This is a genomic window from Paraburkholderia sp. J12 (genome assembly GCF_905220215.1).
Taxonomy (GTDB): Bacteria; Pseudomonadota; Gammaproteobacteria; order Burkholderiales; family Burkholderiaceae; genus Paraburkholderia.
The window spans coordinates 1-115343 of record NZ_CAJMZC010000010.1; the positions used below are offsets into that span (position 1 = coordinate 1).

85 protein-coding genes, 2 pseudogenes and 18 riboswitches (1 of these 105 running past the window's edge) are annotated in these 115343 nt (G+C 62.2%); of the genes and pseudogenes, 51 read left to right on the plus strand and 36 right to left on the minus strand.

The window, feature by feature from the left end; genetic code table 11:
- The 9 genes from U5760_RS20555 to U5760_RS20595 form a co-directional block, all read left to right on the plus strand.
- Nucleotides 1–5098: non-ribosomal peptide synthetase (locus U5760_RS20555; protein ID WP_322014132.1), on the plus strand; the 5098-nt coding region annotated here is incomplete at its 5' end.
- Nucleotides 5099–5162: 64 nt separating this feature from the next.
- On the plus strand, nucleotides 5163–8450 hold the full coding sequence (locus tag U5760_RS20560) for an amino acid adenylation domain-containing protein (protein WP_322014133.1): 3288 nt from the start codon (nucleotides 5163–5165) through the stop codon (nucleotides 8448–8450).
- Between the two features lie 252 nt (nucleotides 8451–8702).
- Nucleotides 8703–10892: a TonB-dependent siderophore receptor gene (locus U5760_RS20565; RefSeq protein WP_322014134.1), complete on the plus strand. Its 2190-nt coding sequence runs from the start codon at nucleotides 8703–8705 to the stop codon at nucleotides 10890–10892.
- A 116-nt stretch (nucleotides 10893–11008) separates the two neighbouring features.
- Nucleotides 11009–21994 (plus strand): non-ribosomal peptide synthetase, encoded by a 10986-nt coding sequence (locus U5760_RS20570; RefSeq protein WP_322014135.1) that lies wholly within the window; start codon nucleotides 11009–11011, stop codon nucleotides 21992–21994.
- Nucleotides 21995–22137: 143 nt separating this feature from the next.
- Nucleotides 22138–24588: a penicillin acylase family protein gene (locus tag U5760_RS20575; RefSeq protein ID WP_322014136.1), complete on the plus strand. Its 2451-nt coding sequence runs from the start codon at nucleotides 22138–22140 to the stop codon at nucleotides 24586–24588.
- Nucleotides 24578–25558: an ABC transporter substrate-binding protein gene (locus U5760_RS20580; protein WP_322014137.1), complete on the plus strand. Its 981-nt coding sequence runs from the start codon at nucleotides 24578–24580 to the stop codon at nucleotides 25556–25558. Before U5760_RS20575 ends, U5760_RS20580 begins: the two co-directional genes overlap by 11 nt.
- Nucleotides 25559–25563: 5 nt before the next feature.
- Entirely contained in the window at nucleotides 25564–27570 is a 2007-nt protein-coding gene (gene fhuB / locus U5760_RS20585; RefSeq protein ID WP_322014138.1) for a Fe(3+)-hydroxamate ABC transporter permease FhuB, read from the plus strand.
- A 133-nt stretch (nucleotides 27571–27703) separates the two neighbouring features.
- Entirely contained in the window at nucleotides 27704–28501 is a 798-nt protein-coding gene (locus U5760_RS20590) for an ATP-binding cassette domain-containing protein (RefSeq protein ID WP_322014139.1), read from the plus strand.
- A 58-nt stretch (nucleotides 28502–28559) separates the two neighbouring features.
- Nucleotides 28560–30296 carry a cyclic peptide export ABC transporter gene (locus tag U5760_RS20595; protein ID WP_322014140.1) on the plus strand — a complete coding sequence of 579 codons (1737 nt, stop codon included), beginning with the start codon at nucleotides 28560–28562 and terminating at the stop codon, nucleotides 30294–30296.
- Nucleotides 30297–30544: 248 nt separating this feature from the next.
- On the opposite strand, the gene U5760_RS20600 is transcribed toward U5760_RS20595, so the two are convergent.
- Nucleotides 30545–32398 (minus strand): M3 family metallopeptidase, encoded by a 1854-nt coding sequence (locus tag U5760_RS20600; protein WP_322014141.1) that lies wholly within the window; start codon nucleotides 32396–32398, stop codon nucleotides 30545–30547.
- Nucleotides 32399–32485: 87 nt separating this feature from the next.
- Complete coding sequence (locus U5760_RS20605; protein WP_322014142.1) at nucleotides 32486–33343, minus strand: oxidoreductase; 858 nt, start codon at nucleotides 33341–33343, stop codon at nucleotides 32486–32488.
- 123 nt (nucleotides 33344–33466) lie between these two features.
- On the opposite strand from U5760_RS20605, the gene U5760_RS20610 reads away from it, so the two are divergent.
- Entirely contained in the window at nucleotides 33467–34438 is a 972-nt protein-coding gene (locus U5760_RS20610) for a LysR family transcriptional regulator (protein ID WP_322014143.1), read from the plus strand.
- 127 nt (nucleotides 34439–34565) lie between these two features.
- Here U5760_RS20610 and U5760_RS20615 read toward each other — a convergent pair whose 3' ends face one another.
- The gene (locus tag U5760_RS20615) at nucleotides 34566–35153 is read right to left on the minus strand and encodes a GNAT family N-acetyltransferase (protein ID WP_322014144.1); all 588 of its coding nucleotides are present in this window, start codon (nucleotides 35151–35153) and stop codon (nucleotides 34566–34568) included.
- 449 nt (nucleotides 35154–35602) lie between these two features.
- A riboswitch (Fluoride riboswitch) is annotated at nucleotides 35603–35667 on the plus strand.
- A gap of 129 nt (nucleotides 35668–35796) precedes the next feature.
- On the opposite strand from U5760_RS20615, the gene U5760_RS20620 reads away from it, so the two are divergent.
- From U5760_RS20620 to U5760_RS20635, 4 genes are all read left to right on the plus strand, one after another.
- Nucleotides 35797–37371 (plus strand): MutS-related protein, encoded by a 1575-nt coding sequence (locus tag U5760_RS20620; protein WP_322014365.1) that lies wholly within the window; start codon nucleotides 35797–35799, stop codon nucleotides 37369–37371.
- A complete protein-coding gene (locus tag U5760_RS20625; protein WP_322014145.1) occupies nucleotides 37368–38924 on the plus strand; it encodes a MutS-related protein in 1557 nt (518 codons plus the stop codon). Before U5760_RS20620 ends, U5760_RS20625 begins: the two co-directional genes overlap by 4 nt.
- A 111-nt stretch (nucleotides 38925–39035) precedes the next feature.
- Nucleotides 39036–40625, plus strand: coding sequence for a MutS-related protein (locus U5760_RS20630; protein ID WP_322014146.1), 1590 nt, complete (start codon nucleotides 39036–39038; stop codon nucleotides 40623–40625).
- Nucleotides 40622–42130: a MutS-related protein gene (locus tag U5760_RS20635; protein ID WP_322014147.1), complete on the plus strand. Its 1509-nt coding sequence runs from the start codon at nucleotides 40622–40624 to the stop codon at nucleotides 42128–42130. Before U5760_RS20630 ends, U5760_RS20635 begins: the two co-directional genes overlap by 4 nt.
- Before the next feature lie 52 nt (nucleotides 42131–42182).
- On the opposite strand, the gene U5760_RS20640 is transcribed toward U5760_RS20635, so the two are convergent.
- Both U5760_RS20640 and U5760_RS20645 read right to left on the minus strand, forming a co-directional pair.
- Nucleotides 42183–44282 carry a dynamin family protein gene (locus tag U5760_RS20640; protein WP_322014148.1) on the minus strand — a complete coding sequence of 700 codons (2100 nt, stop codon included), beginning with the start codon at nucleotides 44280–44282 and terminating at the stop codon, nucleotides 42183–42185.
- Nucleotides 44283–44296: 14 nt separating this feature from the next.
- Nucleotides 44297–45049, minus strand: a complete 753-nt coding sequence (locus tag U5760_RS20645) for a hypothetical protein (RefSeq protein ID WP_322014149.1) — start codon at nucleotides 45047–45049, stop codon at nucleotides 44297–44299.
- Between the two features lie 45 nt (nucleotides 45050–45094).
- Nucleotides 45095–45164: riboswitch (Fluoride riboswitch) on the minus strand.
- Nucleotides 45165–45265: 101 nt separating this feature from the next.
- Between U5760_RS20645 and U5760_RS20650 the strand changes: the two genes are divergently transcribed.
- Entirely contained in the window at nucleotides 45266–45718 is a 453-nt protein-coding gene (locus tag U5760_RS20650; RefSeq protein ID WP_322014150.1) for a hypothetical protein, read from the plus strand.
- On the opposite strand, the gene ppa (U5760_RS20655) is transcribed toward U5760_RS20650, so the two are convergent.
- Both ppa (U5760_RS20655) and U5760_RS20660 read right to left on the minus strand, forming a co-directional pair.
- Nucleotides 45707–46255: an inorganic diphosphatase gene (ppa, locus tag U5760_RS20655; RefSeq protein ID WP_322014151.1), complete on the minus strand. Its 549-nt coding sequence runs from the start codon at nucleotides 46253–46255 to the stop codon at nucleotides 45707–45709. The two genes, U5760_RS20650 and ppa (U5760_RS20655), sit on opposite strands and share 12 nt — an antisense overlap.
- 14 nt (nucleotides 46256–46269) lie before the next feature.
- Nucleotides 46270–46740 carry a hypothetical protein gene (locus U5760_RS20660; protein WP_322014152.1) on the minus strand — a complete coding sequence of 157 codons (471 nt, stop codon included), beginning with the start codon at nucleotides 46738–46740 and terminating at the stop codon, nucleotides 46270–46272.
- A 115-nt stretch (nucleotides 46741–46855) separates the two neighbouring features.
- A riboswitch (Fluoride riboswitch) is annotated at nucleotides 46856–46922 on the minus strand.
- A gap of 141 nt (nucleotides 46923–47063) precedes the next feature.
- Nucleotides 47064–47135: riboswitch (Fluoride riboswitch) on the plus strand.
- 173 nt (nucleotides 47136–47308) lie between these two features.
- Between U5760_RS20660 and U5760_RS20665 the strand changes: the two genes are divergently transcribed.
- The 17 genes from U5760_RS20665 to U5760_RS20745 all read left to right on the plus strand — a co-directional run bounded on the left by U5760_RS20665 (nucleotide 47309) and on the right by U5760_RS20745 (nucleotide 65884).
- Nucleotides 47309–47638, plus strand: a complete 330-nt coding sequence (locus tag U5760_RS20665; protein ID WP_322014153.1) for a DUF190 domain-containing protein — start codon at nucleotides 47309–47311, stop codon at nucleotides 47636–47638.
- A complete protein-coding gene (ppa, locus tag U5760_RS20670) occupies nucleotides 47638–48174 on the plus strand; it encodes an inorganic diphosphatase (RefSeq protein WP_322014154.1) in 537 nt (178 codons plus the stop codon). The genes U5760_RS20665 and ppa (U5760_RS20670) overlap by 1 nt, the downstream gene beginning before the upstream one ends.
- A gap of 81 nt (nucleotides 48175–48255) precedes the next feature.
- A complete protein-coding gene (gene eno / locus U5760_RS20675) occupies nucleotides 48256–49554 on the plus strand; it encodes a phosphopyruvate hydratase (RefSeq protein ID WP_322014155.1) in 1299 nt (432 codons plus the stop codon).
- Between the two features lie 37 nt (nucleotides 49555–49591).
- Nucleotides 49592–50884 (plus strand): phosphopyruvate hydratase, encoded by a 1293-nt coding sequence (gene eno, locus U5760_RS20680; RefSeq protein ID WP_322014156.1) that lies wholly within the window; start codon nucleotides 49592–49594, stop codon nucleotides 50882–50884.
- Nucleotides 50885–50920: 36 nt separating this feature from the next.
- Nucleotides 50921–51286 carry a hypothetical protein gene (locus U5760_RS20685; RefSeq protein WP_322014157.1) on the plus strand — a complete coding sequence of 122 codons (366 nt, stop codon included), beginning with the start codon at nucleotides 50921–50923 and terminating at the stop codon, nucleotides 51284–51286.
- A 150-nt stretch (nucleotides 51287–51436) separates the two neighbouring features.
- The gene (locus U5760_RS20690; protein ID WP_322014158.1) at nucleotides 51437–51805 is read left to right on the plus strand and encodes a DUF190 domain-containing protein; all 369 of its coding nucleotides are present in this window, start codon (nucleotides 51437–51439) and stop codon (nucleotides 51803–51805) included.
- 50 nt (nucleotides 51806–51855) lie between these two features.
- Nucleotides 51856–51926, plus strand: a riboswitch (Fluoride riboswitch).
- A 231-nt stretch (nucleotides 51927–52157) separates the two neighbouring features.
- Nucleotides 52158–53105 (plus strand): respiratory chain complex I subunit 1 family protein, encoded by a 948-nt coding sequence (locus U5760_RS20695; protein WP_322014159.1) that lies wholly within the window; start codon nucleotides 52158–52160, stop codon nucleotides 53103–53105.
- 4 nt (nucleotides 53106–53109) lie between these two features.
- On the plus strand, nucleotides 53110–53790 hold the full coding sequence (locus tag U5760_RS20700) for a hydrogenase (RefSeq protein ID WP_322014160.1): 681 nt from the start codon (nucleotides 53110–53112) through the stop codon (nucleotides 53788–53790).
- Between the two features lie 2 nt (nucleotides 53791–53792).
- Nucleotides 53793–55271, plus strand: coding sequence for a proton-conducting transporter membrane subunit (locus tag U5760_RS20705; RefSeq protein ID WP_322014161.1), 1479 nt, complete (start codon nucleotides 53793–53795; stop codon nucleotides 55269–55271).
- A complete protein-coding gene (locus U5760_RS20710; RefSeq protein ID WP_322014162.1) occupies nucleotides 55268–56755 on the plus strand; it encodes an NADH-quinone oxidoreductase subunit C in 1488 nt (495 codons plus the stop codon). Before U5760_RS20705 ends, U5760_RS20710 begins: the two co-directional genes overlap by 4 nt.
- Before the next feature lie 30 nt (nucleotides 56756–56785).
- Nucleotides 56786–57595 (plus strand): NADH-quinone oxidoreductase subunit NuoB, encoded by an 810-nt coding sequence (nuoB, locus tag U5760_RS20715; protein WP_322014163.1) that lies wholly within the window; start codon nucleotides 56786–56788, stop codon nucleotides 57593–57595.
- Nucleotides 57585–59579: a proton-conducting transporter membrane subunit gene (locus tag U5760_RS20720; RefSeq protein ID WP_322014164.1), complete on the plus strand. Its 1995-nt coding sequence runs from the start codon at nucleotides 57585–57587 to the stop codon at nucleotides 59577–59579. Before nuoB ends, U5760_RS20720 begins: the two co-directional genes overlap by 11 nt.
- Nucleotides 59580–59944: 365 nt before the next feature.
- On the plus strand, nucleotides 59945–60295 hold the full coding sequence (locus U5760_RS20725) for a hypothetical protein (RefSeq protein WP_322014165.1): 351 nt from the start codon (nucleotides 59945–59947) through the stop codon (nucleotides 60293–60295).
- Nucleotides 60296–60329: 34 nt separating this feature from the next.
- Nucleotides 60330–61544 (plus strand): MFS transporter, encoded by a 1215-nt coding sequence (locus U5760_RS20730; protein WP_322014166.1) that lies wholly within the window; start codon nucleotides 60330–60332, stop codon nucleotides 61542–61544.
- 1388 nt (nucleotides 61545–62932) lie between these two features.
- Nucleotides 62933–63005: riboswitch (Fluoride riboswitch) on the minus strand.
- A gap of 112 nt (nucleotides 63006–63117) precedes the next feature.
- Nucleotides 63118–63179, plus strand: a riboswitch (Fluoride riboswitch).
- A 190-nt stretch (nucleotides 63180–63369) separates the two neighbouring features.
- A complete protein-coding gene (locus tag U5760_RS20735) occupies nucleotides 63370–63792 on the plus strand; it encodes an amino acid-binding protein (RefSeq protein ID WP_322014167.1) in 423 nt (140 codons plus the stop codon).
- Nucleotides 63793–63835: 43 nt separating this feature from the next.
- Nucleotides 63836–65509 (plus strand): dynamin family protein, encoded by a 1674-nt coding sequence (locus U5760_RS20740; protein ID WP_322014168.1) that lies wholly within the window; start codon nucleotides 63836–63838, stop codon nucleotides 65507–65509.
- 105 nt (nucleotides 65510–65614) lie between these two features.
- Nucleotides 65615–65884, plus strand: coding sequence for a hypothetical protein (locus U5760_RS20745; RefSeq protein WP_322014169.1), 270 nt, complete (start codon nucleotides 65615–65617; stop codon nucleotides 65882–65884).
- Between the two features lie 201 nt (nucleotides 65885–66085).
- On the opposite strand, the gene ilvD is transcribed toward U5760_RS20745, so the two are convergent.
- Nucleotides 66086–67945, minus strand: coding sequence for a dihydroxy-acid dehydratase (gene ilvD, locus U5760_RS20750; protein WP_322014170.1), 1860 nt, complete (start codon nucleotides 67943–67945; stop codon nucleotides 66086–66088).
- Here ilvD and U5760_RS20755 point away from each other — a divergent pair.
- Nucleotides 67927–68160, plus strand: a complete 234-nt coding sequence (locus tag U5760_RS20755) for a hypothetical protein (protein WP_322014372.1) — start codon at nucleotides 67927–67929, stop codon at nucleotides 68158–68160. The genes ilvD and U5760_RS20755 overlap by 19 nt on opposite strands.
- Here the strand turns inward: U5760_RS20755 and cfa are convergent, their stop codons facing one another.
- The 3 genes from cfa to crcB form a co-directional block, all read right to left on the minus strand.
- Nucleotides 68161–69339 carry a cyclopropane fatty acyl phospholipid synthase gene (cfa, locus tag U5760_RS20760; protein WP_322014171.1) on the minus strand — a complete coding sequence of 393 codons (1179 nt, stop codon included), beginning with the start codon at nucleotides 69337–69339 and terminating at the stop codon, nucleotides 68161–68163.
- Nucleotides 69340–69642: 303 nt separating this feature from the next.
- Nucleotides 69643–69709: riboswitch (Fluoride riboswitch) on the minus strand.
- Between the two features lie 74 nt (nucleotides 69710–69783).
- Nucleotides 69784–71397 carry a cytochrome c oxidase subunit I gene (gene ctaD / locus U5760_RS20765; protein ID WP_322014172.1) on the minus strand — a complete coding sequence of 538 codons (1614 nt, stop codon included), beginning with the start codon at nucleotides 71395–71397 and terminating at the stop codon, nucleotides 69784–69786.
- Between the two features lie 211 nt (nucleotides 71398–71608).
- Nucleotides 71609–71674, minus strand: a riboswitch (Fluoride riboswitch).
- A 68-nt stretch (nucleotides 71675–71742) separates the two neighbouring features.
- Nucleotides 71743–72135 carry a fluoride efflux transporter CrcB gene (gene crcB, locus U5760_RS20770; RefSeq protein ID WP_322014173.1) on the minus strand — a complete coding sequence of 131 codons (393 nt, stop codon included), beginning with the start codon at nucleotides 72133–72135 and terminating at the stop codon, nucleotides 71743–71745.
- 60 nt (nucleotides 72136–72195) lie between these two features.
- Nucleotides 72196–72261, minus strand: a riboswitch (Fluoride riboswitch).
- 116 nt (nucleotides 72262–72377) lie between these two features.
- Nucleotides 72378–72443, plus strand: a riboswitch (Fluoride riboswitch).
- A gap of 618 nt (nucleotides 72444–73061) precedes the next feature.
- On the opposite strand from crcB, the pseudogene U5760_RS31690 reads away from it, so the two are divergent.
- The 3 genes and pseudogenes from U5760_RS31690 to U5760_RS20780 all read left to right on the plus strand — a co-directional run.
- Nucleotides 73062–73439, plus strand: a pseudogene (locus U5760_RS31690) (inorganic diphosphatase); the annotation flags it as partial.
- A gap of 132 nt (nucleotides 73440–73571) precedes the next feature.
- Nucleotides 73572–73636: riboswitch (Fluoride riboswitch) on the plus strand.
- A 187-nt stretch (nucleotides 73637–73823) separates the two neighbouring features.
- Nucleotides 73824–74297, plus strand: coding sequence for a hypothetical protein (locus tag U5760_RS20775; protein WP_322014174.1), 474 nt, complete (start codon nucleotides 73824–73826; stop codon nucleotides 74295–74297).
- A gap of 74 nt (nucleotides 74298–74371) precedes the next feature.
- Nucleotides 74372–74821: a universal stress protein gene (locus U5760_RS20780; protein WP_322014175.1), complete on the plus strand. Its 450-nt coding sequence runs from the start codon at nucleotides 74372–74374 to the stop codon at nucleotides 74819–74821.
- A 65-nt stretch (nucleotides 74822–74886) separates the two neighbouring features.
- On the opposite strand, the gene U5760_RS20785 is transcribed toward U5760_RS20780, so the two are convergent.
- Entirely contained in the window at nucleotides 74887–75315 is a 429-nt protein-coding gene (locus U5760_RS20785; RefSeq protein WP_322014176.1) for an amino acid-binding protein, read from the minus strand.
- Between U5760_RS20785 and U5760_RS20790 the strand changes: the two genes are divergently transcribed.
- The 8 genes from U5760_RS20790 (at nucleotide 75314) to U5760_RS20820 (ending at nucleotide 84461) form a co-directional block, all read left to right on the plus strand.
- Complete coding sequence (locus U5760_RS20790) at nucleotides 75314–75469, plus strand: hypothetical protein (RefSeq protein ID WP_322014177.1); 156 nt, start codon at nucleotides 75314–75316, stop codon at nucleotides 75467–75469. The two genes, U5760_RS20785 and U5760_RS20790, sit on opposite strands and share 2 nt — an antisense overlap.
- A gap of 18 nt (nucleotides 75470–75487) precedes the next feature.
- Nucleotides 75488–75549: riboswitch (Fluoride riboswitch) on the minus strand.
- A 236-nt stretch (nucleotides 75550–75785) separates the two neighbouring features.
- Nucleotides 75786–75846: riboswitch (Fluoride riboswitch) on the plus strand.
- Between the two features lie 292 nt (nucleotides 75847–76138).
- Nucleotides 76139–77278, plus strand: a complete 1140-nt coding sequence (gene zapE / locus U5760_RS20795) for a cell division protein ZapE (RefSeq protein WP_322014178.1) — start codon at nucleotides 76139–76141, stop codon at nucleotides 77276–77278.
- A gap of 91 nt (nucleotides 77279–77369) precedes the next feature.
- Nucleotides 77370–78242 (plus strand): prenyltransferase/squalene oxidase repeat-containing protein, encoded by an 873-nt coding sequence (locus tag U5760_RS20800; protein WP_322014179.1) that lies wholly within the window; start codon nucleotides 77370–77372, stop codon nucleotides 78240–78242.
- 109 nt (nucleotides 78243–78351) lie between these two features.
- Nucleotides 78352–78831, plus strand: coding sequence for a hypothetical protein (locus tag U5760_RS20805; RefSeq protein WP_322014180.1), 480 nt, complete (start codon nucleotides 78352–78354; stop codon nucleotides 78829–78831).
- A 465-nt stretch (nucleotides 78832–79296) separates the two neighbouring features.
- A riboswitch (Fluoride riboswitch) is annotated at nucleotides 79297–79364 on the plus strand.
- Nucleotides 79365–79659: 295 nt separating this feature from the next.
- On the plus strand, nucleotides 79660–80406 hold the full coding sequence (locus U5760_RS20810; protein WP_322014181.1) for a 2,3-bisphosphoglycerate-dependent phosphoglycerate mutase: 747 nt from the start codon (nucleotides 79660–79662) through the stop codon (nucleotides 80404–80406).
- 177 nt (nucleotides 80407–80583) lie between these two features.
- Nucleotides 80584–81201 (plus strand): histidine phosphatase family protein, encoded by a 618-nt coding sequence (locus U5760_RS20815; protein WP_322014182.1) that lies wholly within the window; start codon nucleotides 80584–80586, stop codon nucleotides 81199–81201.
- A 661-nt stretch (nucleotides 81202–81862) separates the two neighbouring features.
- A riboswitch (Fluoride riboswitch) is annotated at nucleotides 81863–81928 on the plus strand.
- A 1351-nt stretch (nucleotides 81929–83279) separates the two neighbouring features.
- Nucleotides 83280–83543, plus strand: coding sequence for a DUF3331 domain-containing protein (locus U5760_RS31695; protein WP_415914149.1), 264 nt, complete (start codon nucleotides 83280–83282; stop codon nucleotides 83541–83543).
- 570 nt (nucleotides 83544–84113) lie between these two features.
- Entirely contained in the window at nucleotides 84114–84461 is a 348-nt protein-coding gene (locus U5760_RS20820) for a helix-turn-helix transcriptional regulator (RefSeq protein ID WP_322014183.1), read from the plus strand.
- A gap of 235 nt (nucleotides 84462–84696) precedes the next feature.
- Here the strand turns inward: U5760_RS20820 and U5760_RS20825 are convergent, their stop codons facing one another.
- The gene (locus U5760_RS20825) at nucleotides 84697–85014 is read right to left on the minus strand and encodes a hypothetical protein (protein WP_322014184.1); all 318 of its coding nucleotides are present in this window, start codon (nucleotides 85012–85014) and stop codon (nucleotides 84697–84699) included.
- A 186-nt stretch (nucleotides 85015–85200) separates the two neighbouring features.
- Nucleotides 85201–85689: pseudogene (locus U5760_RS20830) on the minus strand (RNA pyrophosphohydrolase); the annotation flags it as partial.
- 214 nt (nucleotides 85690–85903) lie between these two features.
- A riboswitch (Fluoride riboswitch) is annotated at nucleotides 85904–85970 on the minus strand.
- A gap of 338 nt (nucleotides 85971–86308) precedes the next feature.
- Here U5760_RS20830 and U5760_RS20835 point away from each other — a divergent pair.
- Nucleotides 86309–87088 carry a universal stress protein gene (locus U5760_RS20835; RefSeq protein WP_322014185.1) on the plus strand — a complete coding sequence of 260 codons (780 nt, stop codon included), beginning with the start codon at nucleotides 86309–86311 and terminating at the stop codon, nucleotides 87086–87088.
- A 134-nt stretch (nucleotides 87089–87222) separates the two neighbouring features.
- On the opposite strand, the gene U5760_RS20840 is transcribed toward U5760_RS20835, so the two are convergent.
- The 7 genes from U5760_RS20840 to U5760_RS20865 form a co-directional block, all read right to left on the minus strand.
- On the minus strand, nucleotides 87223–89127 hold the full coding sequence (locus U5760_RS20840; protein ID WP_322014186.1) for a proton-conducting transporter membrane subunit: 1905 nt from the start codon (nucleotides 89125–89127) through the stop codon (nucleotides 87223–87225).
- A 206-nt stretch (nucleotides 89128–89333) separates the two neighbouring features.
- On the minus strand, nucleotides 89334–90038 hold the full coding sequence (locus tag U5760_RS31700; protein WP_415914142.1) for a hypothetical protein: 705 nt from the start codon (nucleotides 90036–90038) through the stop codon (nucleotides 89334–89336).
- A gap of 2 nt (nucleotides 90039–90040) precedes the next feature.
- A complete protein-coding gene (locus U5760_RS20845; RefSeq protein WP_322014187.1) occupies nucleotides 90041–91615 on the minus strand; it encodes an NADH-quinone oxidoreductase subunit C in 1575 nt (524 codons plus the stop codon).
- The gene (locus U5760_RS20850) at nucleotides 91612–93054 is read right to left on the minus strand and encodes a proton-conducting transporter membrane subunit (protein ID WP_322014188.1); all 1443 of its coding nucleotides are present in this window, start codon (nucleotides 93052–93054) and stop codon (nucleotides 91612–91614) included. The genes U5760_RS20845 and U5760_RS20850 overlap by 4 nt, the downstream gene beginning before the upstream one ends.
- Complete coding sequence (locus U5760_RS20855) at nucleotides 93051–93698, minus strand: hypothetical protein (protein WP_322014189.1); 648 nt, start codon at nucleotides 93696–93698, stop codon at nucleotides 93051–93053. Before U5760_RS20855 ends, U5760_RS20850 begins: the two co-directional genes overlap by 4 nt.
- A gap of 31 nt (nucleotides 93699–93729) precedes the next feature.
- On the minus strand, nucleotides 93730–94680 hold the full coding sequence (locus tag U5760_RS20860) for a respiratory chain complex I subunit 1 family protein (protein WP_322014190.1): 951 nt from the start codon (nucleotides 94678–94680) through the stop codon (nucleotides 93730–93732).
- A gap of 369 nt (nucleotides 94681–95049) precedes the next feature.
- Nucleotides 95050–95114, minus strand: a riboswitch (Fluoride riboswitch).
- A gap of 374 nt (nucleotides 95115–95488) precedes the next feature.
- The gene (locus U5760_RS20865; RefSeq protein WP_322014191.1) at nucleotides 95489–95644 is read right to left on the minus strand and encodes a hypothetical protein; all 156 of its coding nucleotides are present in this window, start codon (nucleotides 95642–95644) and stop codon (nucleotides 95489–95491) included.
- A 122-nt stretch (nucleotides 95645–95766) separates the two neighbouring features.
- Here U5760_RS20865 and U5760_RS20870 point away from each other — a divergent pair, with 122 nt between their 5' ends.
- The gene (locus U5760_RS20870) at nucleotides 95767–96342 is read left to right on the plus strand and encodes a TetR/AcrR family transcriptional regulator (RefSeq protein ID WP_322014192.1); all 576 of its coding nucleotides are present in this window, start codon (nucleotides 95767–95769) and stop codon (nucleotides 96340–96342) included.
- Here U5760_RS20870 and U5760_RS20875 read toward each other — a convergent pair.
- From U5760_RS20875 to U5760_RS20900, 6 genes are all read right to left on the minus strand, one after another.
- Nucleotides 96339–96635, minus strand: a complete 297-nt coding sequence (locus U5760_RS20875) for a cupin domain-containing protein (RefSeq protein ID WP_322014193.1) — start codon at nucleotides 96633–96635, stop codon at nucleotides 96339–96341. The genes U5760_RS20870 and U5760_RS20875 overlap by 4 nt on opposite strands.
- A 132-nt stretch (nucleotides 96636–96767) precedes the next feature.
- On the minus strand, nucleotides 96768–97535 hold the full coding sequence (locus U5760_RS20880; RefSeq protein WP_322014366.1) for an ROK family protein: 768 nt from the start codon (nucleotides 97533–97535) through the stop codon (nucleotides 96768–96770).
- A 124-nt stretch (nucleotides 97536–97659) separates the two neighbouring features.
- Nucleotides 97660–99261 (minus strand): glucose-6-phosphate dehydrogenase, encoded by a 1602-nt coding sequence (gene zwf, locus U5760_RS20885; RefSeq protein ID WP_322014194.1) that lies wholly within the window; start codon nucleotides 99259–99261, stop codon nucleotides 97660–97662.
- A 338-nt stretch (nucleotides 99262–99599) separates the two neighbouring features.
- Entirely contained in the window at nucleotides 99600–100709 is a 1110-nt protein-coding gene (locus tag U5760_RS20890) for a saccharopine dehydrogenase family protein (RefSeq protein ID WP_322014195.1), read from the minus strand.
- A 153-nt stretch (nucleotides 100710–100862) separates the two neighbouring features.
- A complete protein-coding gene (locus U5760_RS20895; protein ID WP_322014196.1) occupies nucleotides 100863–101621 on the minus strand; it encodes an SDR family NAD(P)-dependent oxidoreductase in 759 nt (252 codons plus the stop codon).
- Nucleotides 101622–101700: 79 nt separating this feature from the next.
- Nucleotides 101701–102450, minus strand: a complete 750-nt coding sequence (locus U5760_RS20900) for an SDR family oxidoreductase (protein WP_322014197.1) — start codon at nucleotides 102448–102450, stop codon at nucleotides 101701–101703.
- A 103-nt stretch (nucleotides 102451–102553) separates the two neighbouring features.
- Between U5760_RS20900 and U5760_RS20905 the strand changes: the two genes are divergently transcribed.
- Both U5760_RS20905 and U5760_RS20910 read left to right on the plus strand, forming a co-directional pair.
- Nucleotides 102554–103456, plus strand: coding sequence for an AraC family transcriptional regulator (locus U5760_RS20905; RefSeq protein WP_322014198.1), 903 nt, complete (start codon nucleotides 102554–102556; stop codon nucleotides 103454–103456).
- Between the two features lie 228 nt (nucleotides 103457–103684).
- The gene (locus U5760_RS20910) at nucleotides 103685–104410 is read left to right on the plus strand and encodes a prohibitin family protein (protein ID WP_322014199.1); all 726 of its coding nucleotides are present in this window, start codon (nucleotides 103685–103687) and stop codon (nucleotides 104408–104410) included.
- A gap of 252 nt (nucleotides 104411–104662) precedes the next feature.
- On the opposite strand, the gene U5760_RS20915 is transcribed toward U5760_RS20910, so the two are convergent.
- The 5 genes from U5760_RS20915 to U5760_RS20935 all read right to left on the minus strand — a co-directional run bounded on the left by U5760_RS20915 (nucleotide 104663) and on the right by U5760_RS20935 (nucleotide 108525).
- A complete protein-coding gene (locus U5760_RS20915; protein ID WP_322014367.1) occupies nucleotides 104663–105223 on the minus strand; it encodes an ATP phosphoribosyltransferase regulatory subunit in 561 nt (186 codons plus the stop codon).
- 305 nt (nucleotides 105224–105528) lie between these two features.
- Nucleotides 105529–105843: an antibiotic biosynthesis monooxygenase gene (locus U5760_RS20920; protein ID WP_322014368.1), complete on the minus strand. Its 315-nt coding sequence runs from the start codon at nucleotides 105841–105843 to the stop codon at nucleotides 105529–105531.
- Between the two features lie 135 nt (nucleotides 105844–105978).
- Nucleotides 105979–107106, minus strand: coding sequence for an alanine racemase (gene alr, locus U5760_RS20925; RefSeq protein ID WP_322014200.1), 1128 nt, complete (start codon nucleotides 107104–107106; stop codon nucleotides 105979–105981).
- A gap of 171 nt (nucleotides 107107–107277) precedes the next feature.
- A complete protein-coding gene (locus tag U5760_RS20930) occupies nucleotides 107278–108243 on the minus strand; it encodes a zinc-binding alcohol dehydrogenase family protein (RefSeq protein ID WP_322014201.1) in 966 nt (321 codons plus the stop codon).
- A 30-nt stretch (nucleotides 108244–108273) separates the two neighbouring features.
- Nucleotides 108274–108525, minus strand: coding sequence for a hypothetical protein (locus U5760_RS20935; RefSeq protein WP_322014202.1), 252 nt, complete (start codon nucleotides 108523–108525; stop codon nucleotides 108274–108276).
- A 94-nt stretch (nucleotides 108526–108619) separates the two neighbouring features.
- On the opposite strand from U5760_RS20935, the gene U5760_RS20940 reads away from it, so the two are divergent.
- On the plus strand, nucleotides 108620–109411 hold the full coding sequence (locus tag U5760_RS20940) for an AraC family transcriptional regulator (protein WP_415914143.1): 792 nt from the start codon (nucleotides 108620–108622) through the stop codon (nucleotides 109409–109411).
- A 36-nt stretch (nucleotides 109412–109447) separates the two neighbouring features.
- Here U5760_RS20940 and U5760_RS20945 read toward each other — a convergent pair whose 3' ends face one another.
- The 3 genes from U5760_RS20945 to U5760_RS20955 form a co-directional block, all read right to left on the minus strand.
- Nucleotides 109448–109888 carry an SET domain-containing protein gene (locus U5760_RS20945; RefSeq protein ID WP_322014203.1) on the minus strand — a complete coding sequence of 147 codons (441 nt, stop codon included), beginning with the start codon at nucleotides 109886–109888 and terminating at the stop codon, nucleotides 109448–109450.
- Between the two features lie 338 nt (nucleotides 109889–110226).
- Nucleotides 110227–110664 (minus strand): PRC-barrel domain-containing protein, encoded by a 438-nt coding sequence (locus U5760_RS20950; protein ID WP_322014204.1) that lies wholly within the window; start codon nucleotides 110662–110664, stop codon nucleotides 110227–110229.
- A gap of 109 nt (nucleotides 110665–110773) precedes the next feature.
- Nucleotides 110774–112297 (minus strand): PLP-dependent aminotransferase family protein, encoded by a 1524-nt coding sequence (locus U5760_RS20955; protein WP_322014205.1) that lies wholly within the window; start codon nucleotides 112295–112297, stop codon nucleotides 110774–110776.
- 148 nt (nucleotides 112298–112445) lie between these two features.
- Here U5760_RS20955 and U5760_RS20960 point away from each other — a divergent pair, with 148 nt between their 5' ends.
- On the plus strand, nucleotides 112446–113171 hold the full coding sequence (locus tag U5760_RS20960) for a GNAT family protein (protein WP_322014206.1): 726 nt from the start codon (nucleotides 112446–112448) through the stop codon (nucleotides 113169–113171).
- A 37-nt stretch (nucleotides 113172–113208) separates the two neighbouring features.
- Entirely contained in the window at nucleotides 113209–113655 is a 447-nt protein-coding gene (locus U5760_RS20965; RefSeq protein ID WP_322014207.1) for a GNAT family N-acetyltransferase, read from the plus strand.
- A 41-nt stretch (nucleotides 113656–113696) separates the two neighbouring features.
- Here U5760_RS20965 and U5760_RS20970 read toward each other — a convergent pair whose 3' ends face one another.
- Nucleotides 113697–115343 carry the 3' portion of an Hsp70 family protein gene (locus U5760_RS20970; protein ID WP_322014208.1) on the minus strand. It continues 1164 nt past the right edge of the window, so the window shows 1647 of its 2811 coding nt (coding positions 1165–2811); the start codon falls outside the window, past its right edge; the stop codon is at nucleotides 113697–113699.

Sequence of the window (115343 nt, forward strand, 5' to 3'; positions counted from 1 at the left end):
TCGTTATCGCGACTACATTGCCTGGCTGCAGCAGCGAGATAAGAAAGCCGACGAGGCCTACTGGCGCGAGCAGCTTGCGAAGCTCGACGGATCGACCTGGCTCGCGAATGCTTTGCCAGTTGAGGAAAGTCGGCAGAAGGCGTCTGGCTACAGCGAGTATCGCGTAACGCTCGATGCCATGCTGACGCAGCGTCTCGAACACCTCGCACGTGAAGAGCGCGTGACCGTAAATACGGTGATCCAGGCTGCGTGGGCCGTAATACTGCAACGGTATACGGGCCAGCGCGCGGTGGTATTCGGCGCGACGGTCTCGGGTCGTCCGACCGATCTTGCGGGCTCGCAGCAACTGCTGGGGCTTTTCATCAACACGCTGCCTGTGGTGCTTGCGCCGCGCGCAGAACAGACGGTTGGCGACTGGTTGCGCGAGGTCCAGGCGCAGGGTCTGTCGATGCGCGAGCACGAGCACACGCCGCTGAACGAGATCCAGCGCTGGGCGGGTGCGGGCGGTCGTGGATTGTTCGACACGCTGGTGGTGTACGAGAACTATCCGGTCGACGCGGCGTTCAAGGAAGCGGCGCCGGCAGGATTGAAGTTCGGCGAAATCGCAAGCCGAGAGGAAACGAACTATCCGCTGACGATCACTGTTATGCCGGCGGAAAAACTGCGGATTGACTGGACGTTCGCGCGCGAACATTTCGGCGATGAGCACGTTGCTGCGTTGATCGAACGTTTCGAGCGTGTACTCAGGCAGATCGGTGACGATTGTGGTCGCGCAGTGGGTTCGTTGGTTATCGAGTCGCCTGACGAGGCAGCTGTGCTTCTCGCGAAGGGCACGTGCAATGAAGCATATGTCGACGTAATGCCGGTGCATGAGCGGGTCGCGCGTGAGGTGCAGGCGCATCCTGAGCGGGTGGCGGTGGTATACGGCGAAACGCAGCTGCGCTACGGCGAGCTCGATGCGCAGGCAAACCGCCTTGCGCAACGTCTTGCGAAACTCGGTGTGGGGCCGGAAGTACGGGTGGGGATTGCCGTCGAGCGTTCGGTGGAGATGGTGGTCGGGCTGCTGGCGATCCTGAAGGCAGGCGGCGCCTATGTACCGCTGGATCCCGAGTATCCGCGCGACCGCCTCGCCTACATGCTGGAAGACAGCGGCGTGGCGCTGCTGCTGACGCAGTCGTGGGTGCGAGAGCGGCTGCCGGTGGCGGAGGGCGTGACGGTGCTGGAACTGGATACGCTGGACGTGTCCGCCGAGCCTGCCGTGGCACCGCAGATAAGCGTGCACGGCGATAACCTGGCGTACGTGATCTACACCTCCGGCTCGACCGGACGGCCGAAGGGGGCCGCGAACCGCCACAGCGCGCTTTCGAACCGCCTCGCCTGGATGCAGTCTGCCTACGCGCTGGAAGAAACCGACGTGGTGCTGCAGAAGACGCCGTTCAGCTTCGACGTTTCGGTGTGGGAGTTCTTCTGGCCGCTGATGACGGGCGCACGGCTGGTCGTGGCCGAACCGGGCGCACATCGCGATCCGCAGCGACTGGTGGAGCTGATTCGCGACCACGGCGTAACGACCCTGCATTTCGTGCCCTCGATGCTGCAGGCGTTTGTCGCCCACGAGGGGGTAAACACCTGCAGGAAGCTGAAGCGGATCGTCTGCAGCGGCGAGGCATTGCCCGCGGATCTGGCAAACCGCACGCTTGAGCAGTTGCCGGGCGTAGGCCTGTACAACCTGTACGGCCCGACCGAAGCGGCAATCGACGTGACGCACTGGACGTGCCGCACAGGTGATGAAGTGGTACCGATCGGCCGTCCGATAGGCAACGTGAGCACGCACGTGCTGGATGCACAGATGAATCTGGTGCCGCAGGGCGTAGCGGGCGAACTCTACCTGGGCGGCATGGGTCTCGCGCGCGGCTATCTGAACCGTGCCACGCTAACTGCGGAGCGTTTCGTGCCGGATCCGTTCGATGCGAACGGCGGGCGGCTGTATCGCACGGGCGACCTCGCGCGATGGACGAACGAAGGCGCGCTGGAGTATCTGGGCCGTATCGACCATCAGGTGAAGGTACGGGGCCTACGTATCGAGCTGGGCGAGATCGAAGCGCAACTGGTTGCACAGGCAGAAGTAAGAGAGGCGGTGGTCACGGCGCAGGAAGGACCGGGCGGCACGCGTCTGATCGCGTACGTGACTGCACACGCGGACCACACCGTAGAGCAGCAGGCGTTGCGCGAAGCACTGCTAAGGCAGTTGCCAGACTACATGGTGCCCTCGGCGATCATGGTGCTGGAGGCATTGCCGCTGAATCCGAACGGCAAGGTAGACCGCAAGGCACTGCCCGTACCGGAATACCAGACGCGCAGCTACGAACCCCCACAGGGCGAAACGGAAACATCACTCGCACAGATCTGGTCCGAAGTAATGGGCATCGAACAAGTAAGCCGTACCGACAACTTCTTCGAACTCGGCGGCGATTCGATCCTCATCATGAAGGTCGCGACGCGTATCCGTTCCATGACGGACTTCGACGTGCCATTGCCGATGCTGTTCTCCCACCCGACGATCGCCGAACTCGCAGCCTGCATCTCTGCGGCCACAAAACCCACGGCACACATCGAGCCCGTGCCCCCGCTCGTCCCCGTCGCACGCGAAACCGGCGCCTTGCCGCTTTCCCCCGCGCAGCGCCGCGTCTGGATCGCGTCGCAACTCGCGGGACCGGGCTCTTCCGCGTACAACGTTTCGGCCTCGGTGCGGCTCGAAGGCGACATATCCGAAGCACGCGTGGCGCAGGCACTTGCGCTGCTCGTCGGTCGTCAAGAGGTATTGCGCACGTCGTATCCGGATCGCGGCGGTCTGCCCCACGCGGCCATCTCCGATGCGGCGAACGCCGACCTCGTGATCCGCGATCTCACCGCCGTTCCCGTCGATCGGCATCCCGCGATATTGCGGCAGATCGCACTCGAACGGATCGACCGCCCGTTCGACCTCGCGTGCGATGCGCTGTTGCGCGCAACGCTCGTCAGGATCAACGGGCGGCAAGCGTTGCTGATGTTGTCGGTACATCACATCGTCTGCGACGGCTGGTCGATGGGCGTGCTCGTGCGCGACTTCTGCGCATTCTATGCGGCAGGCGAGCGTGCCGCACTGCCGGCACTCCCGGTGCAGTACGTCGATTACGCCGCGTGGCACGCACGTGTGCTCGACAGCGCACGCGGCGAGGCACTCAAGGCGTTCTGGCGCGGCGAGCTTGCGGGCGCGCGCAGCGTGCTCGATCTGCCGGCCGATTTCCCGCGCCCGCCTGCGATCTCCGATGCCGGCGATTCGCTGCACGGCACGCTCGACGCGCGGCTCGCGCAACAAGTCGCACGTTTTGCCCGCGAGCAGCGCGTGACGCCGTTCGTCGTCCTGCTCTCGGCGTTCCAGGTATTGCTGCACCGGCTCACCGGCAGCCGCGACGTTCTGGTCGGTACGGACGTCGCCGGCCGCACGCGCGTCGAACTGGAGCCGTTGATCGGGTTCTTCGTGAACGTGGTGCCGTTGCGTCTCGCCATGGATGACGCTCGCACCCGCGTGCCGGTCGGCGAGCTCGTCGCGCGCGCGCATGCGAGCGCCGTGGCGGCGCTCGAACATCAGGATCTGCCGTTCGATCAGATCGCCGCATGCGCGCAGGTCAAACGCGACGCGGCTCGCAATCCGCTGGTCCAGGCGCTGTTCGTCTTGCAGAACACGCCGGCGGCGCCGATCGAACTCCCCGGCGTGGTTGCCGAGCTGATCGATCTGCCGGCCAGCCACTCGAAATTCGACATGGGACTGTTCATCAACGAGGGCGCCGGCGACTGGCAGGTCGAATGGGTATTTGCGACTGCCTTGTTCCGGCACGCGACGATCCAGCGCTGGCTCGATGAATGGCTTCGTTTAGTGGAGGACATCGTGACTCAAACCGAAATTTCCGTAATGGGCGACGCACCCGCTGCCGTCGAGACGACGAAGCCGACCACCCAGGCCGGCGCCGCCGACAAGTTCGCCAAGCTAAAGAAGATTGCATCGCGCGGGCCACGACCGGCCGCCGATGCGCGGCAGGCGGAGGGTCCGGCGAGGCTATCGCTGCTGCAGCCCGGCCGGGTCATGCCTGTGGTGCTCGAACCGCACAGCGCCGATGTCGATCCGCTCGCGTGGGCGGCGCAACACCGCGCGTTCATCGAGGCGACGCTTGCGCGCCACGCCGTGATCCTGTTCCGGAACTTCCGTCTGCCTACGCCGCAGGCGTTCGAGGCGTTCGCCGAAGCCATGTGCCCGGGTCTCTACGGCAGCTACGGCGACTTGCCGAAGAAGGAGGGCGGCAAGAAAACGTATCGCTCGACGCCGTACCCCGAGCGCGAAATGATTCTCTATCACAACGAAAGCGCGCATCTCGAACAGTGGCCGCGCAAGCAGTGGTTCTTCTGCGAACTGCCCTCGCGCGTGGGCGGGGCCACGCCGATCGTCGATTGCCGGGAGATGCTGCGCGAACTGCCGTCCGAAATCGTCGAGCGATTCGCCTCTGCGGGCCTGATGTACATCCGCACGTTCACCGACCGGCTCGATGTTTCGTGGCGCGACTTCTTCGGCACCGACGAGCGGACCGAAGTCGAGCGTCGGCTTCAAGTGGCCGGCACGGCGTTCAACTGGCTGGACAACGACGGCCTGCAGACGCGCACGCTTTGCCCCGGTGTGATTACGCACCCCGTTACCGGCGAGCGCTGCTTCTTCAATCAGGTGCAACTGCATCACCCGTATTTTCTGAAGCCGGAGATTCACCGCGATCTGCTCGACATGGTCGGAGCCGACTACCTGCCGCGCAACGTCTGCTACGGCGACGGCACGGCGATCGACGATACGACGATGGCCCGCATCGGCGAAGCCTACGAGCGATGCGCGGTGCGCTTCGAATGGCGCAAGGGCGATGTCGTGATGCTCGACAACATGCTGGCCGCACACGCGCGCGACCCGTACGAGGAACCGCGAAAGATCGTCGTCGCAATGGGCGAGATGGTGTCGCGCGCGAGCGTGGCGGATGCGGATGCACAGCGGCTCGAAGGTGCGGACGCCACGAGGCAGGAATAAAGCTTAGAGCCAGGCGTGCTGCAAGCACGCATCAGGCATGCAGGAAACGGACATTCGAATGAACATGAGCGAAGCAATCCATCAGGCCGGCAACGACGGCTACGCACTTTCACCCGAGCAGCAGGTCGTGCTGAGCGATCCTTTGCTGCGCAGCGAACGGGCGGTTTTCTCGGCGACGCTGAAGGGACCGTGGCACGGCGAGGACCTGCGGCGTGCCTGCGAGCAGGTCTTTTTGCGGCACGACATCCTGCGCACGGTGTTCCGGCAGACACCCGGATATACGTTGCCGAGGCAATACCCGCTCGAGGGCGAACTGCCTCAGTTGGAGGTGTTCGACGCGCGGCACGCCAAAGACGACGACTTCACGCGGTTGCAGCTCGCGGCCGCACAACTCGAAGAAAGCCGTCTCGCGCGCTGCGTATTGTTGCTGCGTGACGACGACGGCGCGCGGCTCGTGCTGAGCGCCTCGCGGCTCGTTGCCGATGAAGTGGGACTGGCTTCGCTCTATCGCAACGTGCTTGATGTATACGCCGGTTTGCACGGCGATGAATCGGAAACTGAATTTGAAGAGGATAACGAACCGGTTCAGTACACGCAGTTCGTCGAATGGCGCGAGGAACTGGCGATCGGGGAGGAGGCGAGAGACGGCGCGGCGTACTGGACGCGCTATCTGGAACGCCTGACCGCCGAACAGGCGGAGGTCCCCGCACTGCCATACCGGAAGCTGACTGCTGAAGGTCGGGCATCGTTGACGCAGCAGCCAGAGGAAGGACACGAACAGGCGCGCTCTATCCGCAGCGGTATCGATTGCGCACTCGACAGCGCTGCCCGCGTATGCGGCGTGACACCCGCCGTACTCGCGCAGGCTGCATGGTGGCTCTTGCTCGCGCGCATCGCCGGCGCTGAGCAGGTGGTCGGTGCGTGGCAGCACGATAGCCGCGACGGCGTATCGATGCTCGAAGGCAGCATCGGCGCATTCGCGCGCGCCTATCCGGTCGCACTGGCCTGCCCAGACGAGCGCCCGTTCGCCGATCTCGCGAATGAATTCGGCACGCTGCTCGATGCCCATACACGCTGGCAGGAGCACTGGCCGGCGAATCCGGCAACGCTCGATCGCCCGCTGCCTGCGTTCGACCAGGTAGGATTTTCCCTTGCCAGCGTCGTGCCGGACTGGACACTCGTTCGCGGTGCCGAACAGCTCGGGGCGCGTGCCGATCGCATTCACGCGCTGCTGCCCGGCTATGAGCTCGCGTTGCAGATTGACGTCGATGCAACGGGTAGCCTGCGTGCCGCGACGCTCGGCTTCCGGGCCGATCGTTACTCCGATGCGGATGTTCAAGCGCTGTTGGGCCAATACGTAACGTTGCTCGCAGCCGTTGCCGCGAATCCGGCGGCGGCAGTCGGCGCGCTCGCCATCGACAACGGCGAGCGGCAGTCGCGTCTGCTGGCGTGGAAGGGCGAAGCGCGGGACTGGACGTCGTGTACGTTGCCCGCAACCATCGCCGCCTGGGCCGCGACGACACCCGATGCGCCTGCACTCGCTGCGGCGGATCTGTCCATCAGCTACGCGGAGCTGGAAGCGCGTGTCGCACACGCGGCGGCGATGCTGAACGCAAGGGGCGTCGGTCGCGGTAGCGTGGTCGGGCTGCTGTTGCCGCGCTCGGCGGCGCTTGTCGTCGCGCTGCTCGCAACGATGCGCGCGGGTGCCGCCTATCTGCCGCTCGATCCCGCGTGGCCCGCGGCGCGGCGCGAGGAGATCGTCGCGCAGGCGGGCGTGCGCGTCGTGCTGTGCGAGCGCGGCGCGTCAGCAGCGCCAGGCTACCTCGAATTCGACGCCTTGATTGAAGGCCCAGGCGGTAATGTCGATGCCGGCACGAACCCCGATCCCGGCGACAACGCCTATGTGCTCTACACCTCGGGATCGACCGGCAAACCGAAGGGCGTCGCGATCGGCCATCGGCAATTGTTCAACTATGTGGCCGGCAGCAGCGAGGCGCTTGGCCTCGACCGGTGCCGACGCTTCGCACTGACCTCGACGGTCGCTGCCGACCTCGGCAACACGACGCTCTTCGGTGCGCTCTACAACGGCGGTTGCCTCGTCGTCGCGCAGGCCGACGACATCAAGGACGCGCAGTCGTTTGCCGCCTTCGTGCAGCACAACCGCATCGATTGTCTGAAGATCACGCCTTCGCATCTGGGTGCGCTGCTCGATGCCGGCACGCCCTGCGTGCCCGATGTCGTCGTGCTGGGCGGCGAACCCGTGCCCACCGGCCTCGCGGCGAGGCTGAGAACCCTCAATCCCGCCGCGCGGCTCTTCAATCACTACGGGCCGACCGAAACGACGATCGGCGTCCTGGTCCACGAATATCGCGGGCCCGACGATAGCGCGGCAAGCGCGTCGAACCTGCCGCTCACCGCTGTGCTGCCGAACTGCCACGTATACGTGCTCGATCGCGCGATGCGGCTCGCGCCGGTCGGGGCGACCGGCGAGCTGTACATCGGCGGCGCGCAGGTCAGCAGCGGCTACGTTGGGCAGGACGAGCAAGACGTGTTCGTTGACGACCCCTTCAATCCCGGTGAGCGGCTGTACCGCAGCGGCGACAGGGCGCGCTATCTGGCAGGCGGCGGCATCCAGCTTGTCGGGCGCGCCGACGCGCAGGTCAAGATTCGCGGCTTTCGCATCGAGCCTGCCGAAATCGAAGCCGAGCTGTTGCGCATTCCCGGCGTGCGCGAAGCGGCGGTGCGCGCATGGGGCGATGAAGCAGGGCGCCAGCTCGCCGCCTATGTCGTGTACGCCAATTCGCCCACCCAGAGCGCAGGGGATGCCGGGCGTGGGTTACGCGAGCAGCTTGCGCAGCGCCTGCCCGACGCGATGGTGCCCGCGCATTTCGTCGCTCTGCCCGATCTGCCGCGCCTCGCAAACGGCAAGATCGACCGGCGTTCGCTGCCGGACCCGCGTGAGCGCGGCGCAGCCGCGCAAGCTCAAGCGCCACGCACGGCTGTCGAGACCTTGTTATTGAGAACTATTTCGGATTTTATCGGCCAACCTCTCGCCGATATCGATGCGAACTTCTTCGATGCGGGGGCCGATTCGCTCGTGGCCATCCGGCTCGCTTCCCGTATTCGCGAGCAGTTGCGCATCGAAGTGCTGCCTGGCGTCGTGTTCTCGCATCCCACGGCAAGGCAGCTTGCGCAAGCGTTGAGCGCCGCCTCCTCCAGTGGCGGCGAAATCGAGCGTGTCGCCCGATTGCGACTGCGGTTCGATGCCATGACGCCCGAAGAACGCGAGCGTCTGTTGCACGCCGCCCGGGACGCGAAACAGGCCCAGGCCGAAACCGGCACATCCGCCTGACCGGTGAGGTTCGTCGACTGTTTGCGACATCGTCGTCCGCGATAGTTGCCAACCTGAGCCAGAACACATACCATTCCATTTTTTAAATAAGAATCATTATCATGTTGTGAAATTTCTCAGGCGGGTAACTGGTCGAGAGGCCGGATCCATTTCAAACAGGGTGAAGTCAACGCGGGTCGGGGTATGAAAAGCACGAATATCGGGAAGGGGAGAGGGGTGGCGGCAAATCGGGTTCAGACGCGGGATAGCGCAGTGCGGTGCCTGCTGACGGCAGGCGCGCTGGCCGCAGGCATGGCGTTTTCGATGGCGGCGCAGGCGCAGCAATCGGGCGGGACATCGGGGGCAGCAGCGGCCGCGGCGCCGGGGGCGGCTTCCGCCCCGGCTGCCGACTCCTCGTCGACGCTGCTCAAGCCGGTGACGGTCACGGGAGATCGCGACCAGGCGGCGGATGCGGTGAATCCGCCGACAACGGTGGGCTCGAAGACGCCCCTGACGCAGCGGGAAATTCCGCAGTCGGTGACGGTCATCCCGCAGGAGCAGATCCAGCAGCAGAACATGCAGACGCTGAACGACGCGATGCGTGCCGCGCCGGGCATTACGGTGGCGCAGGACGACTCGGAACGCACGACCTACTATTCGCGTGGTTTTCCGATCAGCTCGTGGCTGCTCGACGGCATCCCCACCACGCAAAGCCTGACTTCGATCGCACCGAATCTGGGGATGTTCGACCGCGTCGAGGTGCTGCGCGGTCCAGACGGTTTCCTGAACGGCTTCGGCAGCGAAGGCGGCGCGGTCAATCTGGTCCGCAAGCAGGCGCCCGACGCCTTCAGCGCGAACGCCGAACTGTTTGGCGGAACCTATAGCAACGCCGGCGGGATGCTCGACGTGGGCGGTCCGATCAACAGCGCCGGCACGCTCAAGGGCCGCGTGGTGGGCTCGTGGCAGAACCAGGAGCTGACGCAGGATTCGACTTTCCGCCATGACAAGCTGCTGTACGGCACGCTGGAGGCCGATTTCACGCGCGACACGAAGCTGCGCATCGGCGCGAGCTTCAGCGAGATGGATCAGAAGGCGCTGTGGACGGGTGTGCCCTCGCTGTCGAACTACACGTTCCTGAACCTGCCGCGCTCGACCTATATCGGCGCGCCCTGGAACGACAACACGTATTTCAACACCACGGCTTTTGCCGAACTGGACCAGAAGCTGGCCCACGGCTGGAACGCACGGCTTGCGTTCAACTATCTCGGCAGCCGCAGCTCGATCCTGAACGGCAGTGTCAACGGACCGATCGACGTCAATACGGGCGACGCTTTTCTGGCCGACAACAAGTGGCACCAGACCGACGATCAGGAGTCGATCGACGCAGTGCTTAGCGGTCCTGTGAATCTGTTCGGCCGGACCCATCAGGTGACGCTCGGGGCCAACTGGCAGCACGAGAACCTGCGCACGATCAACTACTACTGCAGCGCGGACAATCCGTTCTGCTCGTCGACCGGGCAGGTTTTCTCGAGTTTCCCGCAGCCGGCCTTCAACGGCCCGGTGTCCGACGAAACGACCATGACGAACCAGTACGGCATCTATGGCAATGCGCGCATCAGTCTGGCCGATCCGCTGACGCTGGTCGTGGGCGCGCGCGTGAGCTGGTGGGATTCGAGCCTGACGCCCAACCCCAATGCCAACTACTGGGGCGATCCGGACCGGCACAACGAGGTCTCGGGCCGCGTCACGCCCTATGCGGGCCTTATCTACGACATCAACAACAACTACTCGGTGTACGCGAGCTACACGAGCATTTTCCGGCCGCAGACGGCCTTCGACGTCAACGGCAATCTGCTCAAGCCGCTCGAAGGCGAGCAGTACGAAATCGGCGTGAAAGGCGAGTACTTCGGCGGCAAGCTAAACACGTCGCTGGCGCTTTATCAGCTGACGGAAACGAATCGCGCGATGAACGATCCGCGCTTCCCGGGCGAGGGTTTCTCGATCGCAGAGGGCAAGGCGCGAGCCAAGGGCGTCGAGACGACGGTGACCGGCCAGTTGACCGAGAACTGGGTCGTGTTCGGCGGCTACACGTACACGCAGACCGAGTATCTCGACAACAGCACCAATCTGAACGGCATCGGCTTCTCCAGCATCGCGCCGAAGCATCTGTTCAAGCTTTGGACCAACTATCAGCTGCCGGGCAAGCTGCATCAGTTCAGCGTTGGTGGCGGCACGTACGTTTCGACCGGCATCTCGGCCACCGACGGCACCGGCACGCTCAGGCAAGGCGGTTTTGCCACGGTCGATCTGCGGCTGGGCTATCAGATCACGAAACAGCTGTCGGCCGCGATCAACGTGACGAACCTGTTCGACCGTCACTACTTCGACTCGATCGAATCGACGGGCAGCGCGTTCTACGGTACCCCGCGTCAGTTGATGGTCACGCTGCGCGCGAGCATGTGAAGTCAGGTCGCCCTGCGCGGTACGCTTTCCGGTTGTTCCACCCAGCCTGTCGCTGGGTGGACGGGCCTGCGGAAAGCGCGCTCGCAGGGCTTCCGGTTTTTGGATAGGGAGTGGGCATGAACGAGGAAGAGCGCGAACTGCTGGAACTGTTGCTGGGCGATCAGGCGGACGAGGCGCCGACGGGCCCGGCGGTGTCGCCCGGCGAACCGGCCCCACTCACGTTGTCCCAGCGCCGGTTGTGGTTTCTGCAGCGTCTCGACGCGTCGAGCACGGCTTACAACATCGTGCATGCGTTTGGCTTGCGCGGAACGCTTGACGTCGAGCGCCTGCGCAGAACGTTCGGACACCTGATCGAACGGCATGCCATCCTGCGTAGCCGCATCGTCGAACTCGACGGCGTGCCGTGGCAGCGGATCGAGGAGAGTGCGGAGTTCGATTTGCGCATCGAACGTGCACAGCCCGAGCGTGCCGCGAACCGCGACCAGTGGGTGCGCGACTTGCTCGCTGCGCAGGCGGCGATGCCGTTCGATGCCGCGGGGCCGTTCTTTCGCGTGTCGATCCATGCCTGGGCCGACGACGACCATCTGCTCGTGCTGTCGCTGCATCACCTGGTGTCGGACGCCTGGTCGAACGCCATCTGGCTGCGCGAGCTTTCGGCGGCATGGCGCGCCGAAGGCGGGCGCCAGGACGCGTCGCTGGCCGCGCTGCCGATCCAGTACGCCGACCATGCGCGCCGCGAGGCGCACTATCTGCAGAGTCCTGCCGCGCAGGCCGATCTCGACTACTGGCGAACTTATCTCGGCACGTCGCTCGCGCCGCTGAACCTGCCTGCGGACCGCCCGTACACGGACAAGCCGTCGCGCCGGGCGGGCACGCACGCCTTCCTCGCCGAAGCCGATATCGCCGCGCGCGTGAGCGCGCTTTGCGCGGCGCATGCGCTCACGCCGTTCACCGTTTGCTTTGCCGCGTTCCAGCTGGTTCTCGCACGTTTTTGCCAGCAAAAGGAATTCTTCATCGGTGTTCCCGAGGCCGGCAGGCATTCCACCGATCTCGAGCATTTGATCGGCTGCTTCGTCAACACGCATGTGTATCGCGCGCGTCCTGAACCGGCGGAAGCGGTGCTCGACTGGCTCAAGCGGATCCAGCGCGAATCGCTCGATGCGATGGCCCATCCGGCATTGCCGCTCGAACGGTTGCTCGACGCGCTTCCGGTCGATCGCAGTAGCGCGAGGCATCCGCTCTTTCAGGTGACGTTCGGATTCCACGGCAAGCAGGATCTGCCGTCGCTGGAGCTCGAAGGCCTGGCGGTCGAGCCGGTCGCACAGTCTGCGCCGCACGAAGCGAAATTCGAATTGACGCTGCACGTCGGCTTCGACGGCAGCGAATTGAGCGGTGTGTTCGAATACGATGCCGATCTCTTCGACGCGCAAACCATCGAGCGGCTCGCCGGCTACTACCGGACGGCGCTCGACGCGCTCGTCGCGGATCCGTCGCATCGGCTTCGTGCGGTCGGGACGCTCGACGTGCTTGGCGCAAGCGAAGTGTCCGCATTGCGCGCGCGCGGGCAAGGTCCGGGCTCAGACGCCGCCGGCGAACCGCTGCCGGTGCATCGACTGATCGAGCATCGGGCTGCGGCCGAGCCCGATGCGGTCGCGCTCGTGCTCGGCGCAAAGGAGATGAGCTACGGCGAACTGAACCGGCGGGCCAATCGTCTCGCGCACGCGTTGATCGCGCGCGGCGTGGGGCCGGAGGTAACGGTCGGCCTCGCCGCCGGCCGTTCGATGGAGATGATCGTCGGCCTGCTGGCCGTGCTGAAAGCGGGCGGCGCTTATGTTCCGCTCGATCCCGAGTATCCGCCCGAACGCCTCGCCTACATGATCGGGGATAGCGGCCTTCGCTTGTTGCTCGCCCCCGAATCGCTGCGCCCGAAGCTGCCCGGTTTCGACGGTCTCGCATTCGTTGCGCTTGCCGGTCCCGATGAACGCGACGATGCGGGCGAGGATGAGCGCGAAAGCCGCAACCCGGATCGGCGCGTGGCAGCGGGCAACCTCGCGTACGTCGTCTACACGTCCGGTTCGACCGGCCAGCCGAAGGGCGTGGCCGTCGCGCACGGGCCGCTCGCCATGCATTGCCGCGCGATCAGCGTGTGCTACGACGTGCAGCCGGGCGACCGCGAGCTGCAGTTCTTTTCGATGAGCTTCGATGCGGCGGCCGAACAGTGGATGACACCGCTCATCAACGGTGCGGCGATCGTGATCCGCGACGCGGGCGACTGGCCGCCCGACCGTTTCCTCGACGAAGTGCGCGAGCGCCGCGTGTCGATCCTGCATCTGCCGCCGGCCTACGTGGATCTGCTGCCGGCCGAGGCCGGCGTGGGCAGCGTGGCGGTCAAGACCTGCATCGTCGGCGGCGAGGGCTGGCAGAAGGCCGGCTATGACGCGGTACGCCGGCAGCTGAAGCCGGCGCGCATCGTCAACGCCTACGGGCCTGCCGAAACCGTGATCACGCCCACCGCATGGGTTGCCGATGCCCATCGCGCATTCGACGGCGCGTATGCCCCGATCGGCGTGCCGGTCGGGGCGCGCTGCGTGTACGTGCTGGACGACCAGATGAACCTGGTTGCCGACGGCCAGCCGGGCGAGCTCTACATCGGCGGTTTCGGCGTGGCGCGCGGCTATCTGGGCCGCCCGGGCCTCACCGCGTCCCGCTTCGTGGCGGACCCGTTCGACGACAGAGGGGGCCGTCTCTACCGGACCGGCGACCTCGTGCGATGGCTCGCGGACGGCTCGCTCGACTACCTCGGGCGGCTCGACCATCAGGTGAAGATTCGCGGATTCCGGATCGAGCTGGGCGAAGTGGAGTCGGCGCTGCTGTCGAATCCGGCGATTCGCGAGGCGGTCGTCGTGCCGAAGCCTGGGCCGCTCGGGCCGCGGCTCGTGGCCTATGTGACGGCGGCGAGCGCATCGGCGCGCGGCTCGCTGGACACGGACGCGGTCCGGCAGGCACTCGCCCGTCAATTGCCTGCGTACATGGTGCCGGGCGCAATCGTCGAACTGGATGCACTGCCGCTGAATCCCAACGGCAAGGTCGATCGCAATGCGTTGCCGGAGCCGGCCGATGCGCCGCGCGACTACGAAGCGCCGCGCGGGCCGGCCGAACAGGCGCTCGCCGAAGCCTGGCAGGAGGTGCTCGGGCTCGAGGCGATCGGCCGTGCCGACAACTTCTTCGAGCTGGGCGGCGACTCCATCCTGAGCCTGCAGATCGTTGCGCGCGCACGGCAGTCCGGCTGGAAGATCACGCCGCGGCAGCTCTTCGATCATCAGACCATCGCGGGGCTGGGTGCCGTTGCACAGCCTCTCGCAGACGAGCGCGCGCAACATCGCGCCGCGCCGGACCAGCCGGTGCCGCTGCTGCCGATCCAGCACATGTTCTTCTCGCTCGATTTCGCCCGGCGCAGTCACTGGAATCAGGCGGTGCTGCTGGCTACGCGTGAGCCTGTCGATCGCGGGTGCCTCGCGCAAGCCCTGCGCGCGGTCATGCAGCGACATGGCGCGCTGCGCTTGCGCTTCGCGCGCGACGACAGTGGCAACTGGTCGCAACGGCTTGCTCCGCTCGACGACGGGCACGCTGGCGAACTGCCGTTCCGGGAGCGCAAGGCGGCAACGTCCGAGGCCATCACCGCATGCTGCGACGAGGCGCAACGCAGCCTCGACATCGAGCGCGGCCCGCTGCTGCGCGCGGTGCTGATCGAAGTCGCGGACGGCAGCAGTCGTCTGCTGCTGGCCGCGCATCATCTCGCCGTGGACGGCGTGTCGTGGCGCATCCTGCTCGCCGATCTGCAGCACGCTTATGGGCAGGCGTTGCGGCGCGAGGCCATTGCGCTGCCCGCATCGACCAGCGCTTACGAAACATGGGCGCAGCGTCTGCGCGACTATGCGCAGACCGCCGAAGTGCTCGACGAGATTCCGTACTGGCAAGCACAGCTCGCGGTGTCGCCGCAATTGCCCGCGCCGTTGCCCGCGCCGTTGCACGATGGCGCGGCCGCTGAGGCCGGGCGCCGTTGCGATGTCGCGAGCGTGCAGGTCCGGCTCGATCGCGCGCAGACCGCGCGCTTGCTGCAAAGCGTGCCGAAGGCCTATCGGACGCAGATCGACGACGCCTTGCTGGCGGCCCTCGCGCACGCGCTATGCGACTGGACGCAGCGGGAAGCCGTGCGCATCGACGTGGAACGGCATGGCCGCGAAGACCTGTTCGACGACGTGGACCTGAGCAGCACCGTCGGCTGGTTCACCTGTGTTCATCCGCTTGCGCTCGCATCCACCGGCGATCTGCTACATACGCTGCGCGTCACTAAGGAGGCGCTGCGCGCGGTGCCGCATAAGGGCATTGGCTATGGCCTGCTGCGGGCTCTGGCCGCGGATTCGCGCGTCCGCGCGCTCGATGGCCATGCGCGCTCCGAGGTGAGCTTCAACTACCTCGGCCAGTTCGATCGCGGCATCGATCCGGCGGCTGGCTGGACGCTGGCCGAAGAAGCGCCGGGCGGATTGCACGACGCCGGCGCGCCGTTGCTGTATCCGTTGAGCGTCGGCGGTCAGGTGTACGACGGCGAACTCGCGATGACGTTCGAATACAGCGTCGCGCGTTATGGCGCGGACGCGATCGGCCGTCTCGCCGAGGTATTCCGGTGCGCGTTGTGCGCGCTGATCGAGCAGTGCGCCGGGCAACCGCCGCGCGCAACGCCGTCCGATTTCCCGCTGGCGGGACTGACGCTCGCCGAACTGGACGCGTTGCCGCTCGATCCCGGCCGCGTTGAGGACATTTATCCGCTGGCGCCGATGCAGGCCGGTCTGCTGTTTCATGCGTCGTACGATCCGCACGACACGGCGTATCGCAATCAGCTGGACGTCGATCTCGAAGGGCTGGATGTCCCGCGGTTCCGCGATGCGTGGCACAGCGCCGTCACCCGTCACGCCATTCTGCGCACGGGTTTTCTCCAGCGCGCGGCGGGGCCGTTGCAGTGGGTCTCGGCCGATGCGGCGCTGCCGTTCGTCGAACTGGACTGGCGCGGCACAGCCGATCTCGACGCCGCGCTGCGCGAGCTTGCGCAGCGCGAACTGGATGCGCCGTTCGATCTCGCATGTCCGCCGTTGTTCCGCTTCGTGCTGGTTCGCACTGCTGAGCGAATGCACCGTCTGATCTGGACGCACCATCATCTGTTGCTGGACGGCTGGAGCACGTCGCTCCTGCTCGGAGACGTTCTGCGCGCCTATGCCGGCGGAGCCCAGCGGAACGATGGAGCCGGGCGTTATCGCGACTACATCGCATGGCTCGGCGCGCGTGATCGCGCTGCGGGACTCGACTACTGGAAGCGCCAGGTACTCCGTATCGATGAGCCGACGCGGCTCGCCTCTGCGCTGCCTTCGCCCGCTTTGGCGCAGACCGGCGCGCGCGGCGAATATCGCGTCGAGCTGGGCCGCGCGGTATCGGATGCGCTCGCAACCTACGCACGCCGCGAGCGCGTGACGGTGAACACGCTCGTGCAGGGCGCGTGGGCCGTGCTGTTGCAGCGGTACACGAGGCAGCGGGCCGTGGTGTTCGGCGCGACGGTGTCGGGACGTCCGCCGGAACTGCCGCACGCGGAGCGCATGCTGGGCCTTTTCATCAACACCCTGCCCGTGGTGCTCGAACCGCGCGCCGAAGCGAAGCCCGGTGAATGGCTGCGCGCGGCGCAGGATCAGGCGCTGGCCATGCGCGAATACGAGCAGACGCCGCTTGGCGATATTCATAAGCTTGCGGGAGCGGGGCGGCATGGGCTGTTCGACACGCTGGTCGTGTTCGAAAACTATCCCGTGGACGAGGCGCTGAATGAGGGCGCACCGCTGGGCCTCGATGCGAGCCGCGTCGTGACGCGCGAAGAGACGCACTATCCGCTGGCGCTTTCGGTGGCCGAGGCGCCGCAGGGGTTGACGCTGCGCTACGACTACGCGGCCGATCGCTTCGACGCCGCGCGCATCGAGGCGATCGCACGGCAGTTCCGGCGGGTGCTCGAACAGATGCCCGAAGCACGCCGGCTGGCCGATCTCGATCTGAACGATTGCCGCGACGAGGCGGCATTGCGGGTGGCCGGCGACAACCCGCAGGCGCACGATGGGACCGATTGGGCGCACGTGCTAATCGCTGCTCAGGCGCAGGCGACACCGGATGCGATTGCCGTGACATGCGGCGCGCAAGCCATTACGTACCGCGAGCTGGAGGCGCGTTCCAACCGGCTGGCGCAACGGCTCGTGAAGTTCGGCGTGGGCCCGGAAGTGCGGGTGGGTATTGCCGTCGAGCGCTCGGTCGAGATGGTGATCGGCCTGCTCGCGATCCTCAAGGCGGGCGGCGCCTATGTGCCGCTCGACCCCGAGTATCCGCGCGAGCGGCTTGCCTACATGCTGGAAGACAGCGGCGTGGCGCTGCTGCTGACCCAGTCGCGGGTGCGCGAACGGCTGCCGCTGCCTGAAGGCGTGACGGTGCTCGAACTGGACACGGTGAACGTGTCCGACGAGCCAGCCGTTGCACCGCGAGTGACCATGAACGGCGAGAACCTTGCCTATGTGATTTACACGTCGGGTTCGACCGGCCGGCCGAAGGGGGTGATGGTCCGGCACGATGCGCTGCGCAATTTCCTGTGCGGGATGCAGGCGCGCCCGGGATTGACCCGGGACGATGTGCTGGTTTCGGTGACGTCGCTGTCGTTCGACATCGCCGCGCTGGAGCTGTATCTGCCGCTGACGGTGGGGGCGCGTGTCGTCGTTGCGCCGCGCGAGGCGACCCAGGACGGCGCCGCGCTGGACCGTCTGCTCGACGAGAGCGGTGCGACCGTGATGCAGGCGACTCCGGCGACCTGGCGGATGCTGCTGGCGGCGGACTGGCAGGGACGCAAATTCAGGGGGCTGTGCGGCGGCGAGGCGCTGACCCGCGAACTGGGCGATGCGCTGCGGGGTCTCGGCGTCGATCTGTGGAATATGTACGGGCCGACGGAAACCACGATATGGTCTTCGAGCCAGCACGTCGATGGCCGGCCGTGCCTCGGCGAGCCGATCTCGGCGACGCGGCTGCGCGTGCTGGACGCTGCGCTGAATCTGGCGCCTGCGGGTGTTGCGGGCGAGCTGTATATCGGCGGCGCGGGGGTGGCGCGCGGCTATCTGAACCGTGCGGCGCTGAGCGCTGAGCGCTTCGTGCCGGACCCGTTCGATGCGGATGGCGGCCGCCTGTACCGCACGGGCGACCTCGTGCGCTGGAACGCGGCGGGCGAGCTGGAGTACCTCGGGCGCCTCGACCATCAGGTCAAGATCCGGGGTTTCCGCATCGAACTGGGCGAAGTCGAGGCGCAACTGCTCGCACAGCCGGAAGTGCGCGAGGCGGTGGTCACGGCGCAGGAGGGCGCGGGCGGTGCGCGCCTGGTGGGCTATGTGACCGCGCATGCGGGGCACACACTGGAGCCGCAGGTGCTGCGTGCATCGCTCACCTCGTCGCTGCCGGAGTACATGGTGCCGGGCGTGATCGTGGTGCTCGAAGCGTTGCCGCTGACGCCGAACGGCAAGATCGACCGCAACGCGCTGCCTGCGCCGGAGTATCCGGCACACGGCTACGAGGCCCCGCAGGACGGGACCGAAGAGACGCTGGCGAGGGTATGGGGCGAGGTGCTGGGCGTGGAGCGCGTGGGGCGCCACGACAACTTCTTCGAACTGGGCGGGGACTCGATCCTGAGCCTGAAGGTGGTGGCGCGTGCGCACGAGGCGGGGCTGCGTATCGCGCCGCGCCAGGTGTTCGATGCGCAGACGGTTGCGGCGCTTGCGGCGGCACTCGCCACAGCGCAGGACGACGGGGTGCCGCCGCTGCGCCCGCTCCCGGCGGACGAACGGCAGGCCTTGCCGCTGTCGCATGCGCAGCAGCGGCTGTGGTTCCTGTGGAACCTGCAGCGCGGCAGCAGCGCGTACCACATGGCGGGGGCACTGCGCCTGCGCGGGGGGCTCGATGTACCGGCGGTACGGGCAAGTTTCGGCGCACTGGTGAGCCGCCACGAGAGCCTGCGCACGACATTCGCGGCCGGGCCGGATGGCCAGGCGACGCAGACGATCGGCAACGACGCACGCTTCGACTGGCGCGAGATCGATCTGGGCGACACGAACGCGCAGCAGAACGTGGAAGAAACCTGCGCCTCGCTGGCCACGGAACCGTTCGACCTGACGACAGGCCCGCTGCTGCGCGTGGGGCTCCTCCGGGTGAGGGCCGACGAGCACGTGCTGGTGGTATCGATGCACCACATCGTCTCGGATGGCTGGTCGGTGGACGTGCTGCTGCGCGAGTTCGTGGCGGGCTACCGCGCGCGGGTGACGGGCGAAGCGCCGGATCTGCCGCCACTGCTGCTCCAGTACGCGGACTACGCAGTGTGGCAGCACCGCTGGCTGGAAGCGGGCGAGCGCGAGCGCCAGCTGGCCTACTGGCGCGAGACGCTGGGCGAGGAGCAGCCGGTGCTGGTGCTGCCCGCAGACCATCCGCGTCAGGCCGTCGCGAACTACCACGCCGCGGCATTGGAACTGGACCTGCCGGCGAAGCTGGGCGAGGCGGTGCATCGCACGGCGCGCGCGCAGGGTACGACGCCGTTCGTGGTGCTGCTCTCGGCGTATGCGGTGCTGCTGCACCGCTACAGCGGGCAGCCGGATATCCGGGTAGGGGTGCCGGTGGCGAACCGCGACCGGGTGGAGACGGCGGGGCTGATCGGGCTGTTCGTGAACACGCAGGTGCTGCGCACGCAGCTTGAAGGGAGCACGATGCTCGCGGCGCTGCTCGGCCAGGTGAAGGCGGCGGCGCGCGGCGCACAGGCGCACCAGGACCTGCCGTTCGACGTGCTGGTGGAGGCGCTGCAGCCGCAGCGCAGCCTGAGCCATACGCCGCTGTTCCAGGTGATGTTCAACCATCTGCGCGACGACGAGCGATCCCTGGAGACGCTGCCGGGAGTGTCGGTGCAGTGGGAGTCGCCGGGGGCGGGGATGGCGCAGTTCGAGCTGACGCTGACGACGGCGGAAGAGGCGTCGGGTGCGTTGTCGGCGAGCCTGGTGTATGCGCGGGAGCTGTTCGATGCGCGGACGATGGCGCAGTTCGGTCGTCACTATGTGGCGGTGCTGGAGGCGTTGACGGGTGGCGACGTGGGCACGGTGGCGGAGGTCGCGCTGCTGTCGGCGCAGGAGCGTGCGGGGCTGGTGGCGCAGGGTGCACGCACGGAGCAGTACGCGGACGTGATGCCGGTGCATGAGTGGATCGCGCGTGAGGCGCAGGCTCATCCTGAACGGGTTGCGGTGGTATACGGCGAGACGCAGCTGCGCTACGGCGAGCTCGATGCGCAGGCGAACCGTCTTGCGCAACGTCTCGCGAAGTTAGGCGTGGGGCCGGAAGTGCGGGTGGGGATTGCCGTCGAGCGGTCGGTGGAGATGGTGGTCGGCCTGCTGGCGATCCTGAAGGCAGGCGGCGCCTATGTGCCGATGGATCCCGAGTATCCGCGCGACCGCCTCGCCTACATGCTGGAAGACAGCGGCGTGGCACTGCTGCTGACGCAGTCGTGGGTGCGCGAGCGGCTGCCGGTGGCGGAGGGCGTGACGGTGCTGGAACTGGATACGCTGGACGTGTCCGCGGAGCCTGCCGTGGCACCGCAGATAAGCGTGCACGGCGAGAACCTGGCGTACGTGATCTACACCTCCGGCTCGACCGGACGGCCGAAGGGGGCCGCGAACCGTCACAGCGCGCTGTCGAACCGCCTCGCCTGGATGCAGTCGGCCTACGCGCTGGAAGAAACGGATGTGGTGCTGCAAAAGACGCCGTTCAGCTTCGACGTCTCGGTGTGGGAGTTCTTCTGGCCGCTGATGGTTGGGGCACGGCTGGCCGTGGCCGAGCCGGGCGCACATCGCGACCCGCAGCGGCTGGTGGAACTGATTCGCGATCACGGCGTGACGACCCTGCATTTCGTGCCCTCGATGTTGCAGGCATTTGTCGCCCATGAAGGGGTAAAAACGTGCGCACAGCTGAAGCGGATCATCTGCAGCGGCGAAGCATTGCCAGCGGATCTGGCAACCCGCACGCTCGATCAGCTACCCGGAGTGGGCCTGTACAACCTGTACGGCCCGACCGAAGCGGCAATCGACGTGACGCACTGGACGTGCCGTCCAGCCGATGAGGTCGTACCGATCGGCCGTCCGATAGGCAACGTGAGCACACACGTGCTGGATGCACAGATGAATCTGGTGCCGCGGGGCGTAGCGGGCGAACTCTACCTGGGCGGCGTGGGTCTCGCGAGAGGCTACCTGAACCGCGCCGCGCTAACTGCAGAGCGTTTCGTGCCGGATCCGTTCGATGCGAACGGTGGGCGGCTGTACCGCACGGGCGACCTCGCGCGATGGACGAACGAAGGCGCACTGGAGTATCTGGGCCGTATCGACCATCAGGTGAAGGTACGGGGTCTGCGTATCGAGCTGGGCGAGATCGAAGCTCAGCTGGCCGCTCAGGCAGAAGTAAGAGAGGCGGTGGTCACGGCGAAGGAAGGACCAGGCGGCACACGCCTGATCGCATATGTGACCGCACACGCGGACCACACCGTAGAGCAGCAGGCGCTGCGCGAAGCACTGCTAAAGCAGTTACCAGACTACATGGTGCCCTCGGCGATCATGGTGCTGGAGGCGCTGCCGCTGAACCCGAACGGCAAGGTAGACCGCAAGGCACTCCCCACACCGGAGTACCAGACGCGCGGCTACGAACCCCCACAGGGCGAAACGGAAGAAGCACTCGCACAGATCTGGTCCGAAGTACTGGGCATCGACATCGAACGAATAAGCCGTACCGACAACTTCTTCGAACTCGGCGGCCATTCGCTGACGATCATGCAGGTCCAGCAGCGTTTGCTTACTCGCCTCGGGTTGAGCATTCCGCTCTCGACTTTCTTCGTGGCCGTCACGCTGGAGCAACTCGCGCAAGCCTGCGAATCGAGCCGGGCCGCGCAGGCCGCAGCGCCGCGCGACGAACTCGACACCATGCGCTCGCTTCTCGACGAACTCGCGGACCAGGTTTAGTGGATAGCAGGATAATCGACGTGAAAGGTAACGTGACTCGTAGCCGGACTCCCCGGCCGGAATGGATGAAAACGCTACGCAATGCAGCGGTGTCCGCGCTTGTCGCAGCATCGGCGATCGGTTGTACGACGGACGGAATGCACATGGACGAAGCCGGCATCGGCTCGACGGGGCCGATGCACGTCGAGATCCGGCGAACTGCCGGAGGCATTCCGCATATCAAAGCCGGTGACTGGGCAAGCCTCGGTTACGGATATGGTTATGCGGAGGCCACGGACGACCTTTGCACGATGGCCGACGCCTTCCTCACCTGGCGCGGCGAGCGTTCGCGCTACTTCGGTCCGGACGCACGCCTGAACGGTTTGTCCACCGTGGGCCAGCCGAAGAACATCGATTCGGACTTCTTTTTCCGGTTGCTCGACAACGATGCCGTGGTCGAGCGTTATCGCGCGGCGCAGCCGCCTCAGTTGCGCGCGCTCGTGAAGGGCTTCGCGAGCGGATACAACCGCTACGTCCGCGAACTGCGCGCGGGCGACTGGCCCGGGCAGTCCGCTGCCTGCCGTGCTCAGCCGTGGGTGACGGACATCACCGAGAACGACATTTATCGCCGCCTCTACGCCGCCAATCTTGCGGGCGGCGCGGCGCACTTCGTCGAAGGCATCGCGACCGCGCAGCCGCCGGCCCAAGCCCAGTTGCCCATCGGTCTCGCTCCTGGCGACGACGGCACGGGCCGCAACCCTCAGCGTCGCCAGCTCGCCAGTACGCTGGCCGCGACCACCGAAGGCGTCGCGCAGCGCTGGTTCCAGGCCGGCGGCCACGAAGGTCTCGGCAGCAACGCGATCGCGTTCGGCGGTGACGCCACCGATTCGAACCAGCCGTTGCTATTCGGCAATCCTCACTGGTTCTGGAGAGGCCCTGACCGCTTCTACCAGGCACAACTTACCATTCCCGGCAAGCTCGACGTGAGCGGTGCGTCGTTTCTCGGCGTGCCGGTCGTGATGATCGGCTTCAACGATTCGGTCGCGTGGACCCATACCGTCTCGACGGCGCGGCGTTTCGGCATCTTCCAGCTGGCGCTCGTGCCCGGCCAGCCGACGACGTATCTCTACGACGGCAAGCCCGTTCCGATGACTCCGGTCCGGATCGACGTGCCGGTGCTCGAAGCGGACGGCCGGACCGGGACGCGCACTCGCACGCTGTACACCACGCGCTTCGGGCCGCTTGTCAATCTGGGGTCGATGTCGCCCGCCCTGCGGTGGGACGCCGCGCATGCCTTTGCGCTGCGCGACATCAACGCCGACAACTTCCGCGTGTTCGCGAATTTCCTTCAATGGGGCGAGGCGCGCTCGCTGGACGAATTCATCCGCGTGCAAACCACGCTGGCTGCCGTGCCCTGGGTCAACACGCTCGCGGTGGCACGCAACGACCCGAGGGCCTGGTACGCGGATATCGGCGCGGTGCCCAATGTGCCCGATTCACTGGCCGCGCGGTGCACGACTGCGCTCGGCAAGGCGTTCGACCAGGGCGCGCCTGGCGTGCCGTTCCTCGACGGTTCGCGTTCCTCGTGTGACTGGGTTACCGAGCCCGGTTCGGCACAGCCCGGCGCGATGCCGGCCTCGTCGATGCCTCATCTGCTGCGAACCGACTACGTCGCGAACATGAACAACAGCTACTGGCTTGCGAACCCGCTCGCGCCGCTGACCGGTTATGCGCGGATCTTCGGCGCCGTGCCAGAAGACATTGGACTGCGGGCCCGCCTCGGCCACCAGCTGGCCGGGCAGGTGCTGGCAGACGCGCGCAACGGAAATGGCGCAGAGACGCCGGAGACGGTGCGGCGCGTGGTGCTCGACAGCCGTGTATTGTCTGCGGCGCTGTTCAAGGGCGACCTGCTCGATAGCCTGTGCGAGAAGGGAAGCGTCGATGTCGCCAACGATGCACTGACTCACGAAGCGTTTTCGCCGCCGCGTACCGTCGATGTCGGCCCGGCCTGCGGGGTTCTGCGCGCATGGAACGATACGGGCGACACGAACGCCCGCGGCGCGCGTCTCTGGAGCCAGTTCTGGGCGCGCGCGGAACGAGTCGAGCCGGCGCGGCGCTATCGCGTGCCGTTCGATCCGGCCGACCCGCTGCATACGCCGCGGCAACTCGACGTGGCGAACCCCGAGGTGGGCGAGGCATTGGGCGCCGCGATACTGGCGATGAACCGGCAGCACGTGCCGCTCGATTCGACGGTGGGCGACGCGCTGACCGTGCATGCCAACGCTCGCGCGGTCAGCCTTTACGGCGGCTGCGGAGAGGAGGGCTACTTTACGGTCGCCTGCGCGTATCCGGAGCCCAATGGTGTCGCGCGCCCGGATGGTGAGAATCTGATTGGCAGTACTTATCTACAGACAGTGACCTTCGACGCGCAAGGCGTCGAGGCGCATACGATGCTGGCGACCTCGGAGTCGGACGACGCGAGCCGGACCGACTCGGGTGCCGGGACCCAACGCTATGCCTCGAAGACCTGGCTGCGTTTTCCGTTTCGCGAGCCGGAGATTCTGGCCGATCCGGAACTCTCCGTGCAGGTACTGGATGCGGCCCATGGCGAGTAGCGGGGATCTTGACGGCATGGCAACGGCCAATCGCCAGCTCATCGACGTCAAGCGGCGCCGGCTGCTCGCCGCGTCCGTGCTCTCGGTGGTCGCGCCCGGTGTGCTCGCCGCGGTTCCGGCGGCGGTGTCTACGTCGCGCTCCGGCGCCCGCGCTGCAGGCTATCGCATCGCCACGCCCGACCGCGTCGGCACCGAAACGTTGCTCGCGCTCGGCGTCGCGCCCGTCGCCGCGGGGGCGCGTTCGATCTACACGGCGATGGGCGGCACGCCTGTCTTGCCGGAGACGGTGGCCGACATCGGCTACTGGTTCGAACCGAACCTCGAAGTCATGCGCGAGTTGCAGGTCGACCTGATCGTGATCGAGGCAATGAGCCTGAACCTGAAAGACGTGCTCCAGCGCGTGGCGCCGATCTTCGTGATGGAAATCTATTCGGGCGAAGGCCATCCGGACTTTATCGAGCGCTCCAGTGCCGAGATGTTCCGGCTCGCGCACAGCATCGGCCGCGAAGACGCGGCGCGGCGCTATCGCGGCGCGCTGGACAGCCGGCTTGCCGCGCTGCGTGACGAGATGCGCGCCTATGCACGGCGGCCGGCGTTCATCGCCCAGCTCGACCCCTCCGGACAAAGCGTGTTCCTGTACGCAAAGAATTGCGTGACGTGGGACGTGATGCAGCGCGTCGGCTTCGACAACGCGTGGACGGGCGCCACCAACACCTATGGCTGCGTGCAGGTCGGCATCGATCAGCTGGCGGGCGCGCCGGACGCGGACATCTTCTATATCGACTACGGAGACGAGGCGAAGGCGGCACTCGTGCAACTCGCGCAGAGCCGCGTCTGGAACAGCCTGCCGATGGTGCGGGAGCGGCGTGTCTATCCGATTGCGCCGTTCGATCCGCTCGGCGCGCTGCCGACGGCGATCCAGTTCGCGGACAGTTTCCGGGCCGCCGTGATCGCAAGGGGGCGCGGATGAACGGCATGACGACATCGCTCAGGCGCACCGGCGGCCTGAGCCTGCATCCGTCCTGGACGGCCGGCGTGCTCGGTTTGCTCGCGGCCGGGATCGGCGCGGTCTGTCTCTCGCGCTATGTGCCGTTCGCGCAGTGGGCGAATTTGCTGGGCGGCGCGCATACCGACGATCTGCGTCTCCTGATGGCGCAGTATGTGTATTTGCCGCGCTGTGTGGTCAGCCTGCTGGCCGGCGCGATGCTCGGCGTGGCCGGCGTCGTGCTCCAGCAGGTGCTGCGCAATCCGCTGGCGGACCCGACCACGCTCGGCGTTTCGGCCGGCGCCAGTCTTTCGCTTGCCGTCGTGTCGTTGTGGTTTCCGTCGCTGCTCGTGTACGGGCGCGAGGCGGTTGCGCTGGCGGGCGGGATGATTGCGCTGGGCATCGTGATGGCCGTTTCGTGGCGCCGGGCATTTTCGCCAGTGGGTGTCATTCTCGGCGGGCTGTTGGTCACGCTCACCGCGGGTGCTGCTACGTCGGTGCTGATGCTCTTTTTCGGCGAGAGCCTCGTGTCGGTTTTCGTATGGCAGACGGGCAGCCTGTACCAGAGCGGCTGGTCGGTCGCGACGCATCTGGCGCTCGAAGCGGTAGCCGGCCTCGTCGTCGTTGCGCTGATGGCGCGGCCGATGGCCGTGCTCGAGCTCGGCGACGAAAGCGCGCGCAGCGTCGGGATGCCGCCGGGCGGGATTCGCGCGGCGGCGCTCGTGGTCGCGGCGGCGCTGGCCGGTGCGGTCGTCAGCGCGGTGGGCGTGATCGGCTTCGTCGGACTCGTGGGGCCGTGGGTCGCGCGCTTCAGCGGCGCGCGCACGCTCGCGCAGAGGCTGGTGTGGGCGCCCGCGATATCGGCTTGCCTCCTTTGGCTCGCGGACGGCTGCGTTCAGGCGCTCGGGCAACCCGGTGCGGAAGTGCCGACCGGTTCCGTGACCGCGCTGGTCGGTGCGCCGCTGTTGCTGTGGATGATGCGCTATCTACGGGATCCGCCGCCGGTGTCGTCCTCGCGCGATCTGCCGGCCTCGGCTGCCGACCGGCGGCAGCGTGCCGAGTGGGGCGTGGGCGGCGTACTCGTTCTTCTCGCCTGCGTCGTGGTTGCCGCGGCGTTCAACCGGGAACTGGCCGGGTGGAACTGGGGCGCATGGGACCATGTCGCGGCCATGCTGCCGCTGCGCGCGCCGCGTATCGGCGGCGCGGCGGCGGCCGGCGGGCTGCTGGGCATCGCCGGGGTGCTGATGCAGCGCATGACCGGCAACGCGATGGCGAGCCCGGAAGTGCTCGGCGTATCGTCGGGCGCGTCGCTCGCTATGATCGTGCTGATGTTCGCGCTGCCGGGTGCCGCGTCGGGCATGCAGATGCTGGCAGGCGCGCTGGGCGCGCTGATCGCGACGGCTTCGGTGTTCGCGATGGCGATGCGGCGCACGTATTCGGCGGAGCGCCTGATCCTGACCGGGATCGCGATCACCACGGTGCTCAGCAGCCTGGTGGCCTTGCTGATGGCCAGCGGCGATCCGCGGATGTCGTTTCTATCGGCATGGATGTCCGGCTCGACGTATCGGGTGCAGATGCACGCGGCGGCCCTGGCCGTGGGCTTGCTGATCGCGGCCGCTGCGTTGCTGCCGTTGATTGCGCGGCCCTTCGAGATTCTCGCGCTGGGCGAGCCGGCGGCACGCTCGGTCGGCGTCGCCGTGCGGCGCTACCGGCTCGTGATGCTCGGCCTGTGCGCGCTGACGACCGGCGCGGCGACCGTCATCGTGGGCCCGGTGTCGTTCGTGGGTTTGATGGCGCCGCACCTCGCGCGGCTGCTCGGATTCCGGCACGCGGCGATGCAGGCGCTGATGGCCGCCTGCGCTGGTTCGGTATTGCTGGTCGTCGCGGATTGGCTGGGCCGCAACGCGCTGTTCCCGAACCAGGTGCCGGCCGGGTTGCTCGTGATGTTCGTCGGCGGCCCGTATTTCCTGTTGCTGATGTGGAAGCAGAATCGATGAAAAATTATTCGTTCGTGCGCCGGTCGTGTTGCGCCGAAAAGTACATCGTACGTTATGCCAACTATGTTGGCTCAGCCTGGGAGCGCACATGAAGTCTCAGGCCAATGTCGTTTGCTTGCTGCCGGATCTGCCCATGCAGAAGACCCCGGCCGAGGCCGCGTCGCTCTTCGAACTACGGCATGTCGGCTTTGCGGTGCCGGGACGGATGCTGCTCGACGACGTCTCGCTGTCGCTCTACGCGCGCCGGGTGACGGGCCTGATCGGCCACAACGGCTCGGGCAAGTCGACGCTGATCAAGCTGCTGGCAAGGCAACTCCACGCGACCCATGGAACGCTGGAGTTCGGACGGCGGCCGCTCGCAGGCTGGCCGACCCGCGAGTTCGCGCGCAAGCTCGCGTATCTGCCGCAGACACCGCCATCCGCAGCCGGCTTGCTGGTGAGGGAACTGGTCGCGTTCGGCCGATATCCCTGGCGCGGTGCGCTCGGCCGCTTCGGTCCGGACGACTGGCGCAAGATCGACGACGCGATGGCATCGACCGACGTGATCCCGTTCGCCGACCAGCAGGTCGAGACGCTTTCCGGCGGCGAACGACAGCGCGTGTGGCTCGCGATGCTGATCGCGCAGGACGCCGAATGCCTGCTGCTCGACGAACCCATTTCGGCACTGGACGTGTCGCACCAGGTCGAGGTGCTCTCGCTCGTGCGCCGGCTCGCGACGGAGCGCGGGCTGGGCGTCGTGGTCGTGCTTCACGACGTCAACATGGCCGCGCGCTACTGCGACGAACTGGTTGCACTGCGCGGCGGCAGGCTGGTTGCGCAGGGCTCGCCGGCACAGATCGTCACGCCCGCGAAGCTCAACGAAATCTATGGCGTCTCGATGGGCGTCATTGCGCACCCGGATACGGGCGAACCATTGAGCTTCGTCCGCTAGAGGCGTGGGGCGCAAGGCCGAAACAGCAGTCGATTCGCGAATCAACGAGGAAAACCAGATGAAACAGGACCCGGCATCGCCGTCCCCCGCGGGATCGAGAGAAATCCTCCGCCTGCTAGGCCCATTCTGGCCGATGATGCTGCTCGCAACGGTGCTGGGCATCGTCGGCGGTCTGTGCACGGCGTGGCTGCTGGCGGCGATCAACGACGGGCTGCATGCCACGGGCGGCGTGAGCACGGACATGATCGTCAAGTTCCTCGCTCTGTGCGCGGTGACGCTGTTGTGCAATGCGATCGCGGGCATCGGCAACAGCGTGATCGGGCAGAGAATCATTGCCGCGCTACGCAAGGATATTTCGGCAAGAATCGTGTGCGCGCCGATCGCGGCCATCGAGCGCTACCGCATCCATCGTCTGATCTCGACCTTGAACAACGACGTCGAAACGGTCAGCGCGTTCACGTACAACTTCCCGAACTATGCGGTCGCGCTGGCCGTTACGGCGGGATGCGTGGCCTATATGCTGTTCCTGTCGCCGCTCCTGTTCGTGATCGCGGCGGCCGCGATCGTCGTCGGCGTGCTGATCAACCAGTACACGGTGGTGCAATGGAACCGCTATTACAAGGGCGTGCGGGTCGCGCAGGACGACTTGCAGAAACAGTACCGCGCCATTACCGAAGGGGCGAAGGAGTTGCGCGTCAATCAGGACCGCCGGCTACGCGTGTACGACACGCTGCTTTCGAACGCCGCCGATCAGATCGCAGACCTGAAGATTCGCGCCATGCGCTTGTTCTATGGGTCGGGCGCCGTGGGAATGACGCTGTTCTTCGTCGCAATCGGCGTGATCCTGCTGCTTCAGACCCGGCTGGGCGTGCAAGCGAGCGTCGTCAGCGGCTTCGTGATCGTGCTGCTTTATGTCCGCGGGCCGGTCGAGACGCTCGCGAGCGCGCTGCCTGCCTTGAGTCAGGCGCGGATTTCGTTCCAGCGCATCGCGGAACTCTCGGCGCAGTTCACGAACCGCGAGACGCGCCTGCTCGATGCCGCGAGCGCCGCGAGGCCGCTGCCGGAATTGCGCAGCATCGAGTTGCGCGGCGCGACGTGGACGTTTCCGTCGGTCGGCGAGCATTCGCCGTTCGAGCTGGGCCCGGTCGATCTTAAGATCGAGCGCGGAGAGACGCTGTTCGTGATCGGCGAGAACGGCAGCGGCAAGACGACGCTCATCAAACTGCTGCTCGGACTCTATCCAGCCGAACACGGGGCGCTCTACCTGAATGGGGAGTCGGTGACGCATGAGCAGATGGACGCGTACAGGCAGATCTTCTCGGCAGTGTTTTCCGATTACCACCTGTTCGACGATCTCGTGGTCCGTGATCCCGCGTTGCTCGCGCGCGCCGAGGCTTACCTGAAGCAGCTTGAAATCGCGCACAAAGTGCAGATCCAGGACGGCGCGTTTTCGACCGTCGATCTCTCGACGGGCCAGCGCAAGCGTCTCGCGCTGATTCACGCGATGCTCGAGCAGCGTCCCGTGATGATGTTCGACGAATGGGCGGCCGATCAGGACCCGACCTTCCGGCGCGTTTTCTATACCGAGTTCCTGCCGGAGCTCAAGCGCCAGGGCAAGACGCTGATCGTCGTGTCGCATGACGACCGGTACTTCGACGTTGCCGACAAGGTCGTGCGCCTCGAGAACGGCAAGATCATTCAGACGGCCGCCGGTGCGTCGTTCCGCTACGAGGACCGCTCGCTGCACAAGGCCAGGGAGGCGCTTGCTCTTGGGGGCGATACAAAGGATAGCTGATCGCGATCCAGTATGAGTATGGGGCGGCGCTATGGCACTGGATCGGAAGGCCAATCTCTCCTGGATAACATGGCGCGTTGGCGTGAGATTTTCATTAATCCTGGAAACTGACTGAATACGAAGCCGAGTCCATACGCCATGCGCCGATCCGATCAAGAAAGCCAGCCTGTTTACGTTGCCGCCGAAATCCTGGTCAGGCTTTGAAATGTGCGCGTGCGATTACGCATGCCAATGAGTTGTAGAGGCGATCAAGCCAGCGAGTCTTCTATCCAGCGCTCGAATGTCGCGTAGAGAGCCGGTAGCGATTCGTCGTTGCCGGCAATCCGCTGCGCGCCGTGAACGATCGTAATCGAGGCATTCAGTTCATTCGGCGCGGTGGTCGCTTCAGCCCGATTGCTCCGGTCGATTGCGTCGAGTGCCATCTTCCAGGCCTCTTCCGGCGAGCGATTGCAATCCGCTGCGAGATAAGCCGGGTTCAAGGGTTCGCCTGTCAACGACATCAATGTTTGATCCAGTGTGGCGCTATTACCCGGCGCCCAATAGTGTCTGGCGAGCAGGCGCCCGACTTCCGGATGATCGACGATATAGCCGAGGGACCGGGTCAGGTACGCGCGGGTTTGGGCGGCGGCCATCTTCGCCAGCAGATAGCCGTGGTAGTAGACGGCAATGTCGTGATAGACCGGATGCGGTATGGCAAGAACATAGTCGGTGTACCCGGGAATGCCAAGAATGCGCTCCGTTATCGACTCTGCGAGACCCAGCACGGAATCGACCGTTCGCGCGCTGTCTTCCATGTTGTACAGCGCCCATTCGAAATACGTGGGAATCAGGTCGCGGCGTTCCGCATGGGCGAGCGAAGCCTGGCGTGCGTCCACCTGCGCGCGGATCAATTCATCGGGCATGGGGTTGCCTTGCGCATCGCTTGCATAGCGCTTGAGCCAGCAGGGATCGGACGGCAGGGCGTCGAAGAACTTGGCCTGGGCTTCGAGCAACGCCGGCGGGCTGGGCGGGAATGCCTGCGAGAAACACGGGGAATTCATCGTCACGTTCGCGAAGTGTGCGGCGTGCCCCGCTTCATGGAACAGCACATTGAGACCCCGCAAACCGGCCCCGGGCTGATGTGGGCGGGCGGTCGAGGTGAAGCGTACGTCTGCTGGAACGGGGCCGCGGGTGTCGTCGTCATAACCGGGCGTGGGGGCGATACAGAAGCCGGTCGGGAATTTGCCGGGCCGGTCGAGAAGATCGATTTCGAGCCGCGCGCCGCGATACGAAACGCCCATGCGCCGGAATGATTCGGCCCAGCGCTCTACGGCTTTGCTCAACGGGAAATACGCGTCGGCCTGCTGCGCAGTCTCGCCTCGCATGCGGTACGCCAGGTTGTGCGGCAGCAGTGCACTATCGCCGTGCCGCTGCACGAGGCGCTTCAGCGATCTTCGGTGTACGTCGCGGGTTTCGCGCTCGAAAGCGTCGAACACCGCAAAGAGTTGCTCGGGCGTCATACCGCTGTTCGCCTTGAGCCGGTACTCGAAGAAGTTGCGGTATCCGAGCTCCCGCGCGAGGGCATTGCGCTTGCCGACGATGTCGAGAAAGCTGCTATTCGCCACCCAGCGTTCCAGTCCATGCAGCGCTTCGTGAGCGCTTTTGCGCGCCGATTCATCGGCGTTGTTGGCCAGGTGACTTCTCAACGCCGCGGGCGTGGCCTCTTCAACCTGGCCATGGGCACCGACGTGGCTCATCTTGTACGCCTGGCGGTTCGCGTAGAGTTTCGCGTCCCGCTCGATGAGCTCGGACAGCAGCGTTGCAGCGTGTGCGGTTCCGGTCGCATTGGCTTCGAGGGTTTTGACCCAGCCCCGCAAGCCGCCGATCAAGGCGTCTCGCCCGGCGGAAGGCGCCGCAGCGTCGAGCCTCGCAAGATGCTCGTGCACCTGTGCCAGACGCGAGGCATCCCCCGCGAACAGCTTGCGCTTGAGCGAAGCGGCGGCCAAAGCGTCGTGTGCGTCGCTTTGGCCGGTGTGGGTGGACCAGTAGAGCGCGCCTTCGGCCCGCAGCAGTTCCAGATATTGGCGATTGAGTTCGTCGAAAAAGGCGCGGGCTAAGTTCATCGATGGAGAGGGTTCAGTGCACTCCCTCGATGCTATCGCGCCCGGCCTACAGTCGACTTGCAGCAGTCGCGGGCCTGCTGTCGCCGCTCATGACGGGAAATCGGTGGAAGCGGAGAGTGCGTGCCAGGCTTCCGTTTCCTGCGCGACGTAGGCATTCTTGGCGGCAATCGCAGCCAGTGTGTCGGTGCCGAGCGGAAGGCGCAGCGGCGGCGTGGCCGCATCGACGAGCGCGATCATTGCACTCGCCAGCTTCTTCGGGTCCCCGGGCTGGTTGTGATTGAGCTGCGCGGCTTTGCGGCGAACCGCGCCCGACGTTTCGTCGTAGTCGGCAATCACCTCGGGCGCCACGACCAGCGACGACGCATCGAGAAAGTCGGTGCGGAAATAGCCGGGTTCGACCACCGTCGCATGAATGCCGAGCGGTTTTAGTTCGGTATGCAGAGCTTCGGTAATACCCTCGACAGCGAATTTCGTCGAAGAGTACACGCCGAATCCCGCTGCGGCGCGATAGCCGCCAATCGAGGAGATATTGATCACATGGCCCGAGCGGTTCGCCCGCATCGTGGGCAGGACCGCGCGCGTGACGTTCAGCAAGCCGAAGACATTCGTGTCGTACATGCGGCGGATGTCCTTGTCGGCGGACTCTTCCACGGCGCCCAGCAGGCCGAAGCCGGCGTTGTTGACCAGCACGTCGATGCGGCCGAACTTGTCGAGCGCGGCCTGGACGGCCTTTCCGGCGGTGGCCTCGTCGGTCACGTCGAGCGCCACCGGCAGCAGGGCGGCAGACTGGCCAAGACGTTCGACGATTGCCGCCACGTTACGCCCGGCCGCGACGACTGCATTGCCGTCCGCGAGCGCGGCCTCGGCGATCAATGCCCCGATACCGCGCGAGGCGCCCGTGATGAACCAGACGCGCTTGAAGTTGCCCTGCTTGAAGTCGCTCATGATGCCGCTCCCATGTGGGTGATGAATGCAATGGAGCCCATGATAGGGGCGGAGATTGACACGAACTAGCCTCGAATTGCTAGACTCATAATCAACTAAAATTTGCGAATTCGGGTGGCGGACATGAACGAAACTCGTGCAATCACCATCTTCGTGCGCGCGGCGGCACTCGGGAGCCTGCGGCGCGCGGCGGTCGATCAGGGCATCTCGCCGCAAGCCGCGAGCCATGCGGTCATGCAGCTGGAGAAAGAACTGGGTGTGCGGCTGTTTCATCGGACCACCCGCAGGCTGAGCCTGACCGAGGAAGGCCAGCGGCTTTTCGACAGCGTGAAGCCGGCGCTTGCCGTTTTAGCTTCGGCGCTGGACGAGGTCCGGCGCTCGAAGGCGGAGGTGGGCGGCCCGCTGCGTATCAGCGCGCCGCGCTCGCTCGGCGTTCAGGTGCTCTGGCCTTATATCGAGGCGTTCCAGCAGCTTTATCCGGAGGTACAGATCGACGCGATGTTCGACGACCGCTTCACCGATCTCGTGACCGACCGCGCGGACGTGGGATTCCGGGCGGGGCCGCCGCCTTCGGCGGGCTCGATTGCCCGCCGGCTGTTGCCGATCCAGTTGATCGTCTGCGCGTCGAAGGACTACATTGCGCGCCATGGCGCACCGCAGACCATCGACGAACTGGCCCAGCATCGCTGCACCGGCTATCGGCGCGCCAACACCGGCAAGCTCGCGCAGTGGCAGTTCCGGGTGGGCGAGGAGACGGTGTATCGCGACGTGCCCGCCGTTCTTTGCGTAAACGATACGGAAGCGGAGGCGCATGCGGTGCTGGCGGGCCTGGGCATCGGGCAACTGGGCAGCTTCGATGCCACGCCGCACATCCGCAGCGGCAAGCTCGTGCCTTTGCTGACACAGCATGTTGCCGAATATGGGGCGGCTTATATCTACTACGGACACCGAACTGAACAGCCGCTGCGTGTCAGGACCTTTATCGACTTCATGATCGAGCGCGTGGCCGATAACAGGAATTTTTTTCTCGATCCGGCGGAGCTTCAGGTGGTGCAACCCCGGAAACGGGGGCGCGGCGCGAGGGTGCGTGGTTGATCGCGACGTGAGGAGCGTTGTGTGTTGCGTTTGGGGGAGATCAACTCGACTAGCTGATCCCGGTTACGCATATCTTGATACTGGACGTTATAGTCGCGACTAATGGGTGTTTGCCGTGCCAATGTCGTTAATTTCCGTAACGGTGGGTTTGCCAATCGTCGCGATGAATGGCGAGCACGGTCGTCGTCCACTCCCGGGCCTTGAAGTGACGATCGTCGGCATGTTCGGACTCGATGTGCATGCCAATGGCTTCGCAAAGCTTGACGGCCGCTTTGTTGGCCGCCAGGGTTTCGGCAAAAATTCGTTGAACGCCCAGTTCGAGAAAGCCAAACGCCAGCAGTGCTTCGCCGGCATGGCGCGCCGTTCCTGTGCCGTGCCAATGCCGGCCTAATTCGCAGCCAAGGGATGCGTTTCCTGGCGATTCGATTCGGATGCCGCAGGATCCCATCAAGGCCTCAGAATTCGACACGATTGCCAACTGGTACTTCGTGCGCGGAGTTTCCCGGCTCTGGGCTATGAACATGTCGAGGAGTTCTTTGGCCCTGCCGGGTGCGCAATCCTCTTCGCTGTAGAAGCGCTGGAATTTTGGGTCGCTGCGGAGCGTCTCGTACTGCGGCAAATCCTCCGCGCGAAAGTTTCTCAGTGTGATGTTGTTGGGCAATTGAATAGGTAACGGCTGCGACACGGCTATCGGCTCACGTGCAAGTATGGACACGCCAATATTGCCGTGGATACGGGGGGACGGGCAAGAGCCACGTTTATACCCATCTCACGAAAACACGCTTATCCGCATAGGCGTGTCCACACTTGTGGAGTTCGACGTAGGCCTGAATCTCCCGTATCAAAGCTGGGAACCGAGACTTCTTCAGCGCGGACGGATCACAACCAGCCTCCCTGGCAACGTTGTTCTGCGTCACAGTAATCCCGAGCTTAAGAAGAACGGACTCATGGTTTTTGAGTCCTTCGGCCGGCAGAAGGACTGTACGGCAGGAGCAATGTGCGTGCCGATGGGCTGTCGCGTAGAGACAGGACCCAGCGGGTTTGAAAGTTGCGGTGTTCCCGGAGAGAAGTGACTGACTGCCGCCGATTGCGGTGTCACAACCACGATTGCGGATCCGGGCTGGGTACTCACCGTACTTGTAAGGCAGATGGCGTAAGCGTAGACTACCCAAGGGAGATGGCATTCCTCCCCATAACCGCCCTACGGGGCTAATGATGCCTACAGGCCTGGGAAGAGGCACTGTAGGCGTGCGCGTGAAGCGCGTTGCCCCCTCTGTGTCTGCGCCGTGACAGCGGCGTTTCCCGGTTCTCCAGCAATCCGTTCCGGCCAGTTGAATTGGCTGGAGGTGAACTTGCGCGTGTTCGCCATGCAAGCGAGCGATGGACAGGGGAACAAGATGGAATTTCACAGCATCCTCTTTGAAACGCCCGAAGACGGGCCGCCCTCGGGAGAGGTGGAGCAGCCTGCGTTCTTTGGCGACCTCAATCTCGACCAATTCGTGAGCGAGGCCACGCGTGGTTTTGACGAATACAATCTCACGCCATTTTTTCGTACGGAGCTAAGCCGGGAAAGCGCGGTGATCTACCGTCACGAGGTCTTCCAGGATCTCGACAGCCAGGCCGTGCTGCTCGCCATTCAGGCATTTGCCCTGGCGATGCGAAAAATGCGTGCTGCTCTCGGTGAAGCTCAGAAGCTCTACTACCAGCGGCAGAAACAGTGGTGGTTTCTGGAAGCAGCGTCACGTTATTGCAGGGGCATGCAGGTATTTTGCGATGCGCTGCACGCAGCGTCTCCGAAGTCCAAAGGCTTAACTGCCTTTGGTTCGTGGCTCACGGCTTATCTGCAGTCCGAGGCGTTTGTGACGGTGGGAAACGATCTGGAGGCGGTACGAACCGCCCTCTCAGGCGTGCAATACTGCATTCACCTGAATGGAACCGCCGTTACGGTCCTGAACTACGCCGACGAGGAGGACTATGGCACCTACGTGCTAGACATCTTCGAGCGTTTCAAACAAGGTGAAGTGAAGGACCATAGTATCGAACAGAAAGATTGGCCGGAAATGAACCATGTGGAGGCGCAGATACTCGACTGTGTTGCAGACCTCAATCCGCAGCCATTCATGCTTCTGGAGGCTTTTCGTTCCAGTCACGCCGATTTCCTCGATTCAACGATTGCGGCGTTCGACCGGGAAATCGAGTTTTACATCGCATATCGCAACTACATCCAGCTGTGTCGCGAAGCGGGCCTTCCATTCAGTTATCCGGTCGTGTCGGGCACGACGAAGGCGGTGCGATGCGAAGGCACCTTCGACCTGGTGCTCGCCCACAAGTTGTGCGCCGACAAGGTCGCCGTAGTCTGCAATGACCTACATCTTGAGGGCCGTGAGCGCATATTTGTCGTGTCGGGACCCAACAACGGCGGAAAGACAACTTTTGCCAGAACAGTCGGGCAACTTCATTTCCTTGGCCGGTTGGGATGCCCGGTTCCCGGGCGAAATGCGCACCTCTTTCTCTACGATCGTCTTTTCGCTCACTTCGAACGCGAAGAAAACACCCTGGATTTGCGCGGCAAGCTTCAGGACGATCTGATGCGCATGCACGAAATCCTGCAGGCGTCGACCCCCAACAGCGTCATCCTGATGAACGAGATATTCAGTTCCACGACACTCGCCGACGCGCTGTTCCTGTGTCGGCGGATTATCGGCGAGATCATGGAGCTGGACGCGCTCTGCGTCTGTGTGACGTTCATTGAGGAGCTTGCTCGACTCGGACCGCAGACCGTGAGCATGGTGAGCGAGATCAACCCTGACAGTCCGTCGGTTCGTACCTTCCGTGTCCGCAGGCGTGCGGCGGATGGGCGCGCGTATGCGCTTTCCGTTGCTGAACAATACGGTCTTACTTACGAACGCATCAAGGAGCGCCTCGCATCATGAAAGCTTACCTGCTCTATGGCGCGAGTGATTTTCCCTGGCGTCGCGACGAATTCTGGAATGAACGCACGTTGAACCAGGACCTGGAGCTCGACACTCTGTATCGGGCGATGGCCGCAGGTGATGAGTATCTGTACAACACGGTAAGGAAAGTTGTTCCCGTTAGTCTCAGCGACCTTGACGACATACTTTACCGGCAGGCGGTGCTCAAGGACTGTATCGAACACGAACCAATCGTGAGGCAATTGTATGCGATTGCGGTGGAGGCTCTCGAGGTAGAGCGAAAGAGCTTTTACTGGGGGCTTACCGCTTCGCCAAGTAGCGTATTGCACAGCGCTCGCGACCTGGTTCAAGCGTTCCTGGGGGTTCTTGGCAAGCTGCGCCGCGTGGCTGACGACAATGTCGGACAGTTCCAGTCACCCGGGTTTCGGCGCTTTTACGCCATGATCCGGGAGGAACTGACGGACGACTATTTCGTCACCATAACGCGATGTCTGAAGGAGCTCAGGTTCAACGATGGGGTGTTGATCAGTGCGAAGACCGGACGCGGAAACAAGGGCGAACAGTACGTTCTGCGCAAGCCTCACGAGAAGGACCCGAATTTTTTCAAGCGTCTGTTCGCTAAAGGCCCCCCTTCGCGCACGTTCCATATCCCGGACAGAGACGAGAACGGCGCGCGTGCGTTGAGTGAACTCGAGGCACGTGGTGTCAATCATGTGGCGAACGCGCTGGCGCAGTCGGCCGACCATATCAAGAGTTTCTTCTTCATGCTGCGGGCAGAACTCGGTTTTTATCTGGGCTGCCTGAATATGCGTAACGAACTGCTGCGCCGTGGAATGCCGGTCTGCATTCCGGTACCGTACCCGGTTGCGGAACGCAAGCATCGCTATCGACAGCTCTACGACGTGAGTCTCGCCTTGCGCCTGGAGCAGACGCCTGTCGCGAACGACGCGGATGCAAACGGAAAGGATCTCATCGTGGTGACCGGCGCGAACCAGGGAGGAAAGTCAACGTTCCTGCGTAGCATCGGCATCGCCCAGATCCTCCTTCAGGCGGGCATGTTCGTCGGCGCCAGCGAGTTCGAAGCGAATCTGGCCAAAGCGATCTTCACGCACTACAAGCGTGAGGAAGACGCGACCATGCATGGCGGAAAGTTCGACGAGGAGCTCAAGCGCATGAGCGAAGTTGTCGATCATCTGGTCGAGAACGGGTTTTTTCTGTCGAACGAATCGTTCGCATCGACGAACGAGCGTGAGGGTTCGCAGATCGGTCGTCAAATCGTCGATGCGTTGCTCGATCATCATGTGAAGGTTGTTCTGGTGACGCACCTTTTCACGCTCGCGAATGGCCTCTACGAGGAGGACTCCCACCCGAAGATGTTTTTGCGCGCGGAAAGGCGGGACGATGGCGTACGGACTTTCAGGCTCGTTGAGGCAGAACCGTTGCAAACCAGTTTCGGTCAGGATCTCTACCGGCAGATTTTCGGCGATGCGCAACCTGTGGGAGAGGCGTTGTCTGGCGAGAGTGGAATGCTCTCCAGGGTGGACGAGACCTGAAACTCCATTGAGACGGCAGTGCGCACACGGGGTCGGCGGCAGAGCTGAACCGGTTGGGGTACCGGGACCGGGTTCTCGCGCGCTCCGTCTGCGATAGCGAAGGTGCTCCCGATGGCGACCGAAGCCTATCTCGTTTCAGCTGGCACAACACGGCCGACCAGTGCCGGGACATTTCGCAGCCTGATGTTTCCAGCGGGGCTTGAGTCAATTCGGAATGACACGTCCGAGCAGCCTGCCTGCTTCAACGATCTGAACCTCGACCAGGTCATTACAGCCGTCGTGGCGCGGGGCGACGAGGCGATATTACGGCCGTACTTCTACAGCCGATATGCCCACGAGGACGTAGTGCGCTATCGCCTTGCGATATTCCGGGATATAGAGCGGCCCGACGTCTTCGCGCTCATGACCTCGTTCAGCGAGGATTTGCGCCGGGTTCGCCTGGACATCGAGTATGCGGCGAAGATTTCCTCTCTTCGGCATCAACAGATGGTGCGGCTCGAGGCCCGGGCCGTATATTGTTCGGCCGTCGTGAGACTTCAGCGGGACCTTGCGTCTGTTCGACACGAATCAGTCGGACTCCGCAGTCTGAGCGACTATCTTTCAGCATACCTTGGCTCGAACCGGTTCGGCACCTTGAAGCGCGAGACGGAGGAAATCGAGGCAGGATTGGGGGCAATTCAGTATGGCATGCTGTTCCGGCGGGACAAGGTAACGGTCCGTGGCTATCTGGGCGAGCGGAACTTTGCGGAACTCGTGAACGAGCGTTTTGAGCGGTTCCGCGAATTTGCGGCGCCGGAGATGCCGGGGCGTCGTTTCGACGACTACGGCTTGAACCACATCGAGGAAGTGATCCTGTCGTATGTCGCGAACCTGTTTCCCGCATCCTTCCAGCCGCTTGATGACTATCTCAACCGCCATGAGACGTTCATTGACGAAGTGATTGCCACGCTGGAACGCGAGCTAGGTTTTTTCCTGGCATATCTAACATATATCGCCCCCCTCAAGAAGTTCGGATTGCCTTTCTGCTACCCGGTTGTTTCCTCCACGTGCAAGAACGTCGACGTCACTGGCGCCTTTGATCTCGCGCTTGCCTCGAAACTGGCAGCGAGAGAGGCGGGTATCGTGCCCAATAATTTTTTCCTGAGCGACCAGGAGCGCATCCTGCTAGTCTCCGGGCCGAATCAGGGCGGCAAGACGACTTTCGCGCGGATGTTCGGGCAACTGCATTTCCTTGCCGGTCTTGGGTGTCCGGTTCCCGGTCTCCACGCCCAGCTTTTTCTCGCGGACCAGATCTACACCCATTTCGAGCGTGCCGAAGATATAACGCGCCTGCGCAGCAAGCTCGAGGACGAACTCGTGCGGCTCAAGGGAACCTGTTGTGCGATGAGAGCGACAAGCATCGTCATTCTGAACGAGATATTCAGTTCGACGAGCCTCGAAGACCAGATCCTGCTCAGTTCAATAATGCTGAAAAAGCTGCTCCGTGCGGATGTTCTCGCCGTTTGCGTGTCCTTTATCGACCAGCTTACCCATCTCGATCCGAAGATCGTGAGTATGGTGACTGCCGTGTGCAGCGACGATCCCGCAAAGCGGACGTTCAGGATTGAGCGCCGACTGGCCGATGGTCTCGCATACGCGCTTTCGCTGGCTGAGAAGCACGGCGTAACGTATGAACAACTGAGAAGAAGAATTCGGCCATGAGGGTCCTTCTTTTACATCCGCATCGCGATTTCGATCCGGGAAGCGCGCAATCGGAAACACTCGAGAGCTTTTCGACGGATCTCGGTCTGGACATCCTGATGGATGCGGCATGCGGTCGTGATCGTTTCCTTTATGACACGCTCTCGGCCGCCCTGTCAGTTGCCTGGGATAATGATCGACTGACCATCGCCCACAGACAGGACGTGCTGCGCGACTGCGTGAAAAATGGCGCATTCATCAGGGCGCTGTATAGGCTCGCGTGCGAACCGTTCGACCGGAATCGGAGCTGGGAATTCGGGCTCTATGGGCGTGAAACGTCCTCGATGGTCTCCAGTTCCGTGCGGACGCTTCGAAGCAGTCTTGCCTTGCTGAAGCGCATCCGGAACGACTGCAGACTCCATGCGGAACATTTCTCGTCTGTGGGGTTTACGAACCTGTTCGATGTCATCGAACGGAATCTCGACGACGACTATTTGCGCACAGCAACCCATGACCTCGACCGACTGCGCTTCGGAGCGGGTGTTCTGCTTAGCGCAGGACTGGGCAATGCTGGAAAGGCCCAGGACATTCGACTCCGGATTCCGACGTCACGCGACTTGAATGTGCTTCTGCGACTCGTTACGCCGGGTTCACGAACCTTTACGTTCAGACTGGATCCACGCGATCTCTCGGGTGCAAGAGCCTTTGGGGAGCTTCAGGACCGAGGACTCGGGCTGATATCCCGCGCCCTGTGGAACTCAGCCCATCACGTGCTGGGCTTTCTAAAGGCGCTGCGAACAGAACTCGCGTTTTGCGTTGCCGGCCTGAATCTCGATGAACGGCTGGCCGCTATTGGTGAGAGTGTGAGCTGGCCGGTGGTGCGGACCGGCGAGCCCGGTTTCCAGTGTAAGGGGCTCAAAGACGTGTGCCTTTCGCTCACGACGGCGGGCGAGACGACGGGAAACGAAGCGAGCGCAGTGGGAAAGCCTCTCGTGATCGTAACCGGCGTGAATCGCGGAGGAAAATCGACGTTCCTGCGCAGCGTCGGCCTGGCGGAATTGATGCTGCACGCCGGTCTGTTCGTTACCGCGGAACACTTTTCGTCGTCGCTTCACACCGGCCTGTTTACCCACTTCAAGCGCGAAGAAGATCGCTCGATGGAGAGTGGCAAATTCGACGAGGAACTGCGTCGCCTCGGGGCGATGGCGGATCACATCCGGCGAGGCGCCCTGGTGCTCTTCAATGAATCGTTTGCCGCGACCAATGAGCAGGAAGGCGCGGAAATCGCGCGCCAGGTAACACGTGCGCTCCTGGATGAAGGAGTAACGGTCATCTTTGTCTCGCACATGTACGACTTCGCACGCGGTTTCATTGGACGAGACGACGTCCTCTTTCTCCGTGCCGACCGCAAGGAGGAGGGGCATGACGCTTTCAGGTTGGTCGAAGGGCTGCCGCAATCAACGAGCTTTGGCCTGGATATTTACGAGCAGGTGTTCGGGTTAGCCGACGACCAGTGCAACCCTTGACGATACAGCGCACACGGTGAAATTCACCGGGCTCGTCGATATCACTCCCGCTTCAGGACGATGTTTCGTTTCCTGACGAGTCGCTCAATTCGGCGGTACGAAGGCGCGCAATGTCGTCGCGCAGGCGTTGTAACACTTCCTGCATGGCGGGGTCACGGGCGTCATGATTGCCCTGTAATCGCTCGATATGTTCGGTGAGAGTCTGTGCAAGGGCGGACAGCGCCCGCTGTTTCCAGGCCTCAAGCAGTTCCAGATACGAATAGAGTGAGCGTTTGACCATTTGCATGGATGCGCTGGCTTGCAAGGGACTGCGTGCGCTCAGGTAAAACCCCCAACGTCCGAACACCCAGCCCAACGATCGCGGCAGCACCGTTGCGGGCACTGTGTCCTGAAGTATGAACGCGGGCGCGACGAACGAGACCGGAAGAGCCGGAAAGAGCCGCACTGCGCCCAGCGTGTCAGCGAGGTGATGCAAGGCGACACTTGCCTTTGCATGCAGCGTTTCGACGGTCCGTGTTGCAGCGCTGGAAAAAGCAAGGGCGCGGGCGTTTGCGGCAAGCTCGACAAGCCGTGTCGCGTCGAAGGACATGTCGTGTGTCTCCGACCATAGCGCCGCAGCATTGTGGGCTATTTCGATCACCAGGCCATACAGGGTGCGCTCGACAAGTGCGGCTGGATCCAGCTGCGAATGCATCGCCGCATGAACGGCATCCCGGCTCGCAATCAGGCCCTGGAGGGCCTCGGTCACCTGTTCTCCCGGGTGGGTTTCCGGCGCATGCCACATCAGACGGATCTGGAGTGCATCGAGCACGTCCCGGCGGAGTGTCGCGAGCTGCCGCTGGCGCATGTCGATGCGCTTTTCGCAGCACTCGGCAAGCATATCTGCAAAGGGACCATCGATCCAGGCGCGGCGCCAGGGAGGATCCTCCTCCCGTGTGCTGACAAGATAGACAGGAACCTCGAGTTGGGTGCTTTTCCAGAGACTGCGCACCACGTGCTCATAGATTCTCCAGCGGTCGTCCGCGCCCGCGAGATCGATTTTCGTGACAAGCACGGCAACTCTCGCGCCACGGTTGCAGAGCTGACGCACGAGTGCGGCTTCACGTAGCGTCAACGGCGCCGACGCGGAAATGAGGACGATGGCGACATCGCACCAGGGCACGGTTGGTGGGCTTCCCTGCGCAATGTCCCACGTCTCCCAGTCGATGCCAGGCGTGTCAATGAGTGTGATGCCAGCGGAGAGCAGCGCTGCGGGAGTTTCAAACGCAATCCGCGTAACTCCCTTGATGTTCTCGGGATTGGAATGCTCATCGACAAATTCGGCGATGCGTGCGCGATCGATCAGTTCGGCCTTTGCTGCGACTAATTCGACGACGCCTCTTTCGACTTTTCCATAATGGACTTCCACCGGCACAGCAGTCGTGGGTAGCGCGGCTACGGGAAGCAGCGAGCTGCCGATCAGGCTGTTGAGCAGTGACGACTTTCCCGCACTGACTGCGCCAAACAGTCCGACTACGACTTCTGCGGATCCAGAATGACGTGCGAAGTCGATGCACCTGCGATGCAGATCTCCAAGGCCGTGCGAGGCGGTAATGCGTTCGAGTTCTTCCGTCAACGGATTAGCGGGAGCGCCGGCCGCGACACGCTGGAGGCCGGTGAGTGGAGCCGGGTGGGCAGGGTCGGCTGCACGGGCATTGACGTCGCGCGACAGTGACGCCTGAAGCGCGTCGAGTAGTGTCATCAGGTGACCTACAAGCCGGCTGGCGTCTTCCTCCAGATCCTCGGTCAGACCCTGGTCGGTTGTCTTGCCTGCGGTCGTGGTACGTGGGTCAAGCGCGGATAGCGCGAGCATGGCCTCGCTGATCCGGAGCTTGCAGGATTCGATGGCACTGGCGGTGGGTGCGGGGAGCGAAATTCCATGGCGCGCGCTGATTGTCTGCATGGCTGTGCGAACGAGTTCGAGTTCGTTCAGGATCAGCGTGTGCTGTACTGGAACCGCATCTGCAACCCGGGAAGCGAATGGAGAGTGTTGCACGACTGGATCGAGGTAGTGCAGTACATCCGTCAGGCATGTGTCGATGCGCACAAAGACCTCTCCAACGCGGCGGGAGTAGGCGGTCGGGAAGGGACGGTCAGTGTCGTTCCGGGTCATGACGTTCTCTTGATCTAGCAGGCATCCAACGTCTGGAGGATTTCGTCCCAGCCACTGCACCACCCAATGGACGCAATGAGCGCGCCACGGTCCATGGCCGAGTCGATACCGCGGCTGTCCCAACGGAATGAGTGTTCGAAGCGCGCAAGATGCTCCGCTATCGTGGCCGCAGTCGTGCCGTGATGCCTTAGGGCAAGGGCGCCCTCGTGCCCGGTGGCTTCGATCAGATGGTGCCGGCAGAGGACGTCGCTGCCGTTTCCGGAGCACCGTCCGCAAACATGCTGCTGCCATCCAGCGCGGTTTTCCCGCGCAAACGTGCGCGCATTCGCAAGGTCCCGGCCCTGCGCGAGTCGCTCGGGCGGGGCGTTCCCCGGCGATTGCGGCCCATAGCCCAGGCTGCACATATGGCAGGGGCCAGAGGGGCGTAACCGATGTCGTGCTATCCCGGCCGGCGCAAGACTGTACAGCCCCTGACCGTCGAGCAGGTGAGAAGCGCGCCGCATTAATTCGTTATACAGAATGGTGCTGCCGTGGATCAGATGCGGTCGAAAAGCGGCTTCGACGCAGAAGAAGCCGAGGGCATGTCTGGCGCACATCCCCCAATGAGCGTAGAGACGCGCCCTGACGTCTGCATCCATGATGCTGCCCTGGATGAACCACCAGAGAAAGTCGATCTCGCCATCGGACAGGTCCAACGCGCGCGGGGGATGCGAAGCGATATCTGAGGAGAAAGGCACGGTACGCTGTCCGGCGGGCTTGACGAACACAAAACCTGGACAGGGGCATTGCCATGACCCGACAGCTCCTGACCAGGAACCGTAGGCATCATCAGCCGCTAATCTTCAACGGCAGTTTGGGAGGTATGCCATCTCCGCAAGCACAGATTCATTCTAATGACCACGCCGCGAATTGGCAACGGATCATCCGAAAAGGGGAGCGGCGATGGTCTACACTGAGCGTGGAGACTGCGGAGGCCGGAAAAAATGGGGGAACCGTCGGATAACACCAGACGCGCGCTGCGCGGGCACCTCTGGCATCTGCTGGAACTCCTCGACAAGATGCACAGGATCTGCGAAGCGGATGGGAGCGGCAACACTCGCGTCAACTATCGTCATCGTCCCGATGGCCAGAAGCGGGACGACGTCGAGTCCTTTCTCGTGGATTTCCGCCAGGAGGTGAGTCGGGCCGCCGCTCGATGGGGAATCCTCCTGGAGGGCGACGAGATCGATGCGATGCACGCGCTGATCGTCACGTTGCAGTTCGTGGGCATTACGCTCGAAGAGATGTCGCCCACTCGCCTGTCCGGATTTGGTGCACTCGATCCAGCCTTCGAAAAGGAGTATGCGGCCTTTCTCCGGAGACTCCACGATAGCGCCGATCTCCTCCTTCAGCGCCTGCTCGCCGGCGACAATGCCGGCACGCCATCATCCCGGTGAGTCTCCGGTAGTCTCACGGTATGCCGCAATCGCCTGAAGCAGTTCGCTGGCTGCATCGTCGACCGACCCCCAGTGCTCGAAGCGCGACCACTTTGCATGCTCGAGGACCTTGTAATTGACAAAGAAATGCCTGAACTCGTGCAGCAGCAGTTTGGGCAAGTCATCCAGCGAGAGGAGGTCGGTACTCGATGCACAGACTTTGTCGACCGGAACGGCGATAACCTTTGAATCGGGACCGCGTTCGTCCGTGAGGTGCAGAGTTCCGAGCGCCCGTGCCTCCACGATTGCCCCCGGCACGATGGGGAAAGGTGCGACTACCAGCACGTCGAGAGGCCTGCCGTCGGGCGCGAGCGTTTCCGGTACGAACCCGTAATTGGCGGGATACCGCATGCTCGTCATCATGAACGTTTCGACGCGCAGTCGCCCGGAGCGAGGATCCGCTTCGTACTTCACGGGTTCTCCGAAAGCAGACATTTCAATAATCACGTTAAACGATGCCGGAACGTTACTGCCGGCACCGATGCCGTTGTAGTCCATTGCCGTCTCTCCTGTTAGCTTCGTAGTGTCGCTATCAGCCGTTTGGGTCGTAGCAGCAATCCCAAACCATCGACCGCGTGGCGCACGACGACATCGGCTACCTCGAGGGCGTCCGTCGCGAGCCCCTCGGTGCCGAGAACCACGATGCCCAGTTCGGCCTGCTCGAGCATCAAGGCGTCGTTGCGTCCATTGCCGATTGCGGCGACCCGGTGAGCGCCAAGGCGCCGTACGTATTCGCCTTTGGCCTGCGCCTGCCCGGCAGCCGGCAGGCAGACGACTTCTACCGGGCAGTTGCGCAGATGATCGCGCGCATCGCCGTAGGTGTTCCCCGTTACGACGTGAAGAACGAGCTCATTCGCGAGGGCCGACAGGCGCGACTCGGCGCCGTCGAGCAAGCGGCCATCGACTGCAAGGGTTCCATTAAAGTCGAGGACAAGATGCTCCAGGTTCAGGGTGCGAAACCCCGGGATGTCTATGACGATCATCCGTTTCTCCTTTCGCGCCACGCGGGAAACCGTTCACCGCGGCGCAATCCGGCGAATGCACGGGTCGTCGGGGCATGGGGAAGCGAAATGCGCAACAGCGCGGCCCGATGTCCGGACGGCTGCAGGCATCATTAGCCGGGTAACGCCGGCGGTTGGCGGAGAATGCCATCTCCGTAGATCTGTATTCTCACTCTAGCCAATGCAGCAGGGCCGCGCAATCGGGTTTTGAGACCCAACGTGGGGGCGGCCCGGTTCGGATGTCGCCGCTGGCGCCGATTCCCTGGCGACTCGCCAGTGGCGGGTGCAAATTGTGCGTGCTACACTCCGCACAAGGAGATGGCATTCCTCCTTGTCCAAACCGCCGGCGTTGCCCGGCTAATGATGCCTACGGTTCCTGGGTCCAGGATGTCGTAGGCATTGCCAAGGCGTCCTGCTGCCCAGATTGGCTCAAACTGCGAATCTGGTTTTTCATGAGATCAGTTATTTTTCCACGCCGTGCGGCGCGTGGTGGGTGTGTGCGTCTGTCCTTTCGCGATAAGGCGGTTTGCTTCCTGGCTCGGAGGTACTCGTGAAGGGAAGCCAGCTCACCCTGTATGCGGCCAATCAGAGTCACCGGATCAAGCACCACACGGTTGTCGACTGGTTGCTCGATGAAGCCAGGCACGCGGGTATTGTCGGCGCAACGGTCGTCGAAGTCGCCGAAGGCGTCGACGCCAAAGGCAAATATCATGCGGCGCGCTTTTTCGAACTCGCAGACCAGCCCGTCGCGGTGACGCTGATCGCCGACGACGCAAAGATCGATGCACTGCTTGCGCAACTGCATGGCGGTGGCGTTCGCCTCTTTTACACGCGTGCGCCGATCGAATACGACATCCTGGGAACGGATGGAGGCCTGTAATGGATTTCAACGCTATTCCCGTCGGCGACAACGTGCCACTGGAAGTCAATGCCATTATTGAAATTCCGGCCCAGAGCGAGCCGGTGAAATACGAGGCTGACAAGAGACTGGGGTTGCTCAGGGTCGACCGGATCATGAGTGCCGGCATGCGTTATCCGGCGAATTACGGGTTTATCCCGCGAACGCTTGCCAGGGATGGTGACCCGCTGGACATCATCGTGATCGCGCCGTTTGCGCTGGAGCGACTGTCCCTGATCCCGTGCCGGCCAGTCGGCTTGATGAACATGACTGACCAGGCCGGACCCGACGAAAAGATCATCGCGGTGCCGGTCGACGGCGTTTGCCCGTCAACGCGCGGTATCACGGAACTCGAGCATGTTGGCGAATACGCGCTCAACCAGATCCAGTTCTTCTTCGAGAACTACAAGAAGCTGGAGCCGAGCAAATGGGTCCAGTTCGAGGGATGGGCCAATATCGATGCGGCCTATCAGGCGATTCGCAGTGCAGTTGCGGCATTTCGTGACGCGCATCCCTGAGTCGTACCTCTCCTGATAACAGACGGCGGTCCTGTTCACAGAGGGCACCGCCTCCGAAGCGCTCAGATAACTGGAGTCACGATGAGTAACCGTGCAGTGATAGAAGCCATCTCGGCTGATGAAATTCTCGACTCGCGGGGCAACCCGACCGTCGAAGTAACGGTCACGCTTTCCAGTGGCGTGACGGCCAGCGCTGCTGTGCCTTCAGGCGCATCGACCGGTGAATTCGAAGCGGTCGAGCTTCGGGACAGAGACCCGGGCCGCTATGGTGGGAAGGGGGTGCTGTCGGCGGTCAAGCACGTCAATGAGCAGATCGCCTGGGCGCTGACGGGCACTCCGGCTGATGACCAGAGGCTAGTGGACGAGAAGCTGATTGCAGCGGATGGATCGGAATCGAAGCATGTACTGGGCGCAAACGCCATCCTTGGAGCATCGCTTGCGTGCGCAAGAGCGGGGGCCGTCGAAAGTGGCTTGCCGCTGTTCCGGTACCTGGGCGGAGCCAGCGCACACGTGTTGCCCGTGCCGATGTTCAATGTGCTCAATGGCGGCAAGCATGGTCATCAAGGACCAGATGTTCAGGAGTTCAAACTGGTTCCGCTTGGTGCTCCGACCTTTCGCGAGGCATTGCGCTACGGCGCGGAGACGTATCACGCGCTCGGGGCTGTGCTGGCAGACGCGGGTGCTTCCACGAACGTCGGCGATGAGGGCGGGTATGTCCCTCAGTTGCCTTCGAATGCCGTCGCGGTCGAACTCATCCTGCGTGCGATTGAGCGGGCAGGCTACCGGCCGGGTGAGGATATCGCTATCGGCATCGATCCGGCGGCGAGTTCGTTCTACGAGAATGGTCACTATCACCTGACTCGCGACAACCAGGTGCTGTCGTCGGAAGAGATGATCGCCTATTGGGCTGACTGGGTGAGCCGCTATCCGCTGGTATCGCTTGAAGATCCGCTCGCGGATAACGACTGGAAAGGGTTCGCCGCACTGACTCGCGAGTTGGGCGACAAGGTGCAGATCGTGGGCGACGACCTGTTCGTGACGAACCGCAAGTTTCTCCAGCGAGGTATTGACGAGCACTGCTGCAACAGCATTCTGATCAAGCTGAATCAGATTGGCACCGTGACAGAAACGCTCGATACGGCCGAGCTTGCGTTTTCCGCCGGATACACCTGTCTTGTTTCGCACCGTTCAGGGGAGACGGAGGACACGAGCATTGCCGACCTGGCGGTTGCGTTGGGCTGTGGCCAGATCAAATCGGGCGCGCCCGCGCGCGGGGAGCGTGTCGCGAAGTACAACCGACTCCTTGCGATCGAGAGAATGCTCGGAAAGGATGCGCGCTTCGCGGGCCGCGAGGCCTTTCATCAGCTTCAGCGTCGCTAGCGGGGCGTCTCGTGGCGACAAGGTGAAGGGGGAGGGGATGGCTACGTCCGTATCGATCGCACGCGTACTGGGAGAAGAGGTGCTGGACTCGAGGGGCAACCCGACGGTCCAGGTAACGGTCGTGCTGGACGACGGATCGCTCTCGCGGGCGGCGGTTCCATCGGGGGCCTCGACCGGTGGATCCGAGGCTTTAGAGCTGCGAGACGGCGATCAGCATCGATATGCGGGTAAAGGAGTCACGAAGGCGGTCAGGCACGTCAATGAGTTGATTGCGCCCGCGCTGACGGGACTGCCCGCTGATGACCAGTGGCGCATCGATGCCACACTGATCGAACTTGACGGGACGGATTTCAAAAGTCGGTTGGGCTCCAATGCGACGCTGGGCGTTTCTTTGGCGTGCGCGCGTGTCGCCGCACAGGTGTGTCACCTGCCGCTTTTCCGTTACCTCGGCGGCGACCATGCGCACGTTCTGCCTGTACCCATGCTCAACGTTCTCAACGGGGGCAGCCATGGAAACGGTGGGCCCGATCTTCAGGAATTCATGCTCGTCCCACTCGGCGCGCCGACGTTCCGGGAGGCACTCCGGTACGGTGTCGAAACCTATCACACGCTGCGGGAGTTGCTGGTCGAACATCACGCGCCGACCAATCTGGGTGACGAGGGCGGCTTTGTTCCCATGCTTTCTTCCAACGAAGCGGCCCTTGGCATGTTGATGCAGGCAATAGAGCGTGCCGGATACCGCCCAGGAGAGGATATTGCACTGGCCATTGACTTTGCGGCAGCGGGCCTTTGGCACGACGGCCAATATCGTCTGGATCTGGAGGGGCGTAGTCTCTCTGCTGCGGAGATGATTGGATTGTGTCGGGATTGGAGTGTCCGCTACCCGCTTGTCTCTGTCGAAGATCCGCTGATGGATAACGATTGGGACAACTATGCCGAACTTACGCGCGAACTCGGCAACGCGATGCAGATAGCAGGCGATGACCTGTTCGTCAGCAACCGGTCCTTTCTTGTGAAGGGAATCGCACAGCGGTGTTGTAACTGCGTCATCATCAAGCCCAATCAGGTCGGCACTGTCACCGAGACACTCAACACCGCGCGAATGGCGCTCTCTGCAGGCTATTCGTGCCTGGTGGCCCACCGCTCCGGAGAGACCGAAGACACGAGCATTGCTGATCTGGCAGTGGCGCTGAACTGCGGGCAGATCAAGGCTGGCGCGCCGGCGAGAGGCGAGCGCGTCGCCAAATACAACCGGCTGTTGACCATTGAAGGGAGTCTGGGCGCGGCGGCCAGGTACGCCGGGCGTGATGCATTCAGGCCGCGGCGTTGACCGGCGGTGGGTTCAGAGTAGCGCTGGAGTGTGGTCATGAGTGAAACGCCGAGACTACTTCATGACAGGGACCTTTTTGAGGCGGTGCTGGTTCGCGTCAGGGAATTGAACCCGATAGTTCGAGAGGGCGCGGTTTTTGGCTACCCCGCTATTTTCCTCGGGCATCGTGTTGTGCTATGTGTCTACGGCAGCGGGATCGGCATCAGGTTGCCTCCAGACTATGCACAACGTCTTGTTGACGCCGGGCTGGCTTTTCATTTTCAGCCGTACGGACGGTCGACCATGCGGGAATGGGTTGAAATGCGCGTCGCGCGGGAGCGGCTCGATCAACTTGCACCGGTATTTAGCGAGGCCATTCGCTTTGTAGAAACGGTGGACGGCGACACAGGTCATCCGCTATGAAGTAGACACGGTGGTGGGCAGACGCACGCTCCGTTGCGGTGTGGCATGCAATTGCACTGTTTTCATGCACTAGAATGGCTTGAGGGATCGTCGGTCCCCGGATCTGTCATCCTCTTGACGGCATCCTGGTGTCGTTTGACGGAGGCAGACATGAACGGCTACCAGCTTACTTTCTATACCGAACAAAATCGCCACCACGGCCATCATACGGTCACTGAATGGCTTCTACATGAAGCGAAGCACCTTGGTATTCATGGTGCAACGGTCATCAACTGCGCCGAAGGGACGGGGCACGCGGGTGCTCACCACGCGGCGCACATGATCAGGCTCTATGACCAGCCTGTTCAGATCATCCTCGCCGTAACGGAGGACGAGGCCGACCGGATGCTCGAGGCCGTTAAAGTCGCGCACGTTCACGTTTTTTATACGCGCTCCCCGGTGGAGTTCGGCTTGATTGGCGACGACGGGCATGGCGATGCGAGAAAGCATTTTTCTCTCTTTCACCGGCGCCCGCACTAGCAGAAGTTTGCGGGCTTGCATGTATCGGGAGGTCTCCTATACTCGATACTGAAATTTGCGGAGATGGCATCCTCCCTTAACCGCCGCGTCTTCCCCCGCGGCTGATGATGCCTACCAGTCCCCGGAAGCCGGGGCCGGTAGGCACTTTTGGCCGGCTCGCATTCACGAGCATCCCGGGCATATTGACGCCAGAAAAAGCGAAGAACATGGGATGCTACGGCGACTCTTCATGGCAAATTCCCTGTTGCATTGAGGTCTGCAGCACCATGCCGTCATGGCGTCGGATGCGCGGCCGGGTCTGCGCCGTTCTCCTTGCCGCCGAGTCTTCCTGTTGCCAGGCGGGAGGGCTGCGATGAACCTGCGCGACGTCTTGCTCCAGATCGCCCAGGTGGTGACCGTTCTCGTCCTCTCTCCTCTGTTGCAGGGGGTGATCCTTCAATGGGAGGAGCGCATCCAGCGCGGTCGTGGACCCGGTATCTTCCAACCGTACCGCGACTTGCGCAAACTGTTCTGCAAACAGCTTGTGGTTCCCTGCACGGCATCGTGGATCTACTGGTGCGCCCCGCTAGTGGCGTTCACGTGCATGTTGACTGTCCCAATTCTGATTCCTGTCCTCACCGATTTTCCGCTGCCGCTTTCCGATATGGGTGACATCCTGGGGGGCGGCCTCATTCTGACGCTGGGCTCTTTTGCGATTGTCCTGGCCGGTCTTGATTCGGGAAGTGCCTTTGGCGGCATTGGAGCGAGCCGGTCAGTGATGCTCGGTATTCTGGCCGAACCGACGCTGATTCTCGTTCTTGTCGGCATCACACTGCTCGCGAAAGCCATGTTGCCATTTGTCGTCAACCACTTGCTCGTGCAGCAGCCTTCCGTGTACTGGAGCCCGGCGCATCTCTTCCTCGTCTTTGCCTTTTTTGTGCTGCTCCTCGTGGAAACGGACCGTTTGCCCATCCACTCGAGCACGCACATCGAGGTCTATATGATCGAAGAGGCCCGTATCCTCGAATACTCGGGCCCGCTGCTCGCGCTGCTGAAGTGGGCGTCGATGATGAAGCAATTTATCCTCTTCACGATCTTCTGCAATGTCCTCACCTTGCCGTGGGGACTCTCGCAGCACGGCACGGCGGTCGGGGCATTGGCTGCGGCAGCCGGACTGTTCGTCCGGATGCTGGTTGTGGCGCTGGTTGTCGTGCTGGTCGAAACGGCACAGTCACGCCTGCGTTTTTTCCGCTACCAGGAGCCGCTTGCGGCATCGTTCATGCTCGCGGTGCTTGCTATTGCCGCTAACCAGCTACGGTGAACCGATGCTTCTCGCTCATCTGAGTCCACTCGCCGCATCGCTGTTCAGCCTTCTCGCGATCGGGAGTCTTTTGCTCGCGTTTGTGATGCTGGGGTCGCGCTGGCTCAAGGATTATCTGCTGGCCTTCATGGCGGAGTCGTGGTTGATCGCGATCCTGTCGGGCGCAGTCGGCTATTACGGAAATTACCACGAGCTCTATTTCGTTGCCGTGCTTACCGCGTTCTTCCGCGGTCTTGTGCTTCCGTATCTTATCTGGCGGATCATTGCCCGCCTGGCTGTCGAGCGGGAGCTACACGTCACGTTACAGCCGAGTTCCTGCCTCGTGCTAGGTGCGTTACTGGTGCTTTTTGCCTTTGTCGTATCGAATCATCTCGGCAACTCACTTGGTCTTGGCGGTACCGTAGTCGTACTTGCGCTCACGGTCATGCTCTCGATGAAGCTCATTGGCTTTCTGATGCTTGCGGTGCGTCAGGAGGCAATCAGTCAGGTGCTCGGCTTGCTCGTCCTCGAGAACGGAATCTTCCTCGGATCACAGATTCTGGTTCCGGGAATGCCGCTCCTGATCGAACTGGTGCTGCTGTTCGACCTGCTCGTCATCGTGGTGAGTTTCGGCGTGCTGGTACGTTACCTTGTTGCCCACGTGGGCAGTACGAGCAGCCGCGAGCTCAGGCGCCTAGTGGGGTGATCATGATCGAAACGTGGCTTGCGATTGTTGTCATTGCCCCCGTCCTGTCCGCTGCGGTTTCAGGCGCCAGCCAGCATGGGCGAGTTGCGGAGTACGCCAATCTTGTGGCGGCGGTCGTCTGCCTCTTCGCTTCCTTGTGGCTTGTCGTCCACGTCGACGGCCCCCGAACGTTTATCAACGACTACGTGCTGTTCGATGCGCTTGGCGCATGGACTCTCGTCTGTACCTGCATTGTCTATTGTCTTGCGTCGATCTACGCCGTGGGTTACATGCGCCTGCTTCGGGACGAGGAAGCGCGCCTGCCCAGCTTTTACGCGTTGTTTTCCCTGTTCGCGGCAACGATGATCTGCGGCCCGTTGATGAACAACATCGGTGTCTACTGGATCGCCATCGAACTGACGACGCTGGTGAGCACGTTCCTTGTGGGTTTCGAGCACGGACAGGAGGCGATTGAGGCGGCCTGGAAATATATCATTGTGGTGTCGGCCGGCATCAGTCTCGCACTTCTCGGGACGGTCCTCTTCTACTGGGCTGGAAGTCTCGTTCTGGGGCCTACCTACGACATTACCTGGGAGACCCTGCGTCACGCGGCCCCACGAATGAGTCCGGCGCTGACGCAAACGGCCTTTTTGCTCGTGCTGGTCGGATACGGCACGAAAGCGGGACTCGCGCCCATGCATACGTGGCTGCCCGACGCCCACAGCGAAGGTCCTGCGCCGGTATCGGCCATGCTTTCCGGCGCACTCCTGAACACGGCGATGCTCGGCGTCGCCCGCTTTCTGACGGTCACCGATGCAGCGAGCAGATCCCCTTTGCCGCGTACGGTCCTTGTCGCTTTTGGTGCATTCTCACTCTTTGTCGCTGCACTTTTTATTGTGAAGCAACAGGGCATCAAGCGGCTCATGGCCTACTCCAGTGTCGAGCATATGGGCGTACTTGCACTAGGGCTTGGATTTGGTGGGCCGTTGGCCATTGCCGCCGTGCTGTACCACATGCTCAACCATTCCCTTAACAAATCGCTCATGTTTTTTGGAGCAGGGAACGTAATGCGTGTCTATGGCACGAAGGATATCGATGCGATTCGCGGGGTGTGGTCGCGCTTTCCTGTGACCGGCGCATTGTGGATTGCAGGGGCGGTCGCAATTACCGGGGCACCGCCATTCGGACTCTTCCTGAGCGAGCTGACGCTCATGCGAGCAGGGTTCGCCACGGCGAACGCCTGGGCAGTCATCGTGTTGCTGCTGCTCCTGATCGTAATCTTCATTGGTTTTCTGAATCACTTCAGGACCATGTACTTCGACAACCAGACACCGGTCAGCGCACCAGCACCGGTTGCGAATGGCGTCAACGTCAGCGCGTGGATGACGTTGCCGATGTGGATGGCACTACTGCCTGTGTTCGTGCTTGGAATCTGGTGGCCCCAGCAATTGTGGCGTTTCTTCGAGATCGTTGCAGGGGATCTCGGCGGAGGCATGCGATGAACAACTGTGAGTACGCACCGGTCGCGCCAGACGAACTTGCCGCTCGCGCGCAGAGAATACTTGCGGCAGGAGGGCGATTTCAGGGTATGTATGCATGGTACCCGTCTGCGTTGAACGCCGAACTTCGATATGTCTACACCGTGCCCGGTCAGGAGCGATTCACTGGCTGGCGCGTGAACGTGAACGGAAACCCCGTGCCCAGTCTCGCAGCGATCTGTCCGCTGCTCGGCTGGCACGAGCGCGAAATCATGGAAATGAGTGGTGTTGCGTTTTCTGGTCACCCGGAGCCCGAGCGGTTGGTCACGGCGTTTCTGCCGCGCGAGGACCGGGGTCCTCTCGAGCCCGTTGCTGCAACCGGGGAGAGCATCGCGGCGCACCTGGCAGCGCCATCCCTACCGGCGGTATCGGGCAAGCATGTGCAGTTGCTGCCGTTCGGCCCGGTTCGGGCTGACGTGCTCGAATCGGCACAGTTCATCTTCTACTACCTGGGTGAAGGCATTCTTTACTATCACCCAAACCTGTTTCTGAAGCACCGCGGCATGGAGAAGCAATTTGAAGGCATGGACGCCGACTCGGCCACGTTGCTCGCAGAACGGGTAACCGGTATTGACAGCGTTGCTCACGCGATTGCCTACGTCCAGGCGATCGAGGACGCTGCCAACTGTGAGGTGTCAGCACGCGCCAGGTGGATCCGGCTCATCGCGGCCGAGCTTGAGCGTATCTACAATCATCTTCATTATCTTGGCCATCTTTGCCATACGACGACCCTGAAGGTCGGCGAAGCGCAGGGAAAACTCCTTGAAGAGCGTGCCAAACAGATCAACGGCCGGGCAAGCGGCAGCCGGTTTCTGCGAAGCCTGATCTGGCCCGGTGGCGTTCGGCACGAGATCGACCTCAAGGCGATTACCGAAGGCTTGGGCGTATTGAAACCGCAGATCGAGCAGTACATCGGTTTGATCGAAAAGACCACCAGCCATCTGGACCGGCTGATTTCTACAGGACTCCTGAGCCGCAGACTTGCCTTCGATCAAGGGGCGACCGGCCCGATCGAGCGGGCTTCAGGTGTGGATCGCGATTTGAGGCGTGACCACCCCTACGCTGCTTACGCGACACTGCAACCGGAGGTTGCAGTTGCTCAGGACGGCGATGCGTTTGCCCGGATGCGGGTTCGCATCGCCGAGTTGCATGCAAGTGTCGCTCTTGTCGAAAAGGCCATTGCAGAGGGCTTGCCGCCAGGTCCCTTGCACGCCGCCTGCGCGCCAGGCCCGGGGACTGAAGGACTGGGCTGGTCAGAGTCGCCGCGCGGAACGATCCTTTATGCCGTCCATTTCGATGCGGATAGCCGGCTAACGCGGGTGAAGATCAAGTCGCCGTCGTTTGCGAACTGGCGTGTTTTTCCGTCAACTGTCCATGACAGCAACATGATGGACTATGCGATCAACGAGGCCAGTTTCGGCCTGACGGTTTCGGGCTGTGCCCGCTAGCCACCAGACGCTTTTCGAGGAAGGCACCCCATGTCACTCTGGACTTGGTTTGGACTCAAGGAAGGCTGCGCGAGCACGGACTGGCCGTTGAAGGGCGATGACGACGGGCAACCGGGCGTACTCGGTATGCCGCGCTACGATCCGGCGAAGTGCCAGCCGCAATGCGACGCATGCGCGCAGGCCTGCGTCACCCACGCGATCAGTTTCGGCGCCCCGCAGGGCGATGCGGCGAAACCGGAAGTCGACTGGGGACGTTGCATCGTGTGCCAGCGCTGCACGGAAGTCTGTCCCACCGGCGCCTTTGTCGAATCGACTGATTGGGCACTGGGTGTCAGCGAACGGCGCGATCTCAGACAGGGCGAGGCGGCGGCCGAACCCGCCGCCCGGAAGGCGACGGGGCGCACGCGTCGCCCCTTTGGTCGTAGCCTGCATATCCGGCACGTCGACGCCGGGTCGTGCAACGGCTGCGAGTCCGAGCTTCAGGCGTTGAACAACCCGTTCTACAACCTGCACCGCCTTGGCATTTTCTTTACGCCATCGCCGCGTTTCGCGGATGTCTTGCTGGTAACGGGACCGGTCACGAAGGCGATGCGTGGCCCGCTTCTTGAGACCTGGGAGGCGATGCCGGTCCCCCGATGGGTCATCGCGACGGGCACCTGCGCGGTGTCGGGTGGCGTTTCGGGTGGCAATTATGCGTGCGGGAACGGGCTTGACGGCGTCGTACCCGTCGACGTTTATCTTCCGGGCTGTCCGCCCAATCCTGCCGCGCTCATTCATGCGCTGCTGCTGATCGTCGGGCGCGCCGAACAGCGAATGAGAGGAGGGCGCATTGAACGCTAACCAGCTTTTCGCGCTTGCGGTCGCGGCCTGGATCGCGGCCGCGCTGCTGTCTCCTGTGCGCCCCGTGCATGCGGTCGTGCGCGCACTGCTGGGTCTGGGTTGCCTGATTGGGATGCTCGCATGTCTCGTCGCGTTGCCGAGCGGGACGCCGTCCGTATCGTTGGGCATCTCGCTGGCGGCCCAGCCCGTCTCGTTCGTCGTCGAGCCGTCCGGCCTGTGGCTGCTCGGTTTCGGACTCGTGCCGGCGATCTTCGCCTGCTGGCTGGGTTCGCCGCTCGCGGGCAGGTCGGGACGCTGGTACGCTGGCGCGGCGTTCAGCCTGCTGGGCGCCCTCGGCGTCACGGGCCTGCAGGACGGGGCGTCGTTGCTGGTCGCCTGGGAAGTGATGAGCCTTGGCGGAGCGCTGATGTTGGCGGGAGAGCGCGCCGAAAAGGACGAGGCAAAGCCGGTTTTGCTGATGCTCGCGCTTCTGGAGGTCGGGGCCGTTGCCCTGGTCTTTGCGGTCATCCTGCTGGACCATGCAGCGGGGGGAATCGGCTTTGAACATTTCATCGCGGGCGCCGCGATTTCCGGCGACGTCGTGTCGTGGTTTGCGGGACTCGCGCTCCTCGTTGGCTTCGGCGCGAAGCTCGGCATGCTGCCGTTCTACGAGTGGTTTCCGCGCGCCTACTCGAGCGGCAGCGGGGCGACAGGTGCGCTCTTCTCCGGCGTCGTGCTCAATGCCGCGTATTTCGCGCTAAGCCGTGGATGGAACAGCTGGCTCGATGTCGAGGTCAGTGGCAATACCGCGTTCGGCCTCGGCGTGATCGCCATTGCGCTGGGCGTCATCAGCGCGATTCTGGCGGTACTCTTTGCGTTCCAGCAGGACGACTGGCGCGCGTTGCTGAGCTATTCGTCGGCGGAGAACGCGTCGATCGCAATCGTGATGCTGGGCGTGACGCAACTCTTTCGTGCTGACCATCTCGCGGATCTGGCAGGACTGGCATGGACGGTGGCGCTGCTCCACCTGGCGGGGCACGCGCTTGCCAAGGGCGCACTTTTCCTGACGGCCGACGGCGTTTTCCAGGCATCGGGCAATTACGATATCGTTCAGCACGGCTGGCTGAAGCGCAGTGGCTTTCTCCTCGGGCTGGGTGCCGTATTCGCGGTGATGAGCCTCGCCTCGGTTCCACCGCAGGCGGGTTTCGTCAGCGAATGGTACGTGTTCCAGTCTGTCTTTCAGGGCTTCCATCTATCTTCGTTCATTGGAAGGCTGGTGCTCGTGCTTGCCGGCGCCGGGCTCGCGCTCGCGGCAGCTGTTGCACTGGCAACATTCGTCAAGGTCTTCGGGCTGGGACTGCTCGGATTGCCGGACGTGGACGTTACGCCATTGATACCCCGGGCAACCGCGATGGCGGTTGGTATCCTCGGTCTTTGCGTCCTGTCGGTGGCAGTGGGGGCGCCGCTATGGCTCAATGCACTGGCGGTCGGCGCACAGGCGCTATTCAATGCCAACAGTCCGCATGCGATGGTGTCCGGCTGGCTGCTCGTTCCGTTGACGGACAAATTTGCGTTTATCTCCCCATCGAAGCTGATCATCGTCATGCCACTGCTCGCGATCGTGCCCAGTGTCCTGCTGTGGCTGACGAGGCGTCGCGGCGTGCGGCGTGTACCTGTGTGGTTTGGCGGAATGACAACGAACCCGCGGGATGCGATGACGACCGCCTTGACGTTTTCGAATGCAATGCGCACGTTCTACAGCTTTGTTTATCAGCCGACCATCAGTACCACGCGTGAGCACGAGCAGCGCGAGTACTTCATCAAGCGGCTAGTGTTTTCCGCGGGCGTGACCGATCTCTTCGAGCGGCATCTTTTCGACCCCGCAGTACGTATTGTCAGTTTTTGCGCAGAGAAGCTGCGCGCGCTGCAGTCCGGCAACCTGAACTTTTACCTGGCGTTGATCGGGGGGTTACTGATTGCCATCCTGTTTCTCACGCTCCTGTAGCGGTATGTCTCGTAGCCATCCTGCTGCATGCTCGATGGGTTCGCATGCCTCCCGTAATTACCGTCCTCTTTTTTTCGACCAATGATGGCTATCAGTTCCGGAATGAAGGAAGTCCTGGGGCATTTATTGGGGCGATCCATCACACCGGTGGCCCGTCAGTCGAAGGCGACACAACCGGCTGATCGACAAGGTTCACGATTCGTCGGGGATCGCTCCAGCACAGCGCCGGCGTGATCGATTTCGATAGCAAAGCCGGCGGCGGGGCGACTGGAGCACGGATGAGATAGACCGCCAGAATAGGTATGCGTTTTTCCTGAGAGGCCAGTCGTGGGGGATTGGTTATGCAGAGATACGGGGAGGCACTTGTGGATTGGGATTCAAAAAAGGAACGCTTGAAGGGGCAGGTGATGCTTACGGCCTACGCGTTGCTTGGTAATGAAATATTGGCATGGGTGCTGTCGTGTCTTGTGATGGTCCTGTATCCCGGCACGCAAAGATGGTGGTTCGTCGCCTTCGGCGCGCTTACCATGCCCGCCACCATGAGGTGGTTACGCTTCGATGCAAAGAAGGCCTACGAAACGGCTGCTTCCCGGCAATTTCTGGGTTTCGACGGCATACCTCCGCGGGTCATATCAATCGCGAACGACTGCCCAGGTCGCTGGCTCGTGCTGCTGCATATCCAGATGCATCCCGAACTGCGATGGCGCGAGCGCTAGTCAGCTTTCTGGTCCATTCCCGACGGAGGCCTTCATGAAGGGTATCGGCGCAAGCCTTGCAGCACAGCGCGCCATGCATTTTGTACTGCTCATCGGTATTCTCAGTTTTTTTGCTGACTTCACGTACGAAGGTGCGCGCGCTGTCCTCGGCCCGTGGCTCGCCTCCATGGATGCATCTGCGACAGTCATCGGTGTCATTGTCGGCTTCGGCGAACTCCTTGGTTATGGCTTGCGGGTCGTATCGGGCAAGCTGGCGGACGCATCGCGGCAATTCTGGCCAATCACGATCGTCGGCTACGTGGTCCAGATGAGCTCGGTTCCGCTGCTCGCACTGGTTCACAGCTGGCAGGCCGCCGCGGTGCTAATTGTGCTGGAGCGCACGGGCAAGGCCATCCGCAATCCGCCGCGCGACGTGATGCTTGCGAGCGCCGCGAAGCGTATCGGCGGATATGGCTGGGCCTTCGGGATTCATGAGGCGTTCGACCAGTTCGGCGCAATGGTCGGACCGCTTGTCGTCGCCGCCGTCATTGCGGTACATGGAAACTATCGACTCGCATTCGCCCTTCTGGCTATTCCGGCCATCATCAACCTTTGCTTCGTCGCGCTGGCGCGCATCTCGTTTCCTCACCCTCAGGATCTCGAACAAAGCGAAGCGCTCGCCGCCTCCGTCGACCGTTATCCTGTGGAGTACTGGGTCTATCTCACAGGTGCAGGTCTGGTCGCCGCCGGATTTGCCGACTACCCGCTAATCGCCTATCACTGGTCGGTTCATCACGTTATTCCGGCAGACTGGGTGCCGCTGCTTTACGCAATCGCCATGGCCGTTAGCGGCGGTGCGTCACTCCTGCTTGGGCGACTTTTTGACAGGTACGGATTTCCCGTACTGATCGCATTGACGGTTGCGGCGGCCGCTTTTGCGCCGCTCGTATTTCTTTCCGGCCGTGTCGAATACGCGGTTCTTGGCGCCGCGCTCTGGGGTATGGGCATGGGCGTGCACGAATCTATCATTCCTGCAGCCGTGGCGCCCATGGTCAGCAGGGCTCGACGCGCTTCGGCCTTTGGAATTTTCACGGCAGCCTACGGCATTTTCTGGTTCGTCGGCAGTGCGCTTATCGGCTGGATTTATGACCGGTCCATCACGAGTGCCGTATTGTTTTGCGTGATCTCCCAGCTCATGGCCCTACCGGTATTTGCATGGCTCATCCAGCGGAAGGCCGTTCAGCAGGATTCGCGAGCCGTTGACGGCTGAAGAGCCCGGCTTTGCTGCCTGAACTTGCCGATATAGGAGTCGGCGGTGTCAAGACCTCCGGGTCACGATGCAGGTTACGGCAAAGGGCCGCGGTCAGCCGACGTTCGATGACAGGGTCCGATGCGTAGATTAGCGCTTCTGCGAAGTGCTTGAGGCAAAGCCCCGAAGTAACCAGCATCACCTCTTCCCCGGCCGCGCGGGAAACCTTCCGGATCAACTGGGCAATGGCGCGACGGGCGGCGATCTCCTCCGTATCACAGCCGGGGCACGGCTCGTGCTGAGGCGCTCCGGATGCATGTGACGCGGACGCTGTGTTGTTTATCTCTGCGGCGCGAGTCGCCGCGTCAAACCATCGGACCTTGTTACGCCGACGCCGTTTTGTGGCAGACCCTTCACCTGAAGCGGGCGCTGGACGGCCGGGTAACGCCGCTTCGAGGTAGCGCTGAAGTGCTGCGCGCTGCAGATTTCCGTCTGCCTGCTCGAGGCAGCGCAGCAAGTGAGTGTGGCACGTCGGGAGCGTGATCCAGCCGGGTTGCTCGAGTCGCACGTTGTCTGCGGCTGCGGTAAGCCATTGTTCGTGCGCCACCCGGCTCGCCTCGCAGACGGGGCACGCGCAATCTGCCTGAGGACGTGGGACTTCGCTGCGCCCAAGCGGATAGATCAGCATCCTGACCATGGCCACGCGATCGTCTGCGCTCATCTCAGGTGAGGCGTCGAATGTGGTTAGTACGTCGCGCGCCCTCGTTCGCAGAAAACGTACAAGACGACTGCGCAGGGGCGGCTCCGCGCGCTGGGCAAGCAACTGCGTGTGCACGAAGCAAAGTTCCGGGCGCGGGGTCCGCCTGGCGCTATCGACGCTGCGCAGGACATGGGAGATTGCCCGTCCCTCGATGCGGTGAAAATACGCACATGCCGGACATCGTCCGCGAGCGTTGAAAAGAATATCCTGAAGCAACTCGTCCTGCAGGTCCGTTCGTTCAAGTAGTGAACCGAGGTGATGCCGGGCTTCGCTGACGATCGTCCCCAGTGCCCACGGCGCTTCACTGCACGGGGCTGCGACGAGGGCGGCATGCCCTGTGCAGAATCCCATGCTTGTCGCAATGGTCTGGGCGAGTGCTGTTCGAGCCCGCGCGTCGCGCATCAGACGTCCAAAGTATCGTCCGTCGGCATCGGCGAGCTGCGTGCAGATTGTGCAACCCGAATACGCAGCGCGATCAATAGGGTTCCTTCTTCCTGCGGTGCGTGTCTGCGTACCGAGGTCCGGGTTACCGGCAAGGGGGGCCTTACAGGCCAGGGACGATTGTGCAGAGGGCATGGCAGTCACGTTCAAGTTCTGCTGTGTACGTGACCTGGGAATGACGGCCGAAAGCCCACGGCGCCCCTCCCAGGGATCCGTAGGCATCATTAGCCGCGAAAGAAAAACGCAGCGGTTCGAGGGAGGATGCCATCTCCTCAAGCGCAGTCTATCGCATCTCGAAGTCGCCCTGCAACGCGAGGCGCAAAAGCGTGACGCCCAGCGCGCAAGGGCGCGCAAACCGGTTGCGGCCCGCTGGAAGCGGCGATAAACTTTGAAAATACTGGTGGAGATGGCATTCTCCCTGACCGCCCGCCCGGGCTGATGATGCCTGCTGGCCTGTTCGAAGGCGGCACTGGCACGACCACCAGTTCCCTTTCGGCCAGATTGTGTCTTAAGCACGTGGGCCGTATCGATGTCCAGACCCGGGAAGTGCACGCGAGCCTTTGGCCACTCCCTGACGGCTGCTATCTCTTCTTTTTCCGGTTCTTCCATTGCGACGGTCGCGCAAAACCCTGCGAGGCAAGCCGTATGGAACTCGACGTTCAGCCCATCGAAGTCTGGGAGGCAAACATTGCGGACCAACCTGGCGGCCTGGCGCATGCACTCGAGGCGCTCGATGACGCCGGGGTGGACATCCAGTTCATTGTGGCGAGGCGAGGACAGGCTCCGTCGGGGCGTGGCCAGGTACTCGTGACACCTCTTCGTGGCGATCACCAGATCGCTGCGGCAGCGCATGCCGGCTTTCATATTCCAGAGCACATTTACGCGATACGTGTCTGCGGGCATAGCCGTACGGGCCTCGTTACAGGGCTTCCAGGCATGATCGCCGGACTCGGAATCAATCTGCATGGCTACACCGCATCGACGGTCGGTCGCGAATTCGTGGCGTATATCGCTGCGGACTCCGAGTCCGACATCGACAGGGTCGTTCAGGCTTTGCGCCAGCTGTAAGCGGGCATAGTGTCCTTTGTGATTGGGAAACGGAGGCGGATCGATGGACCTGCGTGAATACGAGAACGCGAAGTTTGAGCTCGCCGGTATGTTGCGAGTCTTGTCCGAAGCTGCAAAGGACAAGGGTGATCTTGCAGGCGAAATGATTCGGGATCTCTTTGTCCGGCTCGCGGAAGATCGCTTCAATCTTGCTGTTGTCGGCCGCTTTGGGCGCGGGAAGAGTTCGTTGATGAATGCACTGATCGGTGTCGAGCGTCTGCCAACCGGTATTTTGCCTCTCACCTCAGTGATAACGACCATTGTCTATGGCAGTACTGAGAAAGTCGTCATTCACTATGAAGGGCGGCACCTTTCAACGGAAATTGCACTGGAAGCGCTCCCTGAGTTCATTACACAGCGGGCAAATCCGGGCAACGCAAGGGGCGTAAGGACTGCTGAGGTGCAGCTGCCAGCGGAAATACTGCGCCGCGGGTTTCATTTTATCGACACCCCCGGGTTGGGTTCTGCTATTCCAGAGAATACGCGTACGACCGAATCGTTTCTTCCGGAAGCTGATGCGATGCTTGTTGTCACCAGCTACGACAGCCCGCTTTCCGAGGAAGAGTTAGCCGTTCTTCGGTTGGCAGCCCGCTATGACCGCCATGTCTTCATGGTTTTGAACAAGCAGGATACCGTCTCGCAAGCGCAGCGGGAGGAGGGCCAGTCATATGTCCATGATCAGTTGCGGCGCGTGCTGGGACCCGGTGCCTCACCGCCTTTCTCCGTTTCCGCAAGAGATGGTCTGGCGGCGAAGCTTCGGGGTGATCCGGAAACCTTGCGGGACAGCGGCGTTGCCAGTCTTGAGGAGGCCCTGGTCAGCTTTCTCGTGGAGGGAAAGCGTCACGCATTTCTCGCGAGCTTCTGTGAGCGCGTGCTCGACGTCACCCGACTTGATCCCTCGAATTCGGCCTTTGCTGCCGTCGCCCTCGAGGTGCAGGCATTTCTGCGTCGGCTCGAAGGGGAAAGGGGTACTGCTCATCACCCGCGCCCACGCCTCGCGTCATCAGGTGCCGATGTGGGTTCGCTACACGAGCTCGAGCCGTGCGAAATCTGCCAGTGCATCCAGTCGGTCAGTTTCGATTTTCTATGTCGTTACCAGTACGAACTGAGCGTCAGCGTACGATCTCAGGATCGGCACGCGCAGGAGAAGGGGCTTTGTGTCACGCATACCAGACAACTCGCGGCACTTGCATCGCCGCGTGGCGTTGCAGTTGGCTACCCGGCGCTCCTGGAGGCTCTGTCTGCGACGTTGGAGAGCGCAGCGCGCGTGGCGTCGACGGGTGTAAAGAACGTCCTTGACCGACGGGACGTATTACCCGATACGCACGCCTGCGCCTTGTGTCGACTGTGCATGGACACGTTGCACGAGGCGGTTGCCGATATCGCGAGCCGATTGCAGTCGCACGCGGGGCACCCTGCTGAACCATTGTCCGGTATTTGCATGTTGCATTTGCCTCCACTCGTTGCGGCACTCGAGGACGCACAATTGACCGAGAAGGTACTAACCCGCGAAGCTGCGATACTGTCGAGGCTTGCCGACGATCTGAGACGATACGCAACGAAACACGACGCGATACGTCGACAGCTTGCCAGCGCTGAGGAAACCGAAGCAGCAGAAAGAACGCTCAAGTTGATCGCCGGGCTCGTCAATGTTCACGTGCCGTGGGCCGACGAGTAGGCACGCGGCATCCTCACGGAGGGACAAGCGATGTCGTCAGCTGGCCGCATGCGCCTCATGGGTCGTTCGACCGTACTCGGAATCTCGTTGTGCACGACCGAAATAATGGCGCTCATCGTCGGGGGAGTCATGCGGCTTCTCTCGTACGCGGTCTCTCCCGTGCTTTATGGTGCGTTCGGCGGAGTGACAGCCGTGCTGATCGCGGACTGGATAGTCCGTGATGCAGCACAGGCGTTCTCCTGGGCCGACGGACACGGGTTTCTGATGCGCGAGGCAGAGTCGTCACGCGTTATGGCAGTCCGTGAAAACTGCCCCAGAATCTGGCTTGTCACGCTTCACATCCTGCTGCATCCGGAGATCATGGGGGTGAACTGATCCGTATGCAGCGATCCCGGCGAAAGCTACCGGGTGGTATCTTTCTCGAGCTGGAGCCTGAGGCGCGCTGTGATCCGTCTGGACGACCGTGCCCATATTCGAAGGGACGGTCGTCAGCTTCTGTGATGCGAGTGACTCGATACGACCAGCAAGGAACCGTGTAGTCGATCGGCATGCCCGGACCAGCGCGACCCGACGGACTTATCTGCGCCTAAGCTGGGAGATGTCACGAACGGCGCCGCGGTCGGCGGACGTGGCCAGCGCGGCGTAGGCCTGCAATGCCTGAGAGACGCGGCGCTTGCGATTCTCCGGCGTCCATGCCTTCTCACCTCGCGCCTCCATGGCCTCGCGACGGCGTGCCAGTTCCTCGTCCGATACCGCCAGATGTATGCGACGTTCGGGGATGTTGATCTCCACAGGGTCGCCATCTTCAACCAGTCCTATCGTGCCACCTTCGGCGGCCTCCGGCGATGCGTGCCCGATGACAAGGCCAGAAGATCCGCCAGAGAATCGCCCATCGGTGAAAAGCGCGCAGGTTTTGCCTAGCCCACGCGATTTCAGATAGGAAGTGGGGTAGAGCATCTCCTGCATGCCCGGGCCGCCTTTGGGGCCTTCATAGCGGATGACAACCACATCGCCGGGCCTCACCTTGTCGCCCAGAATAGCGGCGACGGCGTCGTCCTGGTTTTCGAATACCCGTGCGCGGCCCGTAAAGCTCCATTGCGACGGATCAACTCCCGCGGTCTTGACGATGCACCCCCTCTCCGCCAGGTTGCCATATAGCACGGCGAGTCCACCGTCTTTCGAATAGGCGTTGTGCGCGCTGCGGATACACCCCCCCTTGCGATCGATATCGAGCGAATCGAATGTGGCCTCCTGACTGAATGCGATCGTCGTCGGAATACCACCCGGTGCCGCGCGGAAAAATGTCTGTGCTTCGTCGGTCGCGTCGCCAGCCACATCCCATTTCGCGATCGCGTTCGCCAGCGTGTCACTATGGACGGTGCGGCACGAGAGATCCAGCAGACCGGCACACGCAAGCTCTCCGAGAATGCCGATGATGCCACCTGCGCGGTGTACGTCCTCGATGTGAAAACTGCTCGACGGCGCGACTTTGCAAAGACAGGGCACTTTGCGCGAAATACGGTCGATGTCCGACATCGTAAAATCGACGCCACCTTCCTCTGCGGCAGCCAGGAGGTGCAGGACGGTATTGGTCGAACCACCCATGGCGACGTCCAGCGTCATGGCGTTCTCGAAAGCCTGCTTGCTTGCAATGCTGCGAGGCAGGACGGTAGTGTCGTTGCGCTGATAGTAGCGCTGGCACAAATCGACTACCAGTCGACCCGCCTGCTCGAACAACCCCTTGCGCCACGCATGGGTTGCGACAATGGTGCCGTTTCCCGGTAACGCGAGGCCAATCGCCTCGGTGAGGCAATTCATCGAATTCGCGGTGAACATGCCCGAGCACGAGCCACATGTGGGGCACGCGCTGCGTTCGATTTCGGCCACTTCGGCATCACTGACCTTGGGGTCGGCTGCCTTGACCATGGCGTCGATCAGGTCGATTTTCGCAACGACGTTGCCATCCGATTGCGATACGAACTTGCCGGCCTCCATGGGACCGCCCGAGACAAACACGGTGGGGATATTCAGGCGCAGCGTGGCCATCAGCATTCCCGGGGTGATCTTGTCGCAATTGGAAATGCACACCATACCGTCCGCGCAATGCGCGTTCACCATATATTCCACGGAATCGGCAATCAATTCTCGCGAAGGCAACGAATACAACATGCCGTCGTGACCCATGGCAATGCCGTCGTCCACGGCAATCGTGTTGAACTCCTTTGCCACGCCGCCGGCCGCTTCTATCTCTCTGGCGACCAGGGCGCCCAGATCGCGCAGGTGAACATGCCCGGGTACGAACTGGGTGAAGGAGTTCACCACGGCAATGATGGGCTTGCCAAAGTCTCCATCTTTCATGCCGGTAGCGCGCCACAGTGCGCGGGCACCGGCCATGTTTCGACCGTGCGTCGAGGTTCGTGAGCGATATTCAGGCATTTTTCTTCTCCGGTATTGATTTTATCGAAGTGTGTGGGGACAGCAGTGATTTCAGGTCGGAAAATGTATCATTCGACCGTAGTCGGGCGTGGACACGGAGGCACTATGAACAACTTGGCGAGATCCGATTCATCGTTCTCCTGACAGAATGCGTCATGTCGGGCAGTATCGGGAGCGATACGGGCCTGCCGGTCGACGATATGCTGTGGTATTGATCATGTGCCGGGACGTCCTGTTGGCCGTTGGTATCCCCCCGTGATGCCGTTGCGTGTGAAAATCCACTGCCAGAGCTGGGCTTCACGCGCACGAAACAGTCCAGCGCACGAGAGGAGGTAGTAACGCCACATTCGATAGAAACGCGGCCCGAGCTGGGACTCAAAGCGCGGCCACGCCGATTCGAAATTGGCATGCCACGACATCAAGGTCCGGTCGTAGTCTGCTCCAAAATTGTGGAGATCCTCCGCCACGAAGAGGCCGGCGGCCGCATCCGCGATTTGACCAATTGCGGGAAGCTCCCCGTTCGGAAAAATATAGCGATCGATCCACGGATCCGGTGCGGTGTCGCGGCGATTCTTGCCGATGGTATGGAGCAGAAAAATACCGTCCTCGACAAGGCAGCGATGAGCCACTTCCATATAGGTGCGATAGTTCTTTGGCCCGACATGCTCGAACATCCCGATGCTCGCTATTCTGTCGAAGGGTTCGTCGACCGTACGGTAGTCCTGGAGCCTGAACTCGAGCGGGAGTCCTCGATAACGCTGTGTCGCCCACTGCGCCTGCTCTTTCGAGATCGTGACACCCACGCATGTCACGCCGTAGTACTCCGCCGCGAAACCCATCAGGCTCCCCCAGCCGCAGCCAATATCGAGCAGTCTCATACCAGGTTTGAGCTGGAGCTTGCGGCATATCAGGTCCAGTTTGTCCTCCTGCGCACTGTCGAGAGACCGCGCGCCGGTAGACCAGTACGCACACGTGTAGGTCATCCTGCGATCGAGCATAGCGGCGTAGAACGCATTGCCGATATCGTAGTGCTGCTCGCCGACGCGCCAGGCTCGACGTGAAGTCTGCCGATTCGTCATTCGCGCGCGCAGGGCGTGTAGAACCAGTCGACCGGGTCGAACCTGTTCGTCCAGGCGCGCGCGAAGCACGCGCGCGAAGAACTGGTCAAGATGGTCGCACTCCCATCTGCCGTCCATGTAGGCCTCGCCAAGACCGAGGCTTCCACGGGCAAGAACCTCCTTGGGTACGTCGCTGTCGTTCAAACGAATGTCCCACGGACGGTTACCGCCTATTTGAACGTCGGCTCGCGCCAGCAGATCTTTTAGAAGGCGGAGTGTGGCGTCGTCGTTATCGGGTCTGTGTCCAGTCCGCGTTTCGATACTGGCTTCTGACATTCATAGTCTCCTTCGTTGCTGCGGCTTCAACGATCAGTCGTGCGGTGTTCGCTCCGCGACAGGCGGTCTGAAGCGGACAGCGGGACAAACAGGCTCACGGACAGGCGTGGAAGACAGATGTGCGCGTGGCACGCATCGCGGCAGCTACTGTGCTGCCCGCGGCGTAGGGATGACCAGGGAAGGGTGCGGTGTCGGCTGCCTGATAAGGCGCAGCAAGGGCGATGGGCATGTTTTCCAGAATCTGAGGTTACGTCAGTCCTGGGAGCGCCGAGGGATATGCGGCCTACGTCCTCCTGCTCTCAGGAATCTGTAGGCATCATCAGCCGGACGACCGGCGGTTATTTGGAGGAATGCCATCTCCAGTGGTTCATATTCTAGGGCAGAACGTTTAGCGTATGCAACGAACCGACCGAGGGGGCGGGTGCCAATACGCCCGCCGCGCCGCTAGTGTTTCAGCACTTCGTCGTCGACGACTGGCGGCTCCTCGAATGTGTGGAATGGGGCCGGGCTAGGGACTGTCCATTCCAGTCCATGGGCGCCGTCCCAAGGTTTTACCGACGCGCGCTCAAGACCGTGGGCTCCGCGATATGCTGGCAATGCGACGGCGAAGAGGAAATAGACCTGCGACAGTCCGAAGCCGAATGCTCCAATGGTCGAAATCTGGTTCCAGTCGGTAAATTGGGCGGGGTAGTCCGCGTAACGCCTTGGCATGCCTGCGAGTCCGAGAAAATGCATCGGGAAGAAGGCCACGTTGAAGAAGATGATGGATGCCCAGAAGTGGATTCTGCCTCGCGTCTCGCTGTACATGTACCCGGTCCATTTCGGCTCCCAGTAGTACCAGCCCGAGAAAAGCCCGAACAGCGAGCCAGCAACGAGTACATAGTGGAAATGCGCGACGACGTAATATGTTCCATGAAGCTGGATATCAATTGGGGCCATCGCGAGAATGAGACCTGTGAATCCGCCCATCGTGAAGACGAATAGAAAGCCAATAGCAAATAACATGGGTGCCTCGAACGTCAGAGATCCGCGCCACATTGTGGCAACCCAGTTAAATACCTTTACGCCTGTTGGCACGGCGATCACCATCGTGGCATACATGAAGAATAGTTGCCCCATTACCGGCATACCGGTCACGAACATGTGATGCGCCCAGACGAGGAACGAGAGGATCGCGATCGATGCGGTTGCATAGACCATGGATGCGTATCCGAACAACGGTTTTCTCGAGAAGGCCGGGATGACCTGCGACACGATCCCGAAGGCGGGCAGGATCATGATATAGACCTCAGGGTGCCCAAAAAACCAGAAAATGTGCTGGTACATGATAGGATCCCCGCCGCCGGCAGCATTAAAAAACGAGGTTCCAAAATGCCTGTCGAACAGAAGCATTGTGATGGCGCCTGCCAGAACCGGCATGACCGCGATGAGCAGGAACGCCGTGATCAGCCAGGTCCAGCAGAACATCGGCATCTGCATCAGCGACATACCGGGCGCGCGCAGATTGAGTATGGTCACGATGATGTTGATTCCGCCCATGATTGAAGACGCGCCCATGATGTGCACGGCGAAGATTGTCATGTCCATCCCAGGGCCCATCTGTTCGGAGAGCGGAGCATACATCGTCCAGCCCGCCGCCTGACCGCCTCCGGGTGCGAGGAACGATCCCAATAAAAGCGCAGCCGCTGCGGGAAGCAACCAGAAGCTGAAGTTGTTCATCCGTGCGAAAGCCATGTCGGACGCGCCGACCTGCAGCGGAATCATCCAGTTTGCAAAGCCGACGAAGGCTGGCATGATCGCGCCGAAGATCATGACCAGGCCATGCTCGGAGGTCAGTTGATTGAAGTATTCCGGCCGCATCAGCTGGAGTCCGGGCTCGAACAGTTCCGCCCGGATCAGCAGGGCAAAGACGCCGCCCACGAGAAACATCGTGAACGAAAAAATCAGATATAGCGTTCCGATGTCCTTGTGATTGGTCGCGAAAACCCAGCGTCGCCACCCCTGCGGAATGGCGTGTTCGTGCGAATCGTGAGCGCCATGAATATCGATCGAGCTCATGCTCTCTCCCCGGCAAAAAAGAGTGCCGTAGGACGGAGCGCGCATTTGCCCGGCTGGGCGAGGGATGTGCAAGCAAAATCAGGCCGGGAGGCCGGCGTGCCGACCGGGAAAGCCAGCCGCCGGATCAAGATGAAGCTGTGGGCCAATTGCGCGCCAGATCCGTCGAGTGAACAAATCCGGGCGGGACACCAATGAGCTACGGCTCCCCCCAGGGATCGTAGGCATCATTAGCCAAGACACGGCGGTTGTGAGGAGGTATGCCATCTCCTTGCTGCCACAACAGTCTAGGAATTGCTGAAGACGGAGGCAATCTTCCGGGTGTAGGGATCAGCCCTGGCCTGGTTGTTACGCAACCGCCATTCGGGAAAGCGCACCGACTGTCGCGAAACCCAGTATCGTCATGACAATGGAAGCCGACACATGGATGGCCACTTCGCCGGCTGCCCAGCCATACCGTCCCTGTTGAAGGTCGCCCACGACTTCGGCGGAGAACGTCGAAAAGGTGGAGAGCCCACCCATGAGGCCCGTCGTCACAAACAGGCGCCACTCCGGGGGAATTTGGGGGAGCCGTGCGAAGAATGCAATCGCCACGCCAATGATGTAACCAGCGATGACGTTTGCCGCCAGCGTACCGAGCGGCAGGTCCGGATACAGTCCGTTCAGACGCAGACCCAGAAACCAGCGAAACAGCGAACCCAAAGCTCCGCCGATAGCAACCGCAAGAACCGATTGAAACATGTTTGATGCCCCAGTTTTTGATTTGACCTCGACAACGTCCAAGGTATGGCGCGCGTCTGGTGGGTTGTAGGCATCATCGGCTCGACACGGGAGCGGTTAAAGGAGAATGCCATCTCCTTGATTAATTTTATCATGCCGCACTGCAGCGTCAAGCTACCGACTCAACCTGTCGTGGTGACGTGCAGAGTGCACCCGGATGGAGCACAGACGAATCTGGTTCATTCAGGAAACGCGTGCTAGACTCACGTCGCGGAGATGGCATTCTCCTCTAATCGCCACGCCAAGTGGCTAATGATGCCTACGGGACCTGGACAGGGCGCGTAGGCATTTGTCTTTTCGCGGCATGCCAGGCATTGGATGACGATTTGCCTGGTGACCCCGTGAGCCTTCCTCCCCGATCCCGAGCTGCAGCTTCTTCGCTTCGTCATACGAGCTCTCTGCGAGGCACCGTTGTGCCACCCAACCCTTGTGTACGCCGCTGCCTGCACCGAAGAGTCTCTGTGCGGCGGCCGAACGCTGGAGCGCGAATTGGCGCGACACATGGCCAGCCGGGCGCATTCGCTGCCTGGACCAGGCTGCGCGCTATTCCGGAGGCGGCGGTGTCTTCCCGGCCGCGCCGGGTCAGGATTCGGGAGCGCGTCCGATCGATCGTGCATTCATGTAGCCGTATGTTTGGCTTTGCGATCGAAACGCGCTCTGCAAAGGGGCACTGAACCGCGATAGGTCTCAATGGGCCTGTTGCGAGCCAAAGCAGCGGTTTTCCAGGTGCTTTGAGAACCGGGGGAAACGATGGAACTGAACAGACGGATGCGAATGCTTCGCACAGGTCTTGCGCCTGGTAGCCGTGGGCTGGATGAGATCAGCGTTGTTGTGACAGTTCCGGCGTTTCATGCGCTGGTTCACTACGAACCGGACAGAAAACTGGGGGGCTGAGGATTGCCGGAATGCTCCGGAGCGAGCCCTGCCTCGTCCATAGCCGTGGCTTCATTCCACGGACGCTTGCCGGAGACGCTCGGCCTCTTGAGGTTGTCGTCTTTGCGCCGTGGATGCTTGATCAGCTCTCGCTATTCGGCGCATGTCAAGTCGGAGTACTTACTATTTTCCAGGCTGGGATTGCGGAACCGGGGATCATAGGGGTCTCGGCGGACAGCATTTGCTGCGCGACGGTATCAATACGGAATGCAGATGATATTGAGTTTGCGGACCGGGCACGAATCGCAGGTTTTTCAGGTTGCGAGACGACCTCTTCGGATAGGGAATTTTGCACTGACTGGGCGAATGCATGCCGTGCAAGGGATGTGGTCCGCGCTGCGGTGCGCGTTCGTCCAGCCTGGACAGTGTCGCTGCAAATGAACTGCCATGTCACAGCAAAAAGTGGAGCAGAAACGCGAAAAACAGGGCCGAAGACTTGCGACGCTGAGCGCTCGGCGGTATGCTTTTACTCAGGAGATGGCATTCTCCTTAACCGTCGGGGCCGCCGACTGATGATGCCTGCTGCTTGTGCAAGCGTGCGTGCGAAACGCACCTGAGTCAACACCACAACAGTAGGGTCATCATGGATAAAACTTTTCACCGCTGCCTCGATCGACTGCGCCGAGTTGCAGTACATCTCCTGTTTCCCCCCAGAACGATGGCCACGCGCTTCCCTGTTGCGCGAATGGTGCCGATTCCCATCAGGAACAAGCATCATGTCGCCCGGTTCGCTGGGCGCGATTCCCATCTTCACTGACCCGATTCAGCCTGTGAACGACAAGACCTCGTTGGATTGGTGCGCACGCCCATTCACGTGCAAACACCATTCCGTCGAGGCAGGGGGATCTAGAATGCAGATCGAATTGAGTAAAGATCAATATGGGGTAGTGCCCACGCCCTCCCAGGAACACGGCGTTACTGTCGAACATGACGGCAGCATGGACGTGAGGGTCTTGCTAAGCCATATGCGTGTCACGACAAACGGTACGGGGCGCCAGAATGCGCCGGAATGCTGGGAGGCTGCGTTGCGCGAGCTTGGCCACGTGAGCATCTTCGCTTTCGCGACGGGAGAATTCATGCTGATCGGACCTGAAGGAGAGCGTGTGCGTGCGGAGTCGCTTGGCGTGGCGTTGCAGGACATGCTCCGTCGTCGGAGATCCAGGGGTAGCGGCCGGGACGAGAGCGACTGACGTTGTCTTGCGCCGATGCCGGCGTAACGAAGCTGACGAACTGCAGGTGCCGGGACCCGTGTCAGGAGAAAATCATGCATGACATTCTTGCAGGTTATGACGGCTCTGCTTCAGCCCAGGACGCGGTATGGTTCGCGACGGACCTCGCTGACAAGGAAGCGGCTCGGCTGCATATTCTCACGGTCGCCCGACTGCCGGACTGGGGCGCGCTGTCCTATGAGCGCCCGGAAATGATGGAGATGGAGAAGCAACACTGCGAGGACTTGATCATGGAGCTCAAGGGGCAACCGGCCCTGTCCGGCAAAGCTGTTCATTACGAGGTAGTGGTTGGCCATCCGGCGAAGGAACTGGTGTTGTACGCCGAGCGTCACAACATCGACCACCTGGTTGTTGGGCATCGCGGACGAACGGCATTCGATCGCTGGCTACTCGGTTCGGTGGCAAGGCAAGTGATCGCCTATGCACCCTGCTCCGTCACCATCGTACGCAGGCGGACCAGTGACGGCGCGAGCAAACAAGGCTGACGTGTATGCCTGTCGATCCGTTGATGCGAGAGTCCGGACGATGGACGTCGGGTGTGATAGCCGGACTACTGCCGGATCTGGCTCAGCGTGTGCAGGACGCCGCCGAGGTCCTCGATGGTATCCACCACAATCGCCGCGGTAAAGCGCGGTCCTACGCTGGATGCCCAGAAGCCCTGGATATTCACGCCGTTGTCCGCGAGTCGGCGCACGATAAGAGCCGTCAGACCTCGCCGCTCGGGCCCCTCGATCCGGATCAGATGCAACCGGTGAGCAAGGTCGAATCCGGCGTCATGGGCCGCGCTCCTGGCGCCGGTGCCGGTTCCCGGTGCGATGAGGACGCTCCCATGCGCACGATCCAGTGCGTCGAATCGTGCAAGCACCAGCGCAAGATCGGCGCCGGCATCGACAAGCGTCTCGAGTTTTTCGGCTAGCACCGACGGTTGTTCGCCGATCTCGGCTCGCCATGCATCGAGCGTTTCTACGGAGAATTCCATGTCTACCTCCCACGCGCATGGTCGCTCGCTGAAAAGGCTGGACAGCAATGCCGTCGATGCGCAGTCGATGGATCCACGTGGCTGCACGGCTTTTTCAAAAACGACCCGCCTGGCACAATCCTTACTGGAACGCGGCGGCAAGCAGTCTGCTTGATGTCGCGTCTGGACGTACCGGTGAGCAGGCATCATCAGCCCGGACAGGCGATTGGGGAGAATGCCATCTCCATGTTTTGAGTGTAGTGCTCGGGTCGATCCAGGGCAACGCGATGCGATGCTCAATCGTTGGACAAGGGGGCCGACAGGTGATGGGCGAAATCCCTGAACGAATCTATCGCGGTCTGGTGATTGCGGTGGAACTCCTGCACCAGTCTTCAGGCGCCATTGCGGCGCATGCGCAGCACCGTGATCGTCGTGCGGAGTGCGAGGACCGCAAAAGGCTTGTGGCCTCCGCGCGTGAGGCGTAGCATTGTGACATCTACGGAGATGGCATTCTCCTTAACCGCCCTCCGGGCTGATGATGCCTACAGGCCCCGCTATGGGAACCTGAGGCTCGCCCGGCGACTTCGGTGAAGCCTTTTGCGCCCGCAGGGATCGTTGGACGGTCGCTTCACCGTTTCTGCCAAGATCGCGTTTTCCACTTTGCACTGGCTGTTTGCTCGCATGTTTGTCTGCGACGGTTTTCCTGTCGCTGGACGCATTTGCCGCGAGCGGGTTGTGAATCGGGAAAGGCGTTATTAAATCTTGCAGCAGCGATTGCCTCGCGAAGGCAAAACATGTCAGTGACCGACCGTCGACGCAATTCAGAGTACCCACACAGTTGCGTATGGACGTCACAGAGAATTTTCGGAAACTGTCGCGTGCGCGTTCGCTGATTCCCGATGCCTCCCAGATGGCCGCGCTCGGATGCCTCCAGCGGAGCTATGACGGCTGGCATGCGTACGAGGCAGACATCGCGAATCCGCTGCGGCGGCTGATCAAACACCCCGAACCTCCGAAAGGAATCTACCTCTGGGGAAGCGTTGGGCGCGGAAAGACGCTCCTGATGGACTGCTTCTATGCTGTGGTACCGGTCAGGAAGAAGACTCGCCTTCATTTCCACGAGTTCATGCATGACGTGCATCTGTCGCTTGAGGACCTGCGGGGGCAGCCTGATCCACTTGATTCCCTCGGGTGGCATTTGTCGTCGCTGTATCACCTCATCTGTCTCGACGAGTTTCATGTGACAGATATCGCCGACGCCATGATTCTCCACCGGCTGCTCTATACGCTCTTCGACAATCGCGTTCAGATCGTGGCGACATCTAACTATTTCCCTGACGACCTCTATCCGGATGGACTGAACAGGGATCGCTTTCTTCCGGCAATTGCGCTGATAAAGGACAAACTGGAAACCGTTGAGGTCGACGCTGGTGTGGATTACCGGGAGCGAGCAATGGCGGGGATGACGACTTACCACTTCCCGGCCAGCAGCGAAACCCAGACTGCCTTGAAAGTGGCCTTTGAGGCCCTGGCAGAGGGTTCGGATGAAAACCCGGTGCTAAGCATCGAGCGACGGCAAGTGAGGGCTCGTCGCCGAGCTGGCGGTATTGTCTGGTTCGACTTCGGAACGTTATGCGGCAGCCCCCGCTCGCAGAATGACTATCTTGTGCTGGCAGCGCGGTTCAAGGCCGTAATCCTGTCGGAAGTGCCGCAAATGACAGCGCAGGCAGAAGCGGCGGCGCGGCGGTTTACATGGCTCGTCGACGTGCTCTACGACCATAATGTCAAGTTGATACTCTCGGCCGCCGTCGCGCCGGACGAGCTCTATCCGGGTGGCCCCCTTGCTGGTGAATTTGCGCGCACGGTATCGCGTCTAAAGGAAATGCAGTCGGTGCTGTATCTCCAAAGCGCGCGGCGACCGGTTGCCAAAGCCTGGACGCAGGAACCGGGATCGCCATGCGACGACACGGTCAGAAGCGTTTGACCAGCGCGTTTGACAGAGTCACCGTGTGCCGCCTGCGCAAGGGCACAGCGCGCCGCGAATGCCGGAGAAGATGAAGCCGGGAGGCAAAAGCATGATCTATAGCGTGGAAGATAGATCGGATGGCCAACTGGAAGCGCTGTGCAAGCAGATTGGTATCGCGATAGAAATGGTTCACGAGTATCTGACCGGGCGGCAGTCTCCTTCCGGTGGATTCTGCTTTTATCGCTCCAGTTACGTCGATCATCCCAACATTGCAGATACGGCATGTGCGGTGCGATCGTTTGCGATACTAGGCCAGCCAGTTCCTCATGCCGATCAGGTGAGGGCTTTTCTCTCAAGCCTCGAACGCAACGCGCGGCCGGAGTTTCTGTTCCAGCTTGCCACGGCACTTCATGACCTGCGAGGCGGTCCGCTGCCGGATGAACTTGTGCAATCGGTCAGCAGGCTTCATTTTCTTCCGCCCCCCGCACGCGAATTCCAGCAAACAGGCTGGTTGCAGCGTACGCGCTTTGTCGTCCATCTGAAGAAGATGTTGTCCCAGGCCGATGATGAGGTATCGATGATCGCGGGGTATGTGCGCGCTGAAGAGGTCGACGGTGGCTTCGGGACCACGCCTAACCTCTGGGATACGTGGCTCGCCCTTGACGTCATGCGAGTCGCAGGCATTGCGTTTCCTGCGAACACGGCAAAGTTCGTCGATCTGTTGCAGGTCGGACCTTCAGGTTTCACGCTGTGTGCAGATACGCAGGTGTCAACGATGAACACCGTCTTTGCAGGCGCGCAGTGTTGCGCCATGTTGGGTTTGCCGGTCCGATACCCCGACGATGCGGTCCGGTTTGTTCTCGCCTGTCAGGTCGGAAGCGGTGGATTCGCTGCGTCGCCAGGGGCGCTCCCCGACCTCGAATTGACCGAGCGTGCGCTGAAAACGATGGAGCAACTCTGCGTTGTCCTTCGGCCGGGGTGAGTTGCGTGGTGCCTTCGGAAAATTGCGCGGTAGGGTAGCGCGCCCTCATCGCATCCGAGGGCCATTCAAACGAATCTGCGGGCTCAACCTTGATCCAGGAGTAAGCGAAATGCCGGGAAAACACGGGAAGGGCGTGTCAAGGCGGCACCTGACGCGCGAGATGTTACTGCCAATTCCGGCAGCGAAAGCACAGATGCGTTCCATGCGGGCGCATCTTGCTCTCGTCGCGATGCGCAAGGGGCAGGGAAACGGCAGTCTCGCGGGAGAACTGGTCAAATCCGTGTACATGACGTGGCTTCTCGCGAGAGACTCGGGATGTACCGATCCCGCGATCTTTGAGGCCGCAGAGATTGGATTGCAGCGATGCATCGAACTGGTGCCGCAAGATGGGCTCTGGAAGGTCGACGAGACGGCCTGTGTTGCACTTGAGGCCGTTCTGCGCATGCAAGATGAGCAACTGGCGACGATACCTGCCTATCTGCTTCGACGGGCAGCGGCAAAGATGGAGCACGTCATCGATTCTGGCCGACTTCCCTCGGTGCGGGACGCGCATGAAACGTCTGGTGCACCGGACCCGGTGCGGCATTAGTCCGATTCAGGCTAGCGCAAAAGGAAGTGCAACCCGATACCAACGAGCACGATGAAAACCAAAAGCGTCAAAAGTCCCTTCAACATGTTGAGCGTGCGATGAACGACTGTGAAATGGGCGAAGCCGTAGCGTATCAGGAGACGCATGGGAAGGAGATATCTCGGCGTCATTGGGAGCGTACCCGATGTGCGTGGGACGATACTGGGCTGCGGAGGAATCTATGAACAGGAGCGAAGATGCCAGACGGGCCGCAACGCTGGCATCGCTCAATGTATCGATGGCGCGCCAGTTGGCAGACCGCTACTGGGCTGGTTCAGATATCCGGAGAAAGCTGGGAATGGCTTGCCCGTCCGGAGAGTTTGAGTATGGAAGGCTTGATCTCGCTCCGTGGACTGGAGAGGGCTTGCACTGGGGCGTATAAGCGGGGAAGTTATTGCGCTGCGCCACGAAAGACATTAAGCTTCATGCGAGTACGGAGATGGCATACCTCCGATAAACGCCGGAAAACTCCGGCTGATGATGCCTACCGGTTCCTGGTCAGGGAAGCAGTAGGTATTTCTGCGGCGTTCTGCTGCCCAGGTTTGAGTTCTTCAAACCATTTCATGGCGATTCGACTGTCGTATATGAAGCGTCTTCTCCGGGCCGCCGCGCGCGTGGCATTGTTGCGCCAGCAGTTTTTCCGCGGGGATCCAGACAACTCGCGATCAACGCGAGGGCGCGTTCGTATCAATGTCTCGCGCTCGATGTGTGGGGGATGTAGACGGATGCAGCGAGGTTTGACGAATCGTTCTTTGACCCTTCCCGGTTTTTTGGGAATCTGGGGGATGTGTGAATAGCAATGAGCACTGCTATGGTCCGTGTTCTCTTGTACTCGTCCGCCACGGCGAATCAGAGTGGAACCGCATCGGCAGATTTACCGGGTGGATGGACGTCGATCTTACACAGCGGGGCGAGTCGCAAGCGCGGGGGGCAGGGCAGCTTCTTGCGCGCGAAGGATGGCAATTCGATCTTGCCTATACGTCCATGCTCAAGCGGTCGGTGCGTTCGCAATGGCTGATCCTCGAGGCGCTGGATCAAACCTGGGTCCCTGTCTTGCAAGACTGGAGGCTCAACGAGCGTCACTATGGCGACCTCACCGGGAAGCTGAAAACCGAGGCGATCCAGACATATGGTACGCAGGAAATCCTGCACTGGCGCCGCTCATATCGCGGTACACCACCGCCGCTCCCGACCGGAGATCCTCGTGACGTCTCCGGCGATCGTCGATACCGCTACCTGCGTGCGGGGCAGCTTCCGAGCACCGAGTCGCTGCACGATACGGTGACGCGCGTCCGTGAGTTCTGGCGTGCCGTGGCCTGTCCGGCGATCAGGTCAGGACAGAGGTTGATCATTTGCGGCCACGGAAACAGCCTACGCTCACTGATTCAGATTATCGATGGTATATCGGACTACGAGACATCGCAGCTTGACATTCCAAACGGCGTGCCGCTCGTCTACTGGTTTGATCGTCAAATGAGGCCGACCTGTCGATGCTATCTTGAGGAGCCCGTATCGGGCGAGTCCAACATTCTTTGAGTGTACGGTTCGCCGACCACGGGATGGGAAGGGGCAGACTGTGCCAACGGCTATCGGGGAGTCGGTGCAGCGCGAAGCGTTGCGCCGGCCTTGCGAATTCCGGACCAGATGTTTCCCCGCAGGCCGACACGTTAGCATGGGCACGACGGCGATTGAACTGGACACAAGGAGAAGTGCATGCGAATCGTTCTTACGCGTCACGGGGAGGTCGAGGGAATCGCTCCACCTCGCTTTCGTGGCCGGGCACAACTGCAACTGACAGAGGTTGGCCGGCAGCAGGCTCATGCTCTAGCCGCTGCCGTGGCGGAGCGTTTCAGGCCGGCCGCCGTGTATACAAGCCCCATGCAGCGGTGCCGCGATACCGGCAGGGAAATCGCAGCGGCATGCGGCGTGGGCGAACGGGTACTCGAAGGCATTAACGACTTCGACTATGGCGACTGGCACTGGAAAACACATGAGGAAGTTAAAGCCGCATTCCCTGCCCAGTTCGATCTGTGGAAATCTGCGCCACAATGGATGAGTTTTCCTGCTGGGGAATCACTGCAGGCTGTCGCATTGCGGACTATGGACGCTTTGCGCGAACTGCTTGTCGTGCATGAGGAAGATACGGTAGTGCTGGTGGCACACGATAGCGTCAACAGGGTCATACTGCTGCACGCGCTTGACTTGTCACTGTCCGCCTACTGGCGAGTGGAACAACATCCATGCTGCCTTAACCTTCTCGATGTGGGAATGGATGGTCGCGCGTCCATCAAGATAATTAACGAGACCGCTCACCTGGGCACCCATCGTTAGCAAGACGTCAACGGTATGGTCGGCGGACCTCCAGGCAGCCGGGGACGTCATTGTGCTTGGGAATCCAAGAGGCATCGGTGCGCTGCCTTTGGCGTTCAAGAGGGACTCGAACTCTGCAGGAGTTCTGGCGTCGGGGGGCTGCTGGTTGCCTGCGAGGAGTGGGGAACTGGTTCTTGCCTGCCTTGTGGCAGAAGGAAATGAATGTGCGCGCATTGCTGGTTCAATTGTCGATGATGCATCGAATGTGGTCATCGAGTAGCACCTTCCGCATGAAATATAAATAATTAGCTATCTTGAGTAATATGTGAGGGTTATTCGGTCCTCCATTTTCTCTCGAGACCGGGGAGATTAAAAAAAGACTGCTGCGTCCGCGAAGCGTGGCGCTATAATTCATCGTCTCTCTATGGTTCCGTGACGGGAACCTCCAACCGGCCGCCAGGCCGGTTTTTTTTGATGCCGCAGAGACAATCGTCCCGCAAGATCAGGAACAGTCGCTGGTCTGCCTGCGGCGAGTGTTTCGGCTAAGCCATCGGAGTGGCTGCATTCGCGTGCAGTACCGAGTGGTTTTCCAGAGGCCCATGCAGATTGCCTGTGATCACCACAGATCGTGGCGCGCCGGTTAAATTCTGTTGCGGTGCATCGTGGAGGTCGGTTAAACTCCCTCTGCAATGGAGATGGCATACCTCCGATAACCGCCGCTATACCGGCTAATGATGCCTGCACATTCCTGGGTTCGGGAGGTGCGGGCGATTCTTGGGCGCTCCCGCCCCGTTACCCAGGCTTGAGTTCTTCAATTCTGGATTCAATTTCATGTGGATTCCTGAGCGCTTAATGCTCAATCGCGCAAGACGACTGCGCCTGGCGGGTTCTTGCAGCCCAAACTTGCGTCAGGAAGCGGCTCACAGAGTCCGAACGATCGTTACGTTTACTCGCGTACCTCCCGAAGCGCCTCCAAAGCATCCTGTTGACCCGGTATCGTCACCAGACCGCCGTTCTGATGCGCTTCAGCGTAGAACCGGAGCAGCCTGTCACGTCTGACAATCTGCCGACTGCGTCGGCAGGATTCGGCTAGAGCTTGAGCAACCGGGCTGCTGGCGCCTCGGGAGGGCTTGTTAAGCCAATGATTCGCAATACGTATCATTTGTGAGCGCGGTGTCAGATGTGAGGCATCTTGCCGTTCATCCATCTTTCTAACTTGGCTGCATATTGAATTTCACTACTTATTAATAATGGAATAAAAGAATGAAGAGGTCTCGAAAGAGGCGTGTCACGAGCGCAATGCTCTTGCCTATACCCGCTTCGGTGGCGCAAATGAAGTCCACGCGGGCACATCTTGCCCTGGCGGCGCTTGAATGCGGCAATGGGAACGGGGATCTCGCGGCAGAGTTGATACGCTCTATCTACATAACTTGGTTCCTGGTGAGCGGTGATCCAGGGGGCACCGCTGATCTGTTTCTCGCCGCGGAGGCGGTCATGCAGCGATGTCTGGAGAACGTCGTCGTCGAGAAACGCTGGCGAGTAGACAGGTCTGGAGGGCAGGTGCTCGCGCGAGTACTTTGTGTCCTTGATCGGGAACTGGATACAGCGCCCGGTCATCTTGTCTTGAGTGCGCTCGAACGGTTCGAGGAGTCTGTGCTCTCAGGGACGATGCCAAGTGTTGCAGACATGCTTCGGCGTACAAGACCGTCGGAAGCTGACGGTCTTGGCGGTCAGCGTACCCGGCTCGCTGGCTCATAGTGCAGGCCTTGATGGCACGATCCCAGCGACATTCACAACGATGTAAAAAATGAATAGAGTGCAGAAGTCTACCGCGCTACTCAGCGTTTCTCGTCGGGAAGTGAGGCTCGACTTTCCGGGTTATGAGGGAAGCCGCGAGCCTGTCACGATCGACATCCGCGGCCTGTATGTGCAGACCGACCTGGACGGAAGAGCCAATGGGCGATGAGCGCGCCATCGTTTGGGCGAAGACGCTCGCCCTCCTGGATCCTGCGCAAGCGAAAGCGACACTGAAGCGGGCCAGTCGTGTTGCGCGATCCGCTGCGCGCCCGACGAGACCGGTTGAGGATCTGAGATCGCTGATGCGCATAGTCGACCGGCCTGACCCGGAAACGGTATTGGTTTCGTGGAGCGACCCTCTCTCAGGGCACTCGGCGGAGGAGACGTGGCGGAAAGGGACGGCGAAGCGGTCGGGGAAATGTCTGCTGAACGGCATCCATATTCGCAAAGGTGATCCGGTTTACCGACGCTCTACACGAAATAGGATTGCACACACGAGCGGTATGCTGGCAGCTTGCTCTATCGAGGAACTTTTGTGTAACCACTTGCGCCCGCGTTTTGCCTGACCCTCTTCAGGCCACTACCGTGATGGCCATGGGATCGCATGCCTGATCAATGGAGAATGTGCGGTTCCGTTCAGGCGTATATTGCCGCCGCCAGTGTGTCGGAAAGTACCTTGAAATGTAGATCGATTGAGTGCAACCACGGCTGTCGGAGAATACGGGTTGGGGATTGTTTCGCCTTAGAGAGAAGACTAAACTTGTTTTTGAATAGAGGTGACATGCCTCCGAAAACTGTTCCAGCCCATGTTCCATTTCTTCGGACCCCGGATTGAACGGGTACCTTATCCCGGCTCCAGAGTCTTGCCCGGGAATCCATACTGATCGTCCGGTATGAGGGCGAAATCTGCCGGCGACCAACCGCCTATCCTGTGTCGCGCCCAAAGGGCAAAACCGGCTACCTTCGCGAGGTACCAGGTTTCGAAGAAAATCTATTGCGCAATGCCTCGCCGTGTCCATGCGGCGCCACGCAGGTCCGACTGAGGGACACGGGTCCTGGGAGCGAATGTCCCAGATCGTTGGCTGGGCGATCTGGCATAGTTGGAGCCAAACCGGCCAGGCTAGAAAGGAGGGAACATGTCGGAAGTCGATCTGGGTAGCCTCAACGCAGCCATAGGGCGAGCGGTTGCGAGACATCGAGTAAAAAGCGGTCTGACGCAGGAAGAGTTGGGTCACGAACTGGGTCTTCGGGACGAAGCGATTTCCCGGCTTGAGCGCGGCGTTGTAATGCCGACCGTCGTCAAACTGATGGAACTGGCCGATATCTTCGGTTGCAATATCGCTGACTTGATGACGGAGGGGAGTTCGCGCAGCAGTGATCAGGCGAAGCATCTCGGACAGTTGCTCGGCAAGCTGAACGGTGATGATCGGACAATGGTTCTTGAACTCGTCGAGCGACTCGCGGGACGTCTAACCAGGCGCTAGTCCTGTGCGATCTGGTCGGGGATAGCCCAGCGACACGGGGAGCGCGCATCTCCGTTGGCGACAAGAGCGGCTGAACTACAGATTGTGCATTCAGCCGCTTTAACTTCTGCAGATCGGCCACGCTAACGGACCGGTCAGGCTGGTCGAGCATGAGGTAGCGAATGACAGGTCGAGGGTCGGCTCTCTCCGACACATGACGCGCTTGCACATATGGGTTTCATCCGGAATCCATTGCTTACCGGTGCCGCTCAAATGGCGAACAACGGCCCGGACGGTCAGCCAGCGAGAGGGCATTCATGTGCATAGCGAGAAAATCCGCGATCAGATCATCGATTTCAATCGTCAGCGGTTGCGAGTCGATCGCGAGCGTCAAAACCGTGATTCGGTGCTTCTTTGATCGGGTGAAGCTTTGTTCCTTGATGCGAATCTGATTTGCACCGTACGGCACCTCAAGTATCGTCTCCAGACGCTGTGACTTTTGTGGCAATTTCCCTGGCCATTCCCGCAGCGATTTCCAGCGCTTCGCTAGCGCTGGATGCGCAGCAGTCTCCACGATAGACGGTCGCCTTGATATCTGGCGCTTCAGGAGGTAGCACCGTAACCACCCAGACATAGTGGCCAGGGGTATCGGACTCTATCGAAGGTCGAATCAGTTTTCCGCCGGCAAGGATCGATTCAATTCTCATTTCGTTGGGCTGCCTTCAAACACACGCCATTAGTGTCGCATTTAATACGCATCGTCAGTTGCCTCGATCGGGCGCTTTAGAAAACGCGAGAGTTCGCCGAGAGCCGTCCGGCAGACATCGCGCTTGAAGTCAACGACATACTCCATGGATGCCCAGTAGCGCTTCCAGCTCCAGCTGTCGAATTCGGCATGATTCGTCGTGTGGAGGCAGACATCGCAGTCCTTGCCAATCATTCTTAGCAAAAACCAGATCTGCTTCTGTCCACGAAAGGTTCCCCTGTTTCCGTGCCGGAGAAACTGCTCCGGAACGTCGTAGCGCAGCCAGTTTTGTGTCCGGCCCATTACCTTGACATGCTCGGGAAGCAGGCCAGTCTCTTCATGGAGCTCCCGAAACATGGCCTGAAGAGGCGTTTCGCCGTAATCGATCCCGCCCTGTGGGAATTGCCAGTTGTGGTCGCGAACGCGCTGCCCCAGAAAGACCTCATTCCGGTCGTTGACCAGCACGATGCCGATATTTGGACGATAACCTTCGCGGTCAACCATATGAATACCCGACCGTCTTTTGCAGCCCGAAAATCCTCGAGGAAAAGTCCGCGTGCGTCGGGTAGCTTCTACCTGCGAGCCAAAGAGGGTCGAGGCAAAGCGCATCGCATCGCAATGTTCGCATGACTTGTCCTGCGGGAACAGGCTTGAAGAACTCAAACCTTGACTACGGGAAGGGGAATCAACAGATGGACCCGCCATTTCCCTGTAACAAGGGCTAGCAGGCATCATCAGCGGCTTGCGCCAGCGGTTAAGGGAGGTATGCCATCTCCATAGATGCAGTGTAAATCAGGAAGGCAGGCATGACAACCGGCCGATCCAGTGCCGCCGTTGCAGCGTAGGTATCCGTCATGGGCGACGCCGGGAATTCGTTCGGTTATGGTGGTGCTAGAATCAATCTGGCGCGATGGTATACCTTGTCTAATCCGGGCTTTGCGCGCGGCTAATGCTGCTGCGGGATCAGGTGCCGGAAGCTGCAGGAATCGGTCTAACTCTGTATTTGAATTCAATAATAAGTATTCCATATTGAATAAGGAAGTCGCATACGCATACCTTACGTACGACTGGTCTCTTCAGGGTGAAATGGCAAATGGTTTCAGCAACTTTGACGGGAGAAAACATGAGCTACAAGGACATCCTCGTACTCCTCGACGCAGGCCCCGATCTTGAGACGCGTATGGACGCCGCGATAGATCTTTGTCGTCGCTTTGATGCGCAGCTGCTCGGAGTCGATGTCAGCACGCCCCAGGCGTTCAGCAGTGGTTTTTCCGAAAAGGCCCGGCATCTTCAAGATATCTTCGAAGAGCGGATTAATGCGGCGTCTGTAATTGGAGAATACCGCGCGGCCGGGAGCCGAACCTCGAGCTGGAAAGACTTTTATACGCATTACACGGATCTCGTGGTGGCGTCACAATCTGGCGAGGAATCGGAACATATCGCCGCAAAGGGCATCCCCGACGAGATCGTGGCTAGCGCGGGGGTGCCCGTCATCGTTTTGCCTGGCGGCTGGACGCCCGCTACGCTCGGCGAAAGCGTGGTCATAGCGTGGAACTCGACGAGAGAAGCCACTCGTGCACTACACGATGCGTTGCCTATACTGCGGCAAGCCGCCCGGGTGACAATATTCGAGCATGCACCGCCATCAGATCACGTTGATGATGCACCGAAGCTTGTTCAGACACATCTTGCGCACCACGGTATTGAAGCAGAGATTTTCACATGGCCGGACGACGCCAACGCCGAGCCTATCGACACGCTGTTCACTTGTATCGACCGCCAGCGCGCTGACCTCATCGTAGCAGGGGGATTTGGCCACCCCAAGGTCATTGAGAATCTGTTCGGCAGCATGAGTCGGGAATTGCTCCATAACTGGACCGTGCCGGTACTTATGTCTCATTGAAGCTCCGCTCGTTCAGGTAGAAACGGTCGCTACGCCTCCGACGGTCGGCACGGAAGGGCCATTTACTGACGCGGCGTGCGTTGACTTGCAGGTAGGGCCATGCTGTCGTTGCTGCCGTATTGCGCAGCCGGAAATCAGCGTGCGTAAGCAAGCAACATCGCTGCCAGCAGGGCGCCTATAGCATAGACAACGTAGGTATTCAAACGCCCATGATGCATCCTCGCCAGCAATTGCGCGGCGCGTATTGCGAGCAACGTCAGAGGTAAGAAGATCCAGCTGTCTAGCGCATACGACTCCGTCTCGGTACGCTTGATCGCTGTGCGGAAGTGCTCTGCGACGACCACCTCCTGCTGTGCGGGTTTCACGGGCGCGAGTATGGCCTGGAAAATGACCCGGACTGGATTCGAAAAGCCGGTTGCCGTGTACGTGAGATGGGCCACGAGACGATTCAGACCGCCGTCCCATGCCCGTCGCCGCAACCGGCGACGGTGACGCGTGGCAACACGGACAAGGACGAATGTCAGCAATCCGATGCCGGCCATTGCGACACCGAGGTAGGATGGGGCGGAGGCAAATACGATGGGGTTTTCGGGGCCGCCTCGATGCATGAGGACCAGCCCGGCACCCGGCAGCCACCCTTGGCCGATTTGCGCGCCAAGGCTGTGAAAGTCCGCTACGAAATCCGGCGGAAGTGTCAGGGGTTCAAAGAACGGCGGTACCAGCGCTTGCGGGCCGGACGGGCAACGCAAAGCGGTTGCCGCATGGCGCAGGGTGCCGACAACGTACGTCGGGATCATGCCGAGGGCGAGGCAGCCTGCCGCCAGGAAGGCCATGGCGGCCCGCATGCCGCGGCTGACTTCACGCGCGTCGCTAGCCGGCTGGCTACGCGATAGTCCGAGAAATGTCATTCCGAATGCTTTCACGAAAGCCGTAACGGCGAGGCCCGCTGTGAGGGCAACGAGCGCCCCGGCGACTGCAAATGCGCCGCGTATCTCGACGTTTCCGAGTTCGACACTGCGAAGCAGGCTTTGGACGATCAGCCATTCGCCTGGAAAGCCATTAAACGGGGGAATGGCAATGATGGACAGCGCACCGACGAGAAAGAGGGCAGCCGTCCAGGGCATACGGTGGATGAGGCCGCCGAGCAGGTTCATGTCCCTGGTTCCTGCCGCACTGTCGACCGCCCCGGCGCCCAGAAACAGCAGGCTCTTGTAGAGAGAATGATTCAGAAGGTGGTAAAGCGCCGCGATGTAGGCGATACCCGCTACCGCTTCGCGCCCCAGGGCGGAGTAGATAAAAGCAGCGCCGAGCCCAACGGTAATCAGGCCCATGTTTTCGATGGAACTGTGGGCCAGCATACGTTTGAGGTTGTTTTCCGTCGTGGCGTACAGTATCCCGATGATTGCCGTCACGCTGCCGGTCAACAGGACCACGACACCTGGCCAGGGGCTTGTGAGCGGCAACAGATCGCCGTTTACGCGAACGATGCCGTAGATGCCGAGATTGAGAATCACGCCTGACAACAGAGCAGATGCATTGGCCGTCGCCGCCGGGTGTGCCCGAGGCAACCAGCTCATGCTGGGGAACAGGCCCGCCTTTACGCCAAACCCGAAGAAGCTGAGGAGGAACACGGCCCATCCGGTTGCGGCTCCGATATGCCCTCCGGTACGAATCTGATCAAAGCCCGAAGTGTCCGCAGAGATTGCAAGAAGCAGCATGGCGACGGCAATCATCAATGCACCGATTTCACTGGCGGCGAGCATGAGATAGCCTGCATGGGTATTGGTGTCGTTCAGATGCTCGTAATTGACAATCAGGTAGCTGACGACTGACATCAGTTCCCACGCAATCATGAATGAAAGTACATCGTGCGCGACCAGCGTAAGACCAATGCTGGCGAGCAACGCGTAGTAGATCGCGGCGAAGGCTGGTAGCGAGTAGTGTTTCTCGTACCGCATCATGTAGCGAGGCGAATACACGGAGACGGGCAGGAAGACGAGTCCCGCAGCGAAAGCGAACCATGCGGACAGGGCGTCCATGGACAACACAAGGTGACCGAACGGTGGGACCGCCCACAAGGTAACGGTCCACGCTCCTGCGACGAGCACGGAACATGCGCTTGCAACGAGGGCAATCGCGCAGGCGCCTCCGATCCACCCCACAGCGCGATGCGCATACCGCTGCCCGAGGCATGGAGCGCTAGCGACGCCGACGAAGGTGAGACCAAGGAATATGAAGAACGCGTTCATCGGACTTCTGCTCCCGGCGCCTGTCCACGGCCCATGACCGCGAGCAGGGCCTGGAGAATGGCGAGTGGCGGCGGGGGGCATCCCGGGACAACCAGATCGACAGGGACGGCTCCGGCCACGCCGCTATTGCATTCGAACGTCGGGCCGAATAGTCCTCCGGAGGCCGCGCACGTGCCTGCCGCGACAACCCGTTTCGGCTCCGGCATGGCCGAATAAGCGGCCTCGAGTGGACCGCGCATGGCATTCGTAACCGGCCCGACCACGAGAAGCACATCGGCGTCTCTCGGGCTCGGCGTCACGTAGATACCCAGCCGGTGAAGGCTGTATTCGGGGCATTCAAGCTGTACCAGTTCGGCAAGACAGGCTCCGCAGTCACCAGAATCCACTATTCGCACATGGATCGAGCGTCGGAATGCACGTGGTAAGGCCCCGCGACCGGGCAGGAAGCGAGACCATTCATAGTCGTTTTCCCATTGCACAAGCGAGGTAACTTCACGCACGCACCGAAAGCAATGGATGCATCGCGAGAGATCGACATCGCCGCCGTCCGGCCGCAATGCGTGCGTCGGACATAATCCATGGTTATCGGGGGCGGCGCTCGTGGGGCGACCGGGGCTCACACCGGCCCCCGTCTCCGGTTGCGCCGGATATCGGGTGATAGATACGTGCTTTGCGATACCCTTTAGCGGCCAGATGTTCATGATCAACGATCCGATTCGGCGATGCTCAGGCCGACGGTTGCGAGGGTAATGGGGAAATCCTGAAAGGCGAAATTCTCCGCGGCCAGCTGGAACGCGTGCCAATTCGAGAACGCCGGGGGCATCAGCCGATACCTGCCGACGCGCCCATCTTCGTCAATGCTGACGAAATGGCAGGTCGTGCCCGCAGGCGCTTCAGCCCAACCGAGCGCTCTACCCGCACACGGTCGCCAGGTGCAGGAAACAGGTCCCGGGGGCAGACTATCGGCTGCGTGGCGCGCCATATGCGCCGATTCGAGCGCTTCAGCAAGAAAGACACGAAGCCTGGCGTACCCGTCACCCTCCGTCTCCATGGACTTGACCGGGGCGCAGGAGCGGTAGGCTGCGTACGGCACATCGACGCGCAAGTCGCAGGTGCAGCCCGACGCCCGCCCGACGGGGCCTACGAGGCCATAGAGCCTGGCCTCATCGGGTTCGATCACGCCAACTTCCTCCAGGCGATCGAGAAAGCTATTGTCGAAGGAAAGTGCCTTGCCCAATGCGGAGAGACGATCGGCGCATTCCGCGGAGCGCCGGGTGAGTTCAATGGCCCGATCGTTGGGCAAGTCGCACGCCAGGCCACCTGGCCTCAGCAGCCCGAACAGATAGCGGTGGCCGGCGTATTCACCCGCGAGGCGCAACAGCGATTCGACCAGCGAATAGGCCAGGTTGGTCGGGACCGAAAGGCCCGTCGACTTGCATATCCCGGCAATGGTTGCGGTATGCGAACGAAGACGTTCCAGCTCCGCCCACATGACTCGCAGCCACTGCGCCCGGGGCGGAACGCTCGTCCCGCCAAGCGTTTCGAGCGCCTGTGCACAGGCGAGGCCATGGGCGAAAGCCGCCTGTCCGTTCAGTCGTTCCGCAAAGAGAAGGAGATCATGAGGCTCGCGACCTTCGGCGACTTTCTCAATTCCCCGATACTTGTAGAAGAATCGCGGCCGGGTAAATATCACCTCCTCGCCCACGGTCTCGAGAAAGAACTGTGCGGACTCCGTAATTCCGCCATAGATGGGTCCGACAGGCATCGTGAAGGACCCCGGGGCCTCGACGATCTGGGGCGGCACATAGTCTGGATTGGCTTTTCGTGCGCAGGGGGTTACCGGGCTAAACGAGTGCGTCATGGGGGCAACGCCTTCTGGCCAGATCTCGTCGTGCAGAACGAAGTCGCCCAGTAGCGGGTGACCCGAGAAGTGCAGGGCGAAGAGGTCTTCGATCTCGCGTTCGTGCCAGTCTGCTGCAAATGCTACGCTGCTTATACTCGGTACCAGTTCGCCTGCCATCGTTTTGAGCTCGACGATGACCCATAGACCCATTCCTGTCGCACAGAACGGGTAATGAAACCGGAATCCCCCAGCTTCCTGTTCCGCCACGATACCCGCCAGAATCGCACCGGTCTCGTGAAGGCGCGCGGTCACGTCGGCAAGTATCGACGGCTCGACAGTGATGCGAACGCATCCGGACTGTTGTACAACCGCCAGATCATCACCGAAGCGCGTTGCCAGATCACTCAAGAACGTCTGAAGAACACCGTGATTCATGGTGCCCCCGTCAGGTTTGCCGCCGCAGACTTCAGGATGAGCGCTAGCGGTGCCGGCATATACAATCCGAGGACAAGGACCGGCGCCAGCGCGAGAACGAGTGTGATCACGGCGCTGGGCGGCAAATGGGGCGTTGCTTTTTCAACCGGGTGGCCAAATACCATGTGGTTGATATGCCGCATGACCCCGAGAAATGCCACTGCGATGAAGAACGCAAGAAGTCCCACCGCCCAGTAATGTCCTTCCAGGAGTCCGGCCCGTACCAGCGTGAATTCGCTGATGAATACCGCAAACGGCGGCGCTCCGGCTATGGCGAGACCCGCCGCCAGCAGTGCTACTCCACAGATGGGGTTTAGCCGCAAGAGGCCACGAACCGAGGCGATATCGCGTGTACCGACGCTGAGCAGGACCACGCCCGCCGCGTAGAACGCAAGTGATTTCGTCAAGGCGTGTGTCATGACGTGGAGGACTGTGCCGTAGCCTGCGTCAGCACCCAGGCCGAGCGCTGTAACGAGTATGCCCATGTGCTCGACGGTGGAGTATGCAAAGAGACGCTTGAAGTCATGCACCTGCAGCAGCAAAAAGGCAGCTGTTCCGGTTGACGCCAGACCGACGACAATCAGCCAGTCGAAAACCGGAAAGCCATCGATACTCGTGAAAACGGGAAGGAGCCGGATGACGACATAAAGGATCAGACTGACCTCAATCCCGGAGAGAAGTGCGCAGACGGGGGTAGGCGCCTGGGAATGAGCATCTGGCAACCATGTGTGAACCGGAACGAGGCCGACTTTCGCACCGAATCCAACAAATATCAGGGCGAAAGCGAGTTTGCGAAGACCCGGAGCCATCGCCGGTGCAGAATGAACGAGTGCATCGAACGTCTGTTCTGTACCGCCTGCCTGCGAAAGCCCCCACAGAAGAAGAAAGAAACCGAGCGCCGCAACTGTTGCGCCCATGATGGTGAGAACCGCATATTTCCACGCTGCCTCAAGTGCCTCCCGCGTGTTCTCGAAACCAACCAGAAAGATCGAGAGTAGGGTGGTCAGCTCCACGGCAACCCAGGTCAGCGCGACTTCAAGCATCAGCGGGACGGCAAGCAGAGATGCGAGGAATAGATTGAAATTCAGGTAATAGCGTTGCTCGGCCACAGCGTCGCCACCGGATAAGCGACGAACGTATCCCAGAGAGAACACCGCTGATGTGAAAGCGAGCATTGCGGTCAGGAGTAGAAACAGGGAAGCAAGCGCGTTCAACCCAAACCAGCCAGGAATCAGTTCCAGTGCTCCCCGGCTTGCGACCGTCTGAACAAAACCAATGCTTAGACATAGACTTCCAAAGGTGCTAATCACTGTCAGCCACCGCGGCCAGGCTCCCGGGCGAATGGCGGCAGCGCAGGCGGCACCCAGCGGGAGAGCGGGGATTAGCCACACGGGACTCATGATGCACCGCGTTCTTTCAGGGCTGCCAGCGAGCCCACTGCGGTATTGCCAACGAACTTCGCAATCGTCCGGGTCAGGAGTGCCACAATCATCACGACCATCACACCTTCCAGCGCTGCGGCAAACTCCACCAGGGCAGATGACGTCGTGATGGCGATGCCGGCAAAGAATGCGCCGTTATCGATAACCATCAATCCCATCAACTGAGGCAATGCCTCACGCCTGATGGCGAGCATCACCATCCCGAGCAACAGCACATCCAGTCCGATAGGGAGATTGACGCGAACGATGCCGTCCGGGCCCTGAAGCAGTGGCCAGGCCAGAAAATAGGCAAGTACACTGATGCCAAGCGCGATCGTCAGGGAGATCGTGACGTTCAGTACCGCCTGAACTTCCCGCTTGGCACGCAGCCCCTCTCCGAGAAGCCGGGAAATGAGCCACGGCACGATCAGAGGTTTGGCAATCAGCGTGATCAACGCGACAAAAGCCAGTTCAGTAGAGTGAAGTCCTATCGCCAGCAGTATCGTGGACACCGTCAGGAGAAGTGCCTGCGCGACGTATGCGTGGAGCACGGCCTGAACCTGTCGCAGCGCCAGCATCATGAACGTGGTCAGCAGAAAGAGAACGCCGGAGAGTGCGTTCATGCTAACGATTATCGAATGGTCCATGTAAGGCTCACAAGGAAAAGACGTGCACGATCAGCGCCACGAACACGGTGACGAATGCGGCTCCAAGGAACTCAGGAATGCGGAAAAGACGTAGCTTGGAAAGCGATGTTTCGATGATTGCCAGTACGAATATGAGCACCAGAATCTTTAAGCCAACCAGCGGGATGGCAAGCAGTACAGACGTAATGTCCTTGTCGGTCGCGAGGCCCCATGGGGTAACCAGTACGTTGAGAAGTACGCACATGAGCACAAGGAGCTTCATGCTCCCGGCCCAATGCATGAGCGCTGCTCCGCGGCCCGAATATTCGAGGTTTTTGGCCTCGTCGATCATTGCCAGCTCAAAGTCTCCACTCGGATTGTCCACCGGGATTTTTCCCGTCTCCGCGAGAATGATCATCAAGAACGCGATAATGACGAGAAGATGGGAGGGGGCAAAGAAAGCTGCGATCGAAGTCATCCACTTCTGCTGGACGATATAGGGGATGGTTGAGTCCGCAGTAAAGGAAACGGCGAAAAAAATCATCATGAAGATCGGCTCGACAAGTATGCCGACCATGCGCGTACGGCTTGCACCCATTGCGCCATAGGGATTGCCCGTGTCGATAGCCGCAGCGGATGAGAAAAATCCGGAGAGTGCGAGGATGAAGCCGGCACCAACCATGTCGGCCATGAAGGCCATGAAGAGGGGATAGGCCGTCAGAACAGGGATTAGCAGAGTAACGACGAGTGGCGCCATGAAGGCAAGATAAGGCGTTATCCGGAACACCCATGAAGAATGTTCGGAAACAACGGTGTCTTTGTGGAAAAGCTTCCACAGGTCGTAATACGGTTGCAGCACCGGGGGGCCCCGTCTCGACTGGAAACGCTCCTTCAGTCTGTTCAGGACACCCTTGGCGAGCGGAGCAAATAGCAACACCGCCAGAATCTGCAGCAGATTCGAAACTATGGAGAGTGTCATGAATCCTCTCCGGGTATGACTACCGCACCTGGTCGACCTCGACTGGACCACGAGGTGACGAGCCGTTTGCATCGCAGTTTGCATCGCACTACGCACATCGGCTGCCGGGAAGCCAAGGCATATGGCTCCGCTGGGCCGATGGGAATCCGCGCATGTAGCTGAGACTCAAACGTAGGTAGCATTAACTGGCAACCATGGCCTCTCCGCTTTCCAGAGCGAAACGGGGCGAGCAGCCCCGTAGCCCGCTGCGGCAAGGGGCGCGGTACGTGCTGGGCAAGCGATAGGGCGATGAAATACATCGGCGCGCCAGACTTGAAAACACAGGCCTGGGCAGGGATCGTCGGATGACAGCCCGCCATTCCCTTTCCAGGGACTGCAGGCATCATCAGCCGTTGCGGGCGGTTATGCGGAGGAATGCCATCTCCGAACTACTTTCTATTCTATTAAGGTGCGCGCCAATGAGCAATGTCTTTGGGGCGATTCTCACCCGATCGCCGCCGGTAGGCGTCGCTTGTTTTGTCATCAATTGCAACCGGATTATGCGTAACCCTGCATGGGTCACCGTCTCTGTTCCTGGTTGCAATATCCGCGGCTCCTGAGCCCTCAGCCAGCGATGGGGCCCCCGCCAGGCAAGTACCCGGTTGTCCTTACGGCTTCGCCGCGCGGTCAGCGGCCCTTGGTTGATGCCGCGGAGATCGTTGGTCTTGTAAGTTGGCGTTTCGTTTCGCCCGATCTTCAGGTACTCGGTAAGATCGTTGGCCAGCAGTTGCCCGGAGACCAGATACGCTTCGTCGCTCGGCTGTCTCGGCTATTCACCGTCGTGGCGCCGCCTTTCGGGTTCCGGCGCATCGCCGGCGATCACCTCGAGGACATCGGTGAGCGTGATCGCCCCGGTATACTCGCCGAGATTGCTCCGAGAATTGGTGACGCGAAAATCAATCTGCGACGGGCTGTCGGCCCGCATTATCCTTGTGTCATGCGGATTAATACTCATATTCTGGCTTTGGGGAGGCGGCTTTGGCTACTCGCGTTTTACGGCAACCGGTTGTCCTGCGCAGGCCGCCGCGGCAGCAGCGATCCCGAGCCATGGTCGATGCAATTGTCGATGCCGCTATTCGTGTTCTGGCGGCGCGAGGCTGGTCCGACTTTACGACGAACGAGGTGGCGGAGGTGGCCGGCGTGAGCGTTGGTTCGCTGTATCAGTACTTCCCCGACAAGCTCGCGTTGGCCGAGGTGATCCGGCAGCGCCACCTGAGCGCGGTACTCGATGCAATATCGCCACCGGCTGGCGCACCTCAGGCCGTGTCGTTAGAGCAACGCGTAGCGCAACTGGTGACGAGCGTCATTGTTTTGCACAGCGAAAATCATGCGCTGCACCGCATCCTTGTCGACGGCGTTCCGCTTTTGGCGCGCGCGAACTATGGCGACTTCGAGGAGGCGTATCGACGCGCCTATCGGACCGTGATCGAATTCGCTTCCGGGCGCGAAGGCGACGCGGGTGACGAGGTGGCCGCATGGGTGCTGGCCGCCGCGGTCGAGGGTGCTGTGCATGCCGCGGTCCGCAGTGGGCAACTCGATTCGCCGCTCCTGAAAGTCGAACTGGCTGCGCTGGTCCTCGGTTATCTGCGTAGTCGAAAGAGCGAAGCGGGAAGCGATCTTTAAACGTCGATGATGACAAGAGTGCCGTGGCTGCCGGGCAGAACGGCGTGGGCCGTCCCCGCCAGAGCAAGGTACATTTGCCCGGTCTTTACGACGATCGTTTCGGGCCCCACTCGCAGCAGCAGTTCTCCGTCGAGAACGAGCAGCCCCTCGTTATAGTCGTGGATCTCCTCTTCGTAGGGCTGCGCGTCCATTCGAAGAACCTTGATGTTCGTCGAATCGACTGTGCCGACAATGGAAGATTTCCACGCTTGCGTCTTCTCTGCCGCCAGGGATTTGAAATCGATGAGGGGCATACGCCAGTCTCCTTTTAAAACCCTATTATCACGGCGAGATCGCGCGCCTGGCGGTACAGTGGGAGGGAAAGCTGCCGGTACGGCAGCCTGCACTAGCCGCCCCGCGTCATACGAGGCAGCGCAGGGCAGTCATCAACTGAAAATGCCCGTGCGCTGCGTAGCTTCCGGCAATTGCCGCGTTTCGCGCACCGAAAGCGGATGCCACAAACGCGCGCCACCTTCGATACCTCTTTCGTTCGGCACGGTGGCCGCATTCTGCGGCAGATCGAACGTGAGGCGCGCGGCATTGCCGCCGCCAATCCACAGCTTGTCGTAATGCACTAGCGATTCGAGTATGCCGATGATCTTCTCGACGCGCTTGTTCCAGCGCTTGTTTCCTGCCTTGCGGCGTGCGGCATCGCCGATGTATTCGTCGTACGTGCGGCCTTTGCTGACCGGATGATGCGCGAGCTCGAGGTGCGGCATCAGTTCGCCGTCGCGGAACAGGGCTGTGCCGGCACCCGTGCCGAGCGTCAATACGAACTCGAGCCCGTGTCCTGCGATGGCGGCGAAGCCCTGCATTTCCGCATCGTTGATGATGCGCACGGACGGATTGCCGAGGCGCTCGCCCAGCATCCGGGCGAGCGGCACGTCGTCGTTCCAGCCATCGGGGCCCAGGTTCGGTGCGGTCAGGACATGGTTGTTGCGCACGAAGCCCGGAAAGCCGACCGATACGTGGGTAGGCGGGTACGCTTTGACCAGTGGTTCGACCAACTGGCAGAGCGTTTCGACAAGAACCTCCGGCGGGCAGGGATGCGGCGTCGGCACGCGTACGCGTTCGGTACGCATGTTTCCTTGCGCGTTGACGATGGCCGCCTTCAGGCCTGTGCCGCCTATGTCGATGGCGAGGATGTTTTCGATGCCTTTAGCTTTGCCCTTCCTGGTGGGCGTCGCGCTCGTCGTGCGCTTTTTCGCTGTGCTGGTCTTGCGGGTCGTGCTGGCCACGCGTTCCTCCGTCGGTTCCGAGTGCTTCGTAGATTTTTGGTTACTTCGTGTCCGGTTTCGTCTGCGTTAGTGTTCGCCACGCACGGCCGTCGTGCGCCAGCAGGGCGTCGGCTTGTACCGGGCCCTCGCTGCCCGAGGCGTAGCCGTGCACCGGGATCGTGGTGCCGTTCTCCGGATGCAGCACGTCGTTCACCGCAGCCCACGTCGCTTCGATGCTGTCGGCACGCTGAAAAAGCGTTTCGTCGCCGAGCATGCAATCGTAGAGCAGTGTTTCGTAGCCGACGTTGGCGGCCTGGGCGAAGAACGCATCGTAGTCGAACGAGGACTGCACTGCACCGATCTGCATGACCGGCCCCGGCGTCTTGACGTTGAAATCGAAGCTCGTGCCATGCGACGGATCGATGCGCAGCGTCAGAACATTGGGCGTGAGGGCATCGACGGGCGTGTCGCGGAACAGGCGGAACGGCACGCTCTTCAGTTGTACCGAGATTTCCGTGCGCCGCGCAGCGAGCCGTTTGCCGGTACGCAGATAAAACGGTACGCCCGCCCAGCGCCAGTTGTCGATCTGCACGCGTGCGGCGGCATAGGTTTCGGTCTGGCTGTCTTTCGCAACGTTCGGCTCGTCGCGATAGGCGACACCCGCCGGTCCCTGCTCGTATTGGCCGAAAACCACGTCGTCCGGCGTGAGCGGCTTGATCGCCTCGAAGATTTCAGCCTTCTTGTTACGCACGGCTTCGGCGTCGAACGAATTCGGTGGCTCCATGGCGATCATGCCTAGCAACTGGAAGAGGTGGTTCGGCACCATGTCGCGGAAGGCACCCGTTTGCTCGTAGAAGCTGCCGCGTCCTTCTACCCCGATCACTTCCGACGCCATGATCTGCACGCTGTCGATATACTCGCGGCGCCAGACCGGTTCGAACAACGCATTGGCGAAGCGCACGGCCAGAATGCTCTGTACCGTGTCTTTGCCGAGAAAATGGTCGATGCGGTAGATCTGCGTTTCCCTTGCGAAACTCAGTAGATGCTGGTTCAGGTCGCGGGCCGAAGCGAGGTCGGTGCCGAAGGGTTTTTCGATCACGATACGGCGGAACGGGCCGCTTTCCTCGCCGGTCTCTTTCAGCAAGCCGGCGTGGCCCAGGCGTTCGACGATCGGCTTGAAGAAGCGCGCGCCTACCGCGAGATAGAACACCACGTTGCCTCGTGTCTTGCCGTCGAGTTGCTGCGCGAGACGCTGATACAGGCCGTCGTCTTCGAAGTCGCCGGCCACATAGTCCAGGCGCTGGGCGACCCAGTTCCAGGCATTGTCGTCGAGCTTACCGGCGTGAAAGGTGCTCGCCTTGTCGGCGGCAAACTTCTGGAGGGCGCTATGCAGTTCGTCGCTCCATGCCTTCGTTTCGCGTTCGCCATGGTTGACGCCGACGATCTTCATGCCCTCGTCGAGCAGTCCGTCGACAGTCAGGTTGTAGAGCGCCGGCATCAGCAGGCGCTGGGTCAGATCGCCGCCCGCGCCGAAGATCACGAGCGTACAGGGCGGCGCGGGGTGTTTGCCGGCAGGCGAGGCAGGCGTGCCGTGCGGATGCGATGCCAGTTTGGCGCTGGCGGGCAATACAGCGGAGGCGGGGGTGGTTGGATTGGGCGACATGATCTCGCTTCAGTTGACCGGAATGATCCGCTGGTAGCAATCGCTATACCTCGAACGACGACTTGATATTGTAAGCTTGCGGACCTTGGGCCGCTTTCCGGACGCCCGGCACGCGATTTCCCATGAACGATACGATGAAGAAACGGGGCAACTGGGTTACGACGACCATCGATCGGGCGCTCGTGCGAGGCGCGAGCGAGCTTGAGCATACCGCGCGCGAGGTGGTGCTGCATCGTTTGCCCGCATGGGCGCGTGCGCAATTTTCCGATCGGCAACTGGCAATGGCCGAATCGCAGCCTTCGGGGGGCCGGCTGTTGTTCACCACCTGCCGGCGATCGTTAAACCGGCCGTTCGAGCGTTTCGGTACGAATGTTCCATCGGACGAACTCGGGCTCGAATTCACCCAGCCTCAGCAGTCCCGCGCAAGGAAGCGCGCCGCTCGGCAACGTCTCACCGCGGGCAAGTCTGCGCGCGAGCAGAATGGCGGGCATGCAGGGAATTTCCGGGCCGTGGTTGTTGTCGGCGCTCAGATGCCATTCGAGTTGCAGCGGCCGTCCTTGCCGCGATAAACCGGCGAGGCGGACGAACATGCCGCCCAACCCGGACCCGAAGCCGTCGAACCAGCCGCCAAAGCGATGCAGCCACGGTGCGAGCGCCGCCGCGCGATCGAGCAGATGCCACCGTCGCGCGGTCGCGAGCAGGGCGAACATACGTTGTGTGAACCCGACTTCGAGCGCCGCCCGGAACATGACGTTCCGTACACCGGCATAACGCCCGGGAAATAGTTCGAGGTCCGGAACATCGCACAACGAGGCCAGGCGCGGTGCCATGTGGGAAAAGTGCACCGGCTCCGGATTCGCCCAGCCAATGAGTTGCCGCCACTGGTTGTCCTGCCATACGGGCACCGCCTCGCCGCAGCAGGACAGCACGGCGGCCAACGTGGCTTCGCCACGGGGCGCCTGTTGTGCGGGGCCGATGCAGATGTCGATCGTATGGAGTTCCGCGAAGCGCACACGCAACTCGTCGATGACGGCGGACGAAAGCGCGGGCAGCGTGCTTGCGCCGGTGACGGCGATCCGGCCCGCTACTTTGAAACGCGCATCGAGCGCCTGTGCGAAATCGCACACGAATCGCCTGCCATCGGCGAGATCGACATAGTGCGCGCCGCATTGCGCGGCAGCTTCCGCTACGGCATAGCTTTGCCCCTGGAAGGGGCCGGCGGTATGGATCACCAGTTGAGCACCGACTGCGTCCAGTTGCGCGGCGAAATCGGCCGCGCCGGTGTCCAGACGTGTCGCACGGGCACCCGCAGAGAGCGTGGCGGCGAACGTCGCCGAACGCCGTTCATCGCGCGCGGCAACCACCAGTTCGATCTCCGGATCATGAGCCAGCGCGCGGCAGATGCGCGCGCCGAAATTGCCATATCCTCCCAGGACAACGACTTTCATTACACTCCCCGCTGGCGGTTTTGCATTCCGTTCTTCTATTCGATGAACCATGCTCGCTGCTGTGTTTGCAGCAGCGGCGTGGAGTCACAATATCATCGTCGAGAAAAAGAGGTTGGCAATGCGAACGGGAACGTGTCCACTGGGCGGTTCACTTCACCACGGAATCGTTTCGTTTTCCCAGCGTGTGAAAGTCCCGGTCGGGCTGTCCGTACCGAGCAACGCCACGCGTACCGCTTCGCGTGCACCGGCTTCGACCGGGTCCGTGCCCGCGTAGCCGTTGAGGTTCGTTTTGGTGAAGCCGGGAGAAACGGCGTTTACCTTGATACCTTCGGGTTCCAGTTCGATTGCCATCGCAACGGTCAACGCATTGAGTGCCGTTTTCGACGCGGGGTAGACGGGCCCGAAGATCGCGCGCCAGGGGGCGGCTGGGTCCGAGTTCGTCGTCAGCGATCCCACGCCGCTCGACACGTTGACGATACGCGCTGCCTTCGATTGGCGCAGAAGAGGCAGCATGGCCTGGTACACGGCGAGGACGCCGAATACATTGGTGTCCCATACCGCGCGCATTTCGTCGAGCGATACGTTGCCCGGCCGCGTGGTCTTCGCGTAGTCCTCCACGGACTGGCCGGGCTGCCTTCTCGTGTTCGAGATGGCTGCGTTCTGGACGAGCACGTCCAGGCGGCCAAATGCGCGGGCTATGTGCTGGGCTGCTGCGGCAATCGAAGCGTGATCGGTTACGTCGAGCTGGAGCGCATGCGCGTTCGGGCCTATTTCCCGAGCTGCGGTTTCGCCGCGCTCGATATTGCGCGATCCGACCAGCACGGTGTGGCCATGACCCACTAGCTCCTTTGCGATTTCGTATCCAATGCCTTGATTGGCCCCGGTAACGAGGGCGAGAGGTTGGTCCTGCATGGAAAACTCCTTGTGGAAATCAAATCGATTTAAATTCAGTATTCCTGATATTGACTGTGCGTGCGGTGGAGGCGGAGAATCATCGCACTTCTGCCGCCCATGCTTCGGCGTCTGCACCCGCCGGGATGCGCATGGGCGACGAGGAGTCGGTCGCCGCGCGCCACACGGCTTCGGCAACGTCCTGCGCACGGGTAATCGGAGCCGTTTCGTCGGTCAACTGGGCGAACATTTTTCCGACGAGATCCGCATACGCTTCGTGTTCGAGCCCATACATATGGGCGCGCGCATTCTCGCCGAAACGGGTATCCGGCGCGCGGCCCGGCAGCACCAGGCGCGCCTGCACGCCGAATTGCGCGAGTTCCAGCGCAATCGATTCGGTGAAGGCATTCACCGCCGCCTTGCTCGCGCGATAGGCGGCGATGAACGGGAGCGCCTTGAGCGTAACGCTCGACGTGACGTTCACGACCACGCCGGCCCTGCGCTCGCGGAACTGTGGCAGCACGGCCTGGGTCATGGCAATCGTGCCGATGGTGTTGGTTTCCAGCACCGCGCGGACCGATTCGATCGGCGTCAGTTCGGCCGGAGCGGCTGTGCCGAAGCCCGCGTTGTTCACGAGCACGTCGATCGGGCCTGCCGCTTCGACGGCCTTGCGGATGCTTTCGGGATGCGTGACGTCGAGTGGCAGGACGCGCAGCGCGTCCGAGGGCGGCAGCAGGTCGGTGCGCGGCGTGCGCATGGTCGCTACGACACGCCAGTCGCGAGCGAGGAAGTAGCGCGCGATTTCCAGGCCGAAGCCCGACGAGCAGCCCGTGATCAGCACGGTTTTCATAGGAGCACTCCTTGGACTGAGGGAAAGGTGCTATCTACGATAGATTGCCGAAGCCGTACTCGCTACAATCGATCATCCGAATTTCATTTGCAGGAGTCCGGCGATGATCGACCCAATGGCCGAAGTGGTCATGCTGCTGCAGCCGAGCGCGCGATTCTCCAAGCTCGTGCTGGGCGCGAGCCCCTGGCGTATCAGCCGCTCGGATGCCGGCGAGCCGTTCTACTGCGCGGTTCTCGAGGGCGGCTGCCGGATCGCGATCGACGGGCACGCGCCGCTCGAACTCTTGTCGGGCGACTTCGTGCTGATTCCCGCGGCCTACGGCGTCGCGATGTCGAGCCTCGAACTGCCGCCGCCAGATGTCGAGATGGCGGCCCCTGTGGCGCTCGGCAACGGCGAATACAGGATCGGGGCCGCGGACCGGCCCATCGACGTGCGGATGATGGCCGGGCATTGCAGTTTCGGCTCGCCCGATGCCTCCCTGCTGGTTTCGCTGCTGCCGCAAATCGTGCATGTGCGCGGCGAACAGCGGCTGGCGACACTCGTGCAACTCGTGCGGGAAGAGTCGCGCGAGCAGCGGCCCGCGCGCGAAGTGGTGCTTTCGCGTTTGCTGGAGGTGCTGCTCATCGAGGCGTTGCGTTCCGCGGCCGGCACCAGCGCTTCGCCGGGCCTCGTGCGCGGGCTTGCCGATGGGCGTCTTGCCGCCGCGATTCGCGGCATGCACGCGCATCCGGCGCATGCATGGACGGTTGCCGAACTCGCGAAAGAAGCGGCGCTTTCGCGCTCGACGTTCTTCGAGCGCTTCAACCGCGCGGTCGGCATCGCGCCGATGGAATATCTGCTCGCGTGGCGCATGGCGCTCGCGAAGGACCTGCTTCGCCGCAACGCAGGACGGATCGCGGAGATTGCGGAGCGCGTGGGCTACAGCTCGGCGAGCACCTTTAGCGTGGCGTTTGCGCGGCACGTGGGCCGGCCGCCTGCCCGGTACGCACGCGAAGCATTGCGGTGAGGGCGCGGCTGTTGCAAGACGCTTGGCGGCGGCCGTGCCTGGCAGTATATTGCTCCGGGGCGATTGCCGTTTCCGTTCCTTGAAGCAATAAGATCGGTTGCCACCGTTAAAGATGTTTAGATATCGAAAAGAACAATGAACCTACAAGCGAATATCCCGAACAAGCCGCGCTTTGCCATTATTGTCGTCGTTGTCTTTTTTGTTTTCATCCTGGCAACAGGATGCTTCGTGACTGTCGGTCCCGGTCAGCGGGGCGTGCTCATGACCTGGGGCGCGGTTCAGTCCGGCGTCCTGGATCCCGGGCTGCACCTCAAGATTCCGCTGGCGCAGTCGGTCGCCAAAATGGACGTTCAGGTGCAGAACTCGCAGGCCGCGGAAACGGCGGCCAGTCTCGATCTGCAGGACGTGACCACCACGGTCGCCACGAACTGGCATATCCTGCCGCCCGATGCGGAATGGGTTTATCAGCACATCGGCAACGAGGTGGCGCTCGTGGACAAGATCATCAAGCCCGCCATCAGCAATTCGGTGAAGGCCGTGACGGCACTCTACAACGCCGAGGATCTCATCACGCGCCGCGAGCGGGTGCGCGGGGAGATCGAGGCGCAGATCACCGCCGAACTCAAGCCTTATCGGCTCGTGGTCGATTCGGTCAACATCACCGACTTTCATTTCAGCAGCCAGTTCGCGCAGGCGATCGAGCAAAAGCAGGTCGCCCAGCAGCGAGCGCAACAGGCTCAATACGAACTCCAGCAGGCCAAGGTGGTGGCCGAGCAGAAGGTGGTGGAAGCGCAGGCACAGGCCGAAGCGCAGAAGCTGCTGCAACAGACCATCACGCCCGAGATCATTCAGCAGCAGGCCGTGGCGAAATGGGACGGACATCTGCCGCAAGTGGTGGGCAACAATGGCGTCTTGCCGTTTCTCGGCAATCTCGGGGCCGGCAAGCAGGATTGACCAGGCCGCACGGTGGCAGGATCGTATCGGGGCCGCCAGGTGACCGGCGGCGCGAGTGATCGCCCGCGTGCCGGACATCGCACGCAATTGCGCTTCTCGGACGTATTGCCGCTGCGCTCCAGGTGTCGCCCGACTGCCTGGGCGCTATCTGGTCAAGCTCGGAAAAGCGATCGAAGCATCAGAATAGCGGACAGCAGCGCAATGAGGCCGAGCCGATTGCAAACGGCAAGCCTCATTCCCGACTACATGCCGTTATAAAAGACCTTGAGCCGCCATCGCCAGCAGCAGCCGTTCAGCGCCAATGCCGAAGCCCGCACCCTCACGATAAGCCCCGCCTCCGACCACCTGTTGTTGCGCGCCCAGTTCGGTGCAACGTATTTCGAACCCCTGACCATTCAGGTAGTAGCTGAGTCCTCTGCGAACCGCGTCGTTGACTTCATATTTCAGTCCGAGCGAATCGAAAAAGCCGATGGCGATCTCCAGGCTTCGCCGCGAAGCTTGCTCCGGCGCGGGACACAAATATTCGAAACCAAGCTGCGAAAACTCGCGATACCTCCCGGCCTGCGGGCGTTCGTATCGATAGCAGCGTGCCACGTAAAACAACCTGCGCTCCCGTTGCTGGCCCAGCAACTCGCCGCATCGCTCCTGAAAGAGCGCCGTTGCCTCCGGGATCAGGCAGCAGGGCCGGCCCTTCTTGTCGGCGAAGGCCCACATCTGGCCAATGATCTCGCTGCCGCCGGCCTTCTGGATGAACGTGTCCTGCGACCAGAGCGCGGGGACGATCGCTTCTTCGGCGCCCGCGTCAATGAAGATAACCCCGGAACCGGTTTTCCAGCGCGCGTATCCGGGCGGCTTCCGTGCCGACGATAAAACGGGTTCCGCGAATCATGCTCATGTGTGTCCTCTTGCGTTGAGAAAATAAAAAAGGCGCCTGAGGCGCCTGGGTCGTTTTGCATGGGAGCGGGGAAACGAATTCCCGTACTCTCAGCTATGGACGTAACGAACCACGGCGCAACGGAGGGCGACCGTGAGGATGGTGAAGCGGGTTCGGGACGTTACGGGGTTCCATGAGTTCGACATTAACACACAACAATTCAATCGGGCGCGGGCCGCGCGCTTCATTTCACGGTCTGCATGACCTCGAAGCCCTCGAACTCGGGATGGCCCAGATAAAGCGGCCGGTTCGTGCCGCCCGCGCTACGGTGCGCCGCGCGAAACGCATCCGAGCGGGTCCACGCTTCGAACGCCGCATGGTTGGCCCAGATGGTATGGCTCGCGTAGAGCACGTGATCGTCGCGCTGCGGGCCTTTGAGCAGATGAAATTCGACGAAGCCGGGCACTTCCTTGAGGTGCGTGTCGCGGTTGAGCCACACGTCCTCGAAGGCGGTTTCCGAGCCCAGCGCAACCTTGAAGCGATTCATGGCGATATAAATGCCGTGGTCCTTTCCTGTTTCGAAGAGACTCGACGCGCCTCTCGTTGCCGCGTCGATCGGACTTCGATTATAGGCAGATGGCATGTTCTCGCGTCGTGGCTGCCGCACACGCCGGCGCTGCGGCAGGCGCGCCGCTTAGCCGGCCACGGACTCCGCGGGCTCGGTGGGCTGCGCGGTTGCCGAAGTACCCGGAGAGGTCGCGATTTCCACGGGCACGCGGCGCGCGAGCGCGCACATGAGCTCGTAGCCGATGGTGCCCGAGGGCTCGGCCACTTCGTCCACCTTCACCTGATCGCCCCAGAGCTCGACTGGCGTGCCGACGCCGGCCGAGGGACAGGGCGTGAGATCGACCGTGAGCATATCCATCGAAACGCGGCCGACGATGCGCGTGCGCACGCCGCCCACGGCAACCGGCGTGCCGGTGGGCGCATGGCGCGGATAACCGTCGGCATAGCCGCAGGCCACGACGCCGATGCGCAGCGGCTGGTCGGCCTGGAACGTGCGGCCATAGCCGATGGTCTCCTGCGGCGCGATCGTCTGAACGCCGATGATGCGGCTCGAGAGCGTCATCGCGGCGCGCAGTCCGAAGCCTGCGATGTGGCGCGCCGCACCCGTGGGCGACGCGCCGTAGAGGATCGTGCCCGGCCGCACCCAGTCGCGGTGCGCGCGCGGATGCCACAGGACGCCGGCCGAATTCGACAGCGACTGCTCGCCGGGCATGTCCTGCGTGACGGCGTCGAACTGGTCGAGTTGCCAGTCGATGGTGCCGTCGTCGGCATTGGCGAAGTGACTCATGAGGCCCACCGAGCGCACAGCGGGCAGCGAGCGCGCGCGTTCCCACGCGTTCCGGTACGCATGCGGGCGGAAACCCAGCCGGTTCATGCCGGAGTTCATCTTGAGCATGATGTCGAGGGGCTGGCGCGGCTTTGCCGCGGCCAGCAGGTCCAACTGCTCTTCGCAATGCACGGAGAGGGTGAGCCGGTGGCTGTCCGCGAGCGCGAGATCGACGGGTTCGAAGATCCCTTCGAGCAGCAGGACAGGCTTCGTCCAGCCCAGTTCGCGCACGCGCACGGCCTCGTCGAGATCGAGCAGTGCGATACCGTCGCTTTCCGCGAGCGCGGGATAGATGCGCTCGATGCCATGACCGTAGGCGTTGGCCTTGACCACGGACCAGACGCGGGAGTTGGGCGCCATCTGCCGGATGAGACCGAGGTTATGGCGGATGGCTTCGGGATGGATGCGGGCGGTAATGGGACGCGGCATGGCGGTTCCTGATGCGGATCGATCGTGTGCCGTGCGCCCCGTGTGTTGGTTACTGGCGGCGCAGTCAGCTTCGGGTAGTGGTTTTCGCAATCATATTGATCTTCATCTAGTTATTTCTAATATATTTTTCAGAATTTTTGGATGAATCGACTGGCGTGAAAACGTCCAGGCTCAGCGGCCGGTTGCGGTCGTGAACACGGTGCGCACGTCGCTGCGCTCGTTCGACCAGTGTTCCGCGAGGGCCGAAAGCGGCACGGCCTGCGTGTCGATCCGCAGTCCGGCCGGTGCCGCAGCCTTGAATACGCCCTGCGCCGCGTCGAGCAGGCGGGCGAGCGTCACACTGCCGATGCCGCTGCCGAGCAGCGTGATCGGCGCGGCGCGCAAAACGGCGCTCGGCAGTGCGATTTCTCCGCCGCTGATCGAGCCGATCTGGACGAAGCGCACGGCCTGTGTTCCGGCGGTGGCCTTGGCGGCCGCGATCAACAACGCGCGTGCGCTCGCACCCCACAGGTAGTCGAGCACTACATCCACGCCTTGCGCAAAGACGGGTTCGAAGGTGCGAATCAGGCTGTCCTCGTCCTCGTGCAGGGCAATCGTGAGATCGGCGCCCAGCGCTTTCAACGCTTCGAGCGCGGCGGGGTTGCGTCCCGTGGCGATCACATGCTTTGCGCCCAGATGCTTCGCGATTTGCACGGCGAGCTTGCCTGAGGTGCCGGTGGCGCCGTTGACCAGTACCGTTTCGCCGGCCTCGAACTGCGCGCGCCCGTTGAGCGCGGCCCACGACGAAAGACCGGGAATGGCGATAGCGGCGGCGCTCACGTCGTCGAGCGTATCGGGCAGCGGCACGCACTGCGCTGCGGGAACGAGCGTCTGTTCGGCCATGGCGCCGAACGGTGCGCGAGAGCCGAAGAAATAAACACGCTGTCCATTGTCGAGGCGGCCCGTGCCGTCGACACCGGCGACGAACGGGAAGGTGCTGCTCGACGAATAGTGCTTGCCCGAAGCACGCGAACGTGCAACGACGCTCAGCGCGGACGCGCTCACGTCGACAATGTAGTGGCCTTCGAGCGGAGCGGGTTTCTCGAAGTCGGTGAAAGCGGGCAACTGGCCCGCGGCGGTAACGACGGCGGATTTCATGAGGATTCCTTTTGAATGAGATGCGCGATTTCAATGTGCTTCGACCCACGCACGCAGCGCCGGGTCGCGAATTTCGAGCACGTCGAAAAGACCGGTGGCGCGCAGCGCGGGCAGGATCGCGATGAGGTCGGCTTCGGCCTCGTCGCGTGCGTGCTCGCCTTCGGTGCGATCGACGAGGACGCGGGCGTTGGCGAGGAACGCGGCAACGGTGCCCTTGCGGATGGTCGTGCCGTTGCGTTCGACCTGGTTGAGGTGATCGGGAAGGATCTGTTCGGCTCGCATGGCGTGACTCCGGAAGTGAGGGGATGAGTGAAGTTTAGGCGTGCGCGAGCGGCCAGTCTCCGGTATAACAGCCATTCGATACGGAGATTTCGCCATGACTCCCACGCTGAACCGTCCGCTCATCCGTGCCGACCTCGTGATCTCGCAGGACGGCCCGTTTCTGGCCGCCGCCGAGTTGACGCAGAAGGAAGAGCGCGAGACCGCGCCGCACAGTCACGCGCGAGGGCAGTTGATGGGGGCGCTGAGCGGGCTGGTTTCGGTGGGCGTGGAGGCCCAGCACTGGGTCGTGCCGGCCATACACGCGATCTGGATTCCGCCGCATCGCTTGCATTCGGTGCGCTCGTATGGCCCGTTTTCGGGCTGGAGCGTGTTCGTTGCCGAGGCGCGCTGCGCGATGCTGCCGGACGAACCCCGCGCGATCCGCACCACGCCGCTGCTGCGCGAGGCCGTGCGGCGCGCCGCGACCTGGCCCGGCGCGGAACTCGACGCCGCGCAAACCCGTGTGGCCGAGGTGATCCTCGACGAACTGCGCGCATCGAAGGCGGAATCGCTGGGCCTGCCGCGCCCCGCCGATGCGCGCCTCGTGCGCATCGCCGACGCACTGGCGAGCGACCTTGCCGACAACCGCCGGCTGGAAGAGTGGGCGCAATGGGGCGGCGTGTCGCCGCGTACGCTCAGCCGCCGCTTCGTGGTGGAAACGGGGCTTTCGTTTGCGCAGTGGCGTCAGCAGGCGAGACTGATGCGTGCGCTCGAACGGGTGGCGGACGGTGTGCCGGTGACGAACATTGCACTTGAGCTCGGATACGAGAACGTGAGCGCGTTCATCGAGATGTTTCGCCGCGCCACCGGGACGACGCCTGGGCGCTATCTGGCCGACATGGGTTAGGGCGCGGCTTCGCTGCCGCGTAGAACGCTTGCGGTCCTATGCGCCGGCGCCGAGCATCGTGCCGCGACATCCGCCTGAGCCGCAGCGGCAGACATACAGCCGCCGGGTTTCGTCGGGCGTGCCGGGTTCGAGTTCCAGGGCGTAGTCGATGAACAGTTCTTCGCCGGCGCCGATATCGCAGACCGCGTCGATGAAGATGCGGCCGTCGATCTCGATGGTTTCGCAGTTCGCCGCGCAGGCGTGATTGAGCCAGCGGGCGCCATTGCCGCCGCGGCCGCCGTCGATCACGCGCCCGTCCGAGAGGCCGAACAGAAAAGTGTGCGCGCAGTCGCCGCGCGCCTGCCAGTGGCGCGCCGCTTCCCGCCAGGTGGTCAGCTTGCCGCGATATTCGAAGATGCGCTCGCCGGCGCGCAGCGCACGCAAGGCAAAAACGCCCCGGCCGTGAACGGGGGAGCGGTGTACGGTGACTCGTCTCATGATGGGTACGCGCATGTCGATTGCACGCAGTATAGGTGTGCAATATTCGCGTGAGTGTGACACTCGCGAGGCGTTTGTTTCAGACCATTGCGGATGCACTCTGGTGTGGCGACGGGACGCACATCGTTGGTGCATTCCGGAGCGGCAGGTGATGAGATTAGTCGCCCCAGCAAACCGTTCACGAAGGGATTGAAGCTGGAAAATTGATTCGTATAACTGATTATTAACGCCGGATTTAATCTCGGCGATAACTCAAAAGCAGAGGCCAGAAATGACGCGCGGCGCGCCGGTCCGGGACCGGGGCGCCGCGCAAGCACAACGGGTACAGCGAACGCTGCTTAGTGCTTGATGTCGTCCTGCTTCGGCTTCGGCGGCGATTGCACCTTCGCGTACTGGAAGGCCGGCGTGGCCTTCAGCGCTTCCTTAGTGGCGCCCGGCAGATAGAGATTGCCCTTGCGCACGTCGAGCGAAGCGATGGGCACGGCCACGTCATGTACGCCGACGCCGAGGAAGCCGCCCGCCGAGACGATGGCCGCCGACACCGAACCGTCCGGCGCGATGATCAGGTCGCGCACCACGCCGACCTTGATGTTGTCGTCGTTGTACACGGGCTTGCCGAGCACGCTCTTCTTCACGCTCCAGCCTTCGAGCAGGGCCTGCGACTGTTCGACCGTCACGCTCAGCGGCTGCGAGCCTGCGATCTGCGCGTAGGCGCTGCTGCTGCCGATAGCTGCGGCCATCACTGCTGCTGCCAACATCGTCTTGCGGAAGTCCATTTTGTTGTGCTCCTGTTAGAAAAGGACGGCGACTGCGAACCCGCATAGCGTGATGTACCGGGTTCGTGCAGCGGTCCGTCATCTTAGCGGGTTCCTGAAAAGACTGCGTTCAAAGTGCGCGACCCGCTTGCGGCGCGACCGCCTGATCGGATTCCTTACCATTCGCCCTGACCACTTTCGCCAGTCTCTGCACGAGCGGCTCGAACAGCGATTCCGACGTGTTGCCATACCCCAGCACGAGGCCATTGTCTTCGGGCCGCGGCCGCAACGCGAAGCGCGACAGCGGCGCAGGCGCCATGTCGTAGCGGCGCGCGGCGTTTGCGATGCGCTGGTCGTCGAATGCGGGAGGCAACCGCACGGTGAGGTGCATGCCGCTGTCGCCGCCCGTCACCGTATGGGGCACGTCCAGATGTCGCGCGAGCGCTGCCTGCAGCAGATCGCGCCGGCTGCGATAAAGCCGGCGCATGCGTCCCAGATGCCGGCCGAACTGCCCGCTCAGAATGAACTCGGCCAGCGCGAGCTGCTCGTGGCGATGGCCGCCGCGCAGGAGTTCGCCGAGGAGCGGCAGCGCCCGTGGCGCGAGCGCTTCGGGCAGCACGAGGAAACCGAGGCGCAGCGCGGGAAACAGCGTCTTGCTGAAGGTGCCGATATAGAGCACCGACGCATGCGGCACGAGGCCCTGCATCGCGCCGACGAGTTCGCCAGAGCGGCGGAATTCGCTGTCGTAGTCGTCTTCGATGATCCAGGCGCCGTGCGCACGCGCCTTGTCGATGAGATCGAGCCGGCGCGGTGCCGGCAACACCGCGCCCGTGGGGTACTGGTGCGAGGGCGTGGTGTAGATGAGGCGCGGCGTTTCTTTGGCCCAGGCATCGGCGCTCGCCCGCAGTCCGTCGGCGTCCACGCGTACCGGGACCACGTTCAGGTCGCCGCAGAGAAACGCCGTTTGCGCGCCGCGATAGCCAGGGTCTTCCACCCAGGCCGTATCGCCGGGGTTGGTGAGGAGCCGCACGCACAGCGCCAGCGCTTCCTGGGCGCCTTCGGTGATCACGACCTGTTCGGGTTCGGCACGCACGCCGCGCGCGACCGCCAGGTGATGCAGGATGGCCGCGCGCAACGCTTCTTCTCCCTGCGGCACGCCGTAGCCCATGGCGCTCGCACCGCCCGACGTGATGGCGCGATCGAGGCAGCGCTTCCACACGCCGAGCGGGAATCGGCCGAGCGCGGGCACGCCGGGACGAAAGGCAAGGGTGTCCGGGCCGCCCTGCCAGCTTTGGCGAATGCTCGCGCCGCGCGTCGCGATCACCGGCGCCGGCGTGCTGCGGCGTGCATGGCGGCCTTGCTTCGTTCGCGCCATCGCGGCGACGCGCGTGCCTTGCCGGCTCAGTTCGATATAACCCTCGGCGCTGAGCAGGTCGTAGGCCGCCGTCACGCTGTTGCGCGAGACGCCAATCGCCGCCGCCAGTGTGCGCGAACCCGGCAGGCGGCAGCCCGAGGGCAGCCGCCCGTCGAGAATGCCGCTGCGGATGCGTTGAAGCAGTTGCCGTTGCAGCGATTCGCCCTCGCGGTCCCGCACGAGCGGCGCTTCGAGCAGGAAATCCACCAGCGGGTCGGTTGCGTCGTCGGTCGGGTGCATGAGGGCGGAGCGTATTGCGCGCGGTTGAGGGCGAGGTGGAGCGCGGGGCAGTCGTGGCACCATCGAAATGCTGAAACGTGGATCCTCCATGAGAGCCACGCAGCGCGTAATCTAGCACACGGTCTCATCACATTTGCGGGAGAAGTCCTTGACTCAGCACCTCAACGAATTCGGGCAGCCCGTCGGTGAGTGCGTGCCCGGCTGGACGCCGCGCGCGAAGCCCGAACCCCTTACGCTCACCGGCAAGTGGTGCCGTCTGGAGCCGCTCGACGCCGCGCGTCACGCCGACGATCTCTTCGCGGCCTGGCGCAGCGGGCCCGACCAGCGCGGCTGGACCTACCTGGGCGTGGGACCGTTCGAGCGCGTGGAGGATTTCCGCGCGTACGCGGCGGCCGCCGCGCAAAGCACCGATCCGCGACACTACGCGGTGATCGACCTGGGGTCGGGCCGGGCCGTCGGTTCGCTTTCGCTGATGCGTCAGGATCCGGCCAACGGCGTGATCGAAGTGGGGCACGTGGTGTTTTCGCCGCTGCTCAAGCAGACGCGTCTTTCGACCGAGGCGCAGTATCTGCTGATGGCCTACGTCTTCGATACGCTCGGCTATCGGCGCTACGAATGGAAATGCGACAGTCTGAACGGGCCGTCGCGCACGACCGCCGGGCGGCTTGGTTTCACCTTCGAGGGGATTTTCCGCCAGGCGATCGTCTACAAGGGGCGTAACCGCGATACGGCGTGGTTCTCGATTCTCGACAGCGAATGGCCGCTCAACCAGCGTGCTTTCGGCGCATGGCTCGCGGACTCGAACTTCGACGACGAAGGGCGGCAGCGGATTTCGCTTGCCGATCTGCGGGCGCGCGAAAAGGCCGCGGCTTGAAGACGCAAAAGAGGACGCAAAACAGCGCACAAAAAAGATGAGCGACGCCATCGAAATCCGCGCAGCGGCGCCCGCCGACGAGGCCGGCTGGCGCTGCCTCTGGGCTGGCTACAACGCGTTCTACGAAGAGACCGTGGCGCCCGGGGTCACGGACCACACGTGGCGGCGCATCGTGGACCCCGCTTCGCCGCTGATTGGCCGCGTGGCGGTGCGCGCGGGCCATTGCGTGGGGTTTAGCGCGAGTGTCCTGCACGAAGGCACCTGGGTGCTCTCGCCCGTCTGCTATCTGGAGGATTTGTTCGTCGATCCGGATTGTCGCGGGCAGGGCATCGGCCGCGCCCTGATCGAGGATCTCGTGGACCTCGCGAAAGCGCGCGGCTGGTCGCGGCTCTACTGGCATACGCGCGCCGGCAATCCGGCGCGCAAGCTTTACGACGAATTTGCCGAAGCCGACGACTTCGTGCGTTACCGTCTTTCGTTCTGAGCGGTCGCGGCGGCTTTTGCGCCGGTCTTGGCGCCGGTTTTTCAAGCGCCGATCAGCTTCAACCCCGCCGGCAGCGATTCGCCGAAAATGCGTCCGGTGTCGGCGTTGTCGAGCGCCACCACTTCGCGCACCATGGCGAGCCACGCGGCCGGCGCATTGGCCGCCGCGAGTTTGCGCAGGACGGCTTCCCGTGCCGCGTCCGGCAGGTCGCGCGAGCGATCGCCGGTCATGCGGGCGATCTGCACGGCGGCGAACATCGCGGGCTCGACCTTGCGCCAGTTCTGCGCGAGCAGCTTGTCGAGCCAGCGCACCGCCACGTCGGGCGGCACCACGCCATGCGCGCTGCCATAGAACGGCAGGCGCGCGCCCATGCGCCCCACGGCCCACCAGCTCTGCGGGTTTTCCGACGACGCTTCGAGCCGTCCGATGAGCTTCTCCGCGATCTCGATCTTGCGAGCGACGGCGATATGCTCGAGCGATGCGTAGAGCCGGATCATGTCGGCGTGGCCGAGCTTCGCCGGATCGAAGGGCAGCTTGTTGCGCTTCGATACCGCTGCCGCTTCGAGCCAGTCCATCGCGGCCAGCACCTGCTGCTGATCCGCTTCGGAAAGGCCGCCGGCCGTGCGGCGCCAGAGGGTCCACCATTCCGACCAGACCTGGCTGTCGTTGACGTGCTGGATGCCGTCGTCGAAGAGCGTCCAGAGTTGCTCCACGCGCCATTCGTCGAGCGGGTAGCCGAAGCCCGGGCGCACGCACCAGCCCGCGAGATTCAGCCACAGGCGCTCGTGATCGGCCGAGCGCCGGCGCCGTCCCGCCCGCTCCCAGAGCGCGCCGAAGAGCGCGCGCAGCAGCGCGCCGTCCCAGCTTTCGCGCGGGCCCAAGTATTGTTCGAGCTGCGTGCGCAGGCGTTTCACGTCCTTCGCGTCGCCTTTGGCCGAGGGCGGTCCGAACACGCGGTCGATCAGGGCAACCGCCGCGTCGAGCGAGGGGTGGCGCGTTGCCTCGTCCGCTTCGCCGTTGTCGTTCGTGTTGCCCATCGCCCCTTGGGGATCGTCGCGCCGAAGCTGGAATTCCAGCAGCCAGCGCTGCGACGGGTCGTCCGTTGCGATGCAGTGCACTTCGAGCGTGCCGAGTTCCGAGAGCGAGGTCATGAGCCTGACTTCGCGCTCGCGTGCGCCGTCCGCGCGATCTTGCGGCACGACGGTCGCAAGCGGCGGCAGGCGCACGAAATCGGCGGAGGACACATCGGCCAGTTCGCCTGGGCGCCATGTCGTGTCGGCTACCGTGGAGACGAGGTGGAACTGCACCGGCGCTCCGAGGCGCAGCGCGAACACGCGCTCGTCGAGATGAACTTCGTGGGCTTCTTCGGTGCCGCGCGGCAGCAGGCAGATGCCGCGCGGTGCCTCGTCCGCCGCAGGGTCGAGCACGAGAAAGTAGCTGCGCGGAGAGCCCCCGCCGATGCGCGGCGCCTCGCCCGCACGCGCGAGTGCGTAGGCCACCGCGCCGCGTGCGACGGCAATATCGGGCTGATCGTTGTTGAGCACCTTGAGCGGCTGGCCGCGCCAGGCGCCCAGCGTCTGCGCGAGCCGCGAGGCGAGCGCGCGGGCGCGGAACACGCCGCCGTTCAGCAGCAGCGTGTCCGGCACGGGCAGCGCTTGTGTATTGTCCGGTGCGTCGTCCAACGCTTC

What these genes read in the sequence shown, in the direction of transcription:
- U5760_RS20560 (WP_322014133.1), top strand. Translation starts at nt 5,163, where the DNA reads ATGAGCGAAGCAATCCATCAGGCCGGCAACGACGGCTACGCACTTTCA.
- U5760_RS20570 (WP_322014135.1), top strand. Translation starts at nt 11,009, where the DNA reads ATGAACGAGGAAGAGCGCGAACTGCTGGAACTGTTGCTGGGCGATCAG.
- U5760_RS20575 (WP_322014136.1), top strand. Translation starts at nt 22,138, where the DNA reads ATGGACGAAGCCGGCATCGGCTCGACGGGGCCGATGCACGTCGAGATC.
- U5760_RS20580 (WP_322014137.1), top strand. Translation starts at nt 24,578, where the DNA reads ATGGCGAGTAGCGGGGATCTTGACGGCATGGCAACGGCCAATCGCCAG.
- fhuB (WP_322014138.1), top strand. Translation starts at nt 25,564, where the DNA reads ATGACGACATCGCTCAGGCGCACCGGCGGCCTGAGCCTGCATCCGTCC.
- U5760_RS20590 (WP_322014139.1), top strand. Translation starts at nt 27,704, where the DNA reads ATGCAGAAGACCCCGGCCGAGGCCGCGTCGCTCTTCGAACTACGGCAT.
- U5760_RS20595 (WP_322014140.1), top strand. Translation starts at nt 28,560, where the DNA reads ATGAAACAGGACCCGGCATCGCCGTCCCCCGCGGGATCGAGAGAAATC.
- U5760_RS20600 (WP_322014141.1), bottom strand. Translation starts at nt 32,398, where the DNA reads ATGAACTTAGCCCGCGCCTTTTTCGACGAACTCAATCGCCAATATCTG.
- U5760_RS20605 (WP_322014142.1), bottom strand. Translation starts at nt 33,343, where the DNA reads ATGAGCGACTTCAAGCAGGGCAACTTCAAGCGCGTCTGGTTCATCACG.
- U5760_RS20610 (WP_322014143.1), top strand. Translation starts at nt 33,467, where the DNA reads ATGAACGAAACTCGTGCAATCACCATCTTCGTGCGCGCGGCGGCACTC.
- U5760_RS20625 (WP_322014145.1), top strand. Translation starts at nt 37,368, where the DNA reads ATGAAAGCTTACCTGCTCTATGGCGCGAGTGATTTTCCCTGGCGTCGC.
- U5760_RS20630 (WP_322014146.1), top strand. Translation starts at nt 39,036, where the DNA reads ATGGCGACCGAAGCCTATCTCGTTTCAGCTGGCACAACACGGCCGACC.
- U5760_RS20635 (WP_322014147.1), top strand. Translation starts at nt 40,622, where the DNA reads ATGAGGGTCCTTCTTTTACATCCGCATCGCGATTTCGATCCGGGAAGC.
- U5760_RS20640 (WP_322014148.1), bottom strand. Translation starts at nt 44,282, where the DNA reads ATGACCCGGAACGACACTGACCGTCCCTTCCCGACCGCCTACTCCCGC.
- U5760_RS20650 (WP_322014150.1), top strand. Translation starts at nt 45,266, where the DNA reads ATGGGGGAACCGTCGGATAACACCAGACGCGCGCTGCGCGGGCACCTC.
- ppa (WP_322014151.1), bottom strand. Translation starts at nt 46,255, where the DNA reads ATGGACTACAACGGCATCGGTGCCGGCAGTAACGTTCCGGCATCGTTT.
- U5760_RS20660 (WP_322014152.1), bottom strand. Translation starts at nt 46,740, where the DNA reads ATGATCGTCATAGACATCCCGGGGTTTCGCACCCTGAACCTGGAGCAT.
- ppa (WP_322014154.1), top strand. Translation starts at nt 47,638, where the DNA reads ATGGATTTCAACGCTATTCCCGTCGGCGACAACGTGCCACTGGAAGTC.
- eno (WP_322014155.1), top strand. Translation starts at nt 48,256, where the DNA reads ATGAGTAACCGTGCAGTGATAGAAGCCATCTCGGCTGATGAAATTCTC.
- eno (WP_322014156.1), top strand. Translation starts at nt 49,592, where the DNA reads ATGGCTACGTCCGTATCGATCGCACGCGTACTGGGAGAAGAGGTGCTG.
- U5760_RS20685 (WP_322014157.1), top strand. Translation starts at nt 50,921, where the DNA reads ATGAGTGAAACGCCGAGACTACTTCATGACAGGGACCTTTTTGAGGCG.
- U5760_RS20690 (WP_322014158.1), top strand. Translation starts at nt 51,437, where the DNA reads ATGAACGGCTACCAGCTTACTTTCTATACCGAACAAAATCGCCACCAC.
- U5760_RS20695 (WP_322014159.1), top strand. Translation starts at nt 52,158, where the DNA reads ATGAACCTGCGCGACGTCTTGCTCCAGATCGCCCAGGTGGTGACCGTT.
- U5760_RS20700 (WP_322014160.1), top strand. Translation starts at nt 53,110, where the DNA reads ATGCTTCTCGCTCATCTGAGTCCACTCGCCGCATCGCTGTTCAGCCTT.
- U5760_RS20705 (WP_322014161.1), top strand. Translation starts at nt 53,793, where the DNA reads ATGATCGAAACGTGGCTTGCGATTGTTGTCATTGCCCCCGTCCTGTCC.
- U5760_RS20710 (WP_322014162.1), top strand. Translation starts at nt 55,268, where the DNA reads ATGAACAACTGTGAGTACGCACCGGTCGCGCCAGACGAACTTGCCGCT.
- nuoB (WP_322014163.1), top strand. Translation starts at nt 56,786, where the DNA reads ATGTCACTCTGGACTTGGTTTGGACTCAAGGAAGGCTGCGCGAGCACG.
- U5760_RS20730 (WP_322014166.1), top strand. Translation starts at nt 60,330, where the DNA reads ATGAAGGGTATCGGCGCAAGCCTTGCAGCACAGCGCGCCATGCATTTT.
- U5760_RS20735 (WP_322014167.1), top strand. Translation starts at nt 63,370, where the DNA reads ATGGAACTCGACGTTCAGCCCATCGAAGTCTGGGAGGCAAACATTGCG.
- U5760_RS20740 (WP_322014168.1), top strand. Translation starts at nt 63,836, where the DNA reads ATGGACCTGCGTGAATACGAGAACGCGAAGTTTGAGCTCGCCGGTATG.
- U5760_RS20745 (WP_322014169.1), top strand. Translation starts at nt 65,615, where the DNA reads ATGGCGCTCATCGTCGGGGGAGTCATGCGGCTTCTCTCGTACGCGGTC.
- ilvD (WP_322014170.1), bottom strand. Translation starts at nt 67,945, where the DNA reads ATGCCTGAATATCGCTCACGAACCTCGACGCACGGTCGAAACATGGCC.
- cfa (WP_322014171.1), bottom strand. Translation starts at nt 69,339, where the DNA reads ATGTCAGAAGCCAGTATCGAAACGCGGACTGGACACAGACCCGATAAC.
- ctaD (WP_322014172.1), bottom strand. Translation starts at nt 71,397, where the DNA reads ATGAGCTCGATCGATATTCATGGCGCTCACGATTCGCACGAACACGCC.
- crcB (WP_322014173.1), bottom strand. Translation starts at nt 72,135, where the DNA reads ATGTTTCAATCGGTTCTTGCGGTTGCTATCGGCGGAGCTTTGGGTTCG.
- U5760_RS20775 (WP_322014174.1), top strand. Translation starts at nt 73,824, where the DNA reads ATGTCGCCCGGTTCGCTGGGCGCGATTCCCATCTTCACTGACCCGATT.
- U5760_RS20780 (WP_322014175.1), top strand. Translation starts at nt 74,372, where the DNA reads ATGCATGACATTCTTGCAGGTTATGACGGCTCTGCTTCAGCCCAGGAC.
- U5760_RS20790 (WP_322014177.1), top strand. Translation starts at nt 75,314, where the DNA reads ATGTCTACCTCCCACGCGCATGGTCGCTCGCTGAAAAGGCTGGACAGC.
- U5760_RS20785 (WP_322014176.1), bottom strand. Translation starts at nt 75,315, where the DNA reads ATGGAATTCTCCGTAGAAACGCTCGATGCATGGCGAGCCGAGATCGGC.
- zapE (WP_322014178.1), top strand. Translation starts at nt 76,139, where the DNA reads ATGGACGTCACAGAGAATTTTCGGAAACTGTCGCGTGCGCGTTCGCTG.
- U5760_RS20800 (WP_322014179.1), top strand. Translation starts at nt 77,370, where the DNA reads ATGATCTATAGCGTGGAAGATAGATCGGATGGCCAACTGGAAGCGCTG.
- U5760_RS20805 (WP_322014180.1), top strand. Translation starts at nt 78,352, where the DNA reads ATGCCGGGAAAACACGGGAAGGGCGTGTCAAGGCGGCACCTGACGCGC.
- U5760_RS20815 (WP_322014182.1), top strand. Translation starts at nt 80,584, where the DNA reads ATGCGAATCGTTCTTACGCGTCACGGGGAGGTCGAGGGAATCGCTCCA.
- U5760_RS31695 (WP_415914149.1), top strand. Translation starts at nt 83,280, where the DNA reads ATGCGCATAGTCGACCGGCCTGACCCGGAAACGGTATTGGTTTCGTGG.
- U5760_RS20820 (WP_322014183.1), top strand. Translation starts at nt 84,114, where the DNA reads ATGTCGGAAGTCGATCTGGGTAGCCTCAACGCAGCCATAGGGCGAGCG.
- U5760_RS20835 (WP_322014185.1), top strand. Translation starts at nt 86,309, where the DNA reads ATGAGCTACAAGGACATCCTCGTACTCCTCGACGCAGGCCCCGATCTT.
- U5760_RS20840 (WP_322014186.1), bottom strand. Translation starts at nt 89,127, where the DNA reads ATGGACGCCCTGTCCGCATGGTTCGCTTTCGCTGCGGGACTCGTCTTC.
- U5760_RS31700 (WP_415914142.1), bottom strand. Translation starts at nt 90,038, where the DNA reads ATGAACATCTGGCCGCTAAAGGGTATCGCAAAGCACGTATCTATCACC.
- U5760_RS20845 (WP_322014187.1), bottom strand. Translation starts at nt 91,615, where the DNA reads ATGAATCACGGTGTTCTTCAGACGTTCTTGAGTGATCTGGCAACGCGC.
- U5760_RS20850 (WP_322014188.1), bottom strand. Translation starts at nt 93,054, where the DNA reads ATGAGTCCCGTGTGGCTAATCCCCGCTCTCCCGCTGGGTGCCGCCTGC.
- U5760_RS20855 (WP_322014189.1), bottom strand. Translation starts at nt 93,698, where the DNA reads ATGAACGCACTCTCCGGCGTTCTCTTTCTGCTGACCACGTTCATGATG.
- U5760_RS20860 (WP_322014190.1), bottom strand. Translation starts at nt 94,680, where the DNA reads ATGACACTCTCCATAGTTTCGAATCTGCTGCAGATTCTGGCGGTGTTG.
- U5760_RS20865 (WP_322014191.1), bottom strand. Translation starts at nt 95,644, where the DNA reads ATGCGGGCCGACAGCCCGTCGCAGATTGATTTTCGCGTCACCAATTCT.
- U5760_RS20870 (WP_322014192.1), top strand. Translation starts at nt 95,767, where the DNA reads ATGGTCGATGCAATTGTCGATGCCGCTATTCGTGTTCTGGCGGCGCGA.
- U5760_RS20875 (WP_322014193.1), bottom strand. Translation starts at nt 96,635, where the DNA reads ATGCCCCTCATCGATTTCAAATCCCTGGCGGCAGAGAAGACGCAAGCG.
- zwf (WP_322014194.1), bottom strand. Translation starts at nt 99,261, where the DNA reads ATGTCGCCCAATCCAACCACCCCCGCCTCCGCTGTATTGCCCGCCAGC.
- U5760_RS20890 (WP_322014195.1), bottom strand. Translation starts at nt 100,709, where the DNA reads ATGAAAGTCGTTGTCCTGGGAGGATATGGCAATTTCGGCGCGCGCATC.
- U5760_RS20895 (WP_322014196.1), bottom strand. Translation starts at nt 101,621, where the DNA reads ATGCAGGACCAACCTCTCGCCCTCGTTACCGGGGCCAATCAAGGCATT.
- U5760_RS20900 (WP_322014197.1), bottom strand. Translation starts at nt 102,450, where the DNA reads ATGAAAACCGTGCTGATCACGGGCTGCTCGTCGGGCTTCGGCCTGGAA.
- U5760_RS20905 (WP_322014198.1), top strand. Translation starts at nt 102,554, where the DNA reads ATGATCGACCCAATGGCCGAAGTGGTCATGCTGCTGCAGCCGAGCGCG.
- alr (WP_322014200.1), bottom strand. Translation starts at nt 107,106, where the DNA reads ATGCCGCGTCCCATTACCGCCCGCATCCATCCCGAAGCCATCCGCCAT.
- U5760_RS20930 (WP_322014201.1), bottom strand. Translation starts at nt 108,243, where the DNA reads ATGAAATCCGCCGTCGTTACCGCCGCGGGCCAGTTGCCCGCTTTCACC.
- U5760_RS20935 (WP_322014202.1), bottom strand. Translation starts at nt 108,525, where the DNA reads ATGCGAGCCGAACAGATCCTTCCCGATCACCTCAACCAGGTCGAACGC.
- U5760_RS20940 (WP_415914143.1), top strand. Translation starts at nt 108,620, where the DNA reads ATGACTCCCACGCTGAACCGTCCGCTCATCCGTGCCGACCTCGTGATC.
- U5760_RS20945 (WP_322014203.1), bottom strand. Translation starts at nt 109,888, where the DNA reads ATGAGACGAGTCACCGTACACCGCTCCCCCGTTCACGGCCGGGGCGTT.
- U5760_RS20950 (WP_322014204.1), bottom strand. Translation starts at nt 110,664, where the DNA reads ATGGACTTCCGCAAGACGATGTTGGCAGCAGCAGTGATGGCCGCAGCT.
- U5760_RS20955 (WP_322014205.1), bottom strand. Translation starts at nt 112,297, where the DNA reads ATGCACCCGACCGACGACGCAACCGACCCGCTGGTGGATTTCCTGCTC.
- U5760_RS20965 (WP_322014207.1), top strand. Translation starts at nt 113,209, where the DNA reads ATGAGCGACGCCATCGAAATCCGCGCAGCGGCGCCCGCCGACGAGGCC.